Below are 115343 nucleotides of genomic sequence, written 5' to 3'. Positions count from 1 at the left end.
GATTAATCGCTTTGTAACTCGATCCCCAACCCAGTTTACTGCAACTAATATCATTCTCCCCTCTAACATAATGGTTTAGAAGCCGGCTTAAATTGATGTCGAGTTTATTGCTCAGCATTTCTGTGCCGTTTAAAATGTTATGATCGGTATTGATATCATAATAAATGCGGTAGTTTTTTGCACGCCAAGCCTCAGGGCTATTTTCTAAACGGCCATAAAAAGAAAAATAATCAACAGGGATCACAATGTATTTTAAATTGGCCCATTGCTCATTATATTTTTTTAAAATTTCCAGATCATAATCAAATGATTGTGAAATATAACTCGCATTAAAACTCGATTTGATATACTTTGGATCGATGCCATAATATACATGAGAGCTTCCAAGAAATAAAATACTTACCTCTTTGGCATGGTGATCGAGATAACTTTTTTTGTATTCATAGTCATTTGGAATTTTTCTGATCAAAACTTCGAAAAGAACGCCTAACAGTATGATGGGAAATAGGAAGATGGCGATATATTTAGCGAATTTTTTCATAATTAAAATTGAAAGTAAATGAATTGCTGTTCTGCCCCGGCAAAAAAGAATATCACCAGAACAAGTCCGTAATAAATGCCCCACCTAATTGGTTTTGGCCACGATAATGCAAACCTGGCGATGGCGTATTGTTCCATTCTGCCATTCCATTCTATCAAAATAAATAAAGCTAGTAACAGAAATAGTTTAACCGGTAGTATTGCTGGAATGGTGAAAAAAGATTCGGAACCAATAGTTGATATGATGTTGAAAGCATGCTGTACCGAATTTGCCCTGAAGAATATCCAGGCGAAAACCGTTAAACCAAATGTTAGGGTGATTGTGGCAAATTCTTTTAGGGATGGAAATGTTTTTCCTTGTGCAACGGTATCGAGGTTCGATCGGTTGGTATTGAAAACAATGGATGGCATAATAAAGAGTGCATTCAGTAGTCCCCAGATGATGAAGGTCCAGTTGGCGCCATGCCAGAAACCGCTTACTAAAAAGATGATAAACGTGTTCCGTACTTTTACCCAGGTTCCGCCTTTGCTTCCACCCAAGGGAATGTAAAGGTAATCCCTAAACCAGGTAGATAGCGAGATATGCCACCTGCGCCAGAACTCGGCAATATCTCTGGAGAAATAAGGGAATGCAAAGTTTCTTAATAATTCTATCCCAAATAAACGTGCTGTACCTAAGGCGATATCAGAATAGCCCGAGAAATCGCCATAAATCTGAAAGGCAAAAAGGATGGCTCCAAGCAATAAAGTACTTCCTGAATATTCTCCAGAATGATTAAAAATGATATTGGCATAATTGGCACATTGATCAGCAATAACGATTTTTTTAAACAAACCCCATAAAATCTGTCGTAAACCATCAATCGCCTTGCTGTAGTCAAAAGATCTCTCTTTTTTGATCTGAGGAAGCAGGTGTGTGGCCCGTTCTATAGGCCCGGCAACCAGGAGCGGAAAGAAACTTACAAATAAAGAATAATCGATAAAATTTTTCTCTGCCGGTATCCGGTTCTTATAAATATCGATTACATACGACAAACCATGAAAAGTGTAAAACGATATGCCAACAGGTAAAATGACTTTTAATGTCCATGGATTTACCTGAAGACCAAAATTCGCAATGGCATCAGCAAAAGAACCGGCAAAGAAATTGTAGTATTTAAAAATTCCTAAAAACCCCAGATTAATGGAGATACTCAGCCAGAACCAAAATTTTTTGGACCTGTTATTTTTGCTTTCCATCATTTTTAAACCTGTGAAATAATCCAGTAAGGTGGAAAAAATGAGCAGGAACATAAACCGCCAATCCCAGCAGGCGTAAAAGAAATAGCTGGCACCCAGCAATAATATATTTTGAGCTCTTAGACGTTCTTTTCCCAAAACCCAATACAGGATAAAAACTATGGGTAAAAAAGCAGCAAAGCTAAAAGAGTTAAAAAGCATAGCGTTAAGGTTAATACTTCGTTTAAGAATAAAATTAACGCTTTGTGATGTCCGGTTAATACGATGAGTAAATTTGTACGCGGAATTGCTTAAAGGTGTAAAATATCTGTATAGTTATTTCACGGTATTTCTATCGCTATATTTTAGAAAGATCCCGGTATCGAAAATCGTCCACAAACAGCTTCTTTGCCCGCATGCTTTTAGTGCTGCATTCGCCCAGGTATTGCAGGTTTTAAAAATGCTGTAACTCCCTTTTGCTTCATAAAAGGCATCGCCAATATCGTAATGTACATTCGATTTTACATTCATCAAATGTCCTGCTTCATCTTTTTTGAAGCTATTTAAAATGTAATCAATCAGCTGTTGGTATTGCGTTTTGCTGATTATGATTTTCTTACAACTCGCATCTTCCTGTATGTTTTTGTAATAGGTAGTATGCATAGCAGATGTGCTTAAGCCTGAAATGGCTCTTAGCCCATTGCTGAGTTTAAGGTCTGAAAATTCTGGTGTTTCCAGGTAGAATTTCTTGTCGCCCCAACCCATCGCCAGGTATTGATAAGTGCTATCGGCTTCCAGCGTATTTTGATAACTGATTTGTTTTGTCCAGTCCATTTGTGCGTTAACAGCAGGAATAATGATATCGGTGTGTACGCCGTTAGTCATAATGTATATGGTAACTTCTTTAGCATTTGATGGATTGGCGTTTATGGTGATACGCGAACAACCAAAAGCGGTTAAAAAGTAAATTCCAATCAGTGCAATAAAAGCAATACAGCACCTGCCTGTATATTTTAAAAACCTTTTGTTCATTCCGGTTGGATTATTTTATCCTTAATACAACATTGATTATTTTGGTAACCCATTTGGCCCCAGATATCGATTTTATTGATGACGACATCGAAAAACATGATTTTTCGTAGCTTAAACTTATGTTTACTTTCACGCTATGATAAAGGGACTCTTTGAAACACATATTTATGTCGAAGATTTAGCAAGATCGATCGATTTTTATAGCAATACCTTGGGCTTAACACAATGCCATTATGAAGAAGAACGTAAAATTGCATTTTTCTGGATAGGGAAGCCAAAAGAAGCCATGCTGGGGATCTGGGAAAAACCAAAAGCTGAAATTGATATCAGACATTTTGCCTTCCGTTGCGACGTAGAAGATGTACTGAACAAATCAGTTAGCTTTCTCGAATCTAAAAACTTAAAGCCATATAATTTTCTTAACAATGGAAACCACGAGCCAATGGTTTTCGCCTGGATGCCTGCCATGGCCATTTATTTTAACGACCCCGACGGGCATGTATTAGAATTTATTGCCATTTTAGAGGGAGAGGGAAGGCCCGGGCTAGACGTAGTTTCTTACGAAGATTGGTTAAACATTAATATATCAACCCGCTAGCCTTGTTAGGGCTTCAGCCGTCGAACCCAAAAAATTGATGTGTTTGCCCTTATTGCTTTCGTAAATAAAATCTTTAATACTTTGGCTTTGATATGGACTAAAATCGCCAATAATAGCCAGGCTTACCCGGTAATTTGAAAACTTTTGGAGAATTTCTCCTGCTATTCCATTTTTAAGGTCAAAGAAATCAGGCGTTATATTGCGCTCATGGATAATGATTTTATCAAAACTCTGGTAGTATAAGTTTCCTAATAAATCTAATCCATCGTCTGCGTTATTAATAATGATTTCTTCCGAAATAATTTCGGCAATATTGGTATTATTTAGGGTATGTGATTCAATTTTCATCTGTTGATTTTAATAGGCGGTAAAGGCAATTACATTTCATTTCCGCTGCTAATATAAAAATTATGCTTTTATACGGAACATCTGGTTAAAATCTGTTCAATATGTTATAGCATTTTATAACGATATCAGCTTTTTAAAGCAAATTATTCTCCTATAATCATTCAAGAAATCGATAATGTTACCTATTCGTTCGCTCAGTTTGCTAAAATGTTAAATCAGTCAAACCGGAAAAGCCGGAGTGTAATAAGGAGAAAAATGTTGTGCTCACTTTCCTTTTAAAAATGAGATAATTACAACATTATCATCATATTAAATAGTGAGAGATATAGTAGAAAATCCATTTCAAAACACTATCTTTGCGCCAAATTTGAGGCGCATTTTATGCAAAAGATTAGAAATATAGCTATTATAGCACACGTTGACCACGGCAAAACTACTTTGGTTGATAAGATTTTACATTCTTGTTCTATTTTTCGTGACAACGAACAAACAGGAGATTTGATATTGGATAACAACGATTTAGAGCGCGAGCGTGGTATCACGATTGTATCTAAAAACGTATCGGTTCAATACAAAGACGTAAAAATTAATATTATTGACACTCCTGGTCACGCGGATTTCGGCGGTGAGGTAGAGCGTGTTTTGAAAATGGCAGATGGTGTGCTTTTACTTTGCGATGCTTTTGAAGGTGCAATGCCTCAAACGCGTTTCGTAACGCAAAAAGCTTTAGCCCTTGGTTTAAAACCGATTGTGGTGGTAAATAAAGTGGATAAGGAAAACTGTCGCCCGGAAGAGGTTTATGAACAGATTTTCGAATTGTTCTTTAACCTTGAAGCAACAGAAGAGCAATTGGATTTCCCGGTAATTTACGGTTCATCTAAACAAGGATGGATGAGTACCGACTGGAAAGTACCAACTACTGATATTTTCGCTTTATTAGATGCGGTTGTGGCTAACATTCCACCTGCACCAATTAACGATGGTACACTACAGATGCAGATCACTTCGTTAGATTATTCATCTTTCGTAGGTCGTATCGCAATCGGTCGTGTTCACCGTGGTACCATTAAAGAAAACCAACCGGTTACTTTAATTAAACGCGATGGTAAAATCGTAAAATCAAGAGTAAAAGAACTTTATACTTTCGAAGGTTTAGGAAAAATCCGTACCACAGAAGTAAGTTCGGGTGATATTTGTGCTGTTGTAGGTATTGATGGTTTTGATATTGGTGATACAATCTCTGATTTTGATGCACCAGAACAATTGCCGGTTATCAGCATTGATGAGCCAACAATGAACATGTTGTTTACCATTAACAACTCTCCATTTTTTGGTAAAGAAGGTAAATTAGTAACTTCTCAACGTATTAAAGAACGTTTATACAAAGAGATGGAGAAAAATTTGGCTTTAAAGGTTATAGAAACCCCATCTCCAGATTCGTGGTTGGTTTACGGTCGTGGTATTCTCCATTTATCGGTATTAATCGAAACGATGCGTCGTGAAGGTTATGAAATTCAGGTTGGTCAGCCACAGGTTATCGTTAAAGAAATTGATGGTAAAAAATGTGAGCCAATTGAAACGTTAATTGTTGATGTTCCGGGAGAAGTTTCGGGTAAAGTAATCGAATTGGTAACTCAACGTAAAGGTGAGTTGTTGATTATGGAGCCAAAAGGCGATTTACAGCACTTGGAATTCGAAATCCCATCACGTGGTATTATCGGTTTACGTAACAATGTTTTAACTGCTACAGCAGGTGAGGCGATTATGGCACACCGTTTCAAAGCTTACGAGCCTTGGAAAGGTACAATCCCTGGTCGTTCAAACGGTGTATTGGTTTCAATGGATAAAGGTCAAACTACAGCTTATTCAATTGATAAATTGCAAGATAGAGGTCGTTTCTTTGTAGATCCGGGTGTTGATGTTTACGAAGGTCAGATTATGGGAGAGCACATCCGTGATAATGATTTAGTAGTGAATATTGTTAAAGGTAAAGCATTAACAAACATGCGTGCATCTGGTACTGATGATAACGCTCGTATTGCTCCTGCAATTAAATTCTCTTTAGAAGAGGCTATGGAGTATATCCAGGCTGATGAGTATATCGAGGTTACACCGCAAAGCATGCGTTTACGTAAAATCTTCTTAACAGAACAAGAGCGTAAAGTTAAAGGAAAGCAATTCGCTTAGACCCCTAAATCCTCTAAAGGGGACTTAAAATACAGATTATTAAAGCCTCGATATAAATCGGGGCTTTTTTGCGTTTAAATGGTTTTATTAGAGTTGACAAATTAATCGTAAATAGGCCCTGAATTGTCAACTCTTAAAGCAATGATTTACTCAATATTTATATTTATTTAGATTTCTTAAGTGGTCATTAAAATAATTAGGAAAGCAATATCAGTGCATTTTTTAATGTTAGTCCTTCTTTCCGCTAAATCCCCGATGAAGGATCGGGGGATACCGCTGCAATAAGGTTTAGAACCGAGTGCTGTGATCATAGGTTGGATTAATCGTCTAATTCTGCTGAGTTAGCAACTTTAATGGCAAGGAGAGAATAACTTCAGGTAAGCTGTTGTTGGTCAGCTAAATTGTTAATCAAAGGTGCATTTTTTTGTCAGTAATTTTTCATAAAACCTATGGGAATAAAAAACTAACAATCGTGTGGCAATTAATTTTGCGTTCAGGTTTAATTTTGTGCTTTGCAAGCAAACTTATCATCCCATATTATGATTAATAAAGGGTTATCCAAAACGGGTATATTTTTATTAAATACGCTCTCGCTGTTGCCGCTATTTATTTTATACAGATTGGCGGATGCTTTTTATGTGTTAATATTTTATGTTTTTGGCTACCGCAGGAAAGTGGTTAAAGAAAATCTTGTTAATGCATTTCCCGAAAAAAATACTTCTGAAATTAAGGCCATAGAAAAGCGTTTTTATAAATTTTTGTCTTCACTTTTTATTGAAGTGATCAAAATGAAAAGCATTTCTAAAAAGGAATTAAACAAAAGGGTAAAATTTAAAAATACCGATCTCGTAGAAGCTTATCTCAAAAATAACGAAAGTGTACTTTTCTGCTCGTCACATTATGGCAATTATGAATGGGTGTGTATGGCTATTGGTTTAAACTTTTCAGGCGAACATTTTCCAATTTATAAACCTTTAAGCAGCGAAGCTTTCGATAACTGGTTTCTGACCATGAGAAGCAAATTTGGTAACCACATGGTATCAATGCGCCAAACTTTAAGGGCTATCCAATCCAATAAGAATAAGCCAAGCATGTTTACCTTTGGTAGCGACCAGGCGCCTTCAAAAGACGAATCGAATTACTGGACGACCTTTTTAAATCAGGAATCTTCTATTCAGTTAGGATTGGAGAAAATCGCAAAGAAAACCAACCGTCCGGTTTTTTATCTTAAAATCAATTATTTGAAAAGAGGATATTACGAAGTAGATTGTGTGCCAATTTGTTTAAACCCCGCCGAAACTGCCGAGTTCGAAATTACCAAAATGCATACCCATTTTTTAGAGGATATGATTAAAGAAGCACCTGCTTACTGGTTATGGAGCCATCGCAGATGGAAATACAAACCCGAACCAAAGGTTGAAATCATGGAAAAAGATTACAATATAATGGATGTGATGGCTTAACCTAATCCATTTGTTTAAATGTGAAATCTAACATTTTCGTGGCATAATTTTTTAAGCTGCTTTTTTAAATTAGCAATTAAAATTCTGGTATGATTAAAAAGGGGATTTCCCATTTGGGAATATTTTTTTTAGGCGTATTATCTTTGCTCCCATTACCTGTTTTATACATACTGGCCGATGGAACTTATCTCCTGCTATATTTTGTTTTCGGTTATCGCCGCAAAGTCGTTAGGGCAAATTTATTAAATGCACTTCCTGATAGAACATTACACGAGATTGCAATTATCGAAAAGCGGTTTTACCGTTATCTGGGCTCGCTCGTTTTCGAAATTGTTAAAATGAGCAGTATCTCAAAACAGGAGATCGAAAGGCGTTTTGTATTTAAAAACAAAGAACAGGTTCAGGAATATTTAGATCATGGCCAGAGTGTATTGATCTGTTCAGCACATTATGGTAACTGGGAGTGGGGTACTTTGGGTATAGGGCTTAACTTTTCTGCAGATCATTATCCCATTTACAAACCCTTAACAAACCCTACATTTGATCATTGGTTTAAAAAAGTACGAAGTAAATTTGGTAATAAATTAATTGCCATGCGGCAAACGATGCGGGCTTTGCAGGCGAGTAAAGATAAACCGAGCATATTTAGTTTTGGAAATGACCAGGCGCCTTCGAAAGACGAATCGCATTATTGGACAAGTTTTATGAATCAAGCCAGTTCTGTACAGTTAGGAATTGAAAAAATTGCGAAACGTACTAATCAGCCTATATTTTATTTCAAAGTCAATGTGCTGAAACGTGGTTTTTACGAGGTAGATTGTGTGCCACTCTGCTTAAATCCTGCTGAAACTGCTGAGTTCGAAATAACCGAACTGCATACCCGTTTTTTGGAAGAAATAATTAAGGCACAACCCGAATATTGGCTTTGGAGCCATAGGAGATGGAAGTACAGGCCTAAACCAGAACTTCTTCTTAGCAAAAATAAAATGTTAAAACAGGCTTAAATACTTATATTTTGAATGTAAAATAATCTTGTCATTAATAAGAATATTCGTACATGCGTCTACCTCTTTACTGTAGTAGGTTTTCATAGTGTTTTTGATAATTTCACGACCAATATTAGACTTGTAGCATTTATTGTTTCGTATAAACATTATGATTTGATTTTTTAAATTTTCAATCAGTTCTAAATGTATTTGAATAGATTTTTGGATTATCTTCGGAGAAAAATCAACATGCCCGGCGCTGAAAGATATTTTTTTACCTATTTTTTTTAAAAATTGATTGGGGATTCTCAAAACCTTTATTTGTTGGAAAGAATTGTCTTTTTGAATCTCTTCGAGAAACTTATAAAGCTTAGATATGGATATAAAGTGGAAGCAATCTTTAAGGTTTTCATTTTCATCTCTTTCTATAAATGCGATCCAAACCTGCATTTGCACAGATTTTTGTAATTCGAGTAAGGCGTTAATCTCAGAAATAAACAAAGCAAAAAAAGTTTCCTTGTTATTGGCACAATTCATTTTAGCCCTACATTTAACATCGAAGAGAATCGTACCAAGGTCTTTAATGTTCAATAAAAAATCCGGGCGTTTGGATTCGGAGTGATCTAATAAAGTTTTTGATTTTTCTATGCCATATGCTCCCTGACCAATATATAAATAAGGTATTTTGTTATCATCTAATAACTTTTTAAATTTAAGTTCCCCATTAAAGCCAATCAATTCGTGCTTAGATAGAAAATCATTTATTTTAACTGATTTATGTTCTTTAGGTATAAGATAGGTTTCTTGGTCTGTTTTGACTTCGTTTTTTTTGAATTGAGTAGCGCCTTTATGGATTAAAAGCGAATTATCTTCATAATCATACTTTAAATAGCTCATATATTAATTTTAAATAAAAGTCAGGAAAAAATAAACTATAAGAATTTTTAATCAATACAAAATAATAAACAATTTTGACATCTTATTAATTTTGTAAACACCTTTTTTTACGAATGAAAACCTTCAAGAAGACACTCTTAATCCTGATTTATACCTTTTTTTTATCGCTATTCGCGCTGTTTCTCCGGAAGCCTTATCTCTTAAATGTATTAAAATACAGAACACCCGATGCCGAAACGTATAAAATTTTCCCGCAGGAAATTTCGCATAAAAGTGATTCTGCATTTCATTTTATCAGATCGGCCAGGCAGCGGAACGATTTGGACACCTTTCGTGTTTTGGATGGAAACAATCAATCTATTCCCTTGAAACAATATTTAAGAAATGGACAGATCAATGCTTTTATCGCGATCAGGAATGATAGTGTTTTATATGAAAGATATAGCAAGGGCTATAGCGACAGCACTTTAACGACAATATTTTCTGGGGCTAAAAGTATGATTTCGATTATGCTTGGTCAGGCGCTAAATAATCATGCTATTAAAAGTTTAAATGATAAGGTAACTCAATACATTCCCGAGTTAAAATCGAACCCTGCCTTTGAACAGATTACCTTGAAAAACCTTTTAGACATGAAATCGGGTCTTGAATTCCAGGATGCGTTGGGCGGGATAGTAAAAGCATTTTTTTCTGATGAGGCTAAATATTATTATACCAATGATATGAAAGCACAGCTGATGAAAGTTAAACTCGTAAATAAACCAGGTACGGTTTGGAAGTATAAAAGCATCGATCCGATTTTATTGGGCTGGGTGTTGAAAAAGGCAACTGGAAAATCTGTAGCGCAATATTTTGAAGCCAATGTGTGGAAAAAGATCGGAGCAGAATATAATGCTACCTGGGGTTTAGACCAGGTTAATGGCCTTACAAACACCGCAAGTCGTTTTCAGGTAACGGCCATTGATTTTGCAAAAATCGGTCGGTTATATTTAAATAAAGGTAAATATAATAGAAAGCAGGTAGTTCCGGAAAGCTGGATAAATCAGTCGATTAATATCGGTTCGGAAAAGCCGACCTCTGCAAAGGGATGGCAAAAATCAGCACATCATTACCTCTGGTGGATTCCGCAGGAAGGAGATAATGGTGATTATGCTGCAGAGGGTATGCTTGGACAAAGGTTGTACGTCGATCCGAAAACAAATACCATTATTGTACAGTTCGCCGATCATGGCTCGGGAAATTATCCTTATCGAAAAATCAGCAGGTATTTAAGTAGTTTGCCATTTAAATACCCTGGGTCTTAACCGCTAAGTACGCTAAGAAACGGGCGCAAAGAGCACTGTGCAATGCACAACTTTGTATTCTTTGCGGAAAACTTTGTTCCCTTTGCGGTTAAATTTTTAAGTAGTACATTGCCTTTGCATGGAAAACAACGATGTAAGAATTTCAAAAAAGAAGCCGATTTTTCCGGTAACCCCTGCTTTGCAGAAATATTTGCGCACTTATCAGCGTGAAGCGAAATTACCCATTGGTTATAACGATTTAATGCAGTTTAACGAGGCTTTTCCTTTGATGGATAAGTTTGGTAAAGATTCGCTTTGGGAAGGGCCTATTTATGCACAGGATTTAATTGAAAGGCTACACGATGGTTTAAAGGAAATTTATGCAAACCTAAAAGCATCAGGAAACCTGCGCATTGTTGAGCATAAATACATTGATAAAATTGAATATTGCACTTTCGGAAATACTCATCCCTTCCGTATCCGCATTGTAAACCGCCTAAATGATGTTTACGATTACTTCTACATTAAAAAGGCCGATGCCTCGCGGATTTACGGTTTAGAAATGGAAGAAATCCTTTCACCAAATCAGGTAAATTACCTGGTAGATGGCGACACCTTGGTAGAAGAACATATTGCCGGGATTCCGGGTGATGTTTTTACAAAAGGGCAGTTGTATACACCAGAGTTTAACCCTACCCGTATCGCAAAAGAGTTTGTTAAGTTTAATGAGCGCTGTTTAATTATGCTTTTGGGTGATATGCGGGCTTATAATTTTGTGGTGCAGATTACGCCCGATTTTGATGATATCCAGTTCCGCATTCGTGCAATAGACTTTGACCAACAGTTTTATGAGGGGAATTTAAAAGTTTATCTGCCTCAGTTTTTTAAAGAAAATTTACCTTACGTAAAAATGAGCATGGAGCAGTTGACAGAAAAAACGGTACTACAATATCAGCAGGAAGAGCGATCCTCGATTGTGCATCGGGTAAGGAGTGAGCGGCACCGTTTAACCGATCTTCGTGATGTTTCGAACAAAGAAGAATTAACCACGCCCGAAAATATTACTTTGCTGAAACAGGGTATGAGCAATTATTTCAAGGATACAAATTATTTACGCTGTAAAACCATGACCGACATTATTGAATTGAATATTAAAAATATTATTAGGCAGGTTAAATTATAAGTTCTGTGGTGTCAGATGGTAACATCTAACAGCACGAAGATCTGACGGCGCGCAAATAAAAACGGTTGACAAATTGCCAACCGTTTTTGAGTGAATCTAGAAAGAGCGTCCAAAATTTTTAGGCATGTTGTCCTTCGTGAACACCCTCGGCAAATTCCTCTACAATTTTATCGTTAAAAGCAGGTAAATCTTTTGGTGTACGGCTCGTAACCAAACCTTGGTCAACAACTACTTCTTCATCTGACCAAAGTGCGCCGGCATTGATTAAATCCTGTGAAATATTTTTTACTGAAGTCATTTTTCTCCCCTGAACTACATTTGCATTGATTAAGGTTTGAGGTCCGTGGCAAATTGCTGCAACTGGTTTTCCATCGGCAAAGAAAGATTTTACAAAGGCTAGTGCATCTTCGTTAACACGAAGCTGATCAGGGTTAATTACACCACCGGGTAAAAGCAAAGCATTATAATCTTGCGCATTTGCTTCTGAAATGGTTTTATCTACCTCAACTTCTATCGACCAGTGATCGTGGTTCCAGGCTTTTATTTTTCCACTTTTTGAGGAGATAATGTGAACGGTTGCGCCCTCTTCTTTTAACCTTTTAACTGGTTCGGTTAATTCTACTTCTTCAAATCCGCTTTCTGAAAGTACAGCAATAGTGCGGTTACTTAATTGTCCCATAATCTTTAAATTTTTAATAGGTGATGTATTAAAGACAGTTGGGGAAAATTATTGTTTTTAGAAATTTGGATTAATCTAATCTTCATGTGGTTGTATCATAAGTTGTAATTCCATTCGAATTTGTCACGTTGAGCTCGTCGAAACGCCTTGAGAGGTATTTAACAGGTCCTTCGACAGGGTTATCATTGACAGATTTATTAGAAAGGTCGTCATTGCGAGAAGGAACGACGAAGCAATCTTTCCTGCAGTGATCCTTGCCATAGAGATTGCTTCGTCGGCTGAAAAAGCCTTCTCGCAATGACGATAATCTGTGGTGATTTATTTCTTTAAATCCTGTCATTTATATTGATTTTTATAAAATAACGTGAGTTTTGTATGTTTTTATCTGACTATCAGTTTGCTATAAAATATTGAGTCATTGCGAGGTTGGATATGAGCGAGCCGAAGCAATCTATCATGTATTTATTATCAAAAAAGATTGCTTCACTCTTACGCAAAACCTTCCTTCAGTTCGCATTGACGAAATTAAGACCCAAAACTCACGTTAAAATAACTTATCCCTCAGGATGACAATCTATATTTATTTATGATACAGCCTCATCTTTTTAGTGATAACTGCAGACCAATTTAATTGAATATTAGTTTCAGAGATATTCAAATTAAATAGATTCTGAAACAAGTTCAGAATGACGATGCGTGATAAGCTAGTCGTTCGTTCTACGGTGCTTAACAAAATATAAAGCCAGGTTTCCTGCAATGATAATATGATTAAAGATATTGGGTACTAAACCATAATATTTGGTGAAGATTTTAAACCGTTCTTTTAAACTTTCGCGATGTTTTTTCTTACTCATGCCACCAACTAAATATTTGGCCACATAACGATGAACGTTAACAATATTTGACGCCTTTTTTGCTGCTTTGATAATCCAGTCGATATCGGCGCTGTATTTATAAGTTAGATCGTAAGGTGCAATAATGCTGCGGCGGATATAAATGGCCTGATGGCTGATGTTCATGCCGTATTTAAAACTGGTCCAGTCGAATTTTTCCGGTGCTTCATGCCTTCTTCGACCTAAATTTTCCCAGTTATCGTTATACATTTCGGTTTCCCCATAATAAATATCGGCGCCTGGTGCAGAGGCAAAAACATCTTCTACAGTGTGTTTATCGTAAAGCTCATCACCTGAATTCATGAATAAAACATAATCGCTAGTAGCCAGTGCTAAACCTTTGTTCATGGCATCGTAAATGCCTTTATCAGGTTCAGATATAATCTTTGTAATCTGATCCTTATAGCGCTGCACAACCTGCAAAGTACCATCGGTAGATGCCCCATCTATTACAATATATTCAATTTTTTTATAGGTCTGATTAAGAACAGACTGGATGGTCCGCTCAATATCTCGAACATTATTGTACACGATGGTAATGACAGTTAGCTTTGGCAAGGGTTGGATTTTTGGGTTGGAGTAAATTTAATAAAGATTGCGCAAATTTTTCTACCTGAAAGTGAAAATGAATCTGCCAAACATTTTTAATTAGTTCAACACTGTTGGGCTAAATACAATGTGCTGTAAATCAGCTTACTGCTCTTATCTCGTTGTTGGTCGGCTAATTACAATAACGCTCTTTTTTGTTCGAATTTTATTTCGGCTGTAAATCAATCAATGTTTCATAAAGATGAATGTGCTCGGCGGCAATAACTTCTTCAGAAAAATCAGTTAAAATACCCAATCTTGCCGCTTTTTGGATTTCTTCTTTATTGGGGCGGTGATACAGCCACTCTATACCGTTTGCCAAATCTTCTGCATTTTGATACTCAGCCAAATAACCATTTTGCATGTGTTTAACCATATCTGGAATCCCACCAGTAGTAAAAGCAACAACAGGCGTAGCGCAGGATAAACTCTCCATCACGGTATTGGGCAGGTTATCCTCCAGCGAGGGTGTAATAAAAGCATCAGCGGCAGAATAACACTTCGCTAAATGATCATCTTTGTTAATGGTGCCTAAAAAAGTGGTTTTGAAAGGAAATTCTGGCATTTCTGCATTTTCCTTGTTTCCAAAAATAACCAACTCGATATTTTCTTTCTGTATTCCGGCTCTACGCGATAAAATTTCTAGCGCTTCTATTAAATAGGGTGTTCCTTTGTGTTTGTCGTTTTTGGAAGGCATAAATCCGCTCATCAAGACAAACTTGTCTGGATTGATTTTTAAGATTTTCTTGGCCTCTGATTTAACGTAAGGCTTGAAAATTTTCGTTTCAATGGTATTTGGGATCACAGTCGCTTTTCTGGTGCCTAATAAACTACTAAACTTTACCGATGCAGCCATCCACTTGCTTGGCGCCACGATATGAAAATTTAATTCAGTGTAAGCTTTCTGTTTTCGTACCCAGGTTTTGTGCGAAATATCATTTTTACCACTGATTTTTAAAATCGGACAATTTCCACATTGTTGATGAAAGTTTTCGCAACCATAGCGCACATGACAACCCCCTGTAAAAGCATTACTATCATGAAAAGTCCATACAATTGGCTTTTCCAGTTCATCGAGCTGAGCTAGGAACTTAGGATTTAAGAAACCATGGTTTATCCAATGTAAATGGATAATATCAGCATTTTTAACGTCTGGATGGTTAATTACCGAACGGCCAAACCACTGTAAACTGAAGGGAGTTTTTATCGATTTACTGAGCCACTTGGCAAAATATCTTTCAGATAAGATATTATAAATGGCTTTGGCTTTTTGAAAAGGCGACTTGCTAAAGGTATCTATCTTTGGATTTTGACCAAATTTATAGTAAACCAATACTTTTGAATCGATTCCACTTGCCTTTAAGGCGTCACTTAAGCGCAAACAGGCACGTCCTGCTCCGCCATTTCCATCATAGGTATTTAGGTGTACTACTTTCAAATCAATCAAAAATACATTTTATTGTTTACGAATATAAAATCTGTTGCGTAATTTAAGGCATCAAAGCCAAACAAAATAAATCATGATCAAATCCCTGTTAAAATCGCTTGTGGCAATCGCATTTTTATTGCCCATCCATACTTTTGCTCAAGGCCAAACCTACTTTGCGGCATACCCTGCTTTAACGCCCGATGCGCAAACTATAGTATTCAGCTATGATGGCGATATCTGGAAAGTACCGGTAAAAGGTGGGGTAGCTTTGAGGGTTACAGCGATGCAGGGTGAAGAAATCAATCCGAAAATATCTCCTGATGGTAAATGGATGGCCTTTTCATCCAACCAGTTTGGTAACTATGATGTGTATATTATGCCTATAACAGGTGGCGACATTAAACAATTAACTTTTAACGATGCTGCGGATGAAGTAGACAACTGGAGCTGGGATTCGAAAACAATCTATTTCACATCCGGGCGGTACAATTCTTTTTCGAGCTATAAAGTAAGTGTAAACGGTGGTACTGCAGTGCGTTTATTCGATAATTATTTCAACACTACGCACCATATTGCCGAATCGCCAAATGGTGAGCTGTTTTTTAACGATACCTGGGAGAGCTACCGCTTTGCCAACCGCAAACATTACAAGGGCGCCTACAATCCCGATATCCAATCGTACAATCCAAAATCGAAAAGCTACAAACGTTATACTGATTACATCGGGAAAGATTTCTGGACCAGTGTTGATCAGAAAGGAAATGTGTTTTTTATATCCGATGAGGGAAATGATGAGTACAACCTATATACTTTCATCAGCGGAAAGAAAACAGGTTTAACCAATTTCGATACCTCTATTAAACGTCCTTTTGTTTCGGCCAATGGAACTACCGTTGTATTTGAAAAAGACTATCAGTTATACACCTATGATGTGGCTTCGAAGAAAACAGAGAAAATTAATATCAGCACCTCGCGCAATCAGGTGTTGAGTAAAGAGCAGGAATATGATGTGCGTGGAAATATTTCGGCATTCGATGTTTCTACTGATGGTAAAAAGATGGCTTTTATTTCCCGTGGTGAGGTGTTTGTAAGTGATGTAGATGGGAAATTTATCCGCAAGATTACCAACAGTGGCGAACGTGCTTTGGAATGTAAATGGCTGGCTGATAATAAAACAATTTTGTTCAGTCAAACCGCTAATGGCTATCAGAATTGGTTTACGATTACCGGCGATGGAAAGGGAACAATAAAACAGCTCACTAAAGACAAGGCAAACGTACGCGATATCACTTTAAATAAAACCAAAACCATGGCGGTGTATTTGAGTGGAAGAAACGAGCTTAAGCTGATGGATCTTAAAACTTTCGACAGCAAAACATTGGTAACCGACGAGTTTTGGGCCTTGCAAAGTGCTGCGCCGAGCTTTTCACCAAATGACGAATATGTGCTTTTCACTGTATACAGGAATTTCGAACAGGATATCATGGTGCATCACATTAAGGGCAACAAAACCATTAACTTGACCAATACAGGTGTTACCGAAACTGGCCCGGCGTGGTCGCCAGATGGCAAGTATATTTTCTTTACCAGTGCGCGTACCAAGCCGTCTTATCCAACCGGGATGTCGAACGCGCACATTTATCGAATGGCGTTGAACAATTATGATGAACCTTACCGTTCTGATAAGTTCGACGATTTATTTAAAGAAACAAAACCTGCGCCAACGGAAGTTAAGCCTGCAATAACCGATAATAAAAATGGTAAAAAAGCAAAAACAGATACCACTAAAAAGAAGACTGAAGTAAAACCTACCCCAAAACCTGAGAATGTAATTACCATCAATACCCAGGATCTTTTGGATCGGATCGAATTGGTAGGCCCATCGTTTGGTGGCCAATATGGAACAGATGCCTTTGCCAAAGGCGATAAGACCTATGTTTTCTATTCGTCTAACCATGAAGGTGGTGCCCCAGGGCTTTACCGCACGACTATTGAGCCTTTTGAAGCCAATAAAACCGAAAAAGTTGCCGATGGTGGCGATTATTCAATTGTATCAGCTGGTGATAAATTTTTCGTTTTATCAAGAGGTACGATCAACAAATATTCTTTAGATGGGAATAAGCTTGATAAGGTAGACCATGATTATAAATTTACCAGAAACCTGAATGCCGAGTTTAACCAGATGTTTTATGAAACCTGGGTAGGCTTGGATGAAAACTTCTATGACGAAAAATTCCATGGCGTAGATTGGGATAAAATGAGGACACGTTACGCAGCTTATTTACCTTATGTGAACAACCGTAGCGACCTGAGGATTTTATTAAACGATATGTTAGGTGAACTGAATTCTTCGCACATGGGCTTTAATAGCGCAGGGGCAGAGGAACGCAAAAATCTTACTTACATCACCAATGAAACAGGAATTATCTTCAATAATGAAAACCCTTTAAAAGTTGAACGTATAGCCGCTAAAAGCAATGCTGCACGCACTGGCACTAATATTTTAGCAGGAGATATTTTGACTGAAGTGAACGGATTTAAGGTTGATGAAAAAATAGACCGCGATTATTATTTTAGTAAACCATCGCTGGATAGAGAAATTACTTTAACTTTTAAACGTAATGGGAAAGATGTTTTTGTAAATATACATCCTGAAAGTTCAGGTACCTTGCGCGGAAATCTTTACGATGAGTGGATCACGCAAAACCATAAAAATGTAGATAAATGGAGTAACAACCGGATTGCTTATTCTTATATGAAAAACATGGGTGGCGGCGAGCTGGAAACTTTCTTGTTAGATATGGTTGCACAAGAAGAAAATAAGGAGGCCATTATCCTCGATTTGCGTTACAATACCGGTGGAAACGTACATGATGATGTACTGAAATTCCTTTCTCAGCGCCCTTATTTAAAATGGAAATACCGCGGCGGCAAAATGGCCCCGCAAAGTAATTTTGGCCCGGCAGCGAAGCCGATTGTATTGCTGATTAACGAGCAATCTTTAAGTGATGCTGAAATGACGGCTGCAGGTTTTAAGCAATTAAAGCTGGGTAAGATTATCGGTACGGAAACCTATCGCTGGATTATTTTTACTTCAGCTAAAGGTTTGGTTGATGGTTCTTCTTATCGTTTGCCATCCTGGGGTTGTTATACCATGGATGGCAAAAATATCGAAAAAGAAGGGGTTAAGCCAGATATCTTCGTTAAAAATACTTTTGAAGACCGTCTGGCAAATAAAGATCCTCAACTCGAAAAAGCAGTGGTAGAGATTTTGAAGGATTTGAAGTAGGGTTAATTGGTTAACTGTTTAAATCGGTTAATTGTGCACGCATTTCGTCATTATAAGGCACGAAGCAATCCTACAAAATGGGTGGGCATTTCTAGCGCATTAAGATTGCTACGTGCCTTGCAATGACGATCATCATTATAAATTTGACAGTACCAACGAGATATTTCATCCTTTAAACAGTTATCCAGTTTGTACAGTTAACCAAATTTTCCGTTTCTTTGAGGTTGGAATTATTTAAAACATGGCAAATTTATTAACCGACAGGGCTTTTTGGGTAAATTATTGGGAAAGTAAAAAAGGGTTGGCGGTTCAGTTACCTTCAAACTATTTATTTCATCAGCAACTGGCAGATGTTATTCAGAAAGATCACGTTAAAACCGCCATCGAATTGGGTGGTTTCCCAGGTTATTATGCCGTATTCCTGAAAAAATATTTTCAGCTTGATGTTACCCTTTTAGATTATTTTGTGCATCCGCCGGTTGTTAATGAGCTTTTAGAAAAAAACAATTTAACCGAAAAGGACATCCATATCATTGAAACTGATCTCTTTAATTACACGCCCGAAATGCAGTACGATCTTGTACTAAGCTGCGGTTTAATCGAGCATTTTAACGATACTGCCGATATCATTAACCGTCATATCGCTTTCGTGAAGCCAGGAGGTACTTTGTTTATCACACTGCCAAATTTTAGGGCGGTTAACGGCTGGTTTCAGAAGAATTTCGATAAGGAAAACTACGATAAGCACAATATCGATAGCATGGATCCGGCGTTGTTGAAATCGATTTGCGAGCAGGCCGGACTTACAGCAGTAAAATCGGGTTATTTTGGCCGTTTTAGTGTGTGGTTAGAAAATGAAAGCCAGAAATCGGCAAGCGTTCGCCTGTTTAAAAAAGCTGTTTGGCTTACCGGAAAAGTATTTACAAAGATTATCCCATTCGAAAGCAAAAATCTATCACCTTATATTATATTAGTAGCGAAAAAGAAATAACGCGCTATGTCTGTAAGTTGGGGTTACTCGCCTAAAATTGAAAAATATATTCCTTTAGCCGATTTTCCGGCAGATAAATATTTAATTGTTGCTAAGCAGGCAATCGAAAATCTCGGCTGGAGCCTTAGTCATGTGTCAGAAAGCGGATTAATTGCTTATACACCAATATCTTTTCAATCTTATAGCGAAGAAATATCAATCCGTATCCACGGAAATTTTGCTGTGGTAAAAAGTGAATGTGTAGGTATTCAGATGCTTTTTAACGATTATGGCAAGAACGACTTAAACCTCGAAAAATTTTTTCATGAGTTCGAATATGTAGAGTTTCATCTCAAAGATGTTTGGGAAGAAAGTTTACATAAGTTTCACCAGTTGATTGCAACTCAGGATGATCAGTATTTTGAGAAAGCACCTTTGGCAACAAAAAATAAGATCAAAAATGTATTGTTCCTGTTTTTTCCTCAAAAAGGTTATGCGGTAACGCCGATTTTGGTGCTCGTAAATATCTTTTATTATATAGCACTTGTTCTTTTCTCGATAGTATACCTAAGGTATCAATTTGTAAGAAATGGAAGCAGTTATGATCCCGATTTTATAGAAGAACTCAAAAGGATTGCATTAAATTTTGGCGTTAATCAGCGCAATTTGGTGCTGGGCGGCGAATACTGGCGTTTAATTAGCTATCAGTTTATTCACGGATCTAAATCCCATTTGTTTTTTAATATGTATGCCCTGGTTTATCTGGGTTTAATGATCGAAAATAAACTGGGCTGGAAAAAATACCTCTTTATTTATTTGATGAGTGGCGTTTGTGGCGGTTTGGTGAGTTTGATCTTTCACCAAGAAGGTGTAATGATGGGTGCATCAGGCGCTATAATGGGCTTGTACGGCGCTTTTATCGCCTTATTAATTACTAAATCTTTTGAGCATAAAGCGACCAAAGCATTATTGATGAGCACATTGATTGTTTCATTACTGGTGCTTGTAAATGGTGCATTTGGCAAAAGGGTTGATAATGCGGCGCACATTGGTGGCTTTGTTTCGGGCTTTATTTTTACCTATGTGCTTAACTATAAATGGGACAAATCTTTCGAAGTCAAAAGCTGGGCGAGATACGCTGTTGCTGTTCTTTTATTCCTTATGTTTTTTAGTGGTGTAATTTACTTTAATCCAAAGTATGGCACTGAAGAATACCGTAAATTAAGGGACACTTTTAATAGCAATTTAGGCTCACTTAACGGCATTATGAATCTCAAAATCTCTTTGCCAAAAGACGTTAAGCTAGCTTCTATTAAAGAAGATGGTATCATACCGATGGAAAGGAATCTTGTTGTAATTAAACAAATGCAGGCCTTAAATTTAAGGCCTGAGGATGCTCAGGAACGTGCTGAAAAGATAAAACTGAGTAAAGCATCCCATCGGGCCGTAATGCTAATGTATAGAGATATTAAGGCCGATAGCACCTATCGCTATAGCAAACAAACTTCTACTGCATTGGCGCAAGTTTTCGAAATCCTTTACAAACCAGATTAAGTTGTTTAACCTGCTTTTTTGTATAGCCCAATTTCACTTAAAGTAATACAAACAGGCGATTTGGTAATGTTTATTTTTACTTTATTAGTTGTAACCGGACTGTCCAATTTAATTAAACGTTTTGCACCAATGCTGGTGCCATCGTAAACTTTTTTCCAGGCATTGTTTTCAAATACCTCAATAGTGTATCCCTCTATTCGCTGACCCAAAGGAATGTACTCTTGCAGGCTAATGATATCAAAGGTTTTAGCTGCTTTTAAATCTATTTCCAGGCTTGCCTGGTGGATGTCATCCTGCGTGGCCCAATAGCTTTCTCTTTTACCATCAAGCAGGGTAGCGACATCATACTTTTTGCCCCGGCTATTGCTCGCTTTAATAGATGCGCTTTTGGCCAGGTTATTTTCAAAAGTATGTTTAACCATGTCGCCAAAAGTTTTCAGCGCGGCTACATCATCATCATGGAGTTGACCACGGGTATCGGGTGCTAAGCCCAGATCTAATCCTGCACCACGGCCAACACTTTTTAAATACAGATCGAATAAGGTTTCTGGGGTTTTTGGCTTTTCGTTGGCATGATAAAACCATCCTTTTCTTAAAGGGACATCGCATTCTGCCGGCATCCAGAATTTACCATTTCTAATTCCTTCAGGACTTTGCGGATAATTTGCCTGCCCGGGCACTGCTACACTTTTTCCATCGGGTGCCATTGGTGTGAAAGTTGCCCAGGAGGTTGCTGCGGCATGTCCGTCTTCATTGCCTACCCAGCGGATATCTAAACCGATATCGCTAAAAATATTGGCCATTGGTTGCATTTTACGCGTAATTGCCCAGGTATTGTTCCAATCGTAATAGGTAGTATTATCTATCGAACGTTTTTCTTTAGCACCACCGTAATAGCCATCGCCACCGTTAGCGCCATCGTGCCAGCTCATAAAAAGCTCACCGAAATTGCTGTAAAGCTCTTTTAACTGTGCCTGGTAAATGGCAAGATATTTATCTGTTCCATAAAGCGGATTGTTCCTGTCCCAAGGGGAGCAATAAACACCAAACTTTAAACCGTTTTTGCGTACGGCCTGTTCTACTTCTTTAACTAAATTTCCCTTTCCTGCTCTGAAAGGACTTTTACTGATATTATAATCGGTCGTTTTGGTTGGCCATAAAGCAAATCCATCGTGGTGTTTGGCTACCAAAATAATACCTCTCAAACCGCCTGCTTTTGCTGCTTTGATAATCTGTTCAGCATTAAAATCAGTAGGATTAAATGTTTTGGGATCAGCATCACCAAAACCCCACTCTTTATTTTCGAAAGTAGTTGGGGTAAAATGGATTAAGCCATAAACTTCGATATCATGCCAGGCCAGTTGCCTTTTTGATGGTAGTGCACCATAAGGTTTAGGCGGCGTTTGGGCGTAAATAGTTGTCGAAAGTAGTAAAAAAAGGATCAATAATGGTTTCATAATAGTATAGCTTAGATAAATCTAAAGTACAAATAATTACCATTGGTAAGGTAAGCGTTTTATCAATATTTAACCTGTTGAAAATGTAGGTGCAAAATTATTTTACATCTTGATCGTTACATGGATTCACCAAACATTTAATTTCGGTTTACGTTAGTTATTTATGAGCGCTTTTATCCAGAATCCCCCCGATGGAGGTACAATATACACCGAAACCAATCTCAATCAGTTTTTTCCTGAGCCATTTAATACAATAACAAGTTGCTTTTTCTTAGCTATTGCTGTGTATTGGACAATAAAGATTTGGGGTAATTTTAAACAACACAGTTTTCTAAGCATTGCCTTAGTTTTACTTTATATAGGGGGAATAGGCGGGACTACCTATCATGGACTAAGACGGTGGCCGATCTTCATCATGATGGATTGGGTGCCGATTATGCTTTTGTGCCTTTCGGCTGGTGTCTACTTTCTTTCCAAATTAACCAGATGGTATTTTGCCGTTTTAATTGTAGCGGTATATGCCTTTTTTCAATTTTATGTCCGAAGGCTTTTTAGCAATGGCGATTTTCAGATTTTCATCAATATCAATTATGCTTTTATGGCCGCGCTGGTTTTATTTCCGGTATTTGGTTATTTGATCAAAACAGATTGGAAAAATGGCAAATGGGTTGGCTTTGCGCTAATTGCTTTCATCTTCGCTTTAACTTTCCGCATAGCCGATAAATGGGATATTTTAAGCATCGGTACGCACTTTTTGTGGCATACCTTTGGAGCCGTGGCTTCTTTCTGTATGCTGAATTATATTTATTTGGTTAATTACAAGAAAGTACAGCAATAATTTAACATTGAGCTTGCTGAGTGAAATTCAACAAGCTTAATTTATTTAAAATTTTGAATGTGTCTTACTATAGTCCAGTTTCTTTTGTCCGCCTATAGCATATTCGATGCCACCCCATAAATGGTTCTGGAATTTATCATCAGCCCAGCCTTCTTTAGTATGGCCCATACAAGTATAGAAAGCCCTTCCGCCATCAAAATTGTGGTACCAGCTAAAGGGATGGAAATCGCCGTTTTTACCACCAGTATACGATTTCTCGTCTAAGGTGATCAATACTTTAATATCAGGATTGATATCCTTAAAGTTATACAGCTCATCTTTTCTCATCCATATCGAATCGGTAAGGAATTTAGTGGATGGATGTTTTTTATCTTTAATGATAAATTTAGCTTCCTGAACTGCTGGGTGACTGATGAAATAAGCACCAGCTAATTTACCATACCAAGGCCAATCGTATTCGGTATCGGTTGCGGCATGGATGCCCACATAACCTCCACCTGCCTGGATATATCTTTCGAAAGCCACCTGTTGTTTATTATCCAATACATCGCCTGTTGTATTTAGAAAAATAACAGCGGCATATTTTTTAAGGTTATCTTCTGTAAACAGATCAGCATTCTCAGTGGTATCTACTTCAAAATGATGCTCGGTGCCCAATTTCTGGATCACATCTTTTCCGGTTTCAATAGAGTTGTGCCTAAAGCCTTTGGTTTTGGAGAAAACTAAAACCTTTGCCGATTTCTTGACTGTGGTATAGCTTTGAAATAAAATTACTGTTGCAACTAATAAACACAGGGACAGGTACTTTTTCATTTTTTTGACTTGGTTAGTGTGATGGATAATAAGCTTTAAATTTAAGAAAGTTGTTTGATAATTTCCATACATCTTTCTTCAACCTGCTTGCAAACAGGGCTAAACAGGCTATTATCCCAGTATGGGTCTGTAACTTCGTCGTTATCAAGAAAAAGTTTAACCTTTTTTCGTTCTTCTTCGCTTTTAGCAAGGTTTTTAACATCAGCTAGATTATTCTGGTCCATAACCAAAATCAGATCGTATTTAGCAAACATAGAGTGGCTAAATTGTTGTGCCCGCTGTTTGCTGATGTCGTAACCAAGGGTTTTCGCTGCAGAAATACTCCTGTGGTCGGGGGCTTTGCCGATATGCCAATTGCCCGTTCCTGCAGAGGCAATCTCCCAGTTTAAGTTCTGTTTATCTGCCAGGTGGCGCATAATGCCCTCGGCCAGCGGCGAACGGCAGATATTACCAAGGCAAACCATTAAAATTTTCAATACTATTTAGATTTTGCTGTAAATATATAAGTAACGGTGTAGGTTGTTCCTTCCTTCTCAAAAGTATATTTTTGAATGATATTTGCCCCGTTTAAATTTACAGTTTCTGTATTGCCGAAACCAGTATTTAGCGTGATTTCATTCCCACTTTTTGTCCATTTGGCATTTTGAAAGGAAAACATGTCGCATAATGGACCTGTAGAGGTGAAAGCATAAGATCCGTTTGATGAAAAACTTAATTCGTAATTGTTGTTTAAACAAGAACTAGGTCCTGAAAGCGTCATGAAATTACTGCTCGATTTTCCGTTTACGGTTAAAACAGGACTAACAGTTGCCGATTGCAAGAGCCATTTGTAACTCGTAATATCGTCAATTGCAAGAGTTTCTTTCTTTTTACAGGCAAATGCCAGGCATAGGGTTAAGATAAGTAGTAATTTTTTCATCAGTTTATATTTGGTTTTGGTTTATACCTCATAAACGAACCTATCTATTAATATGCTACAGTAGCAAAAAAATGCTTCAAGCTGTTAGCATTGAGGCATTAAATATATTAATTGAAATGTTAGCCGTAAATATCGTTTAACATTTTAGCTAAACGCACACCGCCTTTTAATAACTGTTCGTTAAGGGTATCAATCCAATCAAAATTATAGCGATAGCTTAATTTAGCTTCTGGTTTAGTGTTTTCATAAATTTTGTTACAGATACCGAACGATTCGTAAATGCAATCTCTAAGACTTGTATTTTGCCAGTTATATAGCTGAATTGCCGAAGGGTGGTTAATTGCCTTCGCATATTCTGTATAACTTAACTGTTGATACTCGATAAGCTGTTCATCCCAAACCCTGTGGATATTTGATTTTTCATTGAACCATAATACTGAAATGCGGTTGCCGCCCAAATCATCTTTACGGGCAACATGCATAGGCTGACATAAATCGCCTGCCAGGTGAACCAACATGCGCAAGGCTAGTTTTTTTTCGGCTGCAGTACTGCTTGTTTTCTTTAAAATGGCAATTAAATCGGGAATTTTATTGTAAAGATTTGGCGCTTTTTCAGTCTCCAAAAAATGATATACACCATTCTTATCTAATCCAGCCGGAAGATTAACAAAATGCCAGTTATACATATAGTTATAGGTAGAATCGGATTTAATAAAATCACCCCAATTGGCCGACATGGCCAAAGTTTCGTAACCTAAAATACTTTGAATAGCCTTGCGTGTTTTAGCCTTTAAATAACTATCGGCAATTTCGCCAACTACACGATGACCGATGGTACCCCATGCATCTGCCTGAATAGGTAAATACGCTAAAAAGCCAACAGCTAAGGCAGTGGCTAATTTCTTTTTAATTGATGTTAAAATCATTTTATAATTCTTTTGGTACGCAGGTAATTTTTTCTTTAAGTGTTAGTTTAATTTCGCGCTGATCGCTTAAACTTTCTAACCATAATGTGTCTGCAGATTTCTTTTTGATGAGGAAGTTTTTGTCGTACCGGCCAATACGGTAACATCCCGATATTTTTTGTTTATAGTTTGCATGTGTAAAGGTGGCGCCAACAAATAGGGTATCACCTTTAACCGCATAAACGCCTTTTGCATATTCTTTCCAAATACCATTGTTATAACAAGAGTCTTCGTAAAAATTTACTTTGCTACGGGTAACCATATCAATATAAACAGAATCGCAGGTAAATTTGAAATGGTGTTGTGTGTAGTTGCTCAATTTATTACTAAAAGCGACGGAATCTTCATTCCAAATCCCTTGCATAAAATCTTCGCCTTTGCCCTGAATATTAGGCCGCAGACTACAAGCTACATGTAAAATGGATAATGTAAAAAGGAAAATGTAACAAAGCCTTAATCCTAACTGCGGTTTACTCATGGTTATAATCGATGCTTTTAGGAAACTGATCGTAGGTTACGGTATTCTTTTTAACGGTATTGATAATCAGGATTAAAAAGCCAGCGGCGAAACAAAGGCTGGCTATAAAGCTAATGATGCCAATTACAGTGTGATATTGCGAAATTTCAGTGTATGCTAAATAACGGTCATTTATTAAAAAAGGCATCAATACACTATAAAATAATGTTGTCAGTAAACCAATTCCTGAACCAATAGTCATTAAAATTGCCTCAACAGCCGATTTTTTTGCTAAAAAATAACAGCAGGTACCAAATATGATAACCGGTGAAATGATCGATACCAGGTTGATCAGTGTAGAAAGCATTGAATTCATTTTACCTGTTTTTAATTAACCGTGTTGATTTAGACCTGTAATTTTTAAAAGTGACGTCATTCCCGCGCAGGCGGGAATCTTAATACAATGCGCTTTAAGATTCCCAATTGAATTGGGAATGACGGTTCTCCTAAGTTATTTCAAACTTCCAACCATGTCTTCCGGGCGAACCCATTCATCAAACTGTTCATTGGTTAATAAACCCAACTCTACAGCAGCAGCTTTTAAAGTTTTATTTTCTTTATGTGCTTTCTTCGCAATTTTTGCGGCGTTTTCGTAACCCACGTGCGGATTTAAAGCCGTAACCAGCATCAAAGAATTTTGCAAATGTTTCTCAATTTCTGGCAAATTAGCTGTAATTCCTTCAGCACATTTATCAGTGAAAGAAACGCAGGCATCGCCAATTAAGCGGGCCGACTGTAATACATTAGCTGCAATAAGCGGTTTAAATACGTTAAGTTCAAAATGGCCGGACATGCCGCCCACTGAAACTGCAACATCGTTACCAATTACCTGTGCACAAACCATTGTTAAAGCCTCAGGTTGCGTAGGGTTAACTTTACCTGGCATAATAGAAGATCCGGGTTCGTTATCAGGAATTACAATTTCGCCAATACCACAACGCGGACCGGAACTTAACATCCTTACATCGTTAGCCACTTTCATTAAGGCAACCGCTGTACGTTTTAAAGCGCCAGAAAGCTCGACCATTGCATCGTGCGCTGCTAAAGCCTCAAATTTATTTGGAGCGGTAACAAAGGGTAAACCGGTTAAATCGGCAATTTTTTTAGCCACTAAAACATCGTATCCTTTTGGTGTATTTAAGCCTGTGCCAACAGCGGTACCACCTAATGCCAGTTCGGCAACCATAACCAAAGCATTTTTAATAGCCCTGATGCTGTTATCAATCTGTTGTACATAACCAGAAAATTCCTGACCTAAAGTAAGTGGTGTAGCATCCATAAAGTGTGTACGGCCGGTTTTAACAATCGTACTAAATTCTTCCACTTTTTTGGCTAGGGTATTTCTTAATTTTTCTAAACCTGGAATGGTATTTTCTACCGTAAGTTTATAGGCTGCAATGTGCATTGCAGTTGGATAAGTATCGTTTGATGACTGCGATTTATTTACATCATCATTAGGGTGAAGTACTTTTTTATCATCAGCTAATGAACCACCGTTAATTACATGAGCACGGTTTGCAATCACCTCGTTACCATTCATGTTGCTTTGTGTACCCGAACCTGTTTGCCAGATTACCAATGGAAATTGATCATCTAACTGTCCTGCAATAATTTCATTACAAGCTTTAGCAATTAAATCGGCTTTTTCTGCTGATAATACACCAAGTTCCGTATTGGCAAGCGCAGCTGCTTTTTTAAGGTATCCAAAAGCGTGGATAATTTCTTTTGGCATCGAACCTTCGGGCCCAATTTTGAAGTTATTGCGTGAGCGTTCGGTTTGCGCACCCCAGTATTTGTCGGCCGGTACCTGCACCTCGCCCATGGTATCGTGTTCTATTCTGAAACTCATTATATTTTTGATTTTTCTTGTCGCAAATTTAGGTTTTTTGCCTTTTAAAGCGTTGGATTTATGTAAGATATTTAATGGATAACAAAATATATTGCCGAAATGTCTTTATTCCTTTTTATTCTTCATCATTAATGTACAAATTTTATCCTGGCTAGCCGCTTCTACCAATGAAATCATATTCATACCTTTACCGCAAATATGCAGGGATTAGTTATTAAATCTACAGGGAGCTGGTATAGTGTTTTGGCCGATAATGGCGAACGCTATGATTGCCGGATTGTAGGGAAATTCAGGATTAAAGGACTTAAAACCACCAACCCGATTGCGGTTGGCGACAGGGTGAAATTTGATCTGGAACGGGATAGCAACCAAGGTTTGATACACGAAATGCTGCCACGTAAAAACTACATCATCCGCAAATCGATCAACCTAAGTAAGCAGGCACAGATATTGGCTGCAAATTTGGATATGGCCATGTTGGTGGTTACGCTAGCTTCACCTCGTACATCTCTAGGTTTTATCGATCGTTTTCTGGTTACGGCCGAGGCTTACGATGTACCTGCGGTTTTGGTGTTTAATAAACTCGATCTGTTTAGTAAAGAGGGATTGGAAATTCTTCAGGAGTTTAAAGATATATACGAGAATATCGGCTATGCCTGCTACGAAGTTTCGGCTTTAAAAGGCATTAATATTCCGGTTATCCAGGAACTGATTACCGATAAAATCACCTTGATATCTGGTCACTCGGGCGTTGGGAAATCGAGTTTGATTAACGCATTGTTGCCCGATCGTGATTTAAGAACGGGGGAGGTTTCGGACTGGAGCGATAAAGGACAGCATACCACTACTTTTGCCGAGATGTTCGAACTGCCACAGGGCGGTTTCATTGTAGATTCTCCCGGAATTAGAGAACTGGGTGTGATCGATATTGAGAAAGAAGAACTGGGGCACTTTTTTAGAGAAATATTTAAAACCTCGCACGATTGCCGCTTTAACAACTGCAGACATGTTAACGAACCAGGTTGTGCTGTTTTAGCTGCAGTAAACAATGGTGAAATTGCAGTTTCGAGATATGAAAGTTACCTGAGTATTTACCACGGAAACGATACAAGGCACTAGCCCCCCAACCCCTGAAGGGGAGTTGAACGGCGAGGTGAAAAGGTGAATAAATTTATAATTATTACTAAATAATATGGAGTCCCCTTTAGGGGATTTAGGGGCTATGAAATTCAAACTGGGAGATTTTGTGCGTTTTGTTGATGAAAAACGTGAAGGTTATGTAACGAAGATTATCGATAGCCAAACTTTAGGTGTTACCGATGAAGATGGTTTCGAAATACCTGTTGCGGTGAGTAATTTAACTTCTGTGCATGGTCATGGTGTGGTAGCCGAAGAGTTGGATGTACCAAAACCCATCCAGGTAAATATCCCCAGCATTAACAAAATCGAAAACGGCATTTATGTTGCCGTTGCTACCGATGATAAAGCAGGTAATGTAGTGCATTTCCACCTGCAAAACCATTCACCAAATATTTTATTGATAAGCCTAACTACCGAGCGTAAAGAGAAATACGCAGGCACTTTTCATGGCGTAATCGAATCTTATGCCTCAACATTAGTTTATTCTGCTTCCCTGGCCGATCTTGACCTTTGGCCAGAATTTAACTTTCAGGTTTTGGTGTTCAGCAAAGCCGATGTTAAACCTATCGATCCATTGTTGATCCGTAAGAAATTTAGGGCAAAGGATTTTAGCACCGAACAAAAGGAATTGCCTCAGTTGAAAAACAAAGGATGGTTGATCCGTTTGGATGATCTTGCCCCGGTAACTATCGATCCGCAGAAATTAAAGGAAAGTTTTTTCAGATCATCGGAAGAGAAAAAAACGGTTGAAGCTCCACAAAAAGAAATCGATTTGCACATCGAGAAACTAAGAGATGACCATCATTTTTTAGAAGCTGATGAAATGTTACAGATTCAGATTAATCATTTTCAAACGGCCATGGATGCCGCAGTTGTACATCATTTCGATAAAATCGTTTTTATCCACGGTTCAGGCAACGGTACCTTAAGAGATAAAATCCATAAACTGATCAGTAAAAATCCGCATGTAAAAACATACATGGATGCGAGGAAAGAAAAATTTGGTTATGGGGCTACTGAGGTAGTTTTTAAGTAGGGGTTTTTGTTGTGGTGTAAGATGTTACCATCTTACACTGAGGCAAATCTTTCTCACTCCATTCGTCATTCTGAACTTGTTTCAGAATCAATTCAGTAAATTAAAGATTCTTCACTGCATTCAGAATGACAAAAGAACGTCATCCTGAGCCTATCGAAGGGTAGCCTGTTAATTTATCTTATTTAATCATTTGGGCGTTCCCCTCTCCAGATGAAAAATCTGGAGAGGGTCGGGCTTTGCAGGGCTCCGCTTCGCTGCGGTACCGATGAAGAATCGGTACTGGACCCTTACAATCCCTAACGCAAAAACCCAGAGCCAATGTTTGTGGTGTAAGGTGTTTTGTGGTGTAAGATGTTACCATCTTACACTGAATTTACTTTTCATGTTTGGTAACTCACAAACACTGCGAATATATAGCCATGGAAGCACAGAAAATACGGAAAGTATAGGCTAAGTCAGATGGTAACATCTGACTTCACATGAGATCTTTCTCACTCCATCCGTCATTCTGAACTTGTTTCAGAATCTAGTAAATTAAAGATTCTTCACTGCGTTCAGAATGACAGAAGACTCAGCGGTAATCTCTTAATCTGCGTGAAAAACCTGAGGCCCTTTAGGGGTTTGGGGTCAACTCCAAAACCACTATAATCGCATTATTGCTCAATGCTTCCAATTCTACCTGTTCCATATCCCAGAGCGCTAAACCATCTCTTGGATGCATCAAGCGGCCTTCAATTTCGAAAGCCCCATCAATAATAAAAGCATAGAACTGATGGTTTAGACTTTGCATTTTATAAATCACCTCTTCTCTGCCTGCGAAGATCCCCATGCTTAATTTAAATGGCAGTTTCGGGTTTGAGATAATTTCTAGCAGCTGATTCTGGTCTTTTTCAAAATTGAAACCGAAAAGCATTTCGCTTGCCCGCATTAAAAACATCTCTGTTTTAATCCCAAACTGCATGTAATTAATCACATCGTTTTGATAGGGGTTGCTGATTTCTAACACTTCGCCCTTACCCATATTCAACACCTGTACTTGCCCGGTTTCTAAAGCAAATCCTTTTCCGTTGGCAACAATGTCTATTCCGCCGGTAATGGGTATAAATATCTGGAGCGAATCTTCTTTGCATAGAAAAAACGTAACCTTTCCACCAACTATCGATTCGTCGTTACATAAAAACAAGTTGCCAAAAGCTTCTCTGTATTCGCTGTAATATTTTTCGAAATTAAAGGTGCTGTATCTTCTTAGTGCCGAAGTTTCTGTTACCCCCCGCTGATCGGCTAAAAATATTTTCCCAGGTGTGAGTTCGATCGTTAATCAGTATTTTTTATCGCGTGAATACTTACAAATGGTTGTATCTGAAAAAGGTTAGTGAAAACTTCCTCTTCGTTGGTTTCTTTAAATTGCGAAACCAAAAGCAGGTTATCAATCGTGTTGTGCCAAATCAATGGTTTTGAGAAGAAATTGATGGCTATTTTATGTTTTTTTAAGTCGTTGCTATCAGAGTTAATGATTTCGAACTTAAAATTTTCAAAAGTCAGAAAACGTCTACCCAAATTATCCAGTACATCAGGAATAATTCCATTTAACTGGCGTAAATAACCAGTAATAGCTGCACTGACCAAAAAATGCAACTTCTCTGCCTCCGGAACATTTAATATCATTTCGGAAAAAGTAGTAAACCGCTGTTCTTGATTATAAAACTGAGCCTGCATTTTGAATTCAGCAAAACTGTCTTCATGTACAAACTTATCCCATGCACTGGTATTGGTTGCATCAATTATTTTTCGATAGCATAGTGTAATTACTTTCCTCGACATGGTATAAAATTAAAAAAGACGCTAAGAAATCCTAACGTCTTTATGAAAATAAAACAATTATAAGGATAATACTATGCTTTTACGTTCAGTTTAAATGTAAGTTCGAAACCTGTTGTCAATGTTCCCGTTACGGTTGCAATTTCTACACCCGTTTTATCATCACTAAAAACATTATCGGCATTATTGTAGGTATAGCCCGTCATACCCTTGCTATAGCCGTTTACCAGGGCCAATGATGTTCCTGCACCTTCAGGGAAAGCAATCTGTGTTACATTTAATGAAGTTCCGGCTGCATTATAAACATGCACATGGATATGTGTTGCACGGCCACTGTACCATCCTGGAAAGATTGTGGTAAAAGTTACCAGTCCGTTTGCATCGCTTGTTTGACGACCACGTAAAAAGTGCACCGATTGATAATTTGTGCTCTGCATGCCACTTCCTCCATATTCAGAATAATTTCCTTCTGCATCACAATGCCAGATATCTACTATAGCTCCTGCCAAAGCATTACAGCTGTTATTTAAGTTGCCAATGGTAATTTTTGCCGTCATTTTATAACCCGTACGGCCATCGGTAATATCACTGCGGACATATGATGTTGGTACTTTTGTAGGGAAAGGTCCTTCGGTTTCAGTTGGTGCTATGGTACAGGTTCCGTTAGTGCTGGTCGTTGTTCCCGCGGTACCAGATCCCGACGTGTCTGAGCCATCGGTAATGCTGCTTTTTTTACAGGCCTCGATAATTACTGGAGTCGAGATGGCCCCGATCATTAAGCTCCTGATGAAATTTTTTCTTTCCATAACCTTGTTTTTAAGTTCATTTTTGTTAGTAGAACCAAGGTGTGGATAAAGCGCTATCATAGCAAAAATGTATCGATTAACCCTCGCTTTGTATCGGTTAAATAAATAAGATGTTAAATGATGTTAAGGGTAAGATTTACAGTTGCTTATTCGATTTTTTCCAGTCATCGATAAAAGAAGAATATGTATCGCTAATTGGAATAATTTCACCGCTTATCAGCTCTGCTTTCCTATTTAAAATAGATACCACCTTATGTACAGGCACTACAAAACTCCTGTGTATCCTCTTAAATTGATCTTCTGGAAGTTTCTCCAGCATCTTTTTTAATGGCATTAATGTTAAAATCATTTTATCGTTCTGGATATGAATTTTTACATAATCCTCCAAACTTTCAATGTAGAGAATATCTTTTAAATCAATTTTAATAAGTTTATATTCAGCGTGTACGAAAATACTTTCTCCGGCGGGCTCAGTAATTTTTTGATGCTGATAATTATAAAATTGAAGCGCTTTGTTAACTGCCTTTTTAAAACGCGTATACTCGATAGGTTTCAATAAATAATCAATAGCATTTAATTCAAAACCTTCAAAGGCAAAATTTTTGTATGCAGTTGTAAATATTACCATTGGCTTAATGGTTAAAGATGCAAAAAGTTCAATTCCAGTAATATCTGGCATATTGATGTCTAAAAATAATAAATCTATCGGAACACGATTTAAATATTCGGATGCTGCTATTGCATCTTCAAAAACATTTGCCAACCGTAAACTGTCGGTCGCGTCAATATAGTTTTTAATTAAGGCAAGAGCCAATGGCTCATCATCTACAGCAATGCACTTTAGGGGTTTGTTCATTTGTTTAATTAATCATCAACATCCAGTCCCGTTATTTATCCGAAATCAAAGAAGAATGGCCAGATTTACAGTAAAAAGCCCGTCATTATCTTTGATATTCAGAATGTGTTTATCGCCGTAAATATAACGTAATCGCTGTTTGGTGTTTTCTATTCCAATCCCCGTACGTTCTGTATTCTTTTTATCCCGGTAAATGGTGTTCTGACAATAAAAATTAATGGAGCTATTCTGTACATTTATTTTAATAGTTAAACTGTTGCTTTTGTGGTTGCTTATTCCATATTTAAAAACGTTTTCTACAAAGGCCATTAAAATAAGGGGGGCAATTTTCTTGTTTTCAAAATTGCCAGTAAGTTCATAATTCAAGTCGGTTTTTTTGGTTAACCGTAATTTTTGTAGGGCAATAAAGTTGGTAATACAATCTACCTCGCTCTGTAGGCTAACAAAATCACAACCAGCCTCATCTGTAATATACCTCATTATATTAGACAGCTTCATAATAGAAGGGGCTGTATTTTCATCCTTAATAATGGCAAGTGTATATATATTATTTAGGGTATTGAATAAAAAATGAGGGTTTACCTGTGCCTTTAAAAAGGAAAGTTCTGCATGTGCTTTTTCTGCTTCTGCCTGTAAAAATCGCTGAGTAGTTAAACGCAATTGTTTGTTCGTTTCCTGGGTAAAGCCGATAATTACGATAATGAGGAACAAGAAAATGCTTATAATGTCAATATTCGGACCACCAAAACGATTAAACATTGGTTTATGCGGTCTGTTCTCAAAATTATTATTCCACGGTGGTGGAGGCATTTCTTTGTGATTTGGTTCTCCATGATTTTTGAAAACCAGCTTGTCGAATGGCCTTATAAAAATTAATGCAATTAAAATTAAAAGCAGAGCCAAAAAGTAGAAGGTATACTTTTTGTGTAAATAAAATTTTTGGAATAAAAATTTGATATGGAAAACGTATATAAAAATGAAAATCAAGCAAAAAGTAAAGTAATTGAATATGAAGCTGGGCTTTTGAATATTTTCGAAATTCTGATTAGAAAGCAACAACAAAGGCAGCCCTAATAACAAAATCCCGAATAGAAATTGAATAATGATTTGAATACTTAGACTTTTTAGCATTAGGTGTAAAACAATAAAAATAAAAAAATTAAACAGAAAATGTATCGGTAAAAGACATATATGTATAGACGGTTTGTTTTTTTAGCCCAATTTTTGAAAGCGTTTTATTAAGAATCAAACAAAATGAAGCGAATTAAGATCTGACTATGCTTTTTGTAAAGCTGAAATTTCTATTTACAAAAGATTAAAACTAGCTTTGCCGCTATTAATGAAACACCTGGTTACCATATCGCTTGTATTTTTTAGCTTAACACATTTGGCAAAAGCCGAACGCGTTGAAGGGCTAAGGATATTAAACGAATATTGCAATGAGCATAATATCAGCGTTAATGCAAGCGGCAAAGCCTCAGTCCAACTGAACGAAGACCGTAACCCTTATTTATTATCATACACCACGTTAGCTTTAATCGGAACCCAAGCCCAGTTAAAAGTTGCAAAATATGTAAGTGTAAATCAGGTAATTACTGATTTAACAATCAGGAAAAAACCGAAGAATAACAGCCCCTAATTTTTTCTGAAAGATCTTTTTAGAAGATTTATGCCCCATTTATACCAGCAACTGCCAAACTGACTTAAGGAAGACAATGGCTTGGTTGTTGTAACACACCATTTTTTAATAATAAATACGATTTAAAATATTATAATGTTAGGATTTTTAGCGAAGATTTTCGGAAGTAAATCAGAAAGAGATATAAAGGCTATCCAGCCATTGGTTGTTAAAATTAATGAACAATACAGTAAACTGTCGGCACTTAGCAACGACGAGTTACGTGGTAAAACCACAGAATTTAAAGACAAGATCTCAGCCTTTTTAACAGAGATTGATGGGAAAATTTCAGCACTAAAAGCTGAAGCAGAGAGCGAGGATTTAGATCTTCACCAAAAAACAGCTATTTATGATCAGGTTGATGCCTTAGGTAAAGAGCGTGATGCAGAATTAGAAAAAGTACTTTTGGAAATCCTTCCTGAAGCTTTTGCTGTAATTAAAGAAACTTCACGTCGTTTAAGCGAAAACGATTATTTAGAGGTTACCGCAACCCAGTTTGACAGAGATTACGCTGCAAGAAAAAACAATGTTAAAATTGTTGGCGATAAGGCGCAATGGGCCAATAAATGGGATGCTGCAGGAACTGAAGTAGCCTGGAACATGGTACATTACGATGTGCAATTAATTGGGGGTGTTGTATTGCACAGCGGTAAAATTGCCGAGATGGCTACCGGTGAGGGTAAGACCCTGGTGAGTACATTGCCGGCTTATTTAAATGCATTGGCCGGTCAAGGCGTACATATCGTTACGGTGAATGATTACCTGGCCCGTCGTGATAGTGAATGGAATGGCCCTCTATTCGAATTCCATGGTTTAAGTGTAGATTGTATTGATAAACACGAGCCGAACTCTGAAGAAAGAAGAAAAGCTTACGCTGCAGATATTACTTACGGAACCAATAATGAATTCGGGTTTGATTATCTGCGTGACAATATGTCGCAGACACCGGATCAATTGGTACAACGCAAGTTGCATTTTGCAATGGTGGATGAGGTCGATTCAGTTTTGATTGATGATGCCCGTACCCCTTTGATTATTTCTGGTCCGATTCCACGTGGCGACGAGCATGAGTTTTATGAATTAAAACCACGTATCGAACGTTTAGTTAATGCACAGAAAGCTTATGTAGCACAGGCATTAAACGAAGCGAAGAAATTAATCAACGCAGGTAACAGCGGAACAGAAGAAGGTGAAGGTGGCTTAGCCTTACTGCGTGCATACCGTGGTTTGCCAAAAAACAAAGCTTTAATTAAATTTTTAAGTGAAAGCGGTGTTCGTGGTTTGTTGTTGAAAACCGAAAACCATTATATGGCAGATCAATCTAAGAATATGCCAAAGGTAGATTCTGAATTGTATTTCTATATCGATGAAAAAAATAACCAGGTTGAATTAACTGAAAAAGGTATCGAACTCATTACCCAATCGGGAGAAGATCCGAATTTCTTCGTATTGCCTGATGTTGGTACTGAAGTAGCAGACTTAGAGAAATCTGATCTGCCTTTAGAAGAAAAGGTTGTTCAAAAAGATGCCTTAATGCGCGATTATTCTGTTAAAGCAGAGCGGATCCACTCGGTTAACCAACTGTTAAAAGCTTATACTTTATTCGAGATTGATGTGGAGTACATCATCGATGAAGGAAAGATTAAAATTGTTGATGAGCAAACTGGCCGTATTATGGATGGCCGTCGTTACTCTGATGGTTTACACCAGGCAATTGAGGCTAAAGAGAATGTAAAAGTTGAGGATGCTACACAAACTTATGCAACCGTAACCTTACAAAATTATTTCCGTATGTACCACAAACTTTGCGGTATGACGGGTACAGCAACAACAGAAGCTGGCGAGTTTTGGTCGATCTATAAATTAGATGTGGTAGAAATTCCAACCAATAGAAATATTTCCAGAAAAGATGAGCAGGATTACGTTTACCGTACCGTTCGTGAGAAATACAACGCTGTTGCTTCAGAAATTCAGTTCCTTGTATTTCCATATTCTCATTACGAAACAGAATATGAACTGGATAAAGAAGGAAATCCGAAACAAAAAAGATGGAAAACCGGTAATCAAATACGATCCAACAGGTAGAGCTGTGCCTAAGCTTGATGCTAAAGGGGCCTTAATCCCTGCAGTTAACCCTGAAACAGGGCAATTAGAGCCAAAAGCTGGTCGCCCGGTACTAGTAGGTACAACATCAGTAGAGATTTCTGAGTTGTTAAGCCGTATGCTTAAACTCCGCGGAATTAAACACAATGTATTAAATGCGAAAATGCACCAGAAAGAGGCCGATATTGTTGCCGAGGCTGGTCAGGCCGGAACTGTAACTATTGCAACCAACATGGCTGGTCGTGGTACCGATATTAAATTGGGTGCAGGTGTTAAAGAAGCCGGCGGTTTAGCCATCGTGGGTACCGAGCGTCACGAGTCGCGTCGCGTAGATAGACAGTTACGTGGTCGTGCTGGTCGTCAGGGTGACCCGGGTTCATCTCAATTCTTCGTTTCGTTAGAAGATAACTTAATGCGTTTATTTGGTTCTGAGCGTATTTCTGGCATCATGGTGCGTATGGGTATCGAAGATGGTGAAGTGATTCAACACTCGATGATTACCAAATCTATCGAACGTGCACAGAAGAAAGTAGAAGAGAACAACTTTGGTATCCGTAAACGTTTGTTAGAGTACGATGATGTAATGAACTCGCAACGTACTGTAATTTATGCTAAACGTAAAAATGCTTTATTTGGCGAGCGTTTAGATGTAGATATGAACAATATGGTCTTCGATGTTGCTGAAGATATCGTAAGCGAATATAAACAAGAAGGAAATTACGATGGTTTCAAACTGGAAGTAATCAAAAACTTCTCTTTGGATACGGCCATTACCGAAAAAGACTTTACTTCAACCAATATCCCTCAGCTAACTGAAAGGTTATTTGAAGAAGCAGAAGCATTTTATGCACGTAAATCTGAAGCGATTATCCAGCAATCATTACCAGTTTTAACGCAGGTTTACCAAGAACGTGGAGAGCACATCGAACAGATCGTGGTTCCGTTTACCGATGGTATCCGTGGTATTCAGGTAGCGGTTGATTTAAAGAAGGCAATCGATAACAAAGGGAAAGAAGTAGTTCGTTCATTCGAAAAAACTATTGTTTTAGCCTTAATTGATGATAGCTGGAAAGAGCATTTACGCGAAATGGACGATTTGAAACAATCGGTACAAAATGCAGTTTACGAACAAAAAGATCCATTGGTAATTTATAAAATGGAAGCCTTCAACTTGTTTAAAAATATGCTTAATGCAGTTAATAAAGAAGTAGTAAGTTTCTTGTATAAAGGTGGTATCCCGGTTCAGCAGGAGCCAGATCAGGTTAGAGAAGCACCAGCCCCGGTAAAACAACCGAAGTTGCAAACTACTAAACAAGAATTTGGTAGAGAAGAACCAGGTATTGAATTTGGCGATACACGTGAGCCCGTTCCACAGCAGCCAATCCGTAAGGAAGCAACCGTTGGCAGAAACGAACCTTGCCCATGCGGTAGTGGTAAAAAATTCAAAAATTGCCACGGCGCTAATTTATAATCAAGATATATAATGCTTTACCAAGCCTCAACATTTGTTGGGGCTTTTTTTATAACTAAATTTTTAATTCTTAAAGAAACACCTATATTTAATGACGGTCAGTTGAAATTGGTAGGCAATTTCTTAATGATCAATAAACTTAAAAATGGAGTCCGGAAACCATAAAAAACGGGGCGTAACTGAAAAGCCATAAGAGTAAGAACACACACAACACATACACACAAATGAAAAGAATTTTTAACATTGCCGCTGTTTCAGCGACACTGCTGCTATCGAGCTGCGCCACTATTTTTACGGGAACCACCCAAACCGTTCAAATTAACTCAAACCCACCTGCCGCTGCTATCGAAGTAGATGGTGTTAAAACAGGTGTTACACCAATGGCCGTAACGCTAAAGAAAGGGTTTACCGGACAAACCATCAGTTTAAAACTTGATGGTTATGAAACCAAAACATTTCAGCCCCAAACCACATTTAATGCCGTATCTGTAGTAAATTTCTTGTTTATTCCAGGATTTATTGTTGATGCTGCTACAGGAGCAATGATGAAATATGATCCAAAAGTTTACGAATTTACATTGGAACCTAAAAAAGCTAATTAATAGATATTCTTGAATAAAATAATTTATAGCCGGATTTCGAGAGGAATCCGGCTTTTTGCATTGACGTCTTTGCGTCTTGACATCAAGATATATTTTTAGTATTTTTGAATATGAGAACTATAACATTAGATATTTTAAACGATAAAGCATTGAATCTTTTGAAAGATTTGGAGCTGCTCAAAGTTATTCGTCTCAGAAAAGAATCTGATACTCCAAACATATCAAATACAGATTTAATCTCGAAATATAAGGGAGCGATGCAAAAACAGCCAATTTCGGATGTAGATGATCAATTAAATAGTATCCGTAACGAGTGGGAGTAAATTATCTTTGGGATACGAATACAGTTATTTATTTCCTTCAGAGGCAATTTACGCCAAGCGCTGAAAAATTTATTGATAATATTATATCAACTTCTCAACCCGCCATTTCAGCAGTCACAGAAATTGAGCTTCTTTGTTGGAAATCAGCTAGCGATAATGATTTATTAACACTTAGAAACTTTATTAAAGATTCTTATGTGTATGAACTTGATCAAGATATAAAAGATCAAACTGCAGAAATACGAAAACATTACAATCTCAAATTGCCGGATGCGATAATTGCAGCAACAGCGATCGTAAATAAACTTACCCTTATAACAAGAAATACTAAAGACTTTGATAAGGTACCTGGTATAAAGGTTTCTAATCCTTACGAACAGTAAGATTTCAACCCAAATAAGAACTATTTGCTTAACCCATAAAGAATGCCGATTTTTGCAACGATTTCGGCATTCTTGTTGTTAAGAAGAAATGAGATGATAGGTTATTCATCTGTTCACTAAATGCCGGGGTTTTTATACATGAAAACAATATTAACTTTTATATGCTGTTTGTTCCTTTTTATCACTGCTTTCGCGCAAAAAGGAGAGGTAATCGTTATAAAAGACCCTTTAATTGATAGTTTAATTGCCAAACGGTTACAAGTTTATAAAACTTCTGGCGAGGTAAAACCTGGTAAACCGATTGTTTCGGCCTATGGTTACCGGGTGCAGATCTTTTATGGCTCCGACCGGCGCGAAGTTTTTAACGAACAGGCCAGGTTTAAGGGGCTTTATCCTAAATTAAATACTTACCTCGTTTATAAAGAACCCAACTATTATGTTCGGGTTGGCGATTTTAGAACACGGCTGGAAGCGCAGCGCCTCATCAATGAGCTTAGACCAAATTTCCCCACACTGTTTATTTTTAGGGAAAAAATTAATGCACCAAGTTTAGATACCACAACAACCAATGATCAAAAATAAAATCCAAGAACTGGCCGCTAACATTTTTAATGATGTAGTAGGCTATCGTCAACATATCCATGCCCATCCTGAATTATCTTTCAAAGAATTCGAAACTTCATTGTTCATCAAGGATAAATTAAAAAAATGGGGAATTGAATATACCGACTGTGCCAATACGGGCGTGGTAGGTTTAATTAAAGGCAATCAGCCATCTGATAAAGTTATTGCCTTACGTGCCGATATGGATGCTTTACCTATCCACGAAACCAATGACAAGCCTTATCGTTCTAAAAACCATGGCGTAATGCATGCCTGCGGACATGATGTGCATACTTCTTCTCTGTTAGGAACAGCTCATATCCTAAATCAAATGAAAGATGAATTCGGTGGAACGATTAAGTTAATCTTTCAACCCGCAGAGGAGTTATTGCCAGGCGGAGCGAGCATCATGATTAAAGAAGGTGTATTGGAGAATCCAAAACCTGACTACATCGTTGGTCAGCATGTAATGCCAATGATTGATGCAGGTAAGGTAGGATTCCGCTCAGGGATTTACATGGCCTCAACCGATGAGCTGTATGTTACTGTAACTGGAAAAGGCGGTCATGGTGCACAACCTCATCAAAATATCGATCCTGTTTTAATCGCATCACACATCATCGTTGCCTTACAACAAATTGTTAGCCGTAACGCCGATCCTAGATTGCCATCCGTTTTATCTTTTGGTAAAGTAATTGCCAATGGTGCAACTAACATTATCCCGAATGAGGTTAAAATCGAAGGAACATTTAGAACCCTGGATGAAAACTGGAGAGATGAAGCGCACAAACGTATGAAAAAGATGGCCGAAGGAATGGCCGAAAGCATGGGGGGAAGCTGCGATTTTGATATTCATAGAGGTTATCCGTTTTTAATCAACGAAGAAAAATTAACCGCAAATGCAAGAGCTTTTGCCGAAGAATTTTTGGGTAAAGACAATGTGGTTGATTTAGATATCTGGATGGCTGCCGAAGATTTTTCTTTCTACTCGCAGGTAACAGATGCATGTTTTTATCGTTTAGGTACTGGGAACGCAGCAAAAGACACACAATATTCTGTTCATACACCAAGATTTGATATTGATGAAGATGCTTTGAAAATATCAACAGGATTAATGGCTTATATTGCTTTAAAACAACTAGGAAATTAGAGTGGTTATGTAAATATTTAAGATGGATAATGGCATTAATTCTCATTCCATTTTCCTTCTTACATTAATCTTCTTCCATTTTACCTTTTAAATATTCCATTTTTCATGAAAAAAGTATTTTTTCTTCTATTGTTAACGTCACTCTTTTATAAAGGTTTTGCGCAGGAAATCAACCGCTTTAATCCTGATACAATTAAAACCATTACGCTCGATTCGGCAGTAAATATCAAAGCCGAAAAGTTGAATGTAGAAACATTTATCAGAAAGGTGATGTACGACACTTCCTTTTATCAGTCGTTTAGGGATATGAAACGTTATACTTTTATTGCCGAAAACAGGATTTACAGTTATGACAAAAAGAACAAGGTTGATGGAAAAATTTACCGTAAAATTCGTCATAATAACAGTGGGCCCTTATAAAATGGAGTATCTGGTAAAACAGGATACCGGGAAAATTTACAAGAAAAACGGAAAATACCAGCTTTATACCGTAGAAATGTTCGATTACATTTTTATGAATGCCTACAATACTGATTTTGTACCCAATGCTCCTAAACCGGATGGAAAAGGTGGAACAAATGAAAGTTATAAAGACAAACTCAAAACACTAATCTTCAATCCTGGCCGTCCGGTAAAAGTGCCTTTTATTGGAAGTAAAACCGAAATATTTTCGGCCAATATGCGCCAGTATTACGATTATGGTTTCACCAGCGGTACTTATTTAGATTCAATTCCGGTGTATCGCTTTAAGGTTTCGGTTAAACCTGATTTAAGCAGCTGGACAAAAGATGGCATCATGATCAAAGAATTGGTGACCATTTTCGATAAGCGTAATTTTAATATTCTTGGCCGTTACGTTGATATGAAATACAGCAACATGCTGTTCGATTTTGATGTGCAGATGAATATCGAAATGGGCTATTTCGGAGAAGATAAATTACCAACCAAAATCACTTATCAGGGTAACTGGGATTATCCTTTCAAAAAAGAAGAACGGGCAAGTTTTTTAATCGTACACAAAGATTATAAACTTGAAAAGGGTAAATAAGGATTTGACTATCGCCTAAAAGATTTATTATCTTTAAACGATTATTTAAACCGATCAATATGCAACTCTTTTCTTCATTGAAATTTAAAATATCATTTGCTTTATCTCTGTTTTTGGCCCTTCACGTGCATGCACAGGTGCTCACTTCAAAACAGATCGATAGTGTGGTAGAAAAAACGCTTACTACCTTTAACGTTCCCGGAATTGCAGTTTCTGTAATCAAAGACGGTAAAATAATCCATTTAAAAGGTTATGGGGTAAGTTCAATCAAAACCAATAAAAAGGTTGATGAAAATACGCTTTTTGGTGTGGCATCGAATACAAAAGCATTTACCGCTGCCGCTTTGGGTATGCTGGTTGATGAAAAGAAAATTACCTGGGATACTAAAGTTACCGATGTAATTCCGGAGTTTAAAATGTACGATGCCTATGTAACCAGCGAATTTACCATCCGGGATCTGCTTACGCACCGCAGTGGTTTAGGTTTGGGTGCAGGTGATTTAATGATCTGGCCAGATTCATCAACAGTTGATAAAAAGCAATTGATCCACAACCTCCGTTATTTAAAGCCAGTTTCTTCTTTCCGTACCAAATATGATTACGATAACCTGATGTACATTGTTGCAGGCGATGTAGTAGCAAGAGTGTCAGGTATTACCTATGAAGATTTTATAGAAAGCAGAATTATTAAACCATTAGGTATGACCAAAACGGCAGCTTCCTGGTACCGCTTAAAAGACAAATCGAATGTAATTGATGGTCATGCACCTTACCAGGGCAAACTGCTTCCAGTAGGTTTAAGCTTCGGAGAGATTGCAAATGCTGCGGGTGGGATTTATTCGAATGTTACCGATATGAGCAAATGGGTAATGGCCATGATTAATGGGGGGAAATACGGTGAGGCATTGGACAAGAAATTATTCAGTCCTGCTGTTGCAAGAGAACTTTGGACACCACAGACCATTATCGCGGGAGGTAATCCAGCCGCTTTCAGCAGTTATGGTCTGGGTTGGTTTTTGAGTAATGTGAATGGTAATTTCCAAGCGACGCATACGGGCGGTCTGTCAGGTATTGTAACACAGGTAACAATTTTCCCGGAGATGAAATTGGGAATCATTGTATTAACCAACCAGCAGTCGGGTGCCGCATTTAATGCAATTACAAATTCAATTAAAGATGGTTACCTGGGTATTAAAGGACAAGACAGGATTAAAACCTATAACAATAACAGACTTAAAAACGAAAAACAGGCCGATGAAATGGTAAGCAAGGTTTGGAACGATATTGCAACTCAACAAAAACTGTCGGCTACTAAACCAGATGCTAAAAACTACTATGGAACTTTCCACGATTTGTGGTTTGGCGACGTAAGCATTAGTGAAGTAAATGGCAAGATGCATTTTCAGGCTAAGAATGCGCCAAAATTGAAAGGCGACATGACTTACTACAAGGGAAATACCTTTATTGTAAAATGGTATGATAGAAGTTTAGATGCCGATGCATTTGTTAATTTTAGTTTAGATAACAATGCAGTAGCCGATGGTTTTAAAATTGAAGCGATTTCGCCGCTAACCGATTTTAGTTTCGATTTCCAGGACCTGGATTTTAAAAAGGCCGATAAAAAATAACCTAACCAATTATACACAAAATGAAAACACTATTGAAAACGAGTATTTTACTAAGCTTTTGCTTAATTGCATTCACATCAATGACATTTAAACCAAAACGGATTATCTTCTTTGGCGATTCGATTACCCAGCAGGGCCTTTCTAAAAATGGATATGTAACCCTGATCAAAAAATCGCTCGATTCTACTAAATATGATGTAATCGGGGCCGGAATAGGTGGCAACAAAGTTTACGATTTATACCTGCGCTTAGAAGATGATGTATTAAATAAGAAGCCTGATTTAGTGGTGATTTACGTGGGAATTAATGACGTTTGGCATAAACAATCATCTCATACGGGAACCGATTACGACAAATATTTAAAGTTTTACCAGGCCCTGATTAATAAAATTCAGGGTGTAGGTAGCAAAGTGGTATTGGTTACTCCATCGGTTGTTGGTGAGAAAAAAGATGGCACCAATGAGTTAGATGCCGATTTGAATAAATATGCTGAAGGGATTAGAACATTAGCCGCAAAAAATAATCTTCCTGTATGCGATTTAAGAAAGGTTTTTACGGAATACGAAGCGAAAAATAATCCGGAGGATAAAGAAAAAGGCATTTTAACCGTTGATAGAGTGCATTTAAATGAAACGGGTAATAAATTGGTTGCCGACCAGTTGTTGCCTTTGGTGAAGTAATAGGCTTTAGAACCGCAAAGTGCGCAAAGTATTTTCGCAAAGAACACAAAGAAATTTTTCTCTGTGTTCTTTGTGTTTTTTCTCTGTTATCTTTGTGGTTAATTAAGAAGAGGAAAGAGCTGTGCGTATATGATAAACCGCGAAACAATAGATAAGATAATGGATACCGCCCGTATCGAGGAGGTAGTTGGGGATTTTGTGCACTTAAAAAAACGCGGAACCAGTTTAATTGGTAATTGCCCTTTTCACGGCGAAAAAACACCTTCCTTTCACGTATCCGTAACCAAAGGCATTTATAAATGTTTTGGTTGTGGCAAAGGAGGCGATTCGGTGCGTTTCATTATGGATCATGAAAAATATTCATATCCTGAAGCACTTAAATTTTTAGCCAATAAATACAATATAGAAGTTGAGGAAGCCGAACTAAGTCCTCAGGATGCCGAAGCACAAAGCGCGAAGGAAAGTCTTTACATTGTTTCACAATATGCCGCTGCATTTTTTGTAAAACAGCTTTGGGAAACCGACGAAGGCAAGGGTATTGGCTTGAGTTATTTTAAAGAGCGTGGCTTTAGGGAAGACATCCTGAAGAAATTCGAGGTGGGATATTCGCCTGATGTTTGGGATGCGATGACCCAAAGTGCGATTAATGCAGGCCATAAATTAGAATTTTTAGAAGCCACCGGATTATCGATCAAAAACGATAACGGCAAAATTTATGATCGCTTTCGCGGTCGGGTCATGTTTCCGATCCACAATTTTACAGGTAGGATTATCGGTTTTGGAGGTAGGACTTTAAAGACAGATAAAAATGTTCCTAAGTATGTAAACTCACCAGAAAGCGAAATTTACCACAAGTCGAATGTGCTTTATGGCTTGTTTCATGCCAAAAAAGCCATTCGCGATTTGGATAACTGTTACCTTGCGGAAGGTTATGCCGATGTGCTTTCTGTACATCAGGCCGGAATAGAAAACGTAGTGGCCTCTTCGGGTACTTCGTTAACAGTAGAGCAGATCAAACTGATCGGGCGTTTTACCCAGAACATTACCATTTTATTTGATGGCGATGCTGCGGGGATTAAAGCCTCCCTCCGTGGTTTGGATATGATTTTGGAAGAAGGACTGAACGTGAAGATTGTTTCATTCCCTGATGGCCACGATCCTGATTCTTATATGCACCATGTTGGTGCGGGTGCATTTAAAACCTATCTCGAACAAAACAGAAAAGACTTTATTTTATATAAGGCAAATGTATTGCTTAAAGATGCGGGCAATGATCCGATTAAAAGAGCAGGCATTATCCGCGATATTGTGGAGAGTATTGCCAAAATCCCTGACCCAATTAAAGCTTCTGTTTTTATTCGTGAGTGTAGCAGTTTACTCGAAATAGATGAGCATATCTTACTGAGCGAATTAAATAAAATGCGCTCGGCCAAGCTTAAGAAAAGTTTTGATAGCAATCAACGCGCAAATCCTTCTTCAAGTCCAAAATCTTATTCTTCAGGTGCACCTGAACCACTTGGTCCACCAGATGATTTGTGGGATGATAGCGCAGGCCCGATGGGCCATGAAACACCTGTAGAAGAAAATGAGCATCAGGAAAAGGAAATTGTACGTTTATTACTGGCTTTTGGGCACGAGTTTGTGAACTGGGATAAAATTGATGATATGTACATTGGCTCTTTCATTATGCAGAACCTGAGCGATGTAGAATTTGATGACCCACTTTGTAAAAGAATTATCGATTATTATAAATCAGAAATCGATAACGGCCGCTTACCCACATCGAATCACTTTGTAAAACATGAGGATAGAGATATTGCCGATTTGGCCATTACACTTTCAACCTCAGAATATGCGTTAAGTGAGAACTGGTTAAATAAACATCTTATTTATGTTAAGGATGAAACGATGAATTTAAAAGCGACTATTTTAGGTGGCATTTTTCACCTTAAAAAACGTAAAGTCGAAAAGATATTGATGAATCTGTTGAAGGAGATAAAAGAAGAAAAGAATGAGGATAACCAAATGATCTTAATGCAGCGTTATGGTGTAATTAAAGGTGTGGAAAGGGAAATCTCTAAGTTCTTGGGTTCTGTTATTGTTAAATAATTAGAGAATGATTGATTGAGTGAATGAGAGAATGATGAAAAGCGACTGAATGAGAGAATGATTAAAGGATAGAATAGGGATGCTCGGAACATTCAACATTTATCATTTTATAATACATTTGAAATAAACATTCACTCATTCGATAACTCACTCATTTAATAATTATTAGGTATGGCGCTCCATAACGATTTAGGTAAAGAAGGCGAAAGTATTGCCAAACGGTATCTGGAAGATAAAGGATACGAAATTTTAGATGAAAACTGGACCTATGGTAAAGCCGAAGTGGATTTAATTGTTTATAAAAATGGCATTATGGTTTTTGTAGAGGTTAAATCTCGTAGCTCTATTGCTTTTGGCGAACCTGAAGAATTTGTGCATAAAGCCAAGCAAATTCAGATGGAATTGGCCGCTAATGCCTATATTGAAATAATGAACCATCAAAATGATATCCGTTTTGATATTATTGCTATTACATTTACAAAAAATAAAAATTATAATTTAAATCATATTGAAGATGCATTTTGGCCTGAAGATTAACCTTACTAAAAATTTAATATTTATCGGAATTGCACTTGCATTCGTAAGTTCTTGTAAAGACAGTTCTACCACAACTTACCGTAGCTTTCTTTCACCAATGACAGGTCTAAATGTTCCATCGGGAAACGAATTTGATGTGAAAGTGCAGTTCGGACCTGAACAAAAAGTAGACTCTGTAGTTTATTTAATCGATACGGTTAAGATCATCTCAAAAACTGATACTTCAGCTATCAAACTTAAAACAGCGGGTTTAAAATTGGGTAATCACTTATTAACAGCAAAAATATTTGGCTCAGGGAAATCAGAAGATTTAACCTCGAATATTAATGTGTTGGCAGCCCAGGCGCCAACGGAATATACCTACAAAGTGATCAAAACCTTGCCTCACGATACCTCCTCTTACGTAGAGGGTTTAGAATATCATGATGGCTTTTTCTATGAAAGTGCTGGGGATTACGGTCATTCCAGCTTACGTAAAGTAGAACCGTCTACAGGCAAAATCCTTCAGAAAGCAGATTTAGATAAGCAGTATTTTGGCGAAGGTATAACCGTGATCGGCAATAAGATTATTCAGTTAACTTACCGCGAAAAAGTTGGTTTTGTGTATGATAAAGCCACTTTCAAGAAATTATCTGAGTTTTCTTATACCACAGGTAGAGAAGGCTGGGGCCTGGCTTTTGATGGAGAGAAAGTATTGAATACCGATGGTTCGAATACCATCTTTTTCCTGAATAAAGATACCTATCAAAAAGTGGGTTCAATTGATGTTTTTGATAATAAAGGCCCAATTCAAAATTTAAATGAACTGGAAATCATTGACGGTAAAATTTATGCAAATGTTTACACCACCAATGATATTTTAATTATTAACCCAGAAACGGGTGCCGTAGAAAGCAAGATCGATTTATCAGGCTTATTGCCAGCCGATTACTTTAAAACCGAAGATGAAAAAGCCAATAATGTATTAAATGGCATCGCTTATGATAAAGCAACTAAAAGACTTTTTGTAGCAGGTAAAAAATGGCCATATATTTTTCAGATTGAACTGATTAAGAAATAAGTGTAAATCGTCATCTCGACTGAAGCGAAGCGAAATGGAGAGATCTGTAAAGATAGATTTCTCGGCTGCGTTGCACTCCGCTCGAAATGACGATCATAGAGTGAAATTTTATCTATTTCTAATCCTTTTTCTTCGGTTCATCTAAATAACCGTTAAAAATGATCGGTTGTTTATTTACACTGCTCGCCGTTAAAGATGCATAACCATTGGTTGAGATGTTGATGGTAAACCTATAATTTTCTCTTTTCACATCCTTGGTATTAATCTGGATGGTGTACGATCCTTTTTTATTCTTCGATTCTGTATAGGTAAAATCTTTTGAGGTAAATTTAATACCACCCTGTGTAGGATCCATCGGAGCAGAAAAAGATCTTCCAAAATAAGGCAAATAAGCCACAATACTGTCTTTGGTAACCCTCACATCGTATTGCGAACCCGTCAGGTTTATAGAAGAACCACCCTGACTACCAGGCATCATCGCTAATACTCTGTTAATGTCATTGTTCGACATCGGCATGGCGGTATTGGCAACAAAAGTATAATTTTTATCTGCTACAATTTTCAAAGTAGTTTCTTTATTGGTTTGAGAAAAAGATTGAAGTCCAAGCGAAAGAAGTGCAAGGCTCAATATTAAATTTAAACGTTTCATAATGTGTGTTTTAAATGTGTAACAATTTAAAGATGCACAGACTTGAAAGATTCCATAATAGTGCCAAAAAATGCAACGTAACGTAAATTTAACGATTTAGTTTTTATATAAAGGGTTTACCTTTTCCGAATAACTCGATTTATATAAAGGATTGCTTTTCTCAGTTTCAGAAGCCCCCATTGCAGTGAATTTATACATACCCCCACAGGAAGATTATTGAATTCTATTTCGCCATTTTCGTTTGTAATTAACGTAATTAAACTTCCACCAGGATTCTTACCACCTTTAACAATTATTCCCCCGATTGGTGATCCTGCTACCCGCGATTTGGGATTAGTGGAAGGTACTGAAATGATAAATTTATAATTCCCTGTGCCGGTATTATTAAATTCTATTTCTCCGTTTTGGTTGGTCACTAGTGTAATGGTGTTGCCTCCAGGGTTTTTGCCACCTTTAACCACAATACCGCCTATAGGTTGCCCGGCCACAAAACTTACCTCGCCAGTGGTTACATCTAGCGTACCTTTAATAGATTTCATAATGCAAGGGAAATGCGATTCCGGATAATTTAATTTACAGTAATCACAGTAGTGCCCTTCCGGTGCCTGAACCCTTAATTGTTGTGTATTTGCTTCTTTAGTTTCTGTTGATGTTTGTGATGCAGTTCTTTTAACCTGAGCCAGAACATTAAGTGAAATCGATAGCAGAAATACCGCTATAGCAGCCCCTTTTTTCATAAAATTTGATTAGAACGATAAAATTAATCAAAAAATATGGCTCTTGCTAGTTTTTGAGAGACTCGTGGAATAATGGCTTGTATGATTGATTATTTCTTTTTAGATGCTTTCGCAAAAGGATTGAAGGTCAAAGCAAGGTTAACCCAGAAATCCAGTTCATCATTCCGGCCTAAAACATCTTCTGAAACTGAAATGTAACCTTTCATTGGTCTGCCTCCCATCACCATCTGCTGCCAGCCATCTTTATCAGATAAATTTTCTAAAGTATTAGGGTCGAGCCTCACCATCATGCTGTTCTTAGAAACACCAATACACATTTTTCCATTCACCATAAAAACAAGCCCACTAAACATCTCTTTTTCTTCAACATCCTGTATATGCATTAAACGTTCGGCAACACGGAGCGCTAAGGTTTCGTTGTATTTCATGAGCTTAGATCAGTCACGTTATATTATTCTTAAAATTAATGTTTAAAAGATGTTGAACAAAATAATTTTCTTACTATCTCTAATTCAGTAAATTTGCAACATGTTGTTAAACTGCTATCAGGAAGAATTATTAGAGGCTGGATGTGATGAAGCTGGAAGGGGTTGCCTCGCAGGTCCTGTTTTTGCCGCTGCAGTGATTTTACCAAAGGGTTTTGTGCTGGATGGATTAAACGATTCCAAACAATTATCGCATGAGCAAAGAACTTTATTAAGACCGATAATCGAACAAGAAGCTTTAGCCTGGGCCGTTGCCTCTTGCGATCATGAAGAAATCGACCGCATTAACATTTTAAATGCTTCTTTTTTGGCCATGCACAGGGCGATTGAAAAATTACATACCCAACCTCAATATCTGGTCATTGATGGTAACCGTTTCAAAACCTATCCTCAAATCCCACATAGTTGCATTATCAAGGGAGATGGTAAATATTTAAATATTGCGGCGGCATCGATTTTGGCGAAAACCCACCGAGATGAATTTATGACCAATCTGCATGTCGATTTTCCACATTACAATTGGCAGCAGAATAAAGGATACCCAACAATTGCACATCGTAAGGCTGTAATTGAAATCGGGTTATCTCCTTTTCACCGCAAAACTTTTAATGTGAGCGATCCTCAGTTAGAACTGTTTTCAAAAAACGCCTAAAATTTCGTATTTTCACAACATTGTGAAAATACTGTTGATTACTAAGCGGGTTCCCTTTCCGCCAAATAGTGGTTATCCTATCGTGGTTTATAATACCATAAAAGGTTTGCTGCAGCTTGGTGCAGATATTACTTTGTTTAGCCTCAACCCCACAAAAGGCCGGATCGATATCGAAGATATCTACGATCCTATTTTTGAACAGATTAAATATCATACCTGCGATTTAGATACCGATGTAAATGTATGGTCGGCATTTTTTAATATTTTCACCAATGAATCGTACAATGTTTCCAGGTACTATAGTGAAGATGCTGCCCGACAGCTAGAAAACCTCCTGCGCGAAAACATATTTGATGTCATCCAGTTCGAAGGCCTTTTTGTTGTGCCCTATCTGGATGTGGTTAAAGCAAATAGCAATGCAAAGCTGATTTACCGGGCGCATAATATAGAATTTACGATGTGGGAACGTCTTTCTCATTCAGAAAAGTTTCTCATTCGGCGCAAATACTTAGCTTTTTTAGCGCAGCGGCTTAAAGCGTATGAAACCGATCAGATTAACCGTTTTCACCAGATTTTTGCCATTTCCGAGCCCGATCGCCAAAGTATATTGAGGTTTGGCTGCGAAATTCCAATGTCGGTTTTTCCTGTTGCCATCGATTTGGAAAAATACAAAGTAGATAAAAGTAAAACCAGTTTCCCAACACTTTTTCATTTAGGTGCGATGGACTGGAGGCCAAATCAGGAAGGATTAGAATGGTTTCTGGATGATATCTGGCCCGATATCGAAAAGCTGAATAAAGACCTCCGTTTTTATATTGCAGGGAAAAATATGCAAAAACATTTCTTCGAATACGATTCAGAAAATTTGATCGTAGAGGGTGAAGTTTTCGATGCGGTAGAATTTATGAATTCCAAAGCAATTATGATCGTTCCTTTAATTTCTGGTACCGGAATGCGGGTAAAAATTATTGAAGGCATGGCCATGAAAAAATGCATTATTGCTACAACCACAGCTGCAGAGGGAATTAACTGCAGGCATGGGCATGATATTTTAATTGCGGATTCTGCAGATGAATTTTACCGGTCAATTTTACAATGTATCATTAACCCTAAACGTTGGGTAGAGATAGGAGAGAACGCCCGCAAAACAGTCGAAAACGATCATGGCGTGCATTTAATCTCCAGCAAAATGCTTAAGATTTACGAAGAATTGGTGAATGCTTAAGTATCTTTAATTTAATAGATGCGAAACAAGTTCAGCATGACAGATGATTAGAAAAATCATCTAAAAACTCCTTAAAATTAACGCCAAAATTTTGTCTTTTTCTTAGTAGTTTTGCCCCCCAGGAAGAATAACAAATAAAGCCGTCATAATCAACAGCATATCAGTTGTAATCGCTTCATTATCATAAAAAAATAAATTTACGGATGAAAAACACCGCATTAACAGAAAAACACATCGCTTTAGGCGCTAAAATGGTTCCATTTGCAGGTTACAATATGCCTGTTACTTACGAAGGTATTAACGCTGAACATGCAACTGTTCGTAACGGTGTAGGTGTTTTTGATGTAAGCCACATGGGTGAATTTATTCTTAAAGGTGAAAATGCATTAGATCTTATACAGCGCGTAACCAGTAACGATGCTTCTAAATTATATGATGGAAAAGTTCAGTACTCTTGCCTGCCAAACAAAGACGGTGGTATTGTAGACGATCTTTTGGTTTACAAAATAGATGATAAAACCTACATGTTAGTGGTAAACGCTTCTAACATCGAAAAAGATTGGAACTGGATTCAACAATTCAATTCGAAAGATGTCGAAATGCACAATATTTCAGATCAAACCTCTCTTTTAGCCATCCAGGGGCCAAAAGCAGCAGATGCTTTACAAACATTAACTGATGTTGATTTGGCATCAATGGAATATTACACCTTCGTTAAAGGTACCTTTGCTGGTGTTGATAACGTAGTTATTTCTGCAACAGGATATACCGGAGCTGGTGGTTTCGAGATTTATTTCGAAAATCAATATGCGGATCAAATTTGGGATGCTATTTTTGAAGCTGGTGCGCCATATAACATCAAACCAATTGGTTTAGGTGCCCGCGATACTTTACGTTTAGAAATGGGTTTCTGTTTATACGGAAATGATATTGATGATACTACTTCGCCAATTGAGGCCGGTTTAGGTTGGATTACCAAATTTTCTAAATCTTTTACCAATTCAGAAGCATTATTGGCACAAAAAGAAGCTGGTATTCAAAAGAAACTGGTTGGCTTCGAAATGATCGATCGTGGTATTCCGCGCCATGATTATGAAATTGCTGATGCCGAAGGAAATATTATCGGTAAAGTAACTTCTGGTACTCAGGCACCTTCTTTACAAAAAGCAATAGGTATGGGCTACATCGCAAAAGATTTCGCTAAAGAAGGAACTGAAGTTTTTATTTTAATCCGCAATACACCAATTAAGGCTAAAGTGGTTAAATTTCCTTTTTATAAATAGATAAAGTATTAAGTATCAAGTATCGAGATGAATTTGTCTTGATACTTGATACTTTAGTACTCGATACTCAACATATGTCAAAAAAAATAGAAGTTTGTTTAACGCCGGCCTTAATCGATTTATATGATATCGATCAGAGCATTGTGGTGGTTATCGATATTTTAAGAGCCACTTCATCTATTACTTATGGGATAGATAATGGTGCTGAAGCGATTATTCCTGTAGCTAATGTTGAAGATTGTTTAACCTATCGGGATAGCGGATTTTTATTGGCAGCAGAACGAAATGGAGAGGTGGTAAAAGGATACGATTTCGGCAACTCGCCATTCTCTTATACCCATGAAAAAGTAAATGGGAAAACGGTTGTTCTAACGACTACCAATGGAACTAAAGCCTTGCATTTGGCTCAGAAAAGAGCTTATCAGGTTGTAATTGGATCTTTCCTGAATTTAGATACTCTTTGCGACTATTTGAAAAGCCAGAATAAAAATGTGCTTTTATTGTGCGCTGGCTGGAAAGATCAGTTTAATTTAGAAGATACCCTTTTTGCTGGCGCGGTGGTAAATAAGCTCCGTCAAAATTTCGAACATTTTGATGATTCCAGTGTGGCTGCAGAAGATTTGTATGCCTTAGCTAAAACAGATTTGAGGAAATACCTTCACAAATCATCACATAGCCATCGCCTGGCTCAGTTGAACATAGAAGAAGATGTTGTTTTCTGTTTGCAGCTAAATCTTTGCAAAACAATTCCGGTACTAGAAGGTGAACGTTTGGTGGCTTTAAAACCTGTAACATAGTCCTCGTTTATAACGAGGATTAGTGAGAACCACATTTGTAATGTGGCTAAAATAATCGTTAGGCTCTCTCTTATCGACGATAAAATCGTCTTTCTCCTCCATCCTCGTTGAAAACCATAGCCGTTAACCTAAGCTTTGAATATGTCGTTTAGTATTTGGAATGCTGCTTTTTTTCCTTTTTTAGGTTCTAATAAGAGTGATTGAATTATTGGGTATATGTATTGATCATACCATTTTAGGGCACTAATTTCTTTTCTTGCCATCTTCCTGATGACTTGTGCGATTACCCTGAGGTGCTTGAAGACTTTCCATGTCGAGCAGGATCGATTTTTAAACTTTTGGGTAGCTATTGAATCGATACACTTGTATATTTTCCAGTTTACTACTATCCTGAGCAATTTAGCAAGAAGCTGACATTCAAGACGGGCTTTCTTCACCGCTTTTACTTTATGGATCCCGAAAAGTGATTTCCAGCTCTTGAACATAAGTTCTATCTGCCATCTCAGCCGGTATAGCTCGGCCACCATTTCGGTTCCGAGCCTGTCTTTTCCTGCATTGGTTATGAACAGACTGAACCTTGCCCTGTTTTTGTATTCATCGGTTAGGGCATAACCCTGTCTTTTTGCCTGGACGTTCGCTTTTCTGATCCGTTCTTCCCATACTGCCCGAGGTACAGGTACAGCTACCAACCTACATTCCACAGTTTCATCTCCTTTACCAATGGTTACGCAGACCTCACTTATATTCTGTCCTGCAGCAGCCATAGCCTGGTATTTTTTTGCCCAGTCGATATACTGTCCCGTTTCTGCTTCAACGGGTCTACAGGAGGGATGTAGCCTGTTTAAGAAATAAGCCTGCCGCCTGGCAATTCCTAACAGATAGCTCTGGGTAACATACCCCAGGTCTCTGATGTGTAGCTCACCCTTGCCTATACGGTCAATGTGTGCGCCCGAATATCTTTGGTCGTTCTCTGTTGCCCGTGTGAAATCAAGTGTTTTCCAGCAGCCGCTCTTAATGTCAAGGGCATACTGGATATTCATAAGTGAATTCCCTGCTGCAAAACGGCCCATAGGCGGATAGGCTTCCGAAAACCCCTTTGGAAGATGGAATTTACAGGAGTCAGCGATGATAACAGCTGAAAAGGCTGACCAGTCCCTGGCGTCAGCAAAATCCATCCTGGTCAGCATCTGATCGGAAAGAACAGCCTGGACAAACTCCACACTGCTCTGGTTAAAGCGTTTATGCAGTGCAACCTTGCTCACGCGGATACCGTTGTGTATCACCATGTCATCGCAGGAATTCTGAAGACTGAGCTGCCCATGTTCCAGATCAGCGAACATCAGGCACTCCAGGAAATGTTCGGGCGCAAGCTTCGAAGACCGTTTCATGAAACCTGTTCTGCGTGCAGTAGCACGTACTTCATCAATATCCAGCAGGCGGTCCAACTCTGGGGAAAGAACATTCAGTGAACTTTCGCAAATAATATCGGACGATAGAAATAATGCACTTTTTCCCTAAGAAATCGAACATTGTTTAAAAAAAAATAGTATTTTTAAATAGAAAAAGGCGGTACTTCCACCAAGAACTAACCGCCTTTTAACTAATAAAAAAACAAATATGGAAAAAATCTAATTGCTTCGCACAGTGGCGAAGCCCTGTCTATTTCCCAACTTAAAATCTACTTTTAAAAATTAAGTTAACGGCTATGGTTGAAAACGAGGACGATGTACCATAGCCTTAAAAAATTAAAAGCTAAAATTTAACCCAAGCATCACTGCATTTTTTCTAAAATTTGCACCATTAAACTGCGTTTCCTCTGTTGCCCGGCTATTAAAATAAGCTTTATCTACTCCTATGTAAGTGTTGATGTTATTAATCTTATAATCAACCTCTACCCCTAAACTTTTGTTTATTGGTACAGCCAGATTAATGTCGCCACTTAATGCAAAGGAGTTTGCCTTATGCGTAAAGCTTACAGGTTTTGAAAAATCGGGGATTAAATTCCAGTTGGCTTTTGCCGAATAAGTATAAAAACCACCCAAAACTGTGGCACCTACACTAAATTTATTCGCTTTAAAAACGAATTCTGCTCCAAAATCGAAACCTTTATATCTTGTTTCATAAGTAGAGTTTAAGCCCTTGCTATCAGGATTATTTGCACTTTCTAACAGATGAAATTTTTGCTTATGGTATGAAAGCCCAATAATTGGATTAATGTTAAATTGCCCAAACTTCAATAGTTGGTAACTGAGCTGTAAACCGGCATCGTATAAGTAGCCCTTATTTGCATTGAGCAGGTCAAAATAAAAGGCACTTTGCCGGTTATCATCAGCGTAATCGGTATCTTCTGCCTCGCCCTTGGTTATGCTGCTGTACTGGTTGGTGGCTTTTACGCTGAACCGATCGGTAAAGTTGTATTTGATATCTAATCCAAAGCTTGGACCCTTAAGGTTTTTCCAGATTAGTTCTGATAGGACATTCGGACTGGTTCCGGCAGCATTACCTGCTATAGACCAATCAAATTTAGATTGCTGAATACCAAAATAAGGTTTTACTTCCCATTTATGGGGATTATCTTGTGCAGATGCAGTTTGGTAGAATAAAAGGAGCGTTAAGCAGGCTAAAAATGGTTTGATAAAGGAAATCCGCAAAGCGATCAGCATATCTGTTTTATTTTATAACAGCAAAATACACATAGTGGCCATTTTAAACCACTATGTGCAATGATTTATTTTTTAAAATGGATATACTGAAGCGATAAATGATTTATCAGTAGGTGATAATACGGTATTCCATCCCACTTCGAAATCACCGATGGTTAATTCGTTAGGAACCGAATAATGCATGATCGAATATTTATCATAAGCACTATAATTGGTTTGTGTAGTACTGTATTTTGCGAATAAGTTATTATCTACATCTGCCTGACTCCAGTAATTTGGTGCAGCAGCATAATAGGCATAAACAGCTGGTTTATCCCAAGGAATAGCTACCAAGGGGTGTTGGTGCTCATGGATCAATCCTAAGGCATGACCGAACTCGTGGATAACCACACGGCTATATTCCGAATCTGCAGTACTTGCAGTTAACCAACCGTAGTTCATGGTCGCACCGGTACTAGGAGTCGATTTTCCAATGTAAGACCAGGATCCATCTCCATTTACAAAACTTACTCTGATTTTGGCAGTATTATCGTTTGTTACAAAGTTGAATTTGATGTTGGCATATTGTTCCCATGCTTTTGCATATTGGATTACTTTAGCTCTGATGGCTGCTGTGCTTCCGTTTAAACTCACTTTAATTGTAGTTCCCGGAATCCATTTTGTTGACTTTAGAACGGCGCCTCTTGGGGTAGTGCCATCCAAAGATCTTTCTGTACAGATCTGGATATTACCAAGCGGATTAACCGCTGATAATTCAGGTTTTTCTAAATCTGTCGTTTCAGTTGGTCTTTCTTTTTTACAGGCGAATAATACTGTAGTTAGTGCTAGGGCAGTTAATAGCGTTTTATTTAATTTTAAGAATTTCATGTTTAGGTTTTTAGGTAAAAGATTAATGATCTGTAATTGACTTGGAAAATCAAGTTAGAAAATCGTAAAAACAGGAATTCTTCTTTTTTGAAAGAGAATAATCAGGTTGAAAAACATAGACAGACATTTAGGTTAATCGCCTCTGCATTTGCAGAGTATAATCCTAAAGTAAAATAATATTATATCAACACCAAGAGAATTGTAATATTTTTATTGCATAAGTGTATTCTTTACACTCTTTTATTTATTTAATATAAACTATTTTATTGTAGTTTTAAAGTTACATTTGAGGAGAAAAGCTTTATAGGCCTAATTGGCTATTTTGTGATCAGTTCAGAGATTGTCGGACTGTTTTTAATCGTAATTAGCGCTTCTTCGTGTGCAAGCCAATAAATATCTTCAGCACGTTTCATGTCGAATGTACTAATAGCTCCTAAACCTTTTGGTTCTATTAATACGTTACAGAATTTAGCTTTTCTTTCCATATCATGGTTGATAGACATGATACCTGCACGGCCCATTAAATTGGTAATGCCTGTAATTTTATCCACTGGCTTAAGGTGGTTGCAGGAAGATCCGATAATGAAATCGCAGTCCGCCATCAAAGGTTCAACCGGGAAATTATTTAAAATGCCACCGTCCACATACATCTGGCCATCAATCATAATGGGTTTAAAAATGCCAGGTATACAGCTAGAAGCATGAATAGCCCTGATAAGCGGCCCTTTTGTAAAATAAACCAACCGGCCTTCGCTAAAGTTTACGGCAGCAATGGTTAAAGGTATTTTTAGCTTCTCAATTGAATTTTCGGGAAAATATTCTTTTAAAATTAAAGAAGTATTCTCAATATTAATTAAGCCTAGTGAACCTACGGCCGGACGTACAAAACGCCAGAGTTTAGTTTTAAGGAAAATATTTAGACCTTCTTCCGGATCTATGCCAGCGGCAAAAAAGGCTCCGGCTATCGCTCCTGCACTTGTTCCACTAATGTGACTAAAGGTAATGCCCAAATTGCTAAAGGCCTTTAAAACGCCTAAATGTGCTATTCCTCTAATACCTCCGCCTGATAATACAATGCCAACTTTCATAGATTTAATTTAGGATGATTAATTAAAAGTTCAACTGATCGATTTTACTGTTAATTGTTGTATTGTTATTTTTTTTTTGCCTGCGAACTTAAACTGATAACTAGAAACCGCAAACTGATAACTATCTCTGTTGTTTGGGTTTATACTTCGATTGATTTAAAATCTTCTGCGCATCATGATCTGCCATTAACTGTTGCAAAGTAACATCAGGATGTGCTTTCATATATTTCTTAACAATTTGCCAACCCATCCATACACCCAACTTTGGTGCCGAATCTCTATTTTCGCCTAAACCTGGGGTAAAAGGTCCTTCAGCTAAAAATACCTGGATTTTTTGGTAGTCGGTTTCATACAGGTAATTGTTCTCTAAAAAATATGCCCAAATATCTCCTTCAAAATTTTGTGCCCAGTCTAATTGCTGTTGGGTATATCCGATTTTGATAGAATCGCCTAAGTTTTGGGGCAAAACCTGATCAAGAAAGTATAAAACCTTTCCCTGGAAAATCATTTTAGACAACAGGGTCCTATTATCATCAGGTTCAGCAAAAAGTTCTTCGTGGGCATATGTTTCCGCCACACGAGGCACAATATACTCAGGTGCAAACCTCCTCGAAAGGTATAAGGGTACACTTTGCACTATGGCCCTATAAAATTTGCTGTCTTTGCCCAGAAACATATCCAAACCAATCCCCAAATAGTGATTGCCCACTGGCATTTGATAAGCAAAACCTGAAGCAAAAGAAATAAATTTTGGAATTTTAGCTTTTGGATAATAGTATTTAATGTATTTAAAAGTTTCGTTTAATCCCTCTTCCTGTACTTTTAAGTTTGGAAAAACACTATCTACTTCTTTGCTTAAATCGGTATAAGCCTGATCGCGGTACAAATTGGTCAACGATTCGGTATTGGAATATTTACTATCTAAAATCCGGTGGATAAAATCGTCATAAAACATACCATACTTTGAAGCAAGTTGTTTATCTACGTCAATTACATCTTTATTTTTTCCGGCAAATAGCTCGTTATCAAATCTTTCTATTTTAATGTTTACCTGTATATTACTTACATCGGGCCTGTTGCTTTGCCTGCAAGAAATAAATGTGACGGCAAAAAGAAAAATTAAATAAATTTGCCAATGTTTTACGTTATACATCATGTAGAACAAATATATATAAACACCTATAGCATGAAAAGAATATCAACCATTTTAATTTTGTCTGTTTTAAGTTTTGGCGCATGGGCGCAAAATTCGCCTTTAACCAATTATGGCTTTAGGTTAGGTTTAACCGCTACCCCAACCTTTGGTTGGATTAAACCCGAACAGGGAAAAACAGACGGACTAGCTTTAGGCTTTTCTTATGGATTAATTGGCGATTTTAATTTCGCCCCGAATTATAGTTTTTCTACCGCTTTAACCATCACCTCGATTAATGGTAAAAGTACTGAGGCCAATGTTTTACCATATTACGCAACCAGTAGCAGTACAGCACCAAAAGCTTACGATTTAAAATATAAACTACAATACGTAGACCTGCCTTTAACCATTAAACTAAAAACGGTAAAGACTGATGGAAAACGCTGGTATGGCCAGTTTGGATTATCTAATTCAATCAATATCAGTGCGAAACAAGATGCTGTAACTGGTGGTACGGTTGTTGGCGATAACTTAAATGTATCTGATAACATTAAACTTTACCGTGCCGGATTAATTATCGGTGGTGGCGGCGAATTTGATATTTCGGGCAATACCAGCATCGTTGCCGGTTTAACTTTTAATAACGGTTTTACTAATATTGTAACAGATAAAGCCAGAAATGTTAAAAATCATTATTTGGCACTTAATTTCGGCGTATTTTTCTAATCGAAGAATTTGTCTTGCTACTTGATACTAACTTCTTGATACTGCTTAACAACTTGATACATTAAACATGAAAATAGCACTAGCACAACTCAATTACCATATCGGAAACTTTGAGGCCAACACAAAAAAAATAGCCGAAAATATTCGATTGGCGAAAGATAAAGGGGCTGATTTGGTTGTTTTTGCCGAGCTGGCTATCTGTGGTTATCCACCAAGAGACTTTTTGGAATTTGATGAGTTTATTGCGCTGTGTGAGACTGCTGCTCAGGAAATAGCCAAACATTGTACAGATATTGCCTGTATTGTTGGCCTACCGATTAAAAATGAGGTATTGCAGGGAAAAGATCTGTTTAATGCAGCCTATTTTATTGAAGACGGAAAAGTGAAAGCCACGGTGAAAAAAGCACTGTTGCCAACTTACGATGTTTTTGATGAATACCGCTATTTCGAACCCGCCACACAATTTAACTGTATCGATTTTAAGGGTAAAAAAATTGCCTTAACCATTTGCGAAGATCTGTGGAATATCAACGATAATCCATTGTATGTGTCAAATCCAATGGATGAGCTAATTAAAGAGCAGCCTGATGTCATGATTAATATTGCAGCATCTCCTTTCTCTTATACCCATGATGATGAACGCATAAAAGTATTGGCCAATAATGCAAAAAAGTATAACCTGCCTGTATTTTATGTAAACCAGGTTGGTGCGCAGACCGAAATTATTTTTGATGGAGGTTCTTTGGTTTTTGATGCTGATGGAACAATGAAAGCAGAGATGAAGTATTTTGAAGAAGATCTTCAGGTTTTTGATCTGGAAGAGGTTGAAAACGTGCGTAACAAATATCCCCAACCGGAAAGATTAACCGATATCGAGCAGATTCACGATGCATTGATTTTAGGTATAAAAGATTATTTTAGAAAATCTGGTTTCAGCAAAGCAGTTTTAGGACTGTCTGGCGGAATTGATTCAGCTGTGGTTTGTGCCTTGGCTTGTCGAGCATTAGGCCCGGAGAATGTTATGGCCGTTTTAATGCCTTCTAAATTCTCTTCCGACCATTCTGTTCAAGATGCTTTAGATTTGGTTAATAATATTGGTTGTATGCACGAAATTGTGCCAATTAAAGATGTTACAGAAGCTTTTGATCATATACTGGCACCAGCTTTTAAGGGACTGCCTTTTAACCTTGCCGAAGAAAATGTTCAGGCCCGTATCCGTGGGATTATTAATATGGCCATGAGCAACAAATTTGGCTATATTTTATTGAATACCTCGAATAAAAGCGAGTGTGCAGTGGGGTACGGTACCTTGTATGGTGATATGTGCGGTGCCATTGGGGTGATTGGCGATGTATATAAAATGCAGGTTTTTGAGCTGGCAAGATATATTAACAAAGAGAGGGAAATTATCCCGGTCAATACCATTGTTAAACCACCATCAGCAGAGTTAAGGCCTGATCAAAAAGATTCTGATTCGTTGCCCGAATATGAAATTCTGGATAAAATATTATATCAGCACATCGAAAAGAAACAGGGCTCAAAAGCCATTATTGCTCAAGGTTTTGATGAGGAATTGGTGAAGCGGATTCTGAAAATGGTAAATATTGCTGAATTTAAACGTTACCAAACGCCACCAATTTTAAGGGTATCGCCAAAAGCATTTGGTATGGGTAGAAGAATGCCGATTGTAGGGAAGTACATGGCTTAGGTTGTTAGAAAGTTGAAAGGTTGTAATGTTGGAAGATTTGAAAGCTGATCGATTAATTGCTTAAATTGTTCAATTGCTTTGATTAACTGGTTAAGCGGTCAATAGTTTAAACTATAAATTGAAAACTGCCAAAAGAAAACTGTCTAATTATGGTTGAGTTGATTTAAAGCAAGCTGCCTTATTTCAGCTTCTTTCTCAAAAGAAATGATGTGGTTTAAGTTAGAATGGTCATGCATTTTGCTAACAGCTTGTTTTCTGGTTGCCGCATCTTTATCAAAACAGGCAATGTGAAATAAGTTTGCCTGATCATCCATTTTGCTCACTGCCAATTTTCTTGTTGTATCATCCTTATCAAAAGAGGCAATATGAAATAAATTAGACTGGTCGTTCATTTTTATAACTGCAATTTTTCTTATTGCGGCATCTTTATCAAAGGAAGCGATGTGAAATAAGTTTGATTCATCATGCATTTTAGCAACAGCAATTTTTCTTATCACAATATTTTCATTAAAGCTGGCAACATGAAATAGGTTCGATTCATCGTTCATTTTACCCACTGCAATTTTGACGACCGCGGTATCTTTATCAAAAGAAGCGATGTTAAACAGATTGGATTCATCGTTTATATTTTGAACAGCTATAACCCTGACTTTTTCACTTCTACTCGTTCTTGCTATTGTAAATAAATCCTCTTCGGTAATCGGTTTACTAAAATCTATACTATCGGCATAGTTGCTTGAAGTAATGGTAAGGGTTTGTTAGTTTTTGTGAGTAAAGCTGACGCAGCCGCTTAGATATAAAACACTGCTTAAAAATAAAAGAGATTTTTTCATGTTAACTTAGATGATTACACTAAGTTAGCTAATTATTCTTAGTTTTTTGGTTTCTGTAATTATAACAAATAAAGAGGATGTCATCTCGACTGAAGCACAGTGAAATGAGAGATCTTTAAAAGATTTCTCAACTGCGTTGCACTCCGCTCGAAATGACGATCTATTACAGGTCCTTTATTACATTTTATGCTAAAGTAGCATCAACGGTAATCGTGGTGTTTAATAATTTAGAGATCGGGCAGTTTTTTTCTGCATCAGCTACCAATTCATCAAACTTTTCCTGTGTTAAATTAGGTACAGTAGCGGTTAGGGTTAAATGTGATTCAACAATTTCACCTTTAGATGGATCAAGGTTAATTTCACATTTAGTTTCCAATTTATCGGCTGTAAATCCTGCTTCAGTTAAGTTAGCTGATAACTTCATTGTAAAACAGCCGGCATGCGCAGCAGCAATTAATTCCTCTGGATTTGTGCCAACACCTTCTGCAAAGCGAGAATTAAAAGAATATTGAGTATTATTTAAAGTAGTGCTTTGTGTAGTGATGTTACCATTGCCTTCTTTAATAGAACCTTGCCATACGGCTGTTGCATTTCTTTTCATGATTGGATTTAATTTTTAGATTGTTTAACATCTAAAGATAAAAATATGTTTGTTTAATGGCGGTAATTCTTTGTTAAGAAATTATCGTGTTAAAATCATTTTCAAATCCTATTAGAGTAAGTTTTCCAAAAAAAGAAGCTGCTTCAAAAGAAACAGCTTCCCTTTCATTACGATCTTTTTAGGTTATTTATCTGATTTTTAATTATAAAGGGTACAATACCGCAGTTGCCTGTTTATCCTTTGCTGATAAAACAGTTGCACCACTTCCACATTGTCCGCCGTTCATTAATGATAATGCATCGGTTCCCCCAACCCCCGGTACATTAATGGTTGTAGATTGGTTGGTGTGTTTAAATGAAATGGTATGTCCAAATTCATGTGTGATGGTTCTTGTACGTTGTGCAAAAGAATTGTTCTGGATCAGATTCTGGTTAATCCAAACTGTATTGCCAGCCTTACCGTTAGAAGTTGATAAATAAGCCTGTCCACACGTGGAACTTCCAATGGTATTATCTACTTTAATTAGAATATCATAAACAGTACCTGTTGTAATCACAAATTTGATTTTAGAATTAGGTACTGTATTCCATTGGTTGATGGCAGAATTGATTTCGCTGATCATCCCATTTATCGAGGGATCGATTTTAACGCGGATGTTAGTACTATTGGTTACAATATATCCATTATAATACTGTTCTGTTACCGGTTTCCCATTATCGGCAGGAACCTCCATATTTTTACTAAATACGATGTCGCCATCAACAATGTAATTATCCCCACTTTCTACAATCTGTGCATCTGAAAATCCAAGATTTTTGATATAGGCAAGAACTTTTTGATTTTGACCGGTTTCGTTTTCCAGATCAGCTGGTAGCTCGTTTTTCTTCGAACATGACATCACTACTACTGATAGCAATACAATCAGCATAGTTTTTTTAAATAGGTTTTTCATAGTTTAGGTTTTTGGTTTAGATCGTAATGTGCTTTAATTGAGTATTATATGAATAAATATAATACAAAAAATACAAATATGTATTATAACATATATTATTTTGTATTTTTAATTAGCATATTACGATCTTGTCTTATGCCTAATCTGTTTGGTGTTTTAGGGTATTATTTCTAATCGATTGGAAAAGCAATATTCCTACGCCAATCATAATCGAAATATCTGCAAAATTAAAAACACCTGTCTGGAAGATATAAAAATCCATATGCATAAAATCGGTAACCGATCCATGTACAATCCGATCATATAGGTTGCCGATACCACCGCCTATCAGAAAACACAAAGCAATTTGCATACTGATTGGTAAATTACGTTTGGCAAACAGGAAATATAAGCCATAGCCTAAAAAAAGTAAGGGTAAGCCAGTTAAAATAATGAGCCTGAAAATATAGGGCATATTATCGCCAAGGCTTAAAAATGCCCCGCTATTTTCTACTTTGGTTAAGGTAAAACGGTCTTTTATGATGCTGATATGCTCGTAATCGCTGATCTCGGTACGCACAATTTTTTTAGAAATCTGATCGCAGCCAAAATTTAAGGTGAGCAGTAATAATAAAACAGACCACCTAAGGTTTTTATGGTATTTCATTTGTTTAAACTAAAATTTATTGAGGAATGAATTCCGTTTGCGGAATAACCAATTTCTTACTGATTTCGGGAATTAATTTCCTGAGTGAGGCTTCCTGACTTTTTTCGGCATTTATAAAATACCAGTTTTTGCCACCATCGTACGACATACACAAAAGGTTGCTTTTAACGATAGCCTTTTTGCCGTTTATTTCTGCTGTAGCAAGTTGTGGAATTATGCATTGGTAATTTTGACCAGTCTTTATCATTTCGGAAGGCTTGCCAAGCTTGACGTTCTTAAATGAAAAACCACTTGCCGTAAGTGCCTGAATACTCGTTTTTAAATTTGCCTCTGCCGATTTTGCCCCACCTAGTGTTTGTGCCACTTTGGGATGGGTACGTTTTAATAGGGTTTTATAATCCGATTTACTATAAGCTACCAACATCGCATTCGACTGTTTGCTTAAACTATGTAAATAAACTTGAGCATTTGTATTTGTACTCCCAAAGATGACCAGAAGTAAAAGCAATGTTTTTATTTTTTTACCCATTTTCTATAAGGAATAATCAAGGCTAAGATAACCGCTAAAGCACTCAGTATTTTTGCAATAATATCGCCGCTTTTTACATAAAACGTAATCTCGTCATTTAAATTAATGTTTGCTTTAATAGCCGTTCTTGTCCACCATTTGGTGCTTTGTGTAATATCGCCACGTTGATTAATGAAACAGGAGATTCCAGTATTTGCTGATCGGGCTACATCGCGGTGGGTTTCAATTGCCCTCAGTTTAGCATACATCATATGCTGGTCTTTACCTGAGGTATTTCCCCACCAGCCATCGTTGGTAATAATGGCGATAAATTGTGCGCCATCTTTAACCTGCTCACCAATCCAGTCGCCCCATAAACTTTCGTAACAAACAACAGGGGCGGCACCAATGCCGCTTTGTGCATAAAGTACACTTGGTTTTTCCTGCCAGCCCCATCCGCTTACGCTACCTCCTAATTGTGAAAATACACCATCAAGAAAAGAAAACACTTTAGGGAAAGGCATTTTTTCAGCTCCCGGAACTAGTTTCGATTTATGATAAAATTGAACATTTGCAGAGTTTTCTATCTGCATGGCAGAGTTAAAATTATCCCAATACTGGTTGCTTTGAGAATCGTACTTTGCAGAGAGTGTTTTCTTAGTCTGGTAGATTTTTATGCTTTCAATTCCGGTAATGAGTGTTCCGTTTTTGTATTTATTTAAGAAGTTTTGTAAATTAATGAAATCAGGATTGCTCCGGATTCTATCTTCATCTGCGTAATTTGGAATGGCTGTTTCCGGCCAGATAAAATATTCGGTATTCGGCTGCCCGATTGAATCTGATAGGTGTGTTAATATTTTAATCTGCTCAGCAGTAGGTATATTTTCCAGTTTTTGATAAGGATCGATATTGGGCTGAACCACTACCACATTACTTGGCGTACCTTTTTGCTCGGCGGTAAAATACTTGATTAATGAAATACTGATGGGAACAATTACCACTAAAGCCCAAATCCCAGCAGTTCTAAACCTTAAATATCCTGTTTGGGATTTGAATTTTTTGTAAGCTTCAAATGCTAAAATATTGCTGACTAGTATCCATAACGAACCTCCATATATTCCTGTGTAATCGTACCATTGCGCCAATTGGTGCATTCCTGCCAACCCATTTCCTAAAGTCATCCAGGGGAAAGCTAAATCCCAGGTTTGTTGTAAATATTCTAAAGCGATGTAAAAGGCAATTAGCCCAAGGTAGGCAACTTTTTTATTTACGTATTTGCCCAACCTGTAGTATAACCAAAAGGCAAAAGTCATTAACAGAGCACCTAATCCATAAGGAATTAAAGAAACGGGTAGGGCAATGGCAGGGTCATTATAAGCACTTATGGCATTGTACACCCAATAAATGGATGCAGTATTCCAAACCAAGAAGGTTAAGCCTGCCGTTAAGAAAATTCTTTTTCCCTGCTTTTTTTCGGCATTGCCTGAAATAGAATTAAGCGCAATGAATAAAGGCACAAGGCCAATTAATAATAATGGCGTGGTAAAAGGCATTGGTGGCCAGGCCAGCCACAGTAAAAATGCGCTTAAGAGGGCGAGGAGGTAAGTTTTTTTTTTGTTCATTTTAAGTGCTGGCCCAATATTGTCATCCTGAGCCTGTCGAAGGACTAATTAATTATTTGGCGTTTCGACAAGCTCAACGTGACAATTCGAGGGGATTTAGTTTTACAAACTTTCTAAGATATTTGCTTTTTTAGCTTCGTATTCTTCCTGGGTGATCAGGTGTTTATCATACAAAGTTTTAAGCTTGCGTAATTTTAAAGTGGTTTCGTCTTCTGGCTCTTCTACAACTTCAGCGATCTGAATAACAGGTTGCACTGGTTCTGGAGTTGGTTCGTATGCAGGAATTTCGGCAAGGGGTTGAGCATTAAAATTGATAGGAGATGCCGATGTACGGTTTTCTTCCAGTTTTTGCTGACGAAGCATTTCCTTATACTCTTCCAATTGCTGGTTTGCCGCCTGGTGTAATTTACGCGCCTGTACTTTCGGAATAAATTCGGTTACGATATTTTCGCCATGCTGGGGTACACAAATAAATTTAGAACCAAAAAACTCTTCTTTAAACGAAACCTCTTTAATGCTTTTCCACGAAATATCCTTGAAGTTCATGGTTAAGCCTAGATTACCCGGTTCGCAATAAAAAATCCGTTTATTAGAAATCGCGATGCTATCCGGTAACAAGTTTACTGCTGGTTTTTTCTGTACAGCTAAATATAAAAGTTCTTCGCCTGTGGTTAAAAGGTCGTTTAATTTTCCAATAACTTTTTCAACTGCTTTGGGGTCTTGTTCGTCACTCAGAAATCTATCTATGCTAATCATATAATTTAAATTTTTTGTTCGAGATAATTTTCTACCTCTTTTTGTAAAACTGGTATGTCCTTAATTATAATTTTCCATATAACCATGTCATTAACATTATCATATGAATGGATTATTTTATTTCTTAAATCAACAATTTGCCTCGAATATGAAATGATGATTTCAGGATTTATTTTCAGAAGCTTATTTATGGCTTCTCCTATAATTTCAAGTTCACGTTCAACTGCTCTTCGTTTGGTTTTGTTCGCTTTATAAATTTCAAAAGCGAAGTTGTTTTCCAAATGCTCGTAAATAGATTCAATCGAAATTTTAATATCGGTAAGAAGTTTTTTTTCTTCTAAAACACTCATATCAATTGAATTTTACTTTGATTAATACTTTCAATAAGATAAGGATTACTTAATGTTTCTTCAGCCAATAAATCAACTTCTCTTTTTAATAAATCCTGCAAGGCATAAAGTAAATCGAAATAATTATTTCCGTAGCTTTCAAAATCAGATTTATTAGAAAAATTAATTAAAAAATCAATATCACTATCCTCTTTTAGATTGTTTTTGGCAGCGCTACCAAATAAGTAAGCCTCCTTAACATCGTATTTCTTAAAGAGATCTTTTATTTCGGGTAAATGATTTGAAATTAAACTTTCCATATTTTTATTTTAAAACAAGCTACTCTTCAGCATCTTCATATTTGTTTTTGCTTTTAATGTTGGGTTTCCCCGCTATGCAAATTACAAATTCTCCTTTTAAAGTATTGTTTTCAAAGTGTGATTTTATTTCTACCAAAGTTCCACGTACGGTTTCTTCGAACATTTTGGTAAGCTCCCTACTTACCGATGCCTGTCTGTCGGCGCCCAAGTACTGTGCAAATTCTTCTAAAGTTTTTAATAAACGGTGCGGACTTTCATAAAGTATGATGGTGCGGTCTTCCTCGGCTAACTTTTTAAATTTTGTTTGTCTGCCTTTTTTTACCGGCAAAAAACCTTCAAAGCAAAATGCATCGGCAGGTAAGCCCGAATTAACCAAAGCAGGTACAAAAGCTGTTGCGCCGGGTAAACATTCGACAGCAATATCATTTTTAATGGCTTCGCGTACCAGGAAGAAACCCGGGTCGGAAATGGCAGGTGTTCCGGCATCAGATATCAGGGCAATTTTTTGTCCTTCGTTTAAAAACTTGATAATCTCTGAAGTTGCCTTATGTTCATTGTGCTGATGATGTGAGAAAACTCTTTTATCGATGCCAAAATGTTTGAGCATCGGGGCGCTGGTACGGGTATCTTCTGCCAGGATTAAATCGCATTCTTTTAATATACGGATTGCCCTAAAGGTCATATCCTCTAAATTGCCTATAGGCGTTGGTACGAGAAATAGTTTGCCATCCATCTTTCAGTTTGCAGTTTACAGTTAACGGTTTGCAGTTTTTTCCAAACTCCTTACCCCAAACTCCAAACTCTTGCTATCTTTGCTTAAAAAATTAAATAATGCTGCAAGTTAACTATATCCGCGAAAATAGAGAGAAAGTTTTAGAACGTTTAAGTATCCGTAATTTTAAACAACCAGAACTGGTAGATGAAATCATCAAAATAGATGAAGACCGCCGTTCTACACAAACTTCCCTGGATAGTATTTCTGCTGAAGCGAATGCAGCTGCCAAACAAATTGGCGATTTAATGCGTACTGGTAAAAAAGAAGAAGCCGAGGCGATTAAAGTACAAACGGCTTCTCATAAGGAAAATATCAAAAACCTGAGCGATAAATTAAATGAGCTGGAAGCAGCTCAGCATAATTTAATTGTTCAATTGCCTAATTTGCCTTACCATTTAGTAAAGCAAGGATCTACGGCAGAAGAAAACGAGGTTGTTCTAACACATGGCGAGCCCGCACAATTACCAAGTAAGGCTTTACCGCATTGGGAGCTTGCTGCGAAATATGATATTATCGATTTCGAACTGGGCGTAAAAATTACTGGTGCTGGTTTTCCGGTTTATAAAGGAAAAGGTGCAAAGTTACAACGTGCATTAATCAATTTCTTTTTAGATCATGCTACTGAGGCAGGTTATAAAGAAATGCAGGTGCCTCATTTGGTTAATGCAGCTTCAGGCTTTGGTACCGGACAATTACCTGATAAAGAAGGGCAGATGTACCATTCAACGGTTGATGATTTATATTTAATCCCAACTGCCGAAGTCCCGGTAACCAATTTATATCGTGATGTAATTGTTAAGGAAGAAGATCTTCCAATTAAAAATACCGCTTATACGCCTTGTTTCCGTAGAGAAGCTGGTTCTTACGGTGCACACGTACGCGGTTTAAACCGTTTACACCAGTTTGATAAGGTTGAAGTAGTTCAAATTACACATCCTGATAAATCTTACGAAACTTTAGAAGATATGAGCCAATATGTTCAGTCTTTATTAAAGGAACTGGGATTACATTACCGCGTGTTGCGTTTATGTGGTGGCGATATGGGCTTTACGTCTGCCATGACTTACGATATGGAGGTTTGGAGCGCTGCGCAAGAGCGTTGGTTAGAAGTTTCTTCTGTTTCAAATTTCGAAACTTATCAGAGTAACCGTTTGAAATTACGCTTTAAAGGAAAAGAAGGTAAGGCGCAACTGGCACATTCATTAAATGGAAGTGCATTGGCTTTACCGCGCATTGTGGCTTCGATTTTAGAAAACTACCAAACCGAGGATGGAATTAAAATTCCGGACGCTTTAGTGAAATATACCGGTTTTGATATTATTGATTAAACCTCAACCTGTTATAGCAACTGCTTAGGCTTCTGCTTGAGCCTCCCTCTCCTGAAGGAGAGGGAATGCACAGACACTACGTATTGCTAAGCCCGTTAAAAGGGTAAGGGCATAAAAAAAGCTTTGCAGTAATGCAAAGCTTTTCGTTTTTATTATAGATAGATGTTATGCGTATGAATTATAAAATCAAGATCAACAATAAAATGATGATGATGATTGCACCAACTGAAAGGTAAACACCTCCAGAAACTGCACGGGCCTGACCTTTTAATTCTCTTAACTCGCTACGTAAAGCTTTACGTTCTGCTCTCGTTAAGTTAGATTTGTCCATGTCTCTGATTTCTTCAACGCGGGTTTTAATTCTTTCCAGTTTCACTGCTTGTTCTGCAGTTAATTCTGTTGGGTTTTTCGCAGGTTTATCAGCTGCCTGAGCTGAATTAAAACTAATGCCTAAAGCGAAAATCAGGGCTAACGTGTAGATGAATTTTTTCATAATATCTAATTTTTTAGTGTTCGATCTCTACGTAACAAAAAACCTACCAAAATGTTCTGATAGGTTTTGAAAAGCATTAATTTAATTGTTAAAGTTCTTATTTGATCTCGAAAATGGCGTTTACTGTGAAATTCAGCTTAATTTTTTTAAAATCAATTTCAGGAGCGCCGGCAGCATCAGCCATTTCGGCTTTCATTGCGTAATTTCTATAAACAGGTTGTATTACATTGTCTCCACCATCTTGTATTTCAATTACACCACCTAATTTATCGCCTAATGCTTCTACCATATAAGCTGCTTTTTCTTTTGCCGCTAATAAGGCCTTAATTTTAAGCTCTTTTTTTAAGGTTTCAATTTTAGAATAATCGTAGCTTTCAATATTCGTATTGGCAATTCCTTTGGCATCTATCGACTCTAGTATGGCGTTGAATTTGTTCAGATCGCTAACTTTTAAACGATATTGTTTGCTGGCTAAGAAATCAGGATTTTTCTTTTTTTCTGTAGCGTAGTTCCAGCTGCTTAAATTGCTGATGGTTAAATTTTCTTTTGCAATACCTGCTTTTTGTACGGCAGCATACAATTGTTTTTCCAGTTCTGTAATGTCTACTTTTTTCTTTCCGTTTAAGTATTCTTTAAGCGAAATGCCGATATAAATAATATCTGGCGTTACTTCTGTTTCTGCAGTTCCGCTAACATTAATTTTTCTGCGTAAATCTACTTGCTGAGCCATCGCTGATGATAATCCTAAAAATGCAACCAGTGCAAGTGCTATTAACTTTTTCATAATTTATTTTCTTTGTGTGTACTGTAATGATGTAAACCGTGCACAAATTCCACACCGGGATTATCAATTTTTTTATTTTTTTATGTGAAAATACTTAATAAGTACAGATAATGAAATAGTTAGAACGGTTGTGAAGGTGAATTAAATTGTCGGTTTGGAACGATGTTAAGCTGTAATTTATGAGATGACACCCTTTTCGTATACAACATTTTTATTTAAATTGAATCATGAAGTATCAGATTCCTAATAGTCAAGATGAAATATTACCGAACAAATTGGGTTTAACTAATTTGTCAGATATTAACTTGGCAGAATTTGAAGGCTTTTTAAAAGCAGAAATTATACTGTCTGAAGCGTTAACGACGAGGACAAAATTTAATGTTTTATATATTCTTAAAATCCACAAATTAGCTTTGTCGCAATTATATAGTTTTGCTGGCAAGTTGAGGGATGTAAATATTTCAAAAGGAGGCTTCTCATTTGCAGCAGCTAGATTTCTAGGCGATAATATGCAGCATTTTGAGATCGAAATTTTAAATAAGCTACCCAAAATATATACAGACAAGCAAGAATTAATAGCAGATATAGCTAGAGTGCATGCCGAGTTATTGTTAATTCATCCATTTAGAGAAGGAAACGGCAGAACCGCAAGGATACTAGCAAATTTAATGAGCAGGAAAGCAGGTTATGGTTCTCTAAAATTCGAAAGGATTGGAGGTGTTGAATTTGAAAATTATATATCAGCAATACAAGCAGCAGCCGATAATGAATACACGTTGATGGAGAGGTTTATAACGCTGATTTTTCCAGACTAAATTCAATTTTTTTCAAAACGGAAACAGCTAATTCGTGAGGAATAGAAATCCCTTCGATTTTAAATGAAGCAAGCGTAGATTCCATAATCTGTGCTCTCAATAAACTAGCTTTCTTTTGCTTATCTTCTTGCTTGATTTTCATATTCAAATATACTCAAAATGAATGGATGAAGAAAATTATGCGCAAGGTTTTATGCTTAAATAGACGGAATTATATATGGTTATAAAACCTAGCGCAGCAGAATTTTCTGCAGAATTTTAATCATGTTTGCAATTAGGAATTGCAAAAAGAATTGATTTGTGGTTGTTAAACCTTTGATACTTTAACAGCAGTTGGTCCTTTTTGACCCATTTCAACTTCGAACGTAACTTTATCACCTTCTTTAATCTGAGTGATTAAGCCATTTGCGTGAACAAAAATACTGTCTTGTGTTTCAGTGTTTTTAATAAAACCGTAACCTTTACTGTCGTTAAAGAATGTAACTGTTCCTTTTTTAACAGGATTTTCATCGATGATATCTTCTTGTCTCGAAATTCCGATCTGAATATCTTCTGTGTTAATTACTTTCTTTTTCTTCGGATCTGGTGGAGTTGAAGAGATGTTTCCGTTTTCATCAACATAAGCCATCATATCTTCAAGCGCTAAACCTTTTTTTGCATTAGCCTGACGCTCTTCTTTTTTCTCTTGTTTGTCTTTTTGTTTTTTTAATCGTTTTTTTTCGTTCTCTTTTTTACTGTATGTTGCCTGAGATTTAGCCATATTTTATTTAATTGTTTTGTTTTGAAAGATGAGTGGAATGGAGAATTATACAAAGATAACAATACTAAAGCATAAATACGATTTTATTCGGTTATGCTCTTGTCATTTGAGTTTGTATAGCAAAGCATATTACCACAGATGAAGAGGATGAACACGGATGGTGACATATATCATCTGTGTTTATCTGTGAAAATCTGTGGTTAAATATTAAAATGACCTTTTCACCCACTTATCTTTATCGATCTGATAAACAAAATTCCATTTTAAGGGCTCACCGTAATAGGCTACCTCTAATTCAGCGATTTTAACGGCGCCTAATTTTTCTGTCGCTTTTTGTGAACGGAAATTAGTAGCACCAATCTGTAAGATTACTTTATCCACAAATTGAAAAGCATAATCGAGCATCAGGCTTTTTAATGCTTTGTTGTGCCCTTTACCCCAGAAATCGCGGCCAATAAAGGTATAGCCAACTGCAACCGAACTTGCTGCTTCATCTAATTCATAGTACCTGGAGCTGCCCACAACTTTATTGGTATCCTTTTCATAAACGATAAAAGCACCCTTTGATTCTATTGCCCCTTTAAAGAAATTTTCGAAAACCTCTCTTTTATAGCGGTCTTTATTGGGGTGCTGCTCCCAGATCAACGGATCGGAAGCAACGGCAAAAAGTGCTTCAAAATCTTCTTCTTTTAAGGGAACTATCGTTATTAAATCGTTTGCTAATGTAGGCTGTAAATCGAAATTCATATGGCTTGAATATAAAACGGCTGGCAATAGGGCCAGCCGTTTATAATTAATAGTATTAGCAAGGTTATAGATTTCTCCATTTCGTTGCACTTCAGTCGAAATGACGTACTTTTAGGTTAGTTGACTAAACCTTCAATTTCTACCACTTCTTGGGCATCTTTCTGATAATCGACTTTATCAATTTCGAAACCAAATAAGCTTAAGAAATCAGATCTGTAACCTGGTAAATCACCTATTGCCGGTAAAGTTTCGGTTGTTGCTTCTTTCCAAAGTTCGGCAACTTTAGCCTGAATATCTTCGCGCATTTCCCAATCGTCGATTCTGATTCTTCCTTTTTCATCAACAGGAACAGGGTTACCGGTATATAAACGATCAGCATATAAACGTTGGATCTGCTCAATTGTGCCTTCATGAATGCCCTCGGCTTTCATTACTTTATACAACAATGAAATATATAACGGAATTACCGGGATAGCAGAACTGGCCTGTGTTACCAATGCTTTGTTAACAGATACATAAGCTTTACCATCAATATCTTTCAATTTATCGCTGATTTTAAAAGCAGTAGCTTCTAAGTCGTCTTTGGCTCTTCCAATGGTTCCTTTACGGTATACTGGCTCGGTTAAAGCAGGGCCGATGTACGAATAAGCTACTGTTGTTGCTCCTTCAGCAAGCAGGTTTTCTGCTTTTAAGGCATCAATCCACATGGCCCAATCTTCGCCACCCATTACTGCAACGGTATTGGCAATATCTTCTTCGGTAGCAGGTTCGATAGAAATTTCGGTAACATTACCAGTGTGGAAATCGACAGTTTTATTGGTATAAGTTCCGCCGATAGGTTTTAAGGTAGAGCGGTGAAGCACTTCGGTATCAGGATGTTTCCTAACCGGCGATGCCAGGCTATAAATGATTAAATCAACCTGGCCAAGATCAGCTTTGATTAATTCAATTGTTTTTTCTTTAATTTCTTTGGAGAATGCGTCGCCATTAATGCTTTTTGCATATAAACCAGCAGCATGGGCTTCTTTTTCAAAGGCTGCACTGTTGTACCAACCTGGTGATGCAGTTTTGCCTTCAGAAGGTGCTTTTTCGAAAAATACGCCAATTGTAGAAGCGCCAGATCCATAAGCAGCAGCAATACGCGAAGCTAAACCGAAGCCGGTTGATGCGCCAATTACCAATACTTTTTTAGGGCCATCTATAGCTCCTTTAGATTTTACATATTCAATTTGATTCTTTATGTTTTGTGCGCAACCATCAGGGTGTGCAGTTAAACAGATAAAGCCCCTCATTCTAGGTTCGATAATCATTTTTTGTTCTATTTACGTTTTGTAATGTTAAAATAAGCGCAATTTAAGGATATTGAAAATACCATAATGCCCAAATCTTTAACGAAGATAAATTTTTAATTGTTTATGACTAAATGAATTTTAAATAATAAGCTTTTACATTTGTTTAATTCATTTTAGATCTAAATTCTATATTTAGAATATTATCTCTTTTCATATCGGTATCCAGGTAAACTGTCCGTGTTTTATCACCATAGTAAATGCAAAGCACAGCTGTATTTGGTGGAACACTTCCTAAATTATCTGCTCGAAACAATAAAGTGTTTTTGCCTGGTTGCAATGTTAGGTAAAACCGCTTGGATGTTTTTTTAACTGCAATTTTTTGATGGACCCATTCATTATTAAGTTTTATAGACACACTATCTCCATCTTCTACCTGGCCGTCCCAAATTTCAAGTTCTATTTGCTTGTTTTCAACGTGCATATTTGCAATAACATCGGTGTTTCTGTCTATGGGTTTTTCCGGAGCAATTTTTTTCTTTTGTATTTCTACAGGCTTATTGCTGATGGATTGATTATCTGATAACGTAGGTTTTGAATATGCCCTGTAAAACTTAGCCACTAGAAAAGTTGCAAAAGCATTTGACCGGTTTGAAAAATCAAAACTATACATGTTTTCGCTTGTTTTAACAATCAAATTTCCAGTATTTGGCGGCTTGCGACCATAATTGTCTGCAAAAAGTGCAAGCGTATTCATTCCTGTATCTAAATGTAGTTTATGGCTAAATTTTTTCTCATCAATGGCATGTTTGTTTAAAATCATCCTGCCATTTTGAATCAGTGTGATGGTATCTGCATCTATAAGCTCTTCATCCTGTATGGCCAGGGTAACAACGCTATCTTTTGTGATAATTGGATCGTAAATGCCATAATAAATATTATTCTTCCCGGTAGGGGCCACTATCCTGGGAATATGAGAATCTGTCCAGGGCGTTGAATTTGTTTTTATTAAGGTAATCTTTTCGCGATATAAAAGATTCCTCATATTTACTTTTGAGCTTTCGTAAATTTCATCACCCTCATCTAAACCCCGCATAAAAAGCCCAAAGTTATCGATCCACATCCGTTGTAAACTTAATTGTGTTTGTCCGCTTTTGGATTTACTCAGCGTAAGTACGCCATTGAGGTAGGGCATCCATTGTTTAATTTTGAAAGGGGTTTCTATTATCGGGTACTTATTTCGACCAATGCCCAGTTGGGTACTATTTTTTTGAACAAGCAAGAGCTCATAACTAAATATAAAATCACCGTTTGTAATTTTTAAGTTGGCCGGATAAAGCATCTTTTCAGTCGCTTTGCCAATATTCATTTGCACATTAATTGGTAAAGCTGCGGGATAAGGACGATACTTAAAATCCCAGGTACCTGTAAAGTTCTGAGCTTTTGCTCCAGTCAAAATCATGATTAACAAAATTCCTAAAAGGAAACGCATATGATTTTCAAATGAATTAAAACTTAAAGATAAGCGTATCACATCTTTTTTGAGGATTAATTTAAAGTTAAATTATTTGCTTTATCCATTTTCTATTAATTTAGCGGCACACAGATAAAACCGGTTTATCGTCTTATGAAAAAAATATTATTGTCTGCTATAGTGCTACTCACTATGGTATCTGGAAAGCTTTATGCACAAACCCAACATCAAAATTCGGGTTGGTTTATGTTTTTAAATAACACCAAGTTTAATGAAAAATGGGGCCTTCAGTTCGATGTTCAGTTGCGTTCAGCTGATGATTGGGGTTACTTGAGAAATACCTTAGTGCGGCCAGCCTTACAATATTTCATTAACAATAAACACAATGTAGCTTTGGGGTATTTATGGCAAACAACACAATCACAATCGATAGTAGCTGGTAATTCATTTGCACACGAACACCGCATTTTTGAACAGTATATTTATAGCCATAAAATAAAATCTGTTTTTGCCAGCCATAGGGCAAGGCTTGAGCAACGCTTTATTGGCCGTACGGGCGAAGATGTTTTTTCGCAGCGTTTCCGCTATTTCTTCAGGCTCATTCAGCCACTTCAAAAAACACAGCCAACGTTTACTAAAGGGCCATTTGTGGCTTTGCAGAACGAGGTGTTTTTAAATCTTCAGAATAAGGATAAAATTAACAATAGTGTTTTCGATCAGAACAGGTTATACCTTGCTGCAGGTTATCGTTTTTCGAAACAATTTGATCTGGAAGCTGGGTACATGAACCAGGCTACCCATGGTGTTTCAAACAATACGGTTAATAACATTATTCAGCTGGCCGTTTACACCAGGTTTTAATGTTTTAAAGTCATTTTTTGTACAACAACTCTTACAAAATGTTAAAGTTGTTGTAATTGACTGGTCTTTTTGCTCAATTTGCCGCGTGAAAAGATTTACCATTCTATTTTTAGCACTCTTATTTGGCAGGCGGATGCAGGCACAAGAGATTAAAGCCTCATCAACCAATAATGCCCCAACTTCCAAAAGTTTGTTTAATCCTGAGCATAAAAGGAATTTTTCGCGTAAAGGCGATTTTTATTTTCACTGGGGATATAATAGCTCCTGGTATGGTAAAAGCGATATCAGGTTTCAAGGGCCGAATTACGATTTTACTTTAAAGGATGTTGTGGCTCATGATCGACAATCGAAATTAAGCTGGGCTTATTTAAATCCTGGATTAATCACGGTACCACAATACAATATCCGTGCAGGTTATTTTATCAAAGATAACTACAGTATCTCAATCGGCTGGGACCACATGAAATATGTGATGGATATCCCACAAACCGTGGCAATTACTGGCCATATCGGGTCAAATATTTCGCCAACCAATACACCTACAGGTAATTTGGCAGGCGATTATAATGGACAAAGCATTAATGTTAAGGAGAGCATGTTAACCTACGAGCATACTGATGGGTTTAATTATGCCAATATCGAAATTGAGCGTTATGATGATATTTGGGTTGCACCCGGAGGCAATACTTCTTTAACTTTAGAAACTGGTTTAGGTGGTGGCATGATGGTTCCACGTTCTGATGTACGTTTATTCGGACAGGGCAGAAATAACCACTTCAGTATTTCGGGTTACGGTGTTTCTGCAAAAGTTGGACTTAAGTTTTATGTTTGGAAAAACGTTTACCTACAAAATACCACTAAGTTCGGCGCTACCAATTTAACCAATGTGCATACCACTGGCTGGGATGAGTACGACAAGGCTAGTCAGAAGATTAATTACATTGAAAATATGTGGTTGATCGGGGTTCAGTTTTAAAAAGATATGGAAGGAGGTTTAAGCCTCTTTTTTGTTTTGGGTGTGACGAGTTAGTGCACTACAGTTGTCCCGCAGATTAAAAGATCAACGCAGATTATTGTTTTTTGACTTGTCGATTAAAAATAGTCACGGATGCACCGAAGACACGGAATACCTTGGATTTCTTCATTCCCACAAAGTGAATCAGTGAAGCTAATCTTAATGCACTAAGCTTTTTATTTCAGCTGCTAGAAATTATGATCTTTCTTTTATCGCGACTAAATACTGCATTACAGCATCTTCTGCTTTCTTGTTCTGCTTAGTAACGCTATCGAACAGATCAATTCTTAACTTTTTATAAAGCTTAATCGCATTTTCCAGCGATTCGATTAACGATGCTTTATTGTATTCAGCAATGGTACCTTTAAGTAAGTTAAAATCTTCGGAAGGGAGCTGCGATTCTACTTTACGCACACCTCGTGGCAGGTTGTTATTTTTGATGTGAAGCAAGGGGCCAAACACTACCATCCTTAAAAAGCCGAAAAAATCTAAAGCTTCTAAATATTCGCCTCTGCCGATTTTTAAGAGGGCATAATGTATCCAGGTCCAAAAGCGGTCTTCAATCCATTGGTAGTCGGGATAAGGGAATTTGGCTTCTGTTTGATTGAGGATGCGCTGTAATTGATTATCACGATCGATTAATAAGGTAGGGTTTTCTACCCTAGAGGCAAATTCGTCAAGCGTTAAAAATTTGATATCAACGTGCAATAATGGTTTATCGTAAATGCAGATCAATACACGCGGTTCGCCAACATGTTCGCCTGTAAAAGCAGAAATCAAATCGCCAAGGCGGTTGGCGTATTGGAGCATTTTAGACTTATCGGTTGATACCTTTTCTTTAGTTAGCAAAATGAGGTCGAGGTCTGAAAATTCGTCAATCTCATTACTGAGCCAGGAGCCACCCACAGCTAAGCCGATAACAGATTCATCGCTTTTTAATATTTCGGTGGCGTGTTGAGCGAAGAGTTGTTGTATCATGGTGTTTTTTAATTAAGATTGCTTTACCCCCTTTGCAAGGGCCTTGCTTCTGTTCGCATCGATAACTATCAGATGACGACAATTATACATCCAATAATCTTCTATGGTAATTAATCTGCCCCAAATGGTAAGTTAAATGCGTGGTAAGGTGCACCAGGAAAAACCCGGTTGAGGTTTTCTCCTGGAATACCAGCATAGGGTATTCACTGTTGAGTTGTTCATCGGTTATTTTATCCAGCGTTTCGTCAACTACGGTTAGGGTTGCTTCGATCATGTTGATAAGCTCTTGCTTTAGGACATCTTTTAACGAAAACTCCAGTTCGCGGTTGCGGATATAATTGCTTCCACCCAAAGTTGCGCCAATATAGGTGTTGAGGTTTCCGATTAAATGCAGGCAAAGATTCCCTGCTGAGTTTGCAATACCCTTATCTACCCGCCATAAGTTATTTTCGTTTTGGTAGGCATCAATTTCGAATTTCAGTTTGTGCAGATCGCGATTGAAAAGGGATTTTAAGGTTTTGGTAAGCATGTTCTGGATTTTAAGGGATTAATTTTTTTGCTGGCTGGGATAAAATCTGTTTTCCTGCCTTGCTAATTTCGAGTAGCGCTGGCGGCGCTCCGGCCTCACCCATCACTGTAATGAAACAGGTATACAAATAATCGCCGCTTTTAAATTGATAATTGTGGTTTCCACCACTGCCATCGGGTGTCCATTTACCATTGGTTAAAACCAATTTGGGTTTATCGCTCATTTTACTTTTTAAAGGCCAGGAAGCGTAACGATAATTATTATTGCCCAGGTCATCAATCCTGATTTTGTATTGAGCTGTTTCGAAAACGAGTACTGGTTGTATAAAATTACCGATTGATGGATGCAACTTACTTTTTTCTACATTAATTAACCTGCCTTGCTCTTTGGCTTCTAACTTTGACTGGTGGTTCACCGCAATGAGTTTACCATCAGTATCGAGCCATAATTCGCCGTTTAAGAGCATAATTCCGCGCCAGCCTACATCATCCCAATCTACGGATGGTTTCGATTTAATAATTTTTTTGACTAGATCATCATCGAAAACCTCTTTATATCTTTTTACAAATTCCTGCTTATTTTTAATTGGCGGGATCGGGTAAACCCTGTTTAATGGATATTTGATTTTGTTACTCAGTTTTTCTACAGAACCGCTCTTTACTAATGCAATAAAATTACTAGCCACGGGGAGGTATTTTTTATCGAGTGTTTGGCTGTAAACAAAGTTGATATTGAATAATAAAAGGATCGCCAATAATAGTTTTTTCATGGGAAGAGGTGTTGTTAGACGAAGATAATTTTTTTTAAGCTGAATACCGATCCTTATTATGTGTTTTCCTAATACTGGAAGCCTTTTTTATGGAGCGCAGTGCCTGTGCATAACAATAATTTTCCTCCCGTTTTACGCTTGCACGCTTCGCTTCCTCGTACCTCGTTGCTGCAGGGTACCACTTCAACCGGAGCTAAAAGGTTAAGGCAGTATTGCATTTAGGGTTTGCAGGGCAGAAGCCATTGAATCATAAACCCGATAAAATGGAAAGCCCGGAGAGCCAGTTTTTCACTGGGACGAGGACTTGAAATGATAGCGGGACTGACACTTGATAGTAGCAATAATCTGCTTTTCATAATAATAAAAGAATGTTAAAGCACATCCTTCCACCGAAGATGTTTCATGAAATAAATTTACTACGTAGCTTTCCGCTGCGCTACAGGTCAGGGTGACGGTTATGATAAACAAAAAACGTCCCGAATTTCTTCGAGACGTCCATTTTAAATCAAATGAGTTTATACTTTTCTTACTCTTCCTGAGCCAACAATGGTTTTCTCTACAGATGCATTACCAGAGTAATTTACACTGCCTGATCCGCTGATTACTGCTCTAATGCTTTCATCTACCGCAATGTTAACTGTTCCTGATCCGCTAATCGTTGTTGATAATGTTTTTACTGCAAAAGATTTCCCGCCAAAGGTACCCGAGCTGCTGATGACTACTTTAGCATGATCGGCACTGCCATTGATGTTGATTGATCCTGAACCGCTGATTACGCCGCTAAAATCGTCAACATCGGCATTTACTTTTATACTGCCAGAACCGCTTAAAACGGTTGCGAAATCTCCAGCACTAACTTTGCTATTTACCGTCATTGCGCCAGATCCACTCATCGATAAGCTTTTTAGCGAAGGTGCAGTAACGTAAGCCGTTATTTTTTTGTCTTCGTATTTTCTAGACCAACTGGTAATGCTTGTTTCCGGACGGATAATGAGTGCATTCCCTTTTACTTCTGTTACAATGGAGGCAATGGCGTCAGCATCGCCTTCTAAACGGCAACTTGCTTTTGAGCCCAATGTGATTACAATGTTGATTGGCCCTGCACCCGCAACTGAGGTAAAGTTAGCTACATCTCTTTCATCATTATTGAATTTCGACGAATTGATGTGGGTTTGATCTTTAGCCATTACATTAATACCAGAGGTTAATGTTAGGGATGCTAATAATATGGCAAATACTTTTTTCATGGTATAGATTTTTATTTTTTTAGATAAATAATGAGCTTTTTCTTATAAGACGATGGTTTTGCCAAAAAGTTGCACAAGATGGAATTTAATTCTCTTTATGATGGACTTCGACTATGCTCGGGTTGACAAATTATAATGCTCGTCATTCCCGCGTAGGTATTTCGTGTGAACACATTTTTGTTAAGTAGATTTGTTTAGGCTCTTTGTCTAAGGCGGTCGTCATGCTGTCCCGAAGCTTCGGGATCAGCATCTTTCCTGCCATTAACAGCTCTCTGATTCAAAAAAAAGTCGTTTGAGCGCAAACACTAATTTTTTCCGCTCTTTGCCGCGGGGCATGGTAGTTTTTCGCAGGTCTTGCTGTTTTTATTTGTGCTCAAGAATGCTAACGCATTTTGGAGCGCCAAAGTACCCAAAGCGCTTTGTCAATCCAGCAATGTGGCTTCTCACCTCCCTACGCTCATCAAAAAAACAGTGGCACTTCGTTTAATCAGGTATTGTTTTTGTTTTCTTTGGTCTGATTGAGCCCTTCGGGGTTTGTGTTCAATTTATATTAAACTTGAATTCAGTGCTAATGAACACAAAACCACTGCGTTTCAGGTTTGGCAATGCTATTTGGGCCATTGTGCACCTATTTTTTTGATTCTCCCGCCACTTGGGATTGACGGCGTCCTTCGGTAAAGACTGTGGTTTATTAAAGCCAGCTAGCATGATGCCCAAACCATTCTTAAAAAAGATGTGTCCACACGATAGGCGCAGGCGGGAATCTTAAAGCCTATCGCATTAAGATCCCCAATCGAGTTGGGGATGACGGCGCCAAAATCTGCAGATCACTATTTATCCTTTTTTTACATTGATATAAAACAACGGATCATGTTGAAAGTTATCTGCATTTATGCTTGCATCAACTTTAATGGTTTTCCAGCCGTTTGTAGGTTTAATTAAAGTATAAGCACCCGCTTTTAGTGTTACACGCACAGGCATATCAAAACCTTTTACATCCGTAATCCATCGGTAAGTGAGGGTGCCATTATTGATTTTATATCCCAGAACAGGAATCTTCGTATAACGTAGATACTGATCGAAAACTTTATCTAATTTAAGTCCGCTTTGTTTAGCTATGTAATTTTCGATCTCGGCGGTGCTTACAGTTTTGTGATAGAATGTTTTACCCAATCCGCGCAAGATCTGTCTGAATTTTTCGTCATTATTGATGAGTTGGCGAATGGTACTAATCAAATTTGCACCTTTTGGATACATATCGCCTGAACCTTCTTTATTTACTCCATAAGGGCCGATAACCGGAATGTCGTTTTGAATAATTTTTTGTAATCCAATTACATATTCATCTGCAGCCGCTTTGTTCTCAGTACATTCGGTAAATAATACTTCTGAGTAATTGGTGAAACCTTCATGAATCCACATATCGGCGATGTCTTTCGAGGTGATATTATTACCAAACCACTCGTGGCCGCTCTCGTGGATGGTAATGAAATCCCATTTTAAACCATGGCCTGTACCGCTTAAATCTTTACCTAAATAGCCTGGTTTAAACTGATTGCCATAGGCTACTGCGCTTTGATGTTCCATGCCTAAATGTGGTGCCTGAACAAGTTTGTAGCCATCTTTGTACCATGGGTAAGGGCCAAACCAATACTCGAAACATTTAAGCATGGGTTTAACATCGGCATCCCAATGTGGGCGGGCCTTGGCGCTATCGGTTTGTAACGCCAAGTAATCGATGCTGAGTTTTCCGTTTTCGCCATCATAACTGTCTTGCCAATGGGCATATTTGCCAATGTAAAAGGTTACATCGTAGTTATTGATGGGATTAGCGACAAACCAGTTGTATTGTTTGTAACCATCGGGTTTATCGACGGTGTTTCTCAGTCGTCCGTTAGATATTTCCTGCAAAGTTTTTGGAACGCTAATGCTGATTAACATACTATCTACTTCATCGCTCTGGTGATCTTTATTTGGCCACCATACACTTGCTCCTAAACCTTGACAGGCCACAGAAACAAAAGGATTGCCTGCTTCATCTTTTTTGAAGATAAACCCACCGTCCCAAGGTGGTGTTTTTGCCACCAAAGGATTTCCTGAATAAAAAACCGTGAATTTATCTTTGCTTCCTTTTTTTACTGCTTTAGGGAAGGTTACAAAAACCGCATTATATTCCCGGGTATAAGGTAAATCGACACCTCGGTATACTACCTTATTTACTTTTAAGTTATCAAAAAGATCGAACTGTAATTTGGTTAAATCCTGTGTGGCAGTAAAAGCAAATTCATTGCTGCCGCTTACTGTTTTCTGGTCGATATCTATTTTCACATCCAGGTGGTAATAATTAATATCGTAGCAGGTACGCAAAGGGGTAAGTGTACCTCGGAGACTATCTGCCCTGGAGTTTACCTGATTTTTGCCGAGCATCTGTGCCTGTACAGCCGAAATGCTGATGCTGATAGCAAGGATGAATAGTAACTTTTTCATTTATATTTATGTTGATCGTTAAAACGATCGGCTATTTACACACTCGTTAAAAACGAGCGTGAGCATTTTTGCAATGACGGATTTTGTTTATTTCAACGCGGAAACAGTAATAAAGGAGCTGTTGTGCACATCATGATAAATTTTGTGCGTAGCTTTTTGGAAATCCTGCGGTTCTGCCTGATAGATATCCATAAATTTCTGCGGATTGCGATCGGCTAAGGGGAACCATGAGTTTTGGATCTGGATCATCATTTTATGGCCCTTTTTGAAGGTATGCGCTATATCTGGCAGTGGATAATTTACTTTGGTAATGGCACCAGGAACAAAAGGTTCTGGTTTTTCGAAACTGTTCCGATATTTTCCACGCATAATTTCTCCACGCACCAACATTTCGTAACCACCCATAATCAGGTTTTTGGGGTTAGGCACTGGATTTGGCGCATCTTCAGGGTAAACATCAATCAGCTTAACTACATAATCGGCATCTGTTCCAGTAGTCGAAACCACGAGATTGGCCAAAACAGGACCGGTTAAGGTAATATCTTCTGTTAAGGCATCAGTCTGGTAAGTTTTTACATCCGGGCGGCGGGCAGCAAAACGCTGATCATCGATCATATATTCGCGGGTACGTTTAGCCTGGATGCCATCCTGATAAGGTACAGGGTGATTTGGATCGCTCACATATTCATCCCAGCTATCGGTTCTGCCCACTTTTTCGAAACTAAGTTTTCCATTAGGCTGTAAGTAAAGGTTTCTGGTTTCGGTATCTTTTGGTGGCCAGGTATTAAATTTTTTCCATTCGTTGCTTCCCGTTACGAAAATATTGGCTTCTGCTGCATTAAAATCTCCTTCGCCTTTTAAATAATGTTTAAAGAAAGGGAGTTCGTATTGCTGTTGATAATCGATACTGGTGGTTTTGCCGAAAGGGATGTCGCCAAAGGAAGAACCATCACTACGCACCCAGCCGCCATGGAACCAAGGACCCGCAACCAGGATATTATTGGCGCCAGGATTCTGTTTCTCTATTGCTTTGTAAGTGTCAAAAGTTCCATAGGCATCTTCAGCATCGAAAAAGCCACCCACTACCATCACCGCAGGCTTTACATTGGTTAAATGCGGCGTAATTAAACGTGCTTTCCAGAAGGTATCTAAGTTTGGATGTTTAAATAAATCGTTCCAAAATTTAATACTATCTGTAAAATATCTGTCTTTTAAGTTCTTAACCGATCCGGCTTCTAAATAAAAACGATAATTATCCTGAATGGGGAACTGAAAACCTTTAGGTCCTTTATCTGGTGTAATCGGTTTAGGCCTTGGCACACCAAAGTTGCCCATAAAACTGAAGGCATCCATTAGGAACAATGTACCACGGTGGTGGAAATCATCACCCATATACCAATCGGTAACGGGCGCCTGAGGTGAGACAGCTTTTAGTGCAGGATGCGCATTGGGCAATGAGGTGGTAGAATAAAAACCAGGGTACGAAATGCCATAAATACCGGCATTACCATTGTTGCCTTTTACGTTTTTAATCAACCAATCGATGGTGTCGTAAGTATCGGTGCTTTCATCGATAGCGGTTTTAGACTTTTTTCCAACTAGCTGGGGGCGGATATCGGCAAAAGTACCCTCACTCATCCAACGGCCCCTAACGTCCTGATATACAAAAATAAATCCCTCACGCATCATCGCCGGAAAATTGCCCAAACTCAGCTTATATTTATCTTCGCCATAAGGTGCAACGGTATAGGGCGTGCGGTTAATTAAAAATGGATATTTTTTGGTTTGATTTTTGGGTATATAAATGGAAGTGAAGAGTTTAACTCCATCGCGCATGGGGATCTGGCGTTCTATTTTGGTGTAATTTTCTCTAACATATGCCGAATCGGTTTGCTGGGCCATTAATTCATTAGAAATAAACAGGCAAATTAAAAGACTGAAAATTCTGGTAAGGTTCATTTAAGCTAGTTTTTAGGAATAAAATTTAAATATAGGTGATTAACGATTGATTAGAAAAAATAGCTCGTAAAAGGTTTGTTAGTAAAGATGAATCATGTAAATGGATGATGTGTTTGACACTAAAACCCGCTCTTCGTCATTACTTTATCAAAATTTAGTTAAATATTGTTAAGGGATAATCTTTTAGGAATTTTCATCGTCATATAGATAATCGAAATAAACACAAAATAATGAATAGGTTATTAAATAAAGGATTGGTTGTTTTCGCTGCAGCAGCGATGATAGCAACTTTGAGTATCGAGACTGTTTCGGCACAGCGACCAAGTAGGAGCGGAGGTTCTGCTGGGGGCGGCAGATCAGGTTCGGTAAGCAGCCCATCTAGAGGTGGTGGTGCTATTTCCAGACAACCATCGATGCATGCGCCAGGAAGAGGTAGTTATGCGCCGAGCAATGGTGGCCGCCCAGCAAGACCCAGTTATAGCTATAACAGACCAGGTTACCGCCCTGGAACAGGTTATGTTAGACCGGGTTATGGATATCGCCCGGGGTATGGAAGATCTTATTACAGACCATATTATAGTTATTATAATTTTTACAGACCGTTTTTAGGTTTCAGGATTGGTGTATTGCCTTATGGATATTATCCATTTTATTATGGCGCTAACCAGTTTTATTATTCTGGTGGATTGTTTTATCAGCAAAACAACAGTCAATACGAAGTGGTAACCCCACCAGTTGGTGCCGAGGTTCCGAACCTGCCATCAGACGCTAACCTGGTTACCATTAATGGAGTTGATTATTACGAATACAAAGGCGTTTATTATACCCAAAAAGAAAATGCTGATGGTAAAACCGTATATGTGGTTGCCGGAAAAGACGGTATTTTAAATACAACTGATGGCCCTGTTGATACGCATAATATAGGTGATATTATTAATCAACTGCCAGAAGGGTGCAGAGAGGTAACCATTAAAAACGAAAAGTATTTTGTTTCGCCTGATGATGTTTATTATGAAGAAATAGTAGATGGAACAAATATTACTTATCGTGTAATTGGTAAGTTGTTTTAATCTTAATTTTATCAGTGTCAGATGGCAACATCTGACACCACGTATTGTTCCGTAGATTTCGTCATACTGAACTTGTTCAGCATCTTTTTCGTAAGTGCAGTCAGACGGGAACATTCGACTGTTTCGTTTTGTTAAGAAAGGATGCATTCCCTTAATGTTCTCAATTTCTTAATGGTAGGACTACTGGTTTTTTTATCATTAAGGAGTTAAGATCATTAAGTTTTAGATATGCAGTTGGATGTTGCCATCCGACTGTTTTTGTTTTCTAAAGAAAGTGCACATTCCTTAATGTCCTCAATTTCTTAATGCTAGAGTGCTAATTTTTATCATTAAGGAGTTAAGATCATGAAGTTTTAGATGCGCAGTTGGATGTTACCATCCGACTGTATTGTTTAATATCTATAAGAAAGAGCCTATCTTCTTAATGTTCTCAATTTCTTAATGGTGGGATTGCTGGTTTTTTATCATTAAGGAGTTAAGATCATTAAGTTTTAGATGTGCAGTTGGATGTTGCCATCCTACTGTTTCATTTAATCGAGTTATGGAGTTGCTATCTTTGACTAGAGGTCTTGTTTGTCAGATTTAAACTTAAAACTTTAAATTTGAATATATGAGCAGACAAATGTTTGATGAACCCTTTAGAAAAATGGCCTTAGATTTAGCTATGGTTCGTGGATCGATCAAAGAGGTTGCAAAAGAATTAGGTATAAGCCCTAATCTACTAAGTAAATGGAGGGAACGGCAAGGAACAGCTAAACAAGATTTAGTAAACCTTACCGAAGACCAGAAACTGATCAATAAGCTTCAAAAGGAGCTTAAAGAGGCACAGCTAGAACGTGACATATTAAAAAAGGCGGTAGGCATCTTTTCCAAGGGAGACGGGAGATATTCGGATTTATAAAGGAACACCGGCAGATATTTCCTGTTGAAAAGATGTGTAGAACGTTCGCGGTAAGCTGTAGTGGCTTTTATTACTGGCTGAAACATCCATTGGGTAAGCGGTCCATTGATCAGGCTGAACTTTTGGTGCAGATCAAAAAGATTCACAAGGATAGTAAATACCGTTATGGCGCGCCCCGTATAACCTCAGAATTAAAGGCACAAGGAATCCTTGTTTCTAGACCAAGAGTAGCCAGATTGATGCGGAAAGCAAACATAAAAAGTATTACCCGCAATAAATATCGGGTGCAGACTACTGATCCTGACCATTTATATCTGCCTGCAGAAAATATTCTTAACAGAGATTTTTATGCGGCGGAGATTAGCCAAAAATGGGTCTCTGACCTTACTTATATCCGAACTGGTGAAGGCTGGCTTTATCTGACGACAGTAATGGACCTGGCAGATAGAAAAATTGTTGGCTGGGCGCTTAGCGAAACCATGGATGCCGGACAAACAACGATCGCAGCATGGAAAATGGCGATAAGAAACCGTCCGATTACCCAGGAATTAATTTTTCATTCAGACAGAGGATTGCAATACGCTTGTAATGAATTTAGAAAGCAATTGATGAAATTTTCAGTAAATCAAAGCATGAGCAGAAAAGGTAACTGCTGGGACAATGCAGTGGCGGAGAGTTTTTTTAAAACAATGAAAACAGAAATGGTATACCACGAAAATTTTCGCACCAGAAGCCAAGCCAGATTGGCGATATTCGAATATGTGGAGGTCTGGTATAACCGAAAAAGAAGGCATTCTACTCTTGCATACATGACTCCAAAAGAATTTGAAGAAATGCTAAGTAATAGAAAAAATGTTGCTTAAAAGAAAGCCAAGTAATGCTTCTCGAAATAATTGATCTGACAACGAAAAAACTCTAGTAAACTATTGCAATTCCATTATTAATTCAACCTATGTTAGATGGTAAAATCTGACTCCACAGGTACCACTAAATAGTTAAGTTATTTACCACCAAAAAAAAATCCATATTTTTACGACCTAAACATTTCGATTTGAAACCTGTATCGCAGCTCTTCTTCGTTTATTCAATTCTTGCTATTGTCCTCTCATCCTGTTCTGTTACTAAGTATGCTGCGGTTAAGCAAATTGAAACCAGTATTTCATCTGTAAAGTTTCTGGATGAATACACTATGCCCTTAAATCCAATTTTTCAAAATACGGTGGTTGGTGGTTTGTCGGGGATTGATTACGATATAAAGCAAAACCAGTACTACATGATCAGTGATGATCCAGCACAGCGGAGTCCGGCGAGGATTTATACTGCACAGATTGATATCAAAGAAAATAAGATCGATACCGTTCGGGTAACTGGTGTTACTTATATGCTGCAGCAAAATGGGAAACCATATCCTAAATACGGCACTGATAAAACTGTAAAACCTGATGGCGAATCGGTTCGTTATAACCCCTTAACCAAACAATTAATTTGGAGCAGTGAAGGAGAAAGGTTGTTTAAGGATGGAGATACGACGATAGTTCAGCCCAACTTAACCTTTATTTCTACAGATGGAAAGTTCCTGGATACCATTCCCCTGCCTAAAGGTTTTTACTTTACAAAAACTGAAAACGGCCCCCGCAAAAATGCTTTGTTAGAAGGTTTAACTTACGCCGATCAGTACAAAACATTGTATGCCAGTTTAGAAGAACCACTTTATCAAGATGGACCTCAAGCCGCTTTTGAATATGATAAAGCCTTAACACGGATTTTAAAGTTTGATGTAGCTACCAAAAAGAATATTGCCCAATATGCTTATAATCTTGGCGCAATGCCTGTTAAACCAATCGTTGAAAACGATTGGAATGTAAATGGAATTTCCGAAATATTAGCCATTAATAATTATACCCTTTTGGTAATGGAAAGGGCCTGGGCAAAAGGCCACGATGATCATACCTTTTTAAAACTTTATTTGGTTGATTTACGAGGTGCTGAAAATGAAATCGATAATAGCTCTTTTGTGCAAACCCCTCCGAAGCCATTAACCAAGAAATTGCTTTTCGACTTTGATTCCTTAAACCGGCATATCGATAATTTTGAAGGCGTAACCTTCGGTCCAAAATTGCCAAATGGGCACCTTTCTTTAATTTTTTGTGTCGATAATAATTTTGGGAAATCTCAGGTACAACAATTTTTCTTATTTGAGATCATTCCATAATAATCATTCCTGTTAAAAATTTATAATGAGTAAAATAAAAGCAATACTGTTTGATTTAGATGGTACATTAATTGATTCTGAAAAGTTTCATTTCGATTGTTGGAATAAGTTTTTGTGTGAATACGAAGTTGCGCTGGATTTTAAGGACTGGTTAACGAATTACGCCGGAATCCCCTTACCTAAGAATGCAAAGACCATAGTAGACAGGTATAAAATCGAAGAAGACTTAGAAGGCTTCATCAACAGAAGAGAAAAGATTACTTTCGATGGTTTTAGAACAACGGATATTCAGTTAATGCCCTTTGCATTGGAATTTATCGAGTATGCTTATAAAAAAGGACTTACACTGGCTGTGGTCACCGCTAGTCCTAAAATTGATGTTGAAGCCGTTTTTGAGCGGAACGGTTTGGCTAAATATTTCAGTTTATTTATTACCAGAACAGATGTAAGCAAATCAAAACCCGATCCCGAAAGTTATAATCTCTGTGTAGAGCGCTTGGGTATAGCAAAAGAAGAATGCATCGTTTTTGAAGACACCTTAAATGGTGTTAAATCGGCCATGGCTGCAGGCATTACTTGTTATGCCATTCAAAGCAATGTCCGCGCGCATCAAAAACTAAAAATAGCCGACGAATTGTTCCTCAGCTTTGCCAATGCCAAAGAATTTATGATACAAAAGGAATTGATTTAGTTCTTGAAAATTAACTAGCTTAGTATAAAGCAATAGAACTTTGTATGGTAAAAGGATTATGGATTTTATTTGCAACCTTCGCATTGCTGATTGGGCTCTACCCAATGATTTACTTTTTGATGGATAGGAAATTTGGATTGTTAAATTCAAAGTCGGTTGAGTTGTTGACCAATACTTTCTGGAACATTGGTTTTTATATGCATATCATTTTTGGAGGAATCGCTTTATTTATCGGTTGGACGCAATTTAGTCAGAAAATGAGAAATAGGCGCATGGCACTTCACCGAAAACTCGGTAAAGTTTATGTGGTGGCTGTACTGCTTAGCGCATTAGCGGGTATTTATATTGGCTTTTTTGCAACAGGAGGATGGGTTTCTTCCGCTGGATTTATTTGCTTAGGCATCATTTGGTTTTACACTACTTTAAAAGCTTATTTATACATTAAACGCGGAGAAATTGAAAAACATCAAAAAATGATGGTTTATAGTTATGCGGCTTGTTTTGCTGCTGTAACATTAAGGATTTGGCTGCCAGTTTTGACAATGGTTTATGGTGATTTTTCAAAAGCCTACCTGATTGTGGCCTGGTTATGCTGGATTCCGAATTTGATTGTTGCCTATTTAATCACCAGAAAAACCGCTAATCAATAAGTTGTTTTGATGCTCCATCCTCTGAAATAATTTAGTTATGATGTCAGCCCAGGAAATTTTAGCTAGTGTCGGGACATTTTCGTCTCGAGATTTGCTTCTTTTTGAAGAATATACTGTCCGAAGGTCGTTCCCTAAAAACGATGTGCTCTTGCATCTTGGCGAAATCTGTCAATCCGTTTATTTCATTTTATCGGGATCTTTTTTTCAATTTCAGTCTAACAATATCACAGAAACAATTATCGATCTGCATTTACCAAAAGAGTGGATGTACAATCACCCAAGCCTGATTGAGCAAAAGCCTTCAGGTACAACGATCAAGGCATTTGAACAATCTGAAGTGCTGGAACTTAGCTTAAACAATGTGCATAACTTAATCGCCAAATCACAGTCTTTTTTGAGTTTGGGTAGAATTTTTGACCAGCCCAATAACAGGACATACCTGTTTGATCATTCGTTAAATCCCATCCAAAAATATAATTACATCAAAACTGCCAAGCCGCTCATTGTACAGGTTTTTCCAGTTAAAATGATTGCTTCATATCTTAAGATCGCCCCTGAAACATTAAGCAGGGTAAGGGCGAATAAATGAATTTCCTGATCTCGATCAAGTGCAGCTTTTCGGAAAAATACCGATTTTTGAAATAAAAAATATGCTAACAGACATTAACCCAAAACTTCCTATGCGTGATAAGGCAATCACCAGAGATTTTTATGTAAATAAATTAGGTTTTAAAGACATTGGAAGCACTGATTTTAAGGATTACCTCATGGTACAAAAAGACCGTGTTCAGATTCACTTTTTTCTATTTGAAACCCTTGATCCGAAAGAAAACTATGGGCAGGTTTATATCCGTACAGATGATATAGAAGGGCTGTACAAATCCATGCTCGAAACTAAACAAAGCATTCATCCGAATGGGAGCTTGCAAACCAAGCCATGGGGACAAAAGGAATTTGCAATGCTCGATCCTGATAATAATTTACTCACTTTCGGGCAGGGCGTATAAGTTGATCGATTAATCGTTTATTTTTTATAGTCTTAAAGTAAAATGTTTTCGCAAGTTTATCAACCCATAGACTTTTGCATAACGATTAACTATTCTATTGACCATCAAACCATATACTATGAATTAATTACCAATGACTATTCCCTAATCTACTTTCAGCTTTCCGCCTTTTTTCCCTACATTTGGCTAATCAAAATTCTCATAAAATTATGCAATACGATGTCGTTGTTATCGGTTCAGGGCCGGGCGGTTATGTAGGCGCAATCCGTTGTGCTCAGTTAGGTTTAAAAACTGCAGTTGTCGAAAAATATAAAACTTTTGGAGGTACTTGCTTAAATGTAGGTTGTATTCCATCTAAGGCTTTATTAGATTCTTCAGAGCATTTTCACAACGCTGCTCACACCTTTACTACCCATGGTATCAACTTAAAAGATTTAAAGGTTGATATGAAACAAATGATCGCCCGTAAAGATGATGTTGTTGCCCAAAATACAGCAGGTATCACTTATTTGTTCAAGAAAAATAAAATCGATTCTTTCGAAGGCGTTGGCTCTTTTGTAGATAAAAATACCATTCTGGTAACTAAAGCCGACGGCTCTACAGAAACGTTATCCGCTAAAAACGTAATCATTGCTACAGGTTCTAAACCTACAGCGTTACCATTTTTACCAATCGATAAAAAACGCATTATTACCTCAACCGAGGCTTTAAATATTAAAGAAGTACCAAAAACGATGGTGGTAATCGGTGGTGGTGTAATTGGTCTGGAGTTAGGTTCGGTATACGCCCGCTTAGGTACAAAAGTATCTGTTGTTGAGTTTTTACCATCTATTATTGGCACTATGGATGCTGGTTTGGGTAAAGAACTTCAGCGTGTGTTAAAGAAAACTTTAGGCATGGAGTTTTACATGGGCCATAAAGTTACCGGTGCTACCACTAAAGGTAAAACGGTAACCGTTACAGCTGATACCCCTAAAGGCGAATCCATTTCTTTAGAAGCCGATTATTGTATCGTTGCGGTTGGTCGTACGGCTTATAGCGAAGGTTTAGGTTTAGATAAAATCGGGATCACGGTTGAAGAACGAGGCAAAAAAATCCCGGTTAATGAGCATTTAGAAACTTCGGTTAAAGGTGTTTATGCTATTGGTGATGTAATTACCGGTGCCATGTTAGCGCACAAAGCAGAAGATGAAGGTACTTATGTTGCCGAAACCATTGCAGGTCAGAAACCGCATATCAATTATAACTTAATCCCTGGCGTGGTTTATACCTGGCCAGAGGTTGCTTCTGTAGGTTTAACCGAAGAGCAGTTAAAGGAAAAAGGTGTTAAATATAAAACAGGTTCATTCCCTTTCAAAGCCAGCGGACGTGCAAAAGCGAGTATGGATACCGATGGTTTTATTAAAGTTTTGGCTGATGCTGCTACTGATGAAGTTTTAGGTGTACACATGATTGGCCCACGTGCTGCAGATATGATTGCAGAAGCCGTTATTGCAATGGAATTCCGTGCTTCTGCAGAAGATATTGCACGTACCTGCCATGCGCATCCAACTTATACCGAAGCCTTAAAAGAAGCTGCACTTGCTGCAACCGATAACAGGGCAATACATATTTAATATAGTACAATCGTCATACTGAACTTGTTTCAGTATCTGTTTTTAAATGATTAGCAATCCCGGTATTTGTACCGGGATTTTTTGTTTTAGCGCTTCTACCGTCATTTCGAGTGGAGTGCAGCGAAGTCGAGAACCCGAAGGCTCTGCGAAGCAAAATCTGTCTAGATAGATCTCTCCATTCCACTGCGTTCCAGTCGAGATGGCGATGGGTTTCGCTTTACTCTTTCTCCTTTACTCTTTTTGCTTTCGTCTTTATCTTTTCTTAATAAAATGATAACAAACAACGCCTAAAAACTAGCGTTGTGTGCGGCTATTTTTGCAATTCAGATATTAAAAAAAACCATGAACTGTAAAAAACTATTTGGTGCAATCCTTATTGTTTCATTGGCATTTACTGCCTGCAAAAAAGATCCAACTGATGATCCGATTGTAGACCCTCCGGTCGAAGCTATCGTTCCTGAAAAAATCGACAGCTTTAAAGAAACCGCTTCTATTGATTTGGGTGGAGAATTTGCTTCAGAAATTTCTGCTTACGATCCCTTAACAAAGAGATTGTTTGTAGTAAGCAATGATGGAGGTGCCAAAGTTGACATTGTTGATATGAGCAAATATCCAACAGTTACAAAATTGCAGACTTTAATCTTTGCAAGTAACGCGGGGATTAACAGTGTGGCAGTTAATAATGGTTTATTGGCAATCGCCTTAAATGGTGCAGATCCGCAGGGAAATGGCGATGTAGTGGTATTAAAAACATCAACTTTAGAAGAAGTTAAAAAAATCACCGTTGGTGCTATGCCCGATATGGTGACTTTTAGCCCTGATGGAAACTATATTTTATCAGCAAATGAAGGCGAACCAAATGATGCTTACACTGTCGATCCAAAAGGAAGCGTTTCAATCGTCAACATAAAAGATAACTACTCGGTTAAAACATTAAATTTTTCTGCTTTCGAATCGCAAAAAGCAACATTGCTTGCAGGTGGTTTCAGGATTTATGGCTTAAATGCAAGTTTTGCACAGGATATCGAACCTGAATATATTGCAGTAAGTGCTGATTCTAAAAAAGCCTACGTTACCTTACAAGAAAATAATGGGGTTGCTGAAGTAGATATTCTTGCTGGAACGATTACTAAAATTAATCCGTTAGGCACCAGAGACATCAGTCAACCAGATAATGCTTTTGACGTAAGTGATAAAGACAATAAAAAAGTTCTAGGTACCTGGCCAATTAAGGCTTTCTATCTGCCAGATGCCATTTCATATTTCACCACAGGCGGTAATGCTTATTTGGCCCTGGCTAATGAGGGGGATACCAGAGCCTGGAAAGGTTATGATGAAGAAGTTCGCGTAAAAAGCTTAACACTTGATGCTGCTAAATTTCCAAATGCAGCGACACTCAAATTAGACGAAAACCTTGGAAGGTTAACCGTAAGCAGAGCCTTTGGCGATATAGATGGCGACGGCGATTATGATGAACTATATGCAACAGGCGGAAGATGTTTAAGCATCATCAATGCCAACACAGGTGCCTTGGTGGCCAATATTGGTAAAGATTTAGAGCAAAGGGTAATCGATGCTGGTAAATATGACGACGATCGTTCGGATAATAAAGGCGTAGAAGTAGAAGGTGTTACCGTTGCGCAGGTTAACGGACAAACCTTAGCCTTTATTGGAATGGAACGCGTAGATATGATTGCTGTTTATGATGTATCTACACCAGCTGCACCCAAATTTGTTCAACTATTCTCAACAGGCGATGCCCCAGAAGGTGTGTTGTTTGTTAAGCCAAAAGATAGTCCGAATGGAAGAAGTTTATTAATTGTGTCAAACGAAGCAGATGGTACCGTTCGGTTCTATCAGCCCGATAAAATATAGTCTCTCTATCCCTTTATTAATTATTATGTTTTAGCCCCGATTTTATATCGGGGTTTTTGTTTTTTGAGTTGTCAACTTTAATTGGCTTTTTGCTATTAAGTTGACAACTCTTCTTATGTAATTCCTTTATATTAACAAAGAATAAAAAAGCCCTATATTGCAGCACAAAATAAAACTTTAGGGGTGCCTTCAAATGGCTGAGAACATACCCATTTTATAGGTGAAAGGCAAAAAGGTAGAAGGCGGAAGGTAAAAAACCCTATGCCCTAAACCTTACACCCTAAGCCATATAAATGAACCTGATCCGGGTAATGCCGGCGTAGGAAATTAGTTTGTCTGCAAAAATTGCGTACAAATGCTTGCTGCATTTGAAGACTCCTGAAGTTGTATAACAAAATGAAGTCTTTTAGCAATGAATTATATTAATGTATTAACAATAGCGGGCTCCGATAGTGGGGGTGGTGCAGGCATTCAGGCCGATCTAAAAACCTTTTCTGCTTTGGGTTGCTTTGGTACCTCAGTAATTACGGCAGTAACAGCCCAAAATACAATGGGGGTGCGGTCAGTACATGGTATTCCGGCCGAAATCATCAAAGATCAGTTACAGGCCGTATTAGAAGACATAGTGCCTGTTGCTATGAAAATCGGAATGATCAACCGTGCCGAAGTGGTGCAGGTAATCGAAACGGAATTAAAAAGCTATAATCAATACGTTCCTGTTATTTTAGATCCGGTTATGGTCGCCACCAGTGGCGATCGGTTGATTAAAGCTGATACGGTTACCCAATTGGTTGAAAAATTATTCCCACTGGTAACACTGGTTACTCCAAATATCGATGAGGCCATAATCCTTTCGGGGCTGGAGATCCATAACCTCGATGATATGATTACTGCGGGTAGAAAAATTATTAAAAAAGGAGCAAAAGCCGTTTTAATAAAAGGAGGGCATTTAATCGGCCCAATTATTTACGATGTTTTTATTTCTGGAAACAATATGCCTGTGGTATTAGAAAGTGTCTTTATTGCTTCTAAAAATCTACATGGAACAGGTTGCACGCTTTCTTCGGCCATTGCTGCAGAAATGGCTAAGGGAAATGATCTGTTGGCAGCCATTAAAAATGCAAAGAATTACATCAGTAAGGCCCTACAAGCTGGTAGCGAAGTGAAAACAGGTAGGGGCAACGGGCCATTAAATCACTTTTTCGAACCTTTAAAATTAATTATCCAATGAAATGGAGCGAACAGGCGTGGGAACGCATAAAGCCCATTTATGCCAAAATTATAGCAATGCCCTTCAATACCGAATTAAGTAACGGCACCTTACCTCCAGAAAAGTTTATCTTTTATTTGGCACAAGATGCGTATTACCTTTTGGAGTTTGGCAGAACCTTAAGCACGATTAGTGGCCGTATGCAAGATGCAGATTTGGTAATGGCTTTTGCCGGGTTTTCTACAGGTGCAATTTTTGCCGAGCGTAGTTTGCACGAAAGTTATTTTGTAGAATATGGTATAGCTAACGAAGTACAGCCCACTCCATCCACACTTTTGTATACCAATTATATCCTCAGTCAGGCCGCGTATGCCAATGTAGAAATAGCAGCAGCAGCTGTTCTGCCCTGTTTTTGGATTTATAAGGCAGTTGGCGATCATATTTTTGCTCAGCAGAATGGCGACCAGAATCCTTATAAGCGGTGGATCGATATGTATGCGGGCGTCGAATTTGAGGCTGCAGTAGAAAAAGCAATTGATATTACAGATCAACTGGCCGCGCAGGCAAATGCCGCAACTCAACAAAAAATGCTGGCTGCTTTTGATATGGCAACCCGTTTAGAATGGATGTTCTGGGATAGCGCTTATGAATTGGAAAAATGAAAAATCTAATATTTTAACCCGATGCACAGCAAATATTTTGATAAAATGTTAAAAACTTGTCGGTATATTACAATAGATTTAAAGAACTTTGTAGTTCAATCTATAATTTAAGACATCACTTTGGAAGAGAGCACGCAAGAACAGGAAATTTTAAGTAAACAAGAAGATAAACCTGTATTAGCACAAAGCACTCCAAAACAAGTACGTTTCGCAATATCGGCCTTTTACTTTATGCAAGGCGTTTGTTTTGCCAGTTGGGCCAGTAGAATCCCAACTTTTAAGGCTTCGATGGGTTTGAACGATGCAGAATTGGGCTCTATTCTTTTTGCATTGCCTGCAGGACAGATTATTACGATGTTTTTTTCGGCAAAACTCACTACTCATTTTGGTAGTAAGAAAATGTTAAGGGCAACTGCGCCACTTTATGCAATTGCATTAACTTTTTTAGCATTAGCCACCACGGGTTGGCAGTTGGCAGCTTTTTTGATGCTGTTTGGTATAACCGGGAACCTTTGTAACATTGCCTTAAATACACAAGGTGTTGCAGGTGAAAATTATTACGGTAAACCGATTATGAGTTCTTTCCATGGGGCCTGGAGTATTGGTAATTTAACCGGGGCTTTAATTGCCCTGGGACTGGTTAACCTAAAATTAAGCATGTATAGCCATTTTTGGATTATTGCACTATTATCCCTAAGCAATGTTGCGCTTAACGGGAAAAAGTTGCTGAACTATAATAAACCAGATGCAGTGGCAGAGAAAACAAAGTTTTTTACCATGCCGCAAGGTATTTTAGTGTTGCTGGGCGCTATCGCCTTTTGTAGTATGGCCACCGAAGGCACCATGTTCGATTGGAGCGCTATTTATTTTGAAGATGTTGTGAAATTGCCTCATAATAAGGCGATTATTGGTTATGCATCGTTTATGTTTATGATGGCCAGCGGAAGATTTTTAGGGGTATTTTTAATCGGTAAATTCGGGCGGAAAAATCTCCTGCAAATTAGTGGCGCCATTATATCGATAGGCATGGCACTTTCCGTAATATTTCCAAACGTAATTGTCGCTATTTTTGGCTTTATGCTGATCGGCCTGGGTGTTTCAAGTATAGTACCTATGGTATATAGTATAGCTGGTAACAATAAAAAAGTACCTGCTGGTAAAGCCATAACCATGGTTTCGAGTATCGGTTATTTTGCGTTTTTATTTGGCCCGCCGTTAATAGGCTATGTTTCGCAACTATCCAGCCTGCGTTATTCTTTCGGGATGATTGCTGTTTTTGGTTTACTGATTACTTTCCTGATTACAAAAATAAAAGCGATAAACTAGACTGTGATCGGTTTAACGATTTGCATTGATTAACTGGGGGGTATAACAGGGCTTTTATTTTGAATAAAAATGTATTCATTATTTGGAGCGCACTGCTTGTGCACAGCAGAAAGTTTCTTCCCGTTTTCTGCTTTTACGCTTCACTTCCTCGTACCTCGTTGCTGCAGGGTAACGCTTCAACCGGGGCTAAAGGGACACGGCAGTGTTTTATTTGATCGGTGCATGGTGCACAAATCTTGTTTCTAAACCTGATGGGACGGATGCCAATTCCTTCAATTGGCAGGAGGTACAGCAGGGCTAACCTACTCCTATGAAACACAAACCTTTCATTTCCAAAAAAAAGTATATTCATTATTTGGAGCGCTATGCCTATGCAAAACACCGAGTTCCTTCCCGTTTTACGCTAATACGCTTCGCTGCCTCGTGCCTCGTTGCTGCAGGGTAACGCTTCAACCGGGGCTAGGTGGCCACAACAGTATTTCATTTTTAGGGTTGCAGAAACGCTGTTTATAAATCCTGACGATAAACCAAAAGGTTTTAACCATATGAGAAATGTAAGTGCCATATAAGCCTATATTTCCATCAATACTTTATATAGTTAAAAGAGCTATTTTTTTGAAGCGCAAGGTCGCTACAAAACACTAAGTTTCTTCCCGTTTACGCTTTTGCACTTTGCTTCCTCGTGCCTCGTTGCTGCAGGGTAACGCTTCAATCGGGGCTAGATCGCCACAGCAGTATTTCAGTTGGGGTTGTATGGTGCACAAACCCTTGTCCTTAAACCCGACAGCAGCGGCAGCCTCCGATTCTTCTATCGGAGCTACAGCGAATGGCGGGACTGAGAACCTCGAAGAACTACAGGCCAATCATTTCCTAATTTCAAAATACTAATATCATTTGGAGTGCGCTATCCGGAAATAAAATATCAAAGTTAGCTAGGGTAGCTGTGAAAAACGCTTAATTACCTATTCTTTCTTCACCAATCCATGTTCTTTTAGGGCTGCGATAGCCAGCTCGATCAATCTTAAATTTTCGTCCTGATGCCCATGCTGCACCTCCACATTAATATAAGGAATCTTATTTTGCATGGCATAAACCGAAAGCGAACCATCATTGGAAACAAATTTAGATTGAAGAATTACATTCACATTTGCCTTTTTTAAACTGCTGAACAACCTTGGCTCGGTTACGTAAACAAGATCATCTCCATCCATCTGGAAATTGATATAAACCGAATCGGCCGTACTCGCTAAATCGTAACCTGGTAAATAAGAAGAAATACCAAAACCACCATCGGCATTGTTATGAAGGGTTAAAAAATAACCCGTGGCTTTTGGATCGTAAAAATCGACAATTTGTTTGCCCGCTTTAAGGATTGCTTTTTCAACTTCATTGGAGCTGAAAAAGTCTTTTTTTAATCTTGTTTTTACACCTACTTCGGTATAAATGGCGTTAGGGTCTATACGATATTGATCATCCATATAGGTGAAATAATAATCTCTTACGCCGCCATATTGACTGTCGATGAGTTCGCCGCCACTCCAGCGGATATAATCAAAGCCTGCTTTTACACCAGTATCTTCATTGTCATGTACGACTAAAAATTTAATGCCATTAGGTTTGTAACTGTATTTTACCAGGGTAATATCTAAGTTAGAAACCTTTACAAAGCTCGAATCTGTGGTCATTGCCGAAAAAACAGGAGGGTGTTGAGCTTTAACCAAAAGGGTGGAACAGATAAGGAACAGGCTAAAAATGAATTTAAACATAATGCCTAATATACAACGTTGTGCCATAATTTGTTTGAAGACAACATTGTATAATTATCTGGGCAGGAAAACTTCTAAGTGCTAGCAGGTAAAGATGAGGAGGATGTGGATAGAGACGAACCATTGCTAGGATATTTGGTTTGTAAAATTGATTGGAGGCATTCCTGAGCCATAATTTTCCGTGTCTCTGTGTGCTCCGTGGCAAAAAAGAAATGGTTCGTGAGGACACGAACCATGGCGATAGACATTCCTCGCGCATAATTTTCCATGCTTTTGCGTTCTCTCCGTGGCAAAAAGAAATGGTTCGTGGGGACACGAACCATGGCGGTGGGTACCTGTTTGCGGATAATTTTTCTGTTTTCTGTGCTTCCGTGGCTAAAAACAAAATGATCCACAAAAAAGCCCCGATTTGGGGTCGGGGCTAAATTGATTGTTAATCTGGATGTTTATTAATGTCCGTGATCTAAATCGTATTCATTTACATCTTTATGATCGTATGGTTCTTCCATCAGTTCATCAATGGTTTTTCCTTTTTTATTGAAACCAAGGCGCTCTAACATTCTATCGAATATTAAGTATACCACCGGTACAACAATTAAGGTTAAAAACAATGAACTGGTTAATCCACCTACAATAACCCAGGCCAAACCGTTTTTCCATTCGGCACCTGCACCGCTTGCTAATGCAATTGGAAGCATACCGAATACCATGGCGATGGTGGTCATTAAGATTGGTCGTAAACGTGCGTGGTTGGCCAGTACGAGCGCTTCTTTGGTTTCTTTACCTTCAGCCTTTAAGTGGTTGGTAAAATCGACCAGGATAATCGCGTTTTTCGCTACCAGACCCATTAACATAATTAAACCTAAAATGGTAAAGATACCGATTGAGTTATTGGTTAAAGCCAGGGCTAACAATGCCCCGATTACTGCCAAAGGCAGCGAGAACATTACCACTAGTGGATAGATAAAACTATCGTAAAGTGCAACCATAATCAGGTAAACTAAAATGATTGAAGCCAATAAAGCGATGCCTAAAGTACCAAAGCCTTCGCTCTGGTTCTCCTGATCACCCGCCCAGCTGTAACTTACGCCAATTGGCGCTTTAAGTTTGCCGTTTTTTTGCATGTCTTCTAGTTTCGCCTGGAACTCAGCAACCACGGTTCCTGTTGGCCTACCAATTGATTGGGCCTTAACTGATACCGAAGTAGATTTATTTAAACGTTCTAACTGACTTGGGCCTGAACCTTCAGTAATGGTTGCAAACTGTGATAACTTAATCTGTTTACCATCGCTGTTTATAAAAATCAGGTTACGTACGTCGTCAATGTTCTGGCGGTTGAAGTTTTGATACTGGATATTGATATCGTACTCGTACTCGCCTTTACGGTATTTACCATCGGTGTTACCTGCAAAAGCTGTCTGCATGGTAGAACCTACGGTTTGTAAAGTTAGGCCAACGGCCGACATCTTATCACGATCTACCTGAACGTTAATCTCCGGTGTTCCTTTTTCTACCGATAATTTAATCTCTGTAGCACCAGGGATAGAAGCAAGCACTTTCTGCGCACCCTCAGCATATTTCAATGCACTATCTAAATCAGAACCCATTACCACCAACTGGATCGGTGCATTTTCTGCAATACCTAAAATACTGATTGGAACGGTTTTTACTTTTGCTCCAATTAATTCTTTAGCCAGTGCACGGCTCATTTTTGTTGCGAAAATATCTGAAGAAACACCTTCACGCTGATCGCGTTCAACAAGCTTAACATTAATCTCCGATTTATAGGCTGTAGCCTGTGTACCACCGAAATCACCGGTCGATTGTCCAACAGTAGTAATTAACTGTGTAATTTCAGGCTGTTTATCTAAGAAAGCCTCAGCTTTTTGTGTTAAGAAGTTGGTTTGCTCTAAAGAAGCATCTTTAGGTAACTCCAACTGCACGAGGAACTCACCTTTATCAGATTTAGGGAAGAACTCTGATCCGATAAAACCACCTACCAATAATCCACAAGAGCTAAAGAACATCACCACTACAATAATTAATGTAAGGGCTTTGTGGTTTAACGACCATGTTAAAATGCTGGTAATCCAAAGCGTAAATTTCTTTAATTGTTTTTCGAACCAGAGAATAAAACGACCGAATATGTTTTTACCTTCAATACGTTCTAACTTACCGAAACGAGAAAAGATAAGCGGTACAATGGTAAATGAAGCTACTAATGAAAGTAAGGTCGCTATAATTACCACAATACAGAACTGACGCAGGATGTTCGATACCAAACCTGTACTTACCGCAATCGGGAAGAACACTACCACAATTACGAAAGTAATAGATACTACTGTAAAACCAATTTCTCTTGTTGCATCAGATGCTGCCCTCACCTTGTTTTTACCCATCTCCATGTGTCGCTGGATATTTTCCAGTACCACAATCGCATCATCTACCAGGATACCTACCACGAGTGATAGCCCTAATAGCGACATTAAGTTTAAGGTAAAGCCGAATAAGCTGATCCCGATAAACGTAGCGATTAATGAAACCGGAATCGATACCATTACAATTAACGCGTTACGTAAACTGTGCAAGAAGAAAAGCATCACGAAAGCCACCAAAATAACCGCGAGGATTAAATCGTGGATTACTGCATCAGCTGATTCCAAGGTAAAGATCGAACTATCGTTAACAATTCTGATGTCTAATTTATTTGCTGCGTATTCACCTTTAAGTTTAGCAATAATGGCATGTACACCCTTACTCACTTCTACCGCATTCGCATCACTTTGTTTAATAATCTGGATGGCAATAGATGCTTTACGATCAATACGTGCCAGTTTTTCGGTTTCTTTTTGCGAATCCTGAACGTCGGCAACATCACCTAAACGGATCTGTGCACCTTCTTTAGTCGTGGTTAAAACCAGGTTTCTCAACTCTTCCATACTTCTGTATTTACCCGATAAACGGATTAATACATCCTGGTTTTGAGTTTTAACACTTCCTGTAGGGAAATCTAAATTAGAACTCAGAATTAATTGCTGTACCTGTGGAACTGAAAGGTTATAACCTTGTAGTTTATCAGCATTTAACGAAACCTGGATTTCGCGTTCTGAACCACCAACCAGGTTAACCTGTGCAATACCACTTACCCTCGAAATTACCGGGGCAATACGTTTATCAATTAAATCGTAAAAGGTAATATCATCCATATTGGCCGATGCCGACATGGTAATTACGGGTAAATCATCCAAAGAGAATTTACTCAGTGATGGCGTTTTTACATCCTCAGGCAGATCAGAAAGAATGGCGTTTACCTTTCTTTGTGCATCATTTAAGGAGATATCGATGTTTGCTGCATCAGTTAAGGTGATGGTAACTGTAGATAAACTCTCAAATGATACGGAGTTGATCTTCTTGATGTTTTCCATCGACGATACCGCATCCTCGATTTTTTTGGTTACCGTATTTTCAACCTCAGCTGGCGATGCGCCGGGGTAAATGGTCGAAATAGATACTACGTTGTTTGAGAATTTTGGAAGTAATTCATAACCCAACGAAAAGTAACTTAGCAGCCCAAGCAAGGTAAGTGCGGTAAACACCACAATAACCAGCGAAGGCCTTTTTATAGATATGTCTGTTATCTTCATTTTAATTAGTATTGCGTTTTGCGATTGGCGTATCGCGTTTTAAAGCCAAAAACCTCTCTAACTTATTTTACGATACTCACTTGAGTACCTTCAGTTAAGTTAATCTGTCCACTGGTGATGACAGTTTCACCTTCTTTTAAACCATCAAGGATTTCAACATTATCTCCTAAAATACGACCGGCTACCACATTACGGGTTTTAGAAGTATTGTTAGACTTATCCAATACAAAAACCTGATTGCTGCTCACACTACCTACAAACGATGTACGTGGAATGAGAATGCTTGGCGCTTGTTTAGGGAACTTAAATATTGCAGTTCCGTACATACCAGCTTTTAAAGTATTTTTGTGGCTGTTTTCTACTTCAATTTCAATCGGGAAGTTTAGGGTTGCATCGGCTTTAGCAGCAATGAAAGTTATCCTTCCAGAGAAATTATCAGTTGGGAAAACTGAAGATTTAATCTGGATCTGATCTCCAACTTTAAGGTTGGCTACCTGCGATTCGTTAACGTTTACTTTCAGTTTTAATTTTGAAACATCAACCAGTTCGAATAACTGTGTACCTTGAGTATTTACAAAGGCACCAACTTCAATATATCTTTTGTTTACAATACCATTAATTGGCGATTTAATGTTCGCATCACTAAGTTTACGTTGCGAAGCCTGTAAACGTAATTTTGCATTTTTAGTAGCCAGTTTAGCCTGATCTAATTGTTGTTGTGTAACACCACCAGTAGAGAACGAGCTTTGGTATCTGGCCTCATCTCTTACCGCATTTTGGTAGTTAGCCTCAGCAGTTTCTCTATCAGTATTGATAATTTCGGCATCAACACGGGCCAAAACCTGCCCTTTGCTTACGCGGTCACCTTCGTCAACATAAATAGCCGTAACACGACCTGCATTTTCTGATAAGAAGTTAAGTTCTTGTTTAGGAATAAAATTTCCGTTTGCACTGAAATCTAAATTCACAGCTTTTCTCTCTACTTGAGCAACCCGAACGGCAACAGCACCACCACCTTTAGCAATGAAAGCAGTTTTTTCTTCGTTCTTCTTTTTATTGTTGCTTAAAACATAAGCTATTGCACCAAGGGCAACAACAACTACGATAATTATGATAATTACTCTTTTCATTTCTATTGTACTAGCGATTTAATATTTCCGTTTGATTTTATTAATTGTATTTCGGCTATTTTGTAATTCAATAAAGCCTGTGTATAACTGTTCTGTGCCTCAGTAAGTGCATTTTCTGTATCCAGCAGATCGGTTAAAGAAGCTAAGCCATTGTTATAATTATTTTGGGTGCTTTTGTAAATCTCCTGCGCTAAATCGGCATTTTTACGTTGCGATTTAATGGTGTTGATGTTGTTCCGCAATTGAATTTTCGCGTTTTCGTAAGCCAGGTTTAATGAGTTTACCGATTCTTTTCTGCTCTCTCTTGCTTTTTTAATATCTACATCTGCCTGGCGGATTTTTGAACGTGTTAAAAAGCCATTAAAAATGGGCACTTTTAAAGTTAAGCCAACAGCTGATGCACCATATCCAATTGCAGCAGCATTAGATTTTAAGAAATCAAAGCCATCACTTTGGCTAGAGTAAGTGTAATTACCTGTTAAAGCCAGAGATGGATAATATTCAGCAACATATGCCTTTCTTTGCAGGGATAAAAGTTTATCCTGATTATCCAAAAGTTTAACCTCCGTTCTGTTTGCCAGATCGATAGAATCTGTAAATACAGGTAAGGTAGTTACCTCTGTTAACTCGGTAGCAGGTAAGCTGATTGGCGTAGAAACCGGCATACCCATTGAGAATTTTAATTGATTCTCCAGTTGGGTAATGGCATTGATCACTTGCTCGCGCTGTGTATTCAGGTTGGTTAAATTAACATTGATACGGTCAACATCGATTTTTCTTGCTAAACCGTTTTTATATTGGTTTGAAACAATTTTTTCTACAATCTTAACATTTTTAATATTGGTATCGATTACGTTAAGTTGTTGTCTGTTTACCAAAACCTGATAATAATTGTTGGCAACCAGCTCGATAATCTGTTCTTCTGTTAATTTTGAAGTAAGGTTGTAATATTCCTCACTCGATCGTGCAGCCTGTAAGCCGGTAAAAACCTGTTGGTTAAATAACTGCTGTGAAAGCTGAACGCCTGCAGTTGAATTCCAGTTCTGGCCTAATTTAATCGCCTGTGTCTGTCCACCGAAATTGGCAACCAATTGGCCAATAATAGGGTTGTATGTTAAACCAACATTTCCTGTAATTTGAGGCAAGGCCTGCGCCCTAACTTCCTCTACCTTGTATCTTCCACCTTCAATATCCAATTTCGAGTTTCGAATCTTGGTGTTGTTTTGGAGCGCATAGGTGAGCGCATCTTTTAAGGTAATTTGCTGCTGAGCAACTACCAGCTGCGGTAAAACCGAGCCGATTAGGAGTATGAGCATTAATTTTACCATTTTTACTCTAAGCATAATGTATTGTTTTTTGTTTTTGGGTTCTTATCTATTTAAGTTCTTCTTAATGGCACAAGGCGGTTTTAGTTCCATTGTGCCGCTGTATTTAGTCTGCGCATCTTAAACCTCTCACAAATATGGTCGTGAGGTTTTTTTGCTTCAGTGTCATTTTATTTAATGCTTTTTTATCGGGAAAAAGATCTTTTCCGGTTTCCATAATACACATGGTGCAAAGGCCCATCAAACTTTCTAAGTATAGTTCTGCAACATGGGCAGTATCATCGTGCTCTATTTCTCCCTTTGTTTTTGCCTGACTAAAAATTTCGGCGAAAAATTCTTTCTCTGAGGCTTTAAGGTTTTGCAATTTGCCTTTTATCACATCATCGTTCAATAAATCAGGAATACCTTCGGTAATCCTTAACATGTAATATTTTTGGAAGAAAGTGTTCCTTACTTCTATGGTGCTAAAAAGGATGTCTTCTAAAGGTTGATCTGGATTGTATTTCTTCTTGATCAACTCGAAGAAGTCGTTAAATACCCTTTCTATCACTCCAATAATTAAATGCTTCTTATCCGGGAAATAATAATAAAGCGATGGTTTGGAAACGGAAAGATCTTCTGCTATATCATTCATTGTGGTTTTACCAATACCAAAATGGATAAAGCGTTTTATAGCGCCATCAATAATTTGCTCTCTCTTTTTATCGGCTACAATCATTTTACTTTTCTACTTTCTGACTTTTTTAATATTTTAGTCAAAAATAGTGCTAAAAAATGATTTGTCATGAAAGGTTTGTTGAAAAGCGCATTAAGCTTACAATTTTATGACATAATTTTGGTTCCTGATCTATTTATATATCTTTACAAACCAATCATTTAGAAAACTTGTCCGTATTTATCAACATCTTTATTGTACTGTTTGCCATCATTTCTATGGAGTGTTTATCGTGGTTTATACACAAGTATTTATTCCATGGCCCGCTATGGTTTATGCATAAAAGTCACCACCAAAAGACAAAATCATTTTTTGAGTGGAACGATTTGTTTGCTGTTTTATTTGCAGTCGTGTCTCTGTATTTAATGTATATCGATCGCCATGATTTAGGTTATAGATTTTTTATCGGATTAGGTATTAGCTTATACGGCATGGTCTATTTCGTGGTACACGATTGGTTTGTGCATCGGCGGTTTAAGACTTTTAAAAGCAACAATACCTGTTTACAGGCAGTGCGGAAAGCGCATAAGGTTCATCATAAGAATAGGGGCAAAGAAAAAGGTAAGGCTTTTGGATTGTTGTTTGTGAGAAAAGGTTTAATAAAAAATAATTAAAAAGTATTTTTAAACTAATTAATTAGTTTTATATTTAGTGTTGTAAATATAAAGCTGATGAGAAAACTTATTCTTTGCCTGGCGCTACTTTTTGTAGGCTCGCTGCATGCACAAACCATTAAATTCACAGTAGAAGGGGTAGTTCAAAATCCTAAAAGTGCAAAATTCGCTTATCTGGTCAGTGATGCACCAGTTGCTGGAAAACCAAATCTGTTTTTGGTTAGGCCAATGGATGGGAATCATTTTCAACTATCGGCTACCTCCAATCTGGAGGGAAAGCTTTTGCGTGAGGGTTTTATTTTTATTGATGAACGTGGGGATATTACTTTAGCTGAAGTAAAATTGAAGATAAAGCAGAAAGTTTGGTTTGTAGGCGGTAGCGCTAATCTAAAAAAGATTTTCCTTGAAGATGTTAAATTGGATATTGAAAACCCATATAACTTGGAATCTGCAAAGATAATTAGTGGAGGGATTTATCTTCAGCAATCAAATGATGCAATGCAAGCGTTTAAAGATAGGAAGTTACTGGCTTTCGTTAAGCAAAATGACGATTCGCCAATTGCACTTAATGAAGTGGGTAACTTGGTGCAGTTTGCCAGGGTACCAGGTTTTTTTAAAAGGTTTGATTTAAGTTCGCTTGCAGAATTATACGGTGCACTTTCGAGCCGGTTACAACAGACCGATGAAGGAAAGGCAATTAAAAAGAAGATTGATGAGCCATTAAAAAAATAGAGCCTACCGATTCTGTTTTAGGCTTTATTCAATCTTGGCAGGATGCTTGTGCCTTTTTGTTAAACCTATAACTGTAATGAGAAAAATTTACTACGCCTTTGTGCTATTATCGCTAGTTGTCATTACATCCTGCGGTAAAAAGACTGATAAAGACCGCGCTGTTGCGCTTGTAGAAGCTAAATACGAAAACAGTAATCAGCATTTGAGTTTCGACGGTTCAAAATTGGATAGCCTCTACAATATCTCTCCTCAGGCTTATGCCGATAGCATAAAGAAAGGACACGAATTGGATGTTACTTTAGCTGCGTTGGAGAGTCAGATTGAGCACCTGAGTCAGGCGGAGTCGGATAGCGTAGGATTGATTAGTGCAAAATTAACCAAAGAAAGATACCACCTTTTAGATCTTGCGAAAATCAAACCCACTTTTATTGGCTGGACACTTTCTGATGTAGCTATTGAGGGAGATAAGCCTGAAGTTTTAAGCTTTAATTTTGATAAGGGGATTGCCAAAATCGTTCCTTAACTATTTTTTATTTTACTTTTGCAGCATAACACAAAATCAGCATGCTTCAAATCCAGGAAAATATTTCGCTAAAACCATACAACTCATTTGGTATAGATGTTAAGGCTAGTTATTTCGCCGAGATAAGCGATGAAGCAGACTTGATTAAATTGTTTAAGCAGGAGATCGTAAAAACTCAAAAACTCCTCGTTATAGGCGGAGGAAGTAATGTATTATTTACCCAGGATTATGATGGATTAGTTGTTAAAATCAGCATTAAGGGCATTCAGTCTGCAGTTATTGATGATAAAGTTTTGGTAACAGCAGGTGCAGGCGAAGTGTGGAACGATTTTGTAAACTACTGTGTTGGGCATCATTTTGCGGGTGTTGAAAATTTAAGTCTGATCCCCGGCACGGTTGGTGCATCGCCCATACAGAATATCGGTGCGTATGGGGTAGAGCTTAAAGACGTTTTCGAAAGTTGTACCGCATTTGAAATCAAAACCGGAACAATGAAAACCTTTAGTTATAACGATTGCCACTTCGGTTACCGCGAAAGTATTTTTAAGGGGGAATTGAAAGGTCAGTATGTTATTACATCTGTTACTTTCCGTTTATCGGCAGAGGCAAAAATTAATACTTCTTATGGCGCAATTGAAACCGAGCTGCTGAACAGAGGAATCGAAAACCCAGATATTGCCGATGTTTCTGCTGCTGTATCTCATATCCGCGTAAGTAAATTACCTGACCCATCTACCATTGGTAACGCAGGTAGTTTCTTTAAAAATCCAGTGATCGAAAAATATGAATTTGCCGATGTTGTAGCAAAACACCCCGATGTGGTGCATTATCCTACAGCTGACGATAAAATTAAATTGGCAGCAGGCTGGTTAATTGAGCAATGTGGCTGGAAGGGTAAGGTGGTTGGCCAAACAGGTACCTGGAAAAACCAGGCTTTGGTTTTAGTTAACCACGGACATGCAACTGGTACAGAAGTGTATCATTTTTCTGAACAGATTATAGACAGTGTAAAGTCTACTTTTGGAGTCACTTTAGAAAGAGAAGTAAATATTCTGTGACGAAAGCCTACTCTTAAGTAGTTGTACGCTTTTAACACCATGCCAGAAAATTTTGGTACTAAGTTTGTTTAGGTTTAAGCGAATGAACAATAATTCATTTGTTTTTTTATCTACCTAAAGCTAAATATCATGACAAAATTTGAATTCAATCATCTGGTTAATCATCACTCGGTATCGCTTAGATCTTATGCTTTAAATTTTACTAAAGACGCAGAAGACGCAAATGATTTGGTTCAGGATACCATGCTGAAAGCGATCACTTATTACAATAAGTTTAAAGAGGGAACGAATTTAAAAGGTTGGTTGTTTACCATCATGAAAAATACTTTCATTAACAACTATCGCCGACTGGTGAAAACGAATACGTTAATTACGCAGAGCGAGGATATTTCTTCTGCGAATCTTTCATATAGTGCAACTAAAAATCAGGCGGAGAGTAAATTTGTGCTGGGTGATATTGATAAAGCCCTTTCGCAATTGCCTGAAGAGTATTATGTACCTTTTATTCGTTATTTCGAAGGATATAAGTATCACGAAATTGCAGATATGTTAGCTATTCCGATTGGAACAGTAAAAACGCGTATCCACGTAGCAAGAGGAATCCTTAAAAAATATTTAAAAACATATTCTAAAGAAATTGCCACTACAGAAGTGGCTTAAGGTACATCCATCGAAAAACTAGAGGCTCAGATTTATCTGGGCCTTTTTTTGTTTGTTCCTTTCTGTGCGAGATCCGTCATTTCGAGCGGAGTGTAACGTAGCCGAGAAATCTACTTTAATATATTTCTATATTCCTTGCCTCAGTCGAATGACGGATAGACTAGAACTAGTTATTTCCAAAACACTGTAAAAAGCAAAAGGCCTGAAAAATTCAGGCCTTATTTGCTTATCATATATTTGGTTAGTTGATTCTTATTTTTTCTTTCAACAATTCGCCTTCTCTCTTATTTCGAAACAAATGCAAACCCCGAACGATTATGTGTTTTGAAGCTTTATTGCAGTGTTTTTGTTTTGTGGTTATAAAGATAAGGGAAATTTTAAATTTGTCAAGCTTTTTTTAACTTTTTTTTTATTTCTTTTGCCACCACTTGTCCGGAGATGATTGCAGGTGGTACACCAGGCCCCGGAACGGTTAATTGTCCGGTGTATAAAAAATTTGTTACCTTACTTTTCATCTTAGGTTTTAAAAAAGCAGTTTGTTTCAAAGTATTTGCTAATCCATACGCGTTTCCTTTAAAAGCGTGGTAATCTGCTACAAAATCGTTCATGGCATAACTGCGTTTAAACAAAATGTTATTGCTAATATCGTTTCCTGTTAAATTTTTAAAGCGATCGATCAATAAATTAAAGTACTCTTCTCTTTTGCTTTCGCTATCTTTTAAATCGGGTGCTACCGGAATTAAAAAGAAAAGATTCTCGCAGCCTTCCGGTGCTACACTTTTATCAGTTATGGAAGGACAGCATACATAAAATAATGGTTTTGATGGCCATTGCGGATGGGTGTAGATTTCTTCAGCATGTTGATCAAAATCTTCATCAAAGAATAAATTGTGGTGTAATAGGTTGTTTAGCTTTTTATTTACCCCTACATAGAACAATAGGCAGGAAGGAGCCATGGTTCTTTTTTCCCAATATTTTTCGCTGTAATTGCGGTAAGGTTTATCAAACAGGTGTTGATCGATATGGTGATAATCTGCATTGCCCACTACAAAGTCGCTTTTAAAATTTCCCTTATTCGTAATTACGTACTCTGCCAGGTTGTTTTTTACTTCAATTTTGGTTACTTCTGCATCGAAAATAAATTTCACGCCTTCGCTTTCGGCTATTTGCTGCATGGCGGCTACAATTTTATGCATACCACCCATTGGGTACCAGGTGCCTAATACAAGGTCGGCATAGTTCATCAAACTGTATAATGCAGGTGTGTGCTGTGGGGTAGCGCCTAAAAATAAAACAGGGAATTCCAAAAGTTTCCTCAACCGTTCATTTTTGAACAACTGGTGCACATGCTTTCGCATATTGCCCAAAAGTTGTAGTTTAATGCCGCTAATGGCCAATCTCGGATCGAAATATTCCATTACACTGTGCGAGGGTTTAAAAACATATTCGTTCATACCCACGTCGTATTTGTATTTGGCCTGATGGAGAAAATGTTTCAGGTTTTTGCTACTTCCTGGCTCTAGTTTTTCAAATAAATC

Annotated in this window: 111 protein-coding genes, 1 pseudogene and 1 riboswitch (2 of these 113 only partly in view); of the genes and pseudogenes, 53 read left to right on the top strand and 59 right to left on the bottom strand. The window is 37.8% G+C overall.

The genetic code is table 11. The features are described from left to right. The 3 genes from QF042_RS25280 to QF042_RS25270 all read right to left on the bottom strand — a co-directional run. Positions 1 to 541 carry the 5' portion of a hypothetical protein gene (locus QF042_RS25280; protein ID WP_307532921.1) on the bottom strand. It extends 368 nt beyond the left edge of the window, so 541 of the gene's 909 nt are visible here — the first part of the coding sequence; the start codon lies at positions 539 to 541; its stop codon lies beyond the left edge, outside the window. Between the two features lie 2 nt (positions 542 to 543). Continuing rightward, positions 544 to 1980: an MBOAT family protein gene (locus QF042_RS25275; protein ID WP_307532920.1), complete on the bottom strand. Its 1437-nt coding sequence runs from the start codon at positions 1978 to 1980 to the stop codon at positions 544 to 546. 114 nt (positions 1981 to 2094) lie between these two features. Beyond that, complete coding sequence (locus QF042_RS25270) at positions 2095 to 2790, bottom strand: TIGR02117 family protein (RefSeq protein WP_307532919.1); 696 nt, start codon at positions 2788 to 2790, stop codon at positions 2095 to 2097. 136 nt (positions 2791 to 2926) lie between these two features. Here QF042_RS25270 and QF042_RS25265 point away from each other — a divergent pair, with 136 nt between their 5' ends. After that, positions 2927 to 3388, top strand: a complete 462-nt coding sequence (locus QF042_RS25265) for a VOC family protein (protein ID WP_307532918.1) — start codon at positions 2927 to 2929, stop codon at positions 3386 to 3388. On the opposite strand, the gene QF042_RS25260 is transcribed toward QF042_RS25265, so the two are convergent. Continuing rightward, positions 3377 to 3736, bottom strand: a complete 360-nt coding sequence (locus tag QF042_RS25260) for a DUF4180 domain-containing protein (protein ID WP_307532917.1) — start codon at positions 3734 to 3736, stop codon at positions 3377 to 3379. The genes QF042_RS25265 and QF042_RS25260 overlap by 12 nt on opposite strands. A 381-nt stretch (positions 3737 to 4117) precedes the next feature. Between QF042_RS25260 and typA the strand changes: the two genes are divergently transcribed. The 3 genes from typA (at position 4118) to QF042_RS25245 (ending at position 8390) form a co-directional block, all read left to right on the top strand. Next, positions 4118 to 5923: a translational GTPase TypA gene (gene typA / locus QF042_RS25255; protein WP_307532916.1), complete on the top strand. Its 1806-nt coding sequence runs from the start codon at positions 4118 to 4120 to the stop codon at positions 5921 to 5923. A 539-nt stretch (positions 5924 to 6462) separates the two neighbouring features. After that, on the top strand, positions 6463 to 7386 hold the full coding sequence (locus tag QF042_RS25250; protein ID WP_307532915.1) for a lysophospholipid acyltransferase family protein: 924 nt from the start codon (positions 6463 to 6465) through the stop codon (positions 7384 to 7386). An 89-nt stretch (positions 7387 to 7475) separates the two neighbouring features. Then, a complete protein-coding gene (locus tag QF042_RS25245) occupies positions 7476 to 8390 on the top strand; it encodes a lysophospholipid acyltransferase family protein (RefSeq protein WP_307532914.1) in 915 nt (304 codons plus the stop codon). On the opposite strand, the gene QF042_RS25240 is transcribed toward QF042_RS25245, so the two are convergent. Then, on the bottom strand, positions 8376 to 9269 hold the full coding sequence (locus tag QF042_RS25240; protein WP_307532913.1) for a hypothetical protein: 894 nt from the start codon (positions 9267 to 9269) through the stop codon (positions 8376 to 8378). The genes QF042_RS25245 and QF042_RS25240 overlap by 15 nt on opposite strands. Before the next feature lie 113 nt (positions 9270 to 9382). Here QF042_RS25240 and QF042_RS25235 point away from each other — a divergent pair, with 113 nt between their 5' ends. Further along, positions 9383 to 10573 (top strand): serine hydrolase, encoded by a 1191-nt coding sequence (locus QF042_RS25235; RefSeq protein WP_307532912.1) that lies wholly within the window; start codon positions 9383 to 9385, stop codon positions 10571 to 10573. 118 nt (positions 10574 to 10691) lie between these two features. Further along, the gene (locus QF042_RS25230) at positions 10692 to 11735 is read left to right on the top strand and encodes a hypothetical protein (RefSeq protein ID WP_307532911.1); all 1044 of its coding nucleotides are present in this window, start codon (positions 10692 to 10694) and stop codon (positions 11733 to 11735) included. 118 nt (positions 11736 to 11853) lie between these two features. Here the strand turns inward: QF042_RS25230 and QF042_RS25225 are convergent, their stop codons facing one another. From QF042_RS25225 to QF042_RS25215, 3 genes are all read right to left on the bottom strand, one after another. Next, positions 11854 to 12414, bottom strand: a complete 561-nt coding sequence (locus QF042_RS25225; protein WP_307532910.1) for a type 1 glutamine amidotransferase domain-containing protein — start codon at positions 12412 to 12414, stop codon at positions 11854 to 11856. A gap of 704 nt (positions 12415 to 13118) precedes the next feature. After that, positions 13119 to 13865, bottom strand: a complete 747-nt coding sequence (locus QF042_RS25220) for a glycosyltransferase family 2 protein (RefSeq protein WP_307532909.1) — start codon at positions 13863 to 13865, stop codon at positions 13119 to 13121. A gap of 196 nt (positions 13866 to 14061) precedes the next feature. Then, positions 14062 to 15342 carry a glycosyltransferase family 4 protein gene (locus tag QF042_RS25215; RefSeq protein ID WP_307532908.1) on the bottom strand — a complete coding sequence of 427 codons (1281 nt, stop codon included), beginning with the start codon at positions 15340 to 15342 and terminating at the stop codon, positions 14062 to 14064. Positions 15343 to 15415: 73 nt separating this feature from the next. Here QF042_RS25215 and QF042_RS25210 point away from each other — a divergent pair, with 73 nt between their 5' ends. The 3 genes from QF042_RS25210 (at position 15416) to QF042_RS25200 (ending at position 21137) form a co-directional block, all read left to right on the top strand. Continuing rightward, complete coding sequence (locus QF042_RS25210) at positions 15416 to 18613, top strand: S41 family peptidase (protein WP_307532907.1); 3198 nt, start codon at positions 15416 to 15418, stop codon at positions 18611 to 18613. 241 nt (positions 18614 to 18854) lie between these two features. Continuing rightward, positions 18855 to 19604, top strand: a complete 750-nt coding sequence (locus QF042_RS25205; protein WP_307532906.1) for a bifunctional 2-polyprenyl-6-hydroxyphenol methylase/3-demethylubiquinol 3-O-methyltransferase UbiG — start codon at positions 18855 to 18857, stop codon at positions 19602 to 19604. A gap of 6 nt (positions 19605 to 19610) precedes the next feature. Further along, positions 19611 to 21137: a rhomboid family intramembrane serine protease gene (locus QF042_RS25200; RefSeq protein ID WP_307532905.1), complete on the top strand. Its 1527-nt coding sequence runs from the start codon at positions 19611 to 19613 to the stop codon at positions 21135 to 21137. A 5-nt stretch (positions 21138 to 21142) separates the two neighbouring features. On the opposite strand, the gene QF042_RS25195 is transcribed toward QF042_RS25200, so the two are convergent. Beyond that, a complete protein-coding gene (locus QF042_RS25195; protein WP_307532904.1) occupies positions 21143 to 22594 on the bottom strand; it encodes an alpha-L-fucosidase in 1452 nt (483 codons plus the stop codon). A gap of 163 nt (positions 22595 to 22757) precedes the next feature. Here QF042_RS25195 and QF042_RS25190 point away from each other — a divergent pair, with 163 nt between their 5' ends. Then, positions 22758 to 23432 (top strand): hypothetical protein, encoded by a 675-nt coding sequence (locus tag QF042_RS25190; RefSeq protein ID WP_307532903.1) that lies wholly within the window; start codon positions 22758 to 22760, stop codon positions 23430 to 23432. 45 nt (positions 23433 to 23477) lie between these two features. Here the strand turns inward: QF042_RS25190 and QF042_RS25185 are convergent, their stop codons facing one another. The 7 genes from QF042_RS25185 to fumC form a co-directional block, all read right to left on the bottom strand. Further along, on the bottom strand, positions 23478 to 24245 hold the full coding sequence (locus tag QF042_RS25185; RefSeq protein WP_307532902.1) for a ThuA domain-containing protein: 768 nt from the start codon (positions 24243 to 24245) through the stop codon (positions 23478 to 23480). A 41-nt stretch (positions 24246 to 24286) separates the two neighbouring features. Further along, positions 24287 to 24721 (bottom strand): low molecular weight protein-tyrosine-phosphatase, encoded by a 435-nt coding sequence (locus QF042_RS25180; RefSeq protein ID WP_307532901.1) that lies wholly within the window; start codon positions 24719 to 24721, stop codon positions 24287 to 24289. 2 nt (positions 24722 to 24723) lie between these two features. After that, positions 24724 to 25164: a hypothetical protein gene (locus tag QF042_RS25175; protein WP_307532900.1), complete on the bottom strand. Its 441-nt coding sequence runs from the start codon at positions 25162 to 25164 to the stop codon at positions 24724 to 24726. A 119-nt stretch (positions 25165 to 25283) separates the two neighbouring features. Then, positions 25284 to 26090, bottom strand: a complete 807-nt coding sequence (locus QF042_RS25170) for a S1/P1 nuclease (protein WP_307532899.1) — start codon at positions 26088 to 26090, stop codon at positions 25284 to 25286. Position 26091: 1 nt separating this feature from the next. Then, positions 26092 to 26607 (bottom strand): fumarate hydratase, encoded by a 516-nt coding sequence (locus QF042_RS25165; protein WP_307532898.1) that lies wholly within the window; start codon positions 26605 to 26607, stop codon positions 26092 to 26094. After that, complete coding sequence (locus QF042_RS25160) at positions 26600 to 26962, bottom strand: hypothetical protein (RefSeq protein ID WP_307532897.1); 363 nt, start codon at positions 26960 to 26962, stop codon at positions 26600 to 26602. Before QF042_RS25160 ends, QF042_RS25165 begins: the two co-directional genes overlap by 8 nt. A gap of 135 nt (positions 26963 to 27097) precedes the next feature. Continuing rightward, positions 27098 to 28495 (bottom strand): class II fumarate hydratase, encoded by a 1398-nt coding sequence (fumC, locus tag QF042_RS25155; RefSeq protein ID WP_307532896.1) that lies wholly within the window; start codon positions 28493 to 28495, stop codon positions 27098 to 27100. Positions 28496 to 28693: 198 nt separating this feature from the next. Here fumC and rsgA point away from each other — a divergent pair, with 198 nt between their 5' ends. Both rsgA and QF042_RS25145 read left to right on the top strand, forming a co-directional pair. Further along, positions 28694 to 29614, top strand: coding sequence for a ribosome small subunit-dependent GTPase A (gene rsgA, locus QF042_RS25150; protein ID WP_307532895.1), 921 nt, complete (start codon positions 28694 to 28696; stop codon positions 29612 to 29614). Between the two features lie 103 nt (positions 29615 to 29717). Continuing rightward, positions 29718 to 30671: a Smr/MutS family protein gene (locus QF042_RS25145; RefSeq protein WP_307532894.1), complete on the top strand. Its 954-nt coding sequence runs from the start codon at positions 29718 to 29720 to the stop codon at positions 30669 to 30671. Between the two features lie 613 nt (positions 30672 to 31284). On the opposite strand, the gene QF042_RS25140 is transcribed toward QF042_RS25145, so the two are convergent. The 5 genes from QF042_RS25140 to QF042_RS25120 all read right to left on the bottom strand — a co-directional run bounded on the left by QF042_RS25140 (position 31285) and on the right by QF042_RS25120 (position 34961). Then, complete coding sequence (locus tag QF042_RS25140) at positions 31285 to 31854, bottom strand: hypothetical protein (protein WP_307532893.1); 570 nt, start codon at positions 31852 to 31854, stop codon at positions 31285 to 31287. A gap of 131 nt (positions 31855 to 31985) precedes the next feature. Then, positions 31986 to 32492, bottom strand: coding sequence for a hypothetical protein (locus tag QF042_RS25135; RefSeq protein ID WP_307532892.1), 507 nt, complete (start codon positions 32490 to 32492; stop codon positions 31986 to 31988). A gap of 71 nt (positions 32493 to 32563) precedes the next feature. Beyond that, a complete protein-coding gene (locus QF042_RS25130) occupies positions 32564 to 33295 on the bottom strand; it encodes an intradiol ring-cleavage dioxygenase (RefSeq protein WP_307532891.1) in 732 nt (243 codons plus the stop codon). 136 nt (positions 33296 to 33431) lie between these two features. Beyond that, on the bottom strand, positions 33432 to 34151 hold the full coding sequence (locus QF042_RS25125) for a LytTR family DNA-binding domain-containing protein (RefSeq protein WP_307532890.1): 720 nt from the start codon (positions 34149 to 34151) through the stop codon (positions 33432 to 33434). Between the two features lie 45 nt (positions 34152 to 34196). Next, entirely contained in the window at positions 34197 to 34961 is a 765-nt protein-coding gene (locus tag QF042_RS25120; RefSeq protein WP_307532889.1) for a sensor histidine kinase, read from the bottom strand. A 529-nt stretch (positions 34962 to 35490) separates the two neighbouring features. Between QF042_RS25120 and QF042_RS25115 the strand changes: the two genes are divergently transcribed. The 14 genes and pseudogenes from QF042_RS25115 to QF042_RS25050 all read left to right on the top strand — a co-directional run bounded on the left by QF042_RS25115 (position 35491) and on the right by QF042_RS25050 (position 49526). Next, the gene (locus tag QF042_RS25115) at positions 35491 to 35790 is read left to right on the top strand and encodes a hypothetical protein (protein WP_307532888.1); all 300 of its coding nucleotides are present in this window, start codon (positions 35491 to 35493) and stop codon (positions 35788 to 35790) included. 135 nt (positions 35791 to 35925) lie between these two features. After that, positions 35926 to 39403 (top strand): annotated as a pseudogene (locus QF042_RS25110) (preprotein translocase subunit SecA). 224 nt (positions 39404 to 39627) lie between these two features. Then, entirely contained in the window at positions 39628 to 40005 is a 378-nt protein-coding gene (locus tag QF042_RS25105) for a PEGA domain-containing protein (protein ID WP_307532887.1), read from the top strand. Positions 40006 to 40115: 110 nt separating this feature from the next. Continuing rightward, on the top strand, positions 40116 to 40328 hold the full coding sequence (locus QF042_RS25100) for a hypothetical protein (RefSeq protein WP_307532886.1): 213 nt from the start codon (positions 40116 to 40118) through the stop codon (positions 40326 to 40328). Then, positions 40319 to 40711 (top strand): type II toxin-antitoxin system VapC family toxin, encoded by a 393-nt coding sequence (locus QF042_RS25095; protein ID WP_307532885.1) that lies wholly within the window; start codon positions 40319 to 40321, stop codon positions 40709 to 40711. The genes QF042_RS25100 and QF042_RS25095 overlap by 10 nt, the downstream gene beginning before the upstream one ends. 138 nt (positions 40712 to 40849) lie before the next feature. After that, the gene (locus tag QF042_RS25090) at positions 40850 to 41293 is read left to right on the top strand and encodes an SPOR domain-containing protein (protein ID WP_307532884.1); all 444 of its coding nucleotides are present in this window, start codon (positions 40850 to 40852) and stop codon (positions 41291 to 41293) included. Continuing rightward, the gene (locus tag QF042_RS25085; protein ID WP_307532883.1) at positions 41280 to 42464 is read left to right on the top strand and encodes a M20 family metallopeptidase; all 1185 of its coding nucleotides are present in this window, start codon (positions 41280 to 41282) and stop codon (positions 42462 to 42464) included. Before QF042_RS25090 ends, QF042_RS25085 begins: the two co-directional genes overlap by 14 nt. 105 nt (positions 42465 to 42569) lie before the next feature. Next, on the top strand, positions 42570 to 42884 hold the full coding sequence (locus QF042_RS25080; protein ID WP_307532882.1) for a hypothetical protein: 315 nt from the start codon (positions 42570 to 42572) through the stop codon (positions 42882 to 42884). Beyond that, positions 42835 to 43512 carry a hypothetical protein gene (locus QF042_RS25075; RefSeq protein ID WP_307532881.1) on the top strand — a complete coding sequence of 226 codons (678 nt, stop codon included), beginning with the start codon at positions 42835 to 42837 and terminating at the stop codon, positions 43510 to 43512. The genes QF042_RS25080 and QF042_RS25075 overlap by 50 nt, the downstream gene beginning before the upstream one ends. 59 nt (positions 43513 to 43571) lie before the next feature. Beyond that, positions 43572 to 45140: a serine hydrolase gene (locus tag QF042_RS25070; protein WP_307532880.1), complete on the top strand. Its 1569-nt coding sequence runs from the start codon at positions 43572 to 43574 to the stop codon at positions 45138 to 45140. Between the two features lie 80 nt (positions 45141 to 45220). Then, on the top strand, positions 45221 to 45820 hold the full coding sequence (locus QF042_RS25065; RefSeq protein WP_307532879.1) for an SGNH/GDSL hydrolase family protein: 600 nt from the start codon (positions 45221 to 45223) through the stop codon (positions 45818 to 45820). Between the two features lie 129 nt (positions 45821 to 45949). Next, positions 45950 to 47929 (top strand): DNA primase, encoded by a 1980-nt coding sequence (gene dnaG, locus QF042_RS25060; protein ID WP_307532878.1) that lies wholly within the window; start codon positions 45950 to 45952, stop codon positions 47927 to 47929. Positions 47930 to 48100: 171 nt separating this feature from the next. Further along, positions 48101 to 48466 (top strand): YraN family protein, encoded by a 366-nt coding sequence (locus tag QF042_RS25055; RefSeq protein ID WP_307532877.1) that lies wholly within the window; start codon positions 48101 to 48103, stop codon positions 48464 to 48466. Then, positions 48444 to 49526, top strand: a complete 1083-nt coding sequence (locus tag QF042_RS25050) for a glutaminyl-peptide cyclotransferase (RefSeq protein WP_307532876.1) — start codon at positions 48444 to 48446, stop codon at positions 49524 to 49526. The genes QF042_RS25055 and QF042_RS25050 overlap by 23 nt, the downstream gene beginning before the upstream one ends. 118 nt (positions 49527 to 49644) lie before the next feature. Here the strand turns inward: QF042_RS25050 and QF042_RS25045 are convergent, their stop codons facing one another. From QF042_RS25045 to QF042_RS25035, 3 genes are all read right to left on the bottom strand, one after another. Beyond that, complete coding sequence (locus QF042_RS25045) at positions 49645 to 50175, bottom strand: DUF4251 domain-containing protein (RefSeq protein WP_307532875.1); 531 nt, start codon at positions 50173 to 50175, stop codon at positions 49645 to 49647. Positions 50176 to 50291: 116 nt separating this feature from the next. Continuing rightward, a complete protein-coding gene (locus tag QF042_RS25040) occupies positions 50292 to 50912 on the bottom strand; it encodes a hypothetical protein (RefSeq protein ID WP_307532874.1) in 621 nt (206 codons plus the stop codon). An 89-nt stretch (positions 50913 to 51001) separates the two neighbouring features. Then, positions 51002 to 51340 (bottom strand): TfoX/Sxy family protein, encoded by a 339-nt coding sequence (locus QF042_RS25035; RefSeq protein ID WP_307532873.1) that lies wholly within the window; start codon positions 51338 to 51340, stop codon positions 51002 to 51004. A 100-nt stretch (positions 51341 to 51440) separates the two neighbouring features. Between QF042_RS25035 and QF042_RS25030 the strand changes: the two genes are divergently transcribed. The 4 genes from QF042_RS25030 to QF042_RS25015 all read left to right on the top strand — a co-directional run bounded on the left by QF042_RS25030 (position 51441) and on the right by QF042_RS25015 (position 55354). Beyond that, positions 51441 to 52049, top strand: coding sequence for a ribonuclease HII (locus QF042_RS25030; RefSeq protein WP_307532872.1), 609 nt, complete (start codon positions 51441 to 51443; stop codon positions 52047 to 52049). A gap of 22 nt (positions 52050 to 52071) precedes the next feature. Continuing rightward, on the top strand, positions 52072 to 53274 hold the full coding sequence (locus tag QF042_RS25025; protein WP_307532871.1) for a glycosyltransferase family 4 protein: 1203 nt from the start codon (positions 52072 to 52074) through the stop codon (positions 53272 to 53274). 203 nt (positions 53275 to 53477) lie between these two features. Beyond that, on the top strand, positions 53478 to 54557 hold the full coding sequence (gene gcvT, locus QF042_RS25020) for a glycine cleavage system aminomethyltransferase GcvT (RefSeq protein ID WP_307532870.1): 1080 nt from the start codon (positions 53478 to 53480) through the stop codon (positions 54555 to 54557). 74 nt (positions 54558 to 54631) lie between these two features. Further along, a complete protein-coding gene (locus QF042_RS25015) occupies positions 54632 to 55354 on the top strand; it encodes a 2-phosphosulfolactate phosphatase (protein WP_307532869.1) in 723 nt (240 codons plus the stop codon). A 128-nt stretch (positions 55355 to 55482) separates the two neighbouring features. On the opposite strand, the gene QF042_RS25010 is transcribed toward QF042_RS25015, so the two are convergent. From QF042_RS25010 to gldB, 5 genes are all read right to left on the bottom strand, one after another. Then, positions 55483 to 56799, bottom strand: coding sequence for an IS4 family transposase (locus QF042_RS25010; protein ID WP_307532868.1), 1317 nt, complete (start codon positions 56797 to 56799; stop codon positions 55483 to 55485). Positions 56800 to 57099: 300 nt separating this feature from the next. After that, a complete protein-coding gene (locus QF042_RS25005) occupies positions 57100 to 58017 on the bottom strand; it encodes a hypothetical protein (protein WP_307532867.1) in 918 nt (305 codons plus the stop codon). Positions 58018 to 58089: 72 nt separating this feature from the next. Beyond that, a complete protein-coding gene (locus QF042_RS25000) occupies positions 58090 to 58884 on the bottom strand; it encodes a M12 family metallopeptidase (RefSeq protein ID WP_307532866.1) in 795 nt (264 codons plus the stop codon). A 317-nt stretch (positions 58885 to 59201) separates the two neighbouring features. Beyond that, positions 59202 to 59972, bottom strand: a complete 771-nt coding sequence (locus tag QF042_RS24995) for a patatin-like phospholipase family protein (RefSeq protein ID WP_307532865.1) — start codon at positions 59970 to 59972, stop codon at positions 59202 to 59204. A 121-nt stretch (positions 59973 to 60093) separates the two neighbouring features. Further along, a complete protein-coding gene (gene gldB / locus QF042_RS24990) occupies positions 60094 to 61128 on the bottom strand; it encodes a gliding motility lipoprotein GldB (RefSeq protein ID WP_307532864.1) in 1035 nt (344 codons plus the stop codon). A 30-nt stretch (positions 61129 to 61158) separates the two neighbouring features. On the opposite strand from gldB, the gene QF042_RS24985 reads away from it, so the two are divergent. Both QF042_RS24985 and QF042_RS24980 read left to right on the top strand, forming a co-directional pair. Then, entirely contained in the window at positions 61159 to 61833 is a 675-nt protein-coding gene (locus tag QF042_RS24985) for a porin family protein (protein ID WP_307532863.1), read from the top strand. A 67-nt stretch (positions 61834 to 61900) separates the two neighbouring features. Further along, on the top strand, positions 61901 to 63541 hold the full coding sequence (locus QF042_RS24980; protein ID WP_307532862.1) for an NAD+ synthase: 1641 nt from the start codon (positions 61901 to 61903) through the stop codon (positions 63539 to 63541). A gap of 143 nt (positions 63542 to 63684) precedes the next feature. On the opposite strand, the gene QF042_RS24975 is transcribed toward QF042_RS24980, so the two are convergent. The 11 genes from QF042_RS24975 to rsmI all read right to left on the bottom strand — a co-directional run bounded on the left by QF042_RS24975 (position 63685) and on the right by rsmI (position 70841). Beyond that, entirely contained in the window at positions 63685 to 64098 is a 414-nt protein-coding gene (locus QF042_RS24975; RefSeq protein ID WP_307532861.1) for a hypothetical protein, read from the bottom strand. Positions 64099 to 64299: 201 nt separating this feature from the next. After that, positions 64300 to 64374, bottom strand: coding sequence for a lipoprotein (locus tag QF042_RS26445; protein ID WP_373459109.1), 75 nt, complete (start codon positions 64372 to 64374; stop codon positions 64300 to 64302). A 184-nt stretch (positions 64375 to 64558) separates the two neighbouring features. Continuing rightward, positions 64559 to 64975, bottom strand: a complete 417-nt coding sequence (locus tag QF042_RS24970; RefSeq protein ID WP_230142108.1) for an OsmC family protein — start codon at positions 64973 to 64975, stop codon at positions 64559 to 64561. Positions 64976 to 65177: 202 nt separating this feature from the next. Continuing rightward, on the bottom strand, positions 65178 to 65927 hold the full coding sequence (locus tag QF042_RS24965; protein ID WP_307532860.1) for a M57 family metalloprotease: 750 nt from the start codon (positions 65925 to 65927) through the stop codon (positions 65178 to 65180). A gap of 139 nt (positions 65928 to 66066) precedes the next feature. Then, the gene (lspA, locus tag QF042_RS24960; RefSeq protein ID WP_307532859.1) at positions 66067 to 66573 is read right to left on the bottom strand and encodes a signal peptidase II; all 507 of its coding nucleotides are present in this window, start codon (positions 66571 to 66573) and stop codon (positions 66067 to 66069) included. Positions 66574 to 66589: 16 nt separating this feature from the next. Then, on the bottom strand, positions 66590 to 67102 hold the full coding sequence (locus QF042_RS24955; RefSeq protein ID WP_307532858.1) for a hypothetical protein: 513 nt from the start codon (positions 67100 to 67102) through the stop codon (positions 66590 to 66592). After that, positions 67087 to 68703: an apolipoprotein N-acyltransferase gene (lnt, locus tag QF042_RS24950; RefSeq protein WP_307532857.1), complete on the bottom strand. Its 1617-nt coding sequence runs from the start codon at positions 68701 to 68703 to the stop codon at positions 67087 to 67089. Before lnt ends, QF042_RS24955 begins: the two co-directional genes overlap by 16 nt. Before the next feature lie 102 nt (positions 68704 to 68805). Next, positions 68806 to 69459 carry a PH domain-containing protein gene (locus tag QF042_RS24945; protein ID WP_307532856.1) on the bottom strand — a complete coding sequence of 218 codons (654 nt, stop codon included), beginning with the start codon at positions 69457 to 69459 and terminating at the stop codon, positions 68806 to 68808. A gap of 5 nt (positions 69460 to 69464) precedes the next feature. Next, positions 69465 to 69809 (bottom strand): DUF86 domain-containing protein, encoded by a 345-nt coding sequence (locus tag QF042_RS24940; protein ID WP_307532855.1) that lies wholly within the window; start codon positions 69807 to 69809, stop codon positions 69465 to 69467. Continuing rightward, positions 69806 to 70108, bottom strand: coding sequence for a nucleotidyltransferase family protein (locus QF042_RS24935; RefSeq protein ID WP_307532854.1), 303 nt, complete (start codon positions 70106 to 70108; stop codon positions 69806 to 69808). The genes QF042_RS24940 and QF042_RS24935 overlap by 4 nt, the downstream gene beginning before the upstream one ends. Positions 70109 to 70127: 19 nt before the next feature. Continuing rightward, positions 70128 to 70841: a 16S rRNA (cytidine(1402)-2'-O)-methyltransferase gene (rsmI, locus tag QF042_RS24930; protein WP_029277358.1), complete on the bottom strand. Its 714-nt coding sequence runs from the start codon at positions 70839 to 70841 to the stop codon at positions 70128 to 70130. 98 nt (positions 70842 to 70939) lie between these two features. Between rsmI and serS the strand changes: the two genes are divergently transcribed. Continuing rightward, positions 70940 to 72211: a serine--tRNA ligase gene (gene serS, locus QF042_RS24925; RefSeq protein WP_307532853.1), complete on the top strand. Its 1272-nt coding sequence runs from the start codon at positions 70940 to 70942 to the stop codon at positions 72209 to 72211. A gap of 178 nt (positions 72212 to 72389) precedes the next feature. Here serS and QF042_RS24920 read toward each other — a convergent pair whose 3' ends face one another. Together QF042_RS24920 and QF042_RS24915 are read right to left on the bottom strand one after the other, a co-directional pair. After that, the gene (locus tag QF042_RS24920; protein ID WP_307532852.1) at positions 72390 to 72704 is read right to left on the bottom strand and encodes a hypothetical protein; all 315 of its coding nucleotides are present in this window, start codon (positions 72702 to 72704) and stop codon (positions 72390 to 72392) included. 97 nt (positions 72705 to 72801) lie between these two features. Further along, positions 72802 to 73488, bottom strand: a complete 687-nt coding sequence (locus QF042_RS24915; protein WP_108197503.1) for an SIMPL domain-containing protein — start codon at positions 73486 to 73488, stop codon at positions 72802 to 72804. A gap of 227 nt (positions 73489 to 73715) precedes the next feature. Between QF042_RS24915 and QF042_RS24910 the strand changes: the two genes are divergently transcribed. Continuing rightward, the gene (locus tag QF042_RS24910) at positions 73716 to 74303 is read left to right on the top strand and encodes a Fic family protein (RefSeq protein ID WP_307532851.1); all 588 of its coding nucleotides are present in this window, start codon (positions 73716 to 73718) and stop codon (positions 74301 to 74303) included. Here the strand turns inward: QF042_RS24910 and QF042_RS24905 are convergent. The 5 genes from QF042_RS24905 to QF042_RS24885 all read right to left on the bottom strand — a co-directional run bounded on the left by QF042_RS24905 (position 74278) and on the right by QF042_RS24885 (position 78561). Further along, the gene (locus tag QF042_RS24905; protein WP_307532850.1) at positions 74278 to 74445 is read right to left on the bottom strand and encodes a hypothetical protein; all 168 of its coding nucleotides are present in this window, start codon (positions 74443 to 74445) and stop codon (positions 74278 to 74280) included. The two genes, QF042_RS24910 and QF042_RS24905, sit on opposite strands and share 26 nt — an antisense overlap. Positions 74446 to 74610: 165 nt before the next feature. Beyond that, complete coding sequence (locus QF042_RS24900) at positions 74611 to 75063, bottom strand: cold-shock protein (RefSeq protein ID WP_029277369.1); 453 nt, start codon at positions 75061 to 75063, stop codon at positions 74611 to 74613. 207 nt (positions 75064 to 75270) lie between these two features. Then, a complete protein-coding gene (locus QF042_RS24895) occupies positions 75271 to 75810 on the bottom strand; it encodes a GNAT family N-acetyltransferase (RefSeq protein ID WP_307532849.1) in 540 nt (179 codons plus the stop codon). A 116-nt stretch (positions 75811 to 75926) separates the two neighbouring features. After that, positions 75927 to 77120 carry an enoyl-ACP reductase FabV gene (fabV, locus tag QF042_RS24890; protein WP_307532848.1) on the bottom strand — a complete coding sequence of 398 codons (1194 nt, stop codon included), beginning with the start codon at positions 77118 to 77120 and terminating at the stop codon, positions 75927 to 75929. A gap of 145 nt (positions 77121 to 77265) precedes the next feature. Beyond that, positions 77266 to 78561 (bottom strand): hypothetical protein, encoded by a 1296-nt coding sequence (locus tag QF042_RS24885; RefSeq protein ID WP_307532847.1) that lies wholly within the window; start codon positions 78559 to 78561, stop codon positions 77266 to 77268. A gap of 165 nt (positions 78562 to 78726) precedes the next feature. Here QF042_RS24885 and QF042_RS24880 point away from each other — a divergent pair, with 165 nt between their 5' ends. Then, on the top strand, positions 78727 to 79434 hold the full coding sequence (locus tag QF042_RS24880) for a DUF2490 domain-containing protein (protein ID WP_307532846.1): 708 nt from the start codon (positions 78727 to 78729) through the stop codon (positions 79432 to 79434). An 85-nt stretch (positions 79435 to 79519) separates the two neighbouring features. Beyond that, the gene (locus QF042_RS24875) at positions 79520 to 80410 is read left to right on the top strand and encodes a hypothetical protein (protein WP_307532845.1); all 891 of its coding nucleotides are present in this window, start codon (positions 79520 to 79522) and stop codon (positions 80408 to 80410) included. Positions 80411 to 80644: 234 nt separating this feature from the next. Here the strand turns inward: QF042_RS24875 and QF042_RS24870 are convergent, their stop codons facing one another. From QF042_RS24870 to QF042_RS24845, 6 genes are all read right to left on the bottom strand, one after another. Beyond that, on the bottom strand, positions 80645 to 81427 hold the full coding sequence (locus tag QF042_RS24870) for an aminoglycoside 6-adenylyltransferase (protein WP_307532844.1): 783 nt from the start codon (positions 81425 to 81427) through the stop codon (positions 80645 to 80647). Positions 81428 to 81509: 82 nt separating this feature from the next. Further along, on the bottom strand, positions 81510 to 81956 hold the full coding sequence (locus tag QF042_RS24865) for a DinB family protein (RefSeq protein ID WP_307532843.1): 447 nt from the start codon (positions 81954 to 81956) through the stop codon (positions 81510 to 81512). A gap of 10 nt (positions 81957 to 81966) precedes the next feature. Beyond that, positions 81967 to 82725 carry a hypothetical protein gene (locus QF042_RS24860; protein WP_307532842.1) on the bottom strand — a complete coding sequence of 253 codons (759 nt, stop codon included), beginning with the start codon at positions 82723 to 82725 and terminating at the stop codon, positions 81967 to 81969. A 515-nt stretch (positions 82726 to 83240) separates the two neighbouring features. Beyond that, complete coding sequence (locus tag QF042_RS24855) at positions 83241 to 83972, bottom strand: head GIN domain-containing protein (protein ID WP_307532841.1); 732 nt, start codon at positions 83970 to 83972, stop codon at positions 83241 to 83243. 834 nt (positions 83973 to 84806) lie between these two features. Then, positions 84807 to 86459, bottom strand: a complete 1653-nt coding sequence (locus QF042_RS24850) for a M1 family metallopeptidase (protein ID WP_307532840.1) — start codon at positions 86457 to 86459, stop codon at positions 84807 to 84809. Positions 86460 to 86546: 87 nt separating this feature from the next. Further along, positions 86547 to 88418, bottom strand: coding sequence for a CocE/NonD family hydrolase (locus QF042_RS24845; RefSeq protein WP_307532839.1), 1872 nt, complete (start codon positions 88416 to 88418; stop codon positions 86547 to 86549). Between the two features lie 230 nt (positions 88419 to 88648). Here QF042_RS24845 and QF042_RS24840 point away from each other — a divergent pair, with 230 nt between their 5' ends. The 12 genes from QF042_RS24840 to QF042_RS24785 all read left to right on the top strand — a co-directional run bounded on the left by QF042_RS24840 (position 88649) and on the right by QF042_RS24785 (position 101638). Continuing rightward, positions 88649 to 89488 carry a DUF6515 family protein gene (locus QF042_RS24840; protein WP_307532838.1) on the top strand — a complete coding sequence of 280 codons (840 nt, stop codon included), beginning with the start codon at positions 88649 to 88651 and terminating at the stop codon, positions 89486 to 89488. 610 nt (positions 89489 to 90098) lie between these two features. After that, a protein-coding gene (locus QF042_RS24835) for an IS3 family transposase (protein ID WP_307528534.1) occupies positions 90099 to 91252 on the top strand; the annotation gives its coding sequence in 2 pieces (ribosomal slippage) (positions 90099 to 90333 and positions 90333 to 91252; 1155 coding nt in all). Positions 91253 to 91440: 188 nt separating this feature from the next. Next, positions 91441 to 92601, top strand: coding sequence for an esterase-like activity of phytase family protein (locus QF042_RS24830; protein ID WP_307532837.1), 1161 nt, complete (start codon positions 91441 to 91443; stop codon positions 92599 to 92601). 25 nt (positions 92602 to 92626) lie between these two features. Then, entirely contained in the window at positions 92627 to 93292 is a 666-nt protein-coding gene (locus QF042_RS24825) for an HAD family phosphatase (protein ID WP_307532836.1), read from the top strand. A gap of 44 nt (positions 93293 to 93336) precedes the next feature. After that, positions 93337 to 93942, top strand: coding sequence for a DUF2306 domain-containing protein (locus tag QF042_RS24820; RefSeq protein WP_307532835.1), 606 nt, complete (start codon positions 93337 to 93339; stop codon positions 93940 to 93942). Positions 93943 to 93979: 37 nt separating this feature from the next. After that, the gene (locus QF042_RS24815) at positions 93980 to 94531 is read left to right on the top strand and encodes a Crp/Fnr family transcriptional regulator (protein WP_307532834.1); all 552 of its coding nucleotides are present in this window, start codon (positions 93980 to 93982) and stop codon (positions 94529 to 94531) included. Positions 94532 to 94592: 61 nt separating this feature from the next. After that, positions 94593 to 94949, top strand: coding sequence for a VOC family protein (locus QF042_RS24810; protein WP_307532833.1), 357 nt, complete (start codon positions 94593 to 94595; stop codon positions 94947 to 94949). A 209-nt stretch (positions 94950 to 95158) separates the two neighbouring features. Further along, positions 95159 to 96565, top strand: coding sequence for a dihydrolipoyl dehydrogenase (lpdA, locus tag QF042_RS24805; RefSeq protein ID WP_307532832.1), 1407 nt, complete (start codon positions 95159 to 95161; stop codon positions 96563 to 96565). A gap of 342 nt (positions 96566 to 96907) precedes the next feature. Further along, positions 96908 to 98440, top strand: a complete 1533-nt coding sequence (locus QF042_RS24800; RefSeq protein ID WP_307532831.1) for a choice-of-anchor I family protein — start codon at positions 96908 to 96910, stop codon at positions 98438 to 98440. Positions 98441 to 98609: 169 nt separating this feature from the next. Then, positions 98610 to 98784, top strand: a riboswitch (TPP riboswitch). 68 nt (positions 98785 to 98852) lie between these two features. Further along, entirely contained in the window at positions 98853 to 99671 is an 819-nt protein-coding gene (gene thiD, locus QF042_RS24795; RefSeq protein WP_307532830.1) for a bifunctional hydroxymethylpyrimidine kinase/phosphomethylpyrimidine kinase, read from the top strand. Next, a complete protein-coding gene (locus QF042_RS24790; RefSeq protein WP_307532829.1) occupies positions 99668 to 100312 on the top strand; it encodes a TenA family protein in 645 nt (214 codons plus the stop codon). The genes thiD and QF042_RS24790 overlap by 4 nt, the downstream gene beginning before the upstream one ends. Positions 100313 to 100432: 120 nt before the next feature. Then, complete coding sequence (locus QF042_RS24785; protein ID WP_307532828.1) at positions 100433 to 101638, top strand: MFS transporter; 1206 nt, start codon at positions 100433 to 100435, stop codon at positions 101636 to 101638. Between the two features lie 962 nt (positions 101639 to 102600). On the opposite strand, the gene QF042_RS24780 is transcribed toward QF042_RS24785, so the two are convergent. From QF042_RS24780 to QF042_RS24760, 5 genes are all read right to left on the bottom strand, one after another. Then, positions 102601 to 103404: a hypothetical protein gene (locus QF042_RS24780; RefSeq protein WP_307532827.1), complete on the bottom strand. Its 804-nt coding sequence runs from the start codon at positions 103402 to 103404 to the stop codon at positions 102601 to 102603. Positions 103405 to 103853: 449 nt separating this feature from the next. Next, complete coding sequence (locus QF042_RS24775; protein ID WP_307532826.1) at positions 103854 to 107048, bottom strand: efflux RND transporter permease subunit; 3195 nt, start codon at positions 107046 to 107048, stop codon at positions 103854 to 103856. Positions 107049 to 107110: 62 nt separating this feature from the next. Then, complete coding sequence (locus QF042_RS24770; RefSeq protein ID WP_307532825.1) at positions 107111 to 108178, bottom strand: efflux RND transporter periplasmic adaptor subunit; 1068 nt, start codon at positions 108176 to 108178, stop codon at positions 107111 to 107113. 2 nt (positions 108179 to 108180) lie between these two features. Beyond that, positions 108181 to 109521: a TolC family protein gene (locus QF042_RS24765; RefSeq protein ID WP_307532824.1), complete on the bottom strand. Its 1341-nt coding sequence runs from the start codon at positions 109519 to 109521 to the stop codon at positions 108181 to 108183. A gap of 88 nt (positions 109522 to 109609) precedes the next feature. Then, positions 109610 to 110221, bottom strand: coding sequence for a TetR/AcrR family transcriptional regulator (locus QF042_RS24760; protein ID WP_307532823.1), 612 nt, complete (start codon positions 110219 to 110221; stop codon positions 109610 to 109612). A 167-nt stretch (positions 110222 to 110388) separates the two neighbouring features. On the opposite strand from QF042_RS24760, the gene QF042_RS26440 reads away from it, so the two are divergent. The 5 genes from QF042_RS26440 (at position 110389) to QF042_RS24740 (ending at position 113805) form a co-directional block, all read left to right on the top strand. After that, entirely contained in the window at positions 110389 to 110832 is a 444-nt protein-coding gene (locus QF042_RS26440; RefSeq protein WP_373459095.1) for a sterol desaturase family protein, read from the top strand. A gap of 57 nt (positions 110833 to 110889) precedes the next feature. Next, the gene (locus QF042_RS24755) at positions 110890 to 111564 is read left to right on the top strand and encodes a hypothetical protein (protein ID WP_307532822.1); all 675 of its coding nucleotides are present in this window, start codon (positions 110890 to 110892) and stop codon (positions 111562 to 111564) included. A gap of 76 nt (positions 111565 to 111640) precedes the next feature. Further along, positions 111641 to 112087, top strand: coding sequence for a hypothetical protein (locus tag QF042_RS24750; RefSeq protein WP_307532821.1), 447 nt, complete (start codon positions 111641 to 111643; stop codon positions 112085 to 112087). 41 nt (positions 112088 to 112128) lie between these two features. After that, positions 112129 to 113145 (top strand): UDP-N-acetylmuramate dehydrogenase, encoded by a 1017-nt coding sequence (gene murB, locus QF042_RS24745; RefSeq protein WP_307532820.1) that lies wholly within the window; start codon positions 112129 to 112131, stop codon positions 113143 to 113145. Positions 113146 to 113274: 129 nt separating this feature from the next. Then, the gene (locus tag QF042_RS24740; RefSeq protein ID WP_307532819.1) at positions 113275 to 113805 is read left to right on the top strand and encodes an RNA polymerase sigma factor; all 531 of its coding nucleotides are present in this window, start codon (positions 113275 to 113277) and stop codon (positions 113803 to 113805) included. A gap of 386 nt (positions 113806 to 114191) precedes the next feature. Here QF042_RS24740 and QF042_RS24735 read toward each other — a convergent pair whose 3' ends face one another. After that, positions 114192 to 115343: the 3' portion of an NAD(P)/FAD-dependent oxidoreductase gene (locus tag QF042_RS24735; protein ID WP_307532818.1), read on the bottom strand. It continues 330 nt past the right edge of the window; the window shows 1152 of its 1482 coding nt (coding positions 331–1482); the start codon falls outside the window, past its right edge; it ends in the stop codon at positions 114192 to 114194.

Source organism: Pedobacter sp. W3I1 (assembly GCF_030816015.1).
Taxonomy (GTDB): Bacteria; Bacteroidota; Bacteroidia; order Sphingobacteriales; family Sphingobacteriaceae; genus Pedobacter.
The sequence above is the reverse complement of the archived record's forward strand: the minus strand, read 5'-3'. Positions and strand labels throughout refer to the sequence as shown.

Bases quoted from the DNA above. Each gene is read 5' to 3' on its own strand.
- typA (WP_307532916.1), top strand. From the start codon at position 4,118: ATGCAAAAGATTAGAAATATAGCTATTATAGCACACGTTGACCACGGC.
- QF042_RS25190 (WP_307532903.1), top strand. From the start codon at position 22,758: ATGAGCGCTTTTATCCAGAATCCCCCCGATGGAGGTACAATATACACC.
- QF042_RS25120 (WP_307532889.1), bottom strand. From the start codon at position 34,961: ATGCCTCCACCACCGTGGAATAATAATTTTGAGAACAGACCGCATAAA.
- QF042_RS24945 (WP_307532856.1), bottom strand. From the start codon at position 69,459: ATGATTAGCATAGATAGATTTCTGAGTGACGAACAAGACCCCAAAGCA.
- QF042_RS25005 (WP_307532867.1), bottom strand. From the start codon at position 58,017: ATGCTGATCGCTTTGCGGATTTCCTTTATCAAACCATTTTTAGCCTGC.
- QF042_RS24885 (WP_307532847.1), bottom strand. From the start codon at position 78,561: ATGATTTTGACTGGAGCAAAAGCTCAGAACTTTACAGGTACCTGGGAT.
- QF042_RS24755 (WP_307532822.1), top strand. From the start codon at position 110,890: ATGAGAAAACTTATTCTTTGCCTGGCGCTACTTTTTGTAGGCTCGCTG.
- lpdA (WP_307532832.1), top strand. From the start codon at position 95,159: ATGCAATACGATGTCGTTGTTATCGGTTCAGGGCCGGGCGGTTATGTA.
- QF042_RS24800 (WP_307532831.1), top strand. From the start codon at position 96,908: ATGAACTGTAAAAAACTATTTGGTGCAATCCTTATTGTTTCATTGGCA.
- QF042_RS25240 (WP_307532913.1), bottom strand. From the start codon at position 9,269: ATGAGCTATTTAAAGTATGATTATGAAGATAATTCGCTTTTAATCCAT.
- QF042_RS25125 (WP_307532890.1), bottom strand. From the start codon at position 34,151: ATGAACAAACCCCTAAAGTGCATTGCTGTAGATGATGAGCCATTGGCT.
- QF042_RS25210 (WP_307532907.1), top strand. From the start codon at position 15,416: ATGATCAAATCCCTGTTAAAATCGCTTGTGGCAATCGCATTTTTATTG.
- QF042_RS25265 (WP_307532918.1), top strand. From the start codon at position 2,927: ATGATAAAGGGACTCTTTGAAACACATATTTATGTCGAAGATTTAGCA.
- QF042_RS24965 (WP_307532860.1), bottom strand. From the start codon at position 65,927: ATGAAAAACCTATTTAAAAAAACTATGCTGATTGTATTGCTATCAGTA.
- QF042_RS25115 (WP_307532888.1), top strand. From the start codon at position 35,491: ATGAAACACCTGGTTACCATATCGCTTGTATTTTTTAGCTTAACACAT.
- QF042_RS25160 (WP_307532897.1), bottom strand. From the start codon at position 26,962: ATGAATTCAATGCTTTCTACACTGATCAACCTGGTATCGATCATTTCA.
- QF042_RS25080 (WP_307532882.1), top strand. From the start codon at position 42,570: ATGAAAAAAGTATTTTTTCTTCTATTGTTAACGTCACTCTTTTATAAA.
- murB (WP_307532820.1), top strand. From the start codon at position 112,129: ATGCTTCAAATCCAGGAAAATATTTCGCTAAAACCATACAACTCATTT.
- thiD (WP_307532830.1), top strand. From the start codon at position 98,853: ATGAATTATATTAATGTATTAACAATAGCGGGCTCCGATAGTGGGGGT.
- QF042_RS24905 (WP_307532850.1), bottom strand. From the start codon at position 74,445: ATGAAAATCAAGCAAGAAGATAAGCAAAAGAAAGCTAGTTTATTGAGA.
- QF042_RS24820 (WP_307532835.1), top strand. From the start codon at position 93,337: ATGGTAAAAGGATTATGGATTTTATTTGCAACCTTCGCATTGCTGATT.
- QF042_RS25230 (WP_307532911.1), top strand. From the start codon at position 10,692: ATGGAAAACAACGATGTAAGAATTTCAAAAAAGAAGCCGATTTTTCCG.
- QF042_RS24870 (WP_307532844.1), bottom strand. From the start codon at position 81,427: ATGATACAACAACTCTTCGCTCAACACGCCACCGAAATATTAAAAAGC.
- QF042_RS24910 (WP_307532851.1), top strand. From the start codon at position 73,716: ATGAAGTATCAGATTCCTAATAGTCAAGATGAAATATTACCGAACAAA.
- lnt (WP_307532857.1), bottom strand. From the start codon at position 68,703: ATGAACAAAAAAAAAACTTACCTCCTCGCCCTCTTAAGCGCATTTTTA.
- QF042_RS24845 (WP_307532839.1), bottom strand. From the start codon at position 88,418: ATGAACCTTACCAGAATTTTCAGTCTTTTAATTTGCCTGTTTATTTCT.
- QF042_RS24790 (WP_307532829.1), top strand. From the start codon at position 99,668: ATGAAATGGAGCGAACAGGCGTGGGAACGCATAAAGCCCATTTATGCC.
- QF042_RS24815 (WP_307532834.1), top strand. From the start codon at position 93,980: ATGATGTCAGCCCAGGAAATTTTAGCTAGTGTCGGGACATTTTCGTCT.
- QF042_RS24895 (WP_307532849.1), bottom strand. From the start codon at position 75,810: ATGAATTTCGATTTACAGCCTACATTAGCAAACGATTTAATAACGATA.
- QF042_RS24770 (WP_307532825.1), bottom strand. From the start codon at position 108,178: ATGAAAAGAGTAATTATCATAATTATCGTAGTTGTTGTTGCCCTTGGT.
- QF042_RS24995 (WP_307532865.1), bottom strand. From the start codon at position 59,972: ATGAAAGTTGGCATTGTATTATCAGGCGGAGGTATTAGAGGAATAGCA.
- QF042_RS24940 (WP_307532855.1), bottom strand. From the start codon at position 69,809: ATGAGTGTTTTAGAAGAAAAAAAACTTCTTACCGATATTAAAATTTCG.
- QF042_RS24840 (WP_307532838.1), top strand. From the start codon at position 88,649: ATGAATAGGTTATTAAATAAAGGATTGGTTGTTTTCGCTGCAGCAGCG.
- serS (WP_307532853.1), top strand. From the start codon at position 70,940: ATGCTGCAAGTTAACTATATCCGCGAAAATAGAGAGAAAGTTTTAGAA.
- QF042_RS24850 (WP_307532840.1), bottom strand. From the start codon at position 86,459: ATGAAAAAGTTACTATTCATCCTTGCTATCAGCATCAGCATTTCGGCT.
- QF042_RS25250 (WP_307532915.1), top strand. From the start codon at position 6,463: ATGATTAATAAAGGGTTATCCAAAACGGGTATATTTTTATTAAATACG.
- QF042_RS25075 (WP_307532881.1), top strand. From the start codon at position 42,835: ATGGAAAAATTTACCGTAAAATTCGTCATAATAACAGTGGGCCCTTAT.
- QF042_RS25105 (WP_307532887.1), top strand. From the start codon at position 39,628: ATGAAAAGAATTTTTAACATTGCCGCTGTTTCAGCGACACTGCTGCTA.
- QF042_RS24920 (WP_307532852.1), bottom strand. From the start codon at position 72,704: ATGAAAAAATTCATCTACACGTTAGCCCTGATTTTCGCTTTAGGCATT.
- QF042_RS25185 (WP_307532902.1), bottom strand. From the start codon at position 24,245: ATGAAAAAGTACCTGTCCCTGTGTTTATTAGTTGCAACAGTAATTTTA.
- rsgA (WP_307532895.1), top strand. From the start codon at position 28,694: ATGCAGGGATTAGTTATTAAATCTACAGGGAGCTGGTATAGTGTTTTG.
- QF042_RS24780 (WP_307532827.1), bottom strand. From the start codon at position 103,404: ATGTTTAAATTCATTTTTAGCCTGTTCCTTATCTGTTCCACCCTTTTG.
- QF042_RS24855 (WP_307532841.1), bottom strand. From the start codon at position 83,972: ATGAAAAAAGTATTTGCCATATTATTAGCATCCCTAACATTAACCTCT.
- fabV (WP_307532848.1), bottom strand. From the start codon at position 77,120: ATGATTATCGAACCTAGAATGAGGGGCTTTATCTGTTTAACTGCACAC.
- fumC (WP_307532896.1), bottom strand. From the start codon at position 28,495: ATGAGTTTCAGAATAGAACACGATACCATGGGCGAGGTGCAGGTACCG.
- QF042_RS24955 (WP_307532858.1), bottom strand. From the start codon at position 67,102: ATGGGTAAAAAAATAAAAACATTGCTTTTACTTCTGGTCATCTTTGGG.
- lspA (WP_307532859.1), bottom strand. From the start codon at position 66,573: ATGAAATACCATAAAAACCTTAGGTGGTCTGTTTTATTATTACTGCTC.
- QF042_RS25085 (WP_307532883.1), top strand. From the start codon at position 41,280: ATGATCAAAAATAAAATCCAAGAACTGGCCGCTAACATTTTTAATGAT.
- QF042_RS24985 (WP_307532863.1), top strand. From the start codon at position 61,159: ATGAAAAGAATATCAACCATTTTAATTTTGTCTGTTTTAAGTTTTGGC.
- QF042_RS25200 (WP_307532905.1), top strand. From the start codon at position 19,611: ATGTCTGTAAGTTGGGGTTACTCGCCTAAAATTGAAAAATATATTCCT.
- QF042_RS24915 (WP_108197503.1), bottom strand. From the start codon at position 73,488: ATGAAAAAGTTAATAGCACTTGCACTGGTTGCATTTTTAGGATTATCA.
- QF042_RS24935 (WP_307532854.1), bottom strand. From the start codon at position 70,108: ATGGAAAGTTTAATTTCAAATCATTTACCCGAAATAAAAGATCTCTTT.
- QF042_RS25245 (WP_307532914.1), top strand. From the start codon at position 7,476: ATGATTAAAAAGGGGATTTCCCATTTGGGAATATTTTTTTTAGGCGTA.
- QF042_RS25205 (WP_307532906.1), top strand. From the start codon at position 18,855: ATGGCAAATTTATTAACCGACAGGGCTTTTTGGGTAAATTATTGGGAA.
- dnaG (WP_307532878.1), top strand. From the start codon at position 45,950: ATGATAAACCGCGAAACAATAGATAAGATAATGGATACCGCCCGTATC.
- QF042_RS25170 (WP_307532899.1), bottom strand. From the start codon at position 26,090: ATGATTTTAACATCAATTAAAAAGAAATTAGCCACTGCCTTAGCTGTT.
- rsmI (WP_029277358.1), bottom strand. From the start codon at position 70,841: ATGGATGGCAAACTATTTCTCGTACCAACGCCTATAGGCAATTTAGAG.
- QF042_RS25275 (WP_307532920.1), bottom strand. From the start codon at position 1,980: ATGCTTTTTAACTCTTTTAGCTTTGCTGCTTTTTTACCCATAGTTTTT.
- QF042_RS25175 (WP_307532900.1), bottom strand. From the start codon at position 25,164: ATGAAAAAATTACTACTTATCTTAACCCTATGCCTGGCATTTGCCTGT.
- QF042_RS25040 (WP_307532874.1), bottom strand. From the start codon at position 50,912: ATGAAAAAAGGGGCTGCTATAGCGGTATTTCTGCTATCGATTTCACTT.
- QF042_RS25195 (WP_307532904.1), bottom strand. From the start codon at position 22,594: ATGAAACCATTATTGATCCTTTTTTTACTACTTTCGACAACTATTTAC.
- QF042_RS25055 (WP_307532877.1), top strand. From the start codon at position 48,101: ATGGCGCTCCATAACGATTTAGGTAAAGAAGGCGAAAGTATTGCCAAA.
- QF042_RS25030 (WP_307532872.1), top strand. From the start codon at position 51,441: ATGTTGTTAAACTGCTATCAGGAAGAATTATTAGAGGCTGGATGTGAT.
- QF042_RS25035 (WP_307532873.1), bottom strand. From the start codon at position 51,340: ATGAAATACAACGAAACCTTAGCGCTCCGTGTTGCCGAACGTTTAATG.
- QF042_RS24765 (WP_307532824.1), bottom strand. From the start codon at position 109,521: ATGCTTAGAGTAAAAATGGTAAAATTAATGCTCATACTCCTAATCGGC.
- QF042_RS24860 (WP_307532842.1), bottom strand. From the start codon at position 82,725: ATGAAAAAACTATTATTGGCGATCCTTTTATTATTCAATATCAACTTT.
- QF042_RS25070 (WP_307532880.1), top strand. From the start codon at position 43,572: ATGCAACTCTTTTCTTCATTGAAATTTAAAATATCATTTGCTTTATCT.
- QF042_RS25130 (WP_307532891.1), bottom strand. From the start codon at position 33,295: ATGGAAAGAAAAAATTTCATCAGGAGCTTAATGATCGGGGCCATCTCG.
- QF042_RS25225 (WP_307532910.1), bottom strand. From the start codon at position 12,414: ATGGGACAATTAAGTAACCGCACTATTGCTGTACTTTCAGAAAGCGGA.
- QF042_RS25050 (WP_307532876.1), top strand. From the start codon at position 48,444: ATGCATTTTGGCCTGAAGATTAACCTTACTAAAAATTTAATATTTATC.
- QF042_RS24810 (WP_307532833.1), top strand. From the start codon at position 94,593: ATGCTAACAGACATTAACCCAAAACTTCCTATGCGTGATAAGGCAATC.
- QF042_RS25135 (WP_307532892.1), bottom strand. From the start codon at position 32,492: ATGTCGAGGAAAGTAATTACACTATGCTATCGAAAAATAATTGATGCA.
- QF042_RS25045 (WP_307532875.1), bottom strand. From the start codon at position 50,175: ATGAAACGTTTAAATTTAATATTGAGCCTTGCACTTCTTTCGCTTGGA.
- QF042_RS25090 (WP_307532884.1), top strand. From the start codon at position 40,850: ATGAAAACAATATTAACTTTTATATGCTGTTTGTTCCTTTTTATCACT.
- QF042_RS24865 (WP_307532843.1), bottom strand. From the start codon at position 81,956: ATGCTTACCAAAACCTTAAAATCCCTTTTCAATCGCGATCTGCACAAA.
- QF042_RS24740 (WP_307532819.1), top strand. From the start codon at position 113,275: ATGACAAAATTTGAATTCAATCATCTGGTTAATCATCACTCGGTATCG.
- QF042_RS24760 (WP_307532823.1), bottom strand. From the start codon at position 110,221: ATGATTGTAGCCGATAAAAAGAGAGAGCAAATTATTGATGGCGCTATA.
- gcvT (WP_307532870.1), top strand. From the start codon at position 53,478: ATGAAAAACACCGCATTAACAGAAAAACACATCGCTTTAGGCGCTAAA.
- QF042_RS25235 (WP_307532912.1), top strand. From the start codon at position 9,383: ATGAAAACCTTCAAGAAGACACTCTTAATCCTGATTTATACCTTTTTT.
- QF042_RS25015 (WP_307532869.1), top strand. From the start codon at position 54,632: ATGTCAAAAAAAATAGAAGTTTGTTTAACGCCGGCCTTAATCGATTTA.
- QF042_RS24825 (WP_307532836.1), top strand. From the start codon at position 92,627: ATGAGTAAAATAAAAGCAATACTGTTTGATTTAGATGGTACATTAATT.
- gldB (WP_307532864.1), bottom strand. From the start codon at position 61,128: ATGATGTATAACGTAAAACATTGGCAAATTTATTTAATTTTTCTTTTT.
- QF042_RS24970 (WP_230142108.1), bottom strand. From the start codon at position 64,975: ATGAAAAGAAATGCAACAGCCGTATGGCAAGGTTCTATTAAAGAAGGC.
- QF042_RS25270 (WP_307532919.1), bottom strand. From the start codon at position 2,790: ATGAACAAAAGGTTTTTAAAATATACAGGCAGGTGCTGTATTGCTTTT.
- QF042_RS25065 (WP_307532879.1), top strand. From the start codon at position 45,221: ATGACATTTAAACCAAAACGGATTATCTTCTTTGGCGATTCGATTACC.
- QF042_RS24880 (WP_307532846.1), top strand. From the start codon at position 78,727: ATGAAAAAAATATTATTGTCTGCTATAGTGCTACTCACTATGGTATCT.
- QF042_RS24775 (WP_307532826.1), bottom strand. From the start codon at position 107,048: ATGAAGATAACAGACATATCTATAAAAAGGCCTTCGCTGGTTATTGTG.
- QF042_RS25260 (WP_307532917.1), bottom strand. From the start codon at position 3,736: ATGAAAATTGAATCACATACCCTAAATAATACCAATATTGCCGAAATT.
- QF042_RS25145 (WP_307532894.1), top strand. From the start codon at position 29,718: ATGAAATTCAAACTGGGAGATTTTGTGCGTTTTGTTGATGAAAAACGT.
- QF042_RS25000 (WP_307532866.1), bottom strand. From the start codon at position 58,884: ATGAAATTCTTAAAATTAAATAAAACGCTATTAACTGCCCTAGCACTA.
- QF042_RS24750 (WP_307532821.1), top strand. From the start codon at position 111,641: ATGAGAAAAATTTACTACGCCTTTGTGCTATTATCGCTAGTTGTCATT.
- QF042_RS24980 (WP_307532862.1), top strand. From the start codon at position 61,901: ATGAAAATAGCACTAGCACAACTCAATTACCATATCGGAAACTTTGAG.
- QF042_RS25165 (WP_307532898.1), bottom strand. From the start codon at position 26,607: ATGAGTAAACCGCAGTTAGGATTAAGGCTTTGTTACATTTTCCTTTTT.
- QF042_RS24900 (WP_029277369.1), bottom strand. From the start codon at position 75,063: ATGGCTAAATCTCAGGCAACATACAGTAAAAAAGAGAACGAAAAAAAA.
- QF042_RS25100 (WP_307532886.1), top strand. From the start codon at position 40,116: ATGAGAACTATAACATTAGATATTTTAAACGATAAAGCATTGAATCTT.